This window comes from Flavobacterium sp., from assembly GCF_017744675.1.
Lineage (GTDB): Bacteria > Bacteroidota > Bacteroidia > Flavobacteriales > Flavobacteriaceae > Flavobacterium.
Map to the genome: position 1 here is coordinate 576,715 of NZ_JAGIAV010000002.1, position 115,343 is coordinate 692,057.

The 115,343-nt window shown below is 33.4% G+C and carries 94 protein-coding genes and 2 tRNA genes (2 of these 96 only partly in view); 37 read left to right on the plus strand and 59 right to left on the minus strand.

What is annotated here, in order from left to right:
* Positions 1-1,756: the 5' portion of a TonB-dependent receptor gene (locus J7574_RS07940; RefSeq protein ID WP_290966706.1), read on the minus strand. Its footprint begins 410 nt before the window's first position; the window shows 1,756 of its 2,166 coding nt (coding positions 1-1,756); its start codon is at positions 1,754-1,756; the stop codon falls past the left edge of the window.
* Positions 1,757-1,896: 140 nt separating this feature from the next.
* Here J7574_RS07940 and J7574_RS07945 point away from each other — a divergent pair, with 140 nt between their 5' ends.
* The 9 genes from J7574_RS07945 (at position 1,897) to J7574_RS07985 (ending at position 8,515) form a co-directional block, all read left to right on the plus strand.
* Positions 1,897-2,355 (plus strand): DinB family protein, encoded by a 459-nt coding sequence (locus tag J7574_RS07945; protein ID WP_290966708.1) that lies wholly within the window; start codon positions 1,897-1,899, stop codon positions 2,353-2,355.
* A gap of 189 nt (positions 2,356-2,544) precedes the next feature.
* On the plus strand, positions 2,545-3,003 hold the full coding sequence (locus tag J7574_RS07950) for a YciI family protein (RefSeq protein WP_290966711.1): 459 nt from the start codon (positions 2,545-2,547) through the stop codon (positions 3,001-3,003).
* Positions 3,004-3,006: 3 nt separating this feature from the next.
* A complete protein-coding gene (locus J7574_RS07955; protein WP_290966713.1) occupies positions 3,007-3,582 on the plus strand; it encodes a sugar O-acetyltransferase in 576 nt (191 codons plus the stop codon).
* Positions 3,582-3,971 carry a VOC family protein gene (locus J7574_RS07960; RefSeq protein ID WP_290966716.1) on the plus strand — a complete coding sequence of 130 codons (390 nt, stop codon included), beginning with the start codon at positions 3,582-3,584 and terminating at the stop codon, positions 3,969-3,971. Before J7574_RS07955 ends, J7574_RS07960 begins: the two co-directional genes overlap by 1 nt.
* A 270-nt stretch (positions 3,972-4,241) precedes the next feature.
* Positions 4,242-5,522, plus strand: coding sequence for a chloride channel protein (locus J7574_RS07965; protein ID WP_290966718.1), 1,281 nt, complete (start codon positions 4,242-4,244; stop codon positions 5,520-5,522).
* 84 nt (positions 5,523-5,606) lie between these two features.
* Positions 5,607-6,206, plus strand: a complete 600-nt coding sequence (locus J7574_RS07970) for an HPP family protein (RefSeq protein WP_290966720.1) — start codon at positions 5,607-5,609, stop codon at positions 6,204-6,206.
* A gap of 190 nt (positions 6,207-6,396) precedes the next feature.
* Positions 6,397-6,939: a hypothetical protein gene (locus J7574_RS07975; RefSeq protein ID WP_290966723.1), complete on the plus strand. Its 543-nt coding sequence runs from the start codon at positions 6,397-6,399 to the stop codon at positions 6,937-6,939.
* Between the two features lie 115 nt (positions 6,940-7,054).
* Positions 7,055-7,414: a four helix bundle protein gene (locus tag J7574_RS07980; RefSeq protein WP_290966726.1), complete on the plus strand. Its 360-nt coding sequence runs from the start codon at positions 7,055-7,057 to the stop codon at positions 7,412-7,414.
* Positions 7,415-7,456: 42 nt separating this feature from the next.
* A complete protein-coding gene (locus J7574_RS07985; RefSeq protein ID WP_290966728.1) occupies positions 7,457-8,515 on the plus strand; it encodes a nucleoid-associated protein in 1,059 nt (352 codons plus the stop codon).
* Positions 8,516-8,601: 86 nt separating this feature from the next.
* Here the strand turns inward: J7574_RS07985 and J7574_RS07990 are convergent, their stop codons facing one another.
* Together J7574_RS07990 and J7574_RS07995 are read right to left on the minus strand one after the other, a co-directional pair.
* The gene (locus J7574_RS07990) at positions 8,602-9,183 is read right to left on the minus strand and encodes a TetR/AcrR family transcriptional regulator (RefSeq protein WP_290966731.1); all 582 of its coding nucleotides are present in this window, start codon (positions 9,181-9,183) and stop codon (positions 8,602-8,604) included.
* A 71-nt stretch (positions 9,184-9,254) separates the two neighbouring features.
* Complete coding sequence (locus J7574_RS07995) at positions 9,255-10,007, minus strand: SDR family oxidoreductase (protein ID WP_290966733.1); 753 nt, start codon at positions 10,005-10,007, stop codon at positions 9,255-9,257.
* Positions 10,008-10,232: 225 nt separating this feature from the next.
* On the opposite strand from J7574_RS07995, the gene J7574_RS08000 reads away from it, so the two are divergent.
* Positions 10,233-12,602 (plus strand): GAF domain-containing protein, encoded by a 2,370-nt coding sequence (locus tag J7574_RS08000; protein WP_290966737.1) that lies wholly within the window; start codon positions 10,233-10,235, stop codon positions 12,600-12,602.
* Between the two features lie 250 nt (positions 12,603-12,852).
* Here J7574_RS08000 and J7574_RS08005 read toward each other — a convergent pair whose 3' ends face one another.
* The gene (locus tag J7574_RS08005; RefSeq protein ID WP_290966741.1) at positions 12,853-14,031 is read right to left on the minus strand and encodes a Pycsar system effector family protein; all 1,179 of its coding nucleotides are present in this window, start codon (positions 14,029-14,031) and stop codon (positions 12,853-12,855) included.
* 26 nt (positions 14,032-14,057) lie between these two features.
* Between J7574_RS08005 and J7574_RS08010 the strand changes: the two genes are divergently transcribed.
* A complete protein-coding gene (locus J7574_RS08010) occupies positions 14,058-17,789 on the plus strand; it encodes a metallophosphoesterase (protein ID WP_290966744.1) in 3,732 nt (1,243 codons plus the stop codon).
* 431 nt (positions 17,790-18,220) lie between these two features.
* Here J7574_RS08010 and J7574_RS08015 read toward each other — a convergent pair whose 3' ends face one another.
* The gene (locus J7574_RS08015) at positions 18,221-19,087 is read right to left on the minus strand and encodes an SdiA-regulated domain-containing protein (protein WP_290966747.1); all 867 of its coding nucleotides are present in this window, start codon (positions 19,085-19,087) and stop codon (positions 18,221-18,223) included.
* A 91-nt stretch (positions 19,088-19,178) separates the two neighbouring features.
* Positions 19,179-20,231 (minus strand): hypothetical protein, encoded by a 1,053-nt coding sequence (locus J7574_RS08020; protein ID WP_290966750.1) that lies wholly within the window; start codon positions 20,229-20,231, stop codon positions 19,179-19,181.
* A 106-nt stretch (positions 20,232-20,337) separates the two neighbouring features.
* Here J7574_RS08020 and J7574_RS08025 point away from each other — a divergent pair, with 106 nt between their 5' ends.
* From J7574_RS08025 to J7574_RS08035, 3 genes are read left to right on the plus strand one after another with little or no spacing between them, the layout of a single operon-like run.
* A complete protein-coding gene (locus J7574_RS08025) occupies positions 20,338-21,249 on the plus strand; it encodes an ABC transporter ATP-binding protein (RefSeq protein WP_290966753.1) in 912 nt (303 codons plus the stop codon).
* Between the two features lie 3 nt (positions 21,250-21,252).
* Complete coding sequence (locus J7574_RS08030; RefSeq protein ID WP_290966756.1) at positions 21,253-22,089, plus strand: ABC transporter permease; 837 nt, start codon at positions 21,253-21,255, stop codon at positions 22,087-22,089.
* A 13-nt stretch (positions 22,090-22,102) separates the two neighbouring features.
* Entirely contained in the window at positions 22,103-24,451 is a 2,349-nt protein-coding gene (locus J7574_RS08035) for a T9SS type B sorting domain-containing protein (protein WP_290966758.1), read from the plus strand.
* Between the two features lie 170 nt (positions 24,452-24,621).
* Here J7574_RS08035 and typA read toward each other — a convergent pair whose 3' ends face one another.
* Positions 24,622-26,418: a translational GTPase TypA gene (gene typA, locus J7574_RS08040; protein ID WP_290966761.1), complete on the minus strand. Its 1,797-nt coding sequence runs from the start codon at positions 26,416-26,418 to the stop codon at positions 24,622-24,624.
* Between the two features lie 168 nt (positions 26,419-26,586).
* On the opposite strand from typA, the gene J7574_RS08045 reads away from it, so the two are divergent.
* Positions 26,587-28,296 carry a PAS domain-containing protein gene (locus tag J7574_RS08045; RefSeq protein WP_290966763.1) on the plus strand — a complete coding sequence of 570 codons (1,710 nt, stop codon included), beginning with the start codon at positions 26,587-26,589 and terminating at the stop codon, positions 28,294-28,296.
* Between the two features lie 5 nt (positions 28,297-28,301).
* Positions 28,302-28,709 (plus strand): response regulator, encoded by a 408-nt coding sequence (locus J7574_RS08050; protein ID WP_290966768.1) that lies wholly within the window; start codon positions 28,302-28,304, stop codon positions 28,707-28,709.
* Positions 28,710-28,915: 206 nt separating this feature from the next.
* On the opposite strand, the gene rpsT is transcribed toward J7574_RS08050, so the two are convergent.
* The 4 genes from rpsT to proS all read right to left on the minus strand — a co-directional run bounded on the left by rpsT (position 28,916) and on the right by proS (position 31,067).
* On the minus strand, positions 28,916-29,167 hold the full coding sequence (rpsT, locus tag J7574_RS08055) for a 30S ribosomal protein S20 (protein WP_073417115.1): 252 nt from the start codon (positions 29,165-29,167) through the stop codon (positions 28,916-28,918).
* A gap of 154 nt (positions 29,168-29,321) precedes the next feature.
* Positions 29,322-29,393 (minus strand) — tRNA-Glu (locus J7574_RS08060).
* 45 nt (positions 29,394-29,438) lie between these two features.
* A tRNA-Glu gene (locus J7574_RS08065) sits at positions 29,439-29,510 on the minus strand.
* Between the two features lie 78 nt (positions 29,511-29,588).
* Positions 29,589-31,067, minus strand: coding sequence for a proline--tRNA ligase (proS, locus tag J7574_RS08070; protein ID WP_290966774.1), 1,479 nt, complete (start codon positions 31,065-31,067; stop codon positions 29,589-29,591).
* Positions 31,068-31,169: 102 nt separating this feature from the next.
* On the opposite strand from proS, the gene J7574_RS08075 reads away from it, so the two are divergent.
* The 6 genes from J7574_RS08075 (at position 31,170) to J7574_RS08100 (ending at position 38,862) form a co-directional block, all read left to right on the plus strand.
* The gene (locus J7574_RS08075; protein ID WP_290966777.1) at positions 31,170-32,183 is read left to right on the plus strand and encodes a hypothetical protein; all 1,014 of its coding nucleotides are present in this window, start codon (positions 31,170-31,172) and stop codon (positions 32,181-32,183) included.
* 40 nt (positions 32,184-32,223) lie between these two features.
* Positions 32,224-33,807, plus strand: coding sequence for a transporter (locus J7574_RS08080; protein WP_290966780.1), 1,584 nt, complete (start codon positions 32,224-32,226; stop codon positions 33,805-33,807).
* Positions 33,808-33,941: 134 nt separating this feature from the next.
* A complete protein-coding gene (locus J7574_RS08085; protein ID WP_290966783.1) occupies positions 33,942-35,807 on the plus strand; it encodes a T9SS type A sorting domain-containing protein in 1,866 nt (621 codons plus the stop codon).
* Between the two features lie 202 nt (positions 35,808-36,009).
* A complete protein-coding gene (gene rimO, locus J7574_RS08090) occupies positions 36,010-37,323 on the plus strand; it encodes a 30S ribosomal protein S12 methylthiotransferase RimO (RefSeq protein ID WP_111289008.1) in 1,314 nt (437 codons plus the stop codon).
* A gap of 41 nt (positions 37,324-37,364) precedes the next feature.
* Entirely contained in the window at positions 37,365-37,928 is a 564-nt protein-coding gene (locus J7574_RS08095; protein ID WP_290966791.1) for a hypothetical protein, read from the plus strand.
* 28 nt (positions 37,929-37,956) lie between these two features.
* Entirely contained in the window at positions 37,957-38,862 is a 906-nt protein-coding gene (locus J7574_RS08100) for an N-acetylmuramoyl-L-alanine amidase (RefSeq protein WP_290966794.1), read from the plus strand.
* 381 nt (positions 38,863-39,243) lie between these two features.
* Here the strand turns inward: J7574_RS08100 and J7574_RS08105 are convergent, their stop codons facing one another.
* The 7 genes from J7574_RS08105 to J7574_RS08135 form a co-directional block, all read right to left on the minus strand.
* The gene (locus J7574_RS08105) at positions 39,244-40,332 is read right to left on the minus strand and encodes an outer membrane beta-barrel protein (protein ID WP_290966795.1); all 1,089 of its coding nucleotides are present in this window, start codon (positions 40,330-40,332) and stop codon (positions 39,244-39,246) included.
* Between the two features lie 608 nt (positions 40,333-40,940).
* Positions 40,941-41,909 (minus strand): glycoside hydrolase family 5 protein, encoded by a 969-nt coding sequence (locus tag J7574_RS08110; RefSeq protein ID WP_290966798.1) that lies wholly within the window; start codon positions 41,907-41,909, stop codon positions 40,941-40,943.
* A 9-nt stretch (positions 41,910-41,918) separates the two neighbouring features.
* A complete protein-coding gene (locus J7574_RS08115; protein ID WP_290966801.1) occupies positions 41,919-43,151 on the minus strand; it encodes a glycoside hydrolase family 27 protein in 1,233 nt (410 codons plus the stop codon).
* A gap of 99 nt (positions 43,152-43,250) precedes the next feature.
* On the minus strand, positions 43,251-44,288 hold the full coding sequence (locus J7574_RS08120; RefSeq protein WP_290966804.1) for an IPT/TIG domain-containing protein: 1,038 nt from the start codon (positions 44,286-44,288) through the stop codon (positions 43,251-43,253).
* A 19-nt stretch (positions 44,289-44,307) separates the two neighbouring features.
* Entirely contained in the window at positions 44,308-45,906 is a 1,599-nt protein-coding gene (locus J7574_RS08125) for a RagB/SusD family nutrient uptake outer membrane protein (RefSeq protein ID WP_290966807.1), read from the minus strand.
* 12 nt (positions 45,907-45,918) lie between these two features.
* Positions 45,919-49,110 carry a TonB-dependent receptor gene (locus J7574_RS08130; protein WP_290966810.1) on the minus strand — a complete coding sequence of 1,064 codons (3,192 nt, stop codon included), beginning with the start codon at positions 49,108-49,110 and terminating at the stop codon, positions 45,919-45,921.
* A 316-nt stretch (positions 49,111-49,426) separates the two neighbouring features.
* On the minus strand, positions 49,427-50,305 hold the full coding sequence (locus J7574_RS08135; protein ID WP_290966812.1) for an AraC family transcriptional regulator: 879 nt from the start codon (positions 50,303-50,305) through the stop codon (positions 49,427-49,429).
* A gap of 307 nt (positions 50,306-50,612) precedes the next feature.
* Between J7574_RS08135 and J7574_RS08140 the strand changes: the two genes are divergently transcribed.
* From J7574_RS08140 to J7574_RS08165, 6 genes are all read left to right on the plus strand, one after another.
* Positions 50,613-51,749 (plus strand): glycoside hydrolase family 26 protein, encoded by a 1,137-nt coding sequence (locus J7574_RS08140; RefSeq protein WP_290966815.1) that lies wholly within the window; start codon positions 50,613-50,615, stop codon positions 51,747-51,749.
* Positions 51,750-51,985: 236 nt separating this feature from the next.
* Complete coding sequence (locus tag J7574_RS08145) at positions 51,986-53,371, plus strand: MFS transporter (RefSeq protein WP_290966818.1); 1,386 nt, start codon at positions 51,986-51,988, stop codon at positions 53,369-53,371.
* 27 nt (positions 53,372-53,398) lie between these two features.
* Positions 53,399-54,589 carry a glycosidase gene (locus J7574_RS08150; protein ID WP_290966820.1) on the plus strand — a complete coding sequence of 397 codons (1,191 nt, stop codon included), beginning with the start codon at positions 53,399-53,401 and terminating at the stop codon, positions 54,587-54,589.
* A 6-nt stretch (positions 54,590-54,595) separates the two neighbouring features.
* A complete protein-coding gene (locus J7574_RS08155) occupies positions 54,596-55,786 on the plus strand; it encodes an AGE family epimerase/isomerase (RefSeq protein ID WP_290966821.1) in 1,191 nt (396 codons plus the stop codon).
* Between the two features lies 1 nt (position 55,787).
* Positions 55,788-57,017 (plus strand): glycoside hydrolase family 26 protein, encoded by a 1,230-nt coding sequence (locus tag J7574_RS08160; RefSeq protein WP_290966824.1) that lies wholly within the window; start codon positions 55,788-55,790, stop codon positions 57,015-57,017.
* Positions 57,018-57,077: 60 nt separating this feature from the next.
* The gene (locus tag J7574_RS08165; RefSeq protein ID WP_290966827.1) at positions 57,078-58,367 is read left to right on the plus strand and encodes a cellulase family glycosylhydrolase; all 1,290 of its coding nucleotides are present in this window, start codon (positions 57,078-57,080) and stop codon (positions 58,365-58,367) included.
* 95 nt (positions 58,368-58,462) lie between these two features.
* On the opposite strand, the gene J7574_RS08170 is transcribed toward J7574_RS08165, so the two are convergent.
* The 5 genes from J7574_RS08170 to J7574_RS08190 form a co-directional block, all read right to left on the minus strand.
* Positions 58,463-59,419, minus strand: a complete 957-nt coding sequence (locus tag J7574_RS08170) for an aldo/keto reductase (protein WP_290966830.1) — start codon at positions 59,417-59,419, stop codon at positions 58,463-58,465.
* A gap of 163 nt (positions 59,420-59,582) precedes the next feature.
* Positions 59,583-60,158, minus strand: a complete 576-nt coding sequence (locus J7574_RS08175; protein ID WP_290966833.1) for an HdeD family acid-resistance protein — start codon at positions 60,156-60,158, stop codon at positions 59,583-59,585.
* A 268-nt stretch (positions 60,159-60,426) separates the two neighbouring features.
* Positions 60,427-62,739, minus strand: coding sequence for a beta-glucosidase BglX (gene bglX / locus J7574_RS08180; RefSeq protein WP_290966836.1), 2,313 nt, complete (start codon positions 62,737-62,739; stop codon positions 60,427-60,429).
* 164 nt (positions 62,740-62,903) lie between these two features.
* Positions 62,904-64,286, minus strand: coding sequence for a sialate O-acetylesterase (locus J7574_RS08185; protein ID WP_290966837.1), 1,383 nt, complete (start codon positions 64,284-64,286; stop codon positions 62,904-62,906).
* Positions 64,276-65,370, minus strand: a complete 1,095-nt coding sequence (locus tag J7574_RS08190; RefSeq protein ID WP_290966840.1) for an SGNH/GDSL hydrolase family protein — start codon at positions 65,368-65,370, stop codon at positions 64,276-64,278. Before J7574_RS08190 ends, J7574_RS08185 begins: the two co-directional genes overlap by 11 nt.
* Positions 65,371-65,585: 215 nt before the next feature.
* Here J7574_RS08190 and J7574_RS08195 point away from each other — a divergent pair, with 215 nt between their 5' ends.
* Positions 65,586-66,092 carry a C40 family peptidase gene (locus tag J7574_RS08195; protein WP_290966843.1) on the plus strand — a complete coding sequence of 169 codons (507 nt, stop codon included), beginning with the start codon at positions 65,586-65,588 and terminating at the stop codon, positions 66,090-66,092.
* Between the two features lie 163 nt (positions 66,093-66,255).
* Here J7574_RS08195 and J7574_RS08200 read toward each other — a convergent pair whose 3' ends face one another.
* Together J7574_RS08200 and J7574_RS08205 are read right to left on the minus strand one after the other, a co-directional pair.
* Positions 66,256-67,836 carry a L,D-transpeptidase family protein gene (locus J7574_RS08200; RefSeq protein WP_290966845.1) on the minus strand — a complete coding sequence of 527 codons (1,581 nt, stop codon included), beginning with the start codon at positions 67,834-67,836 and terminating at the stop codon, positions 66,256-66,258.
* A 168-nt stretch (positions 67,837-68,004) separates the two neighbouring features.
* On the minus strand, positions 68,005-68,421 hold the full coding sequence (locus tag J7574_RS08205) for a DUF1573 domain-containing protein (RefSeq protein ID WP_281633603.1): 417 nt from the start codon (positions 68,419-68,421) through the stop codon (positions 68,005-68,007).
* Positions 68,422-68,585: 164 nt separating this feature from the next.
* Between J7574_RS08205 and J7574_RS08210 the strand changes: the two genes are divergently transcribed.
* From J7574_RS08210 to J7574_RS08220, 3 genes are all read left to right on the plus strand, one after another.
* Positions 68,586-69,851 (plus strand): sensor histidine kinase KdpD, encoded by a 1,266-nt coding sequence (locus J7574_RS08210; protein WP_290966852.1) that lies wholly within the window; start codon positions 68,586-68,588, stop codon positions 69,849-69,851.
* A complete protein-coding gene (locus tag J7574_RS08215; RefSeq protein ID WP_290966855.1) occupies positions 69,848-70,534 on the plus strand; it encodes a response regulator transcription factor in 687 nt (228 codons plus the stop codon). Before J7574_RS08210 ends, J7574_RS08215 begins: the two co-directional genes overlap by 4 nt.
* 84 nt (positions 70,535-70,618) lie before the next feature.
* A complete protein-coding gene (locus tag J7574_RS08220) occupies positions 70,619-71,383 on the plus strand; it encodes an MBL fold metallo-hydrolase (protein WP_290966858.1) in 765 nt (254 codons plus the stop codon).
* Between the two features lies 1 nt (position 71,384).
* Here J7574_RS08220 and J7574_RS08225 read toward each other — a convergent pair whose 3' ends face one another.
* Positions 71,385-73,616, minus strand: coding sequence for a radical SAM protein (locus J7574_RS08225; RefSeq protein ID WP_290966861.1), 2,232 nt, complete (start codon positions 73,614-73,616; stop codon positions 71,385-71,387).
* A 180-nt stretch (positions 73,617-73,796) separates the two neighbouring features.
* Here J7574_RS08225 and J7574_RS08230 point away from each other — a divergent pair, with 180 nt between their 5' ends.
* Positions 73,797-77,102 carry a T9SS type B sorting domain-containing protein gene (locus J7574_RS08230; RefSeq protein ID WP_290966863.1) on the plus strand — a complete coding sequence of 1,102 codons (3,306 nt, stop codon included), beginning with the start codon at positions 73,797-73,799 and terminating at the stop codon, positions 77,100-77,102.
* A gap of 63 nt (positions 77,103-77,165) precedes the next feature.
* On the opposite strand, the gene J7574_RS08235 is transcribed toward J7574_RS08230, so the two are convergent.
* Positions 77,166-78,443 carry an MFS transporter gene (locus J7574_RS08235; protein ID WP_290966865.1) on the minus strand — a complete coding sequence of 426 codons (1,278 nt, stop codon included), beginning with the start codon at positions 78,441-78,443 and terminating at the stop codon, positions 77,166-77,168.
* Positions 78,444-78,715: 272 nt separating this feature from the next.
* Between J7574_RS08235 and bshC the strand changes: the two genes are divergently transcribed.
* The 3 genes from bshC (at position 78,716) to J7574_RS08250 (ending at position 82,327) form a co-directional block, all read left to right on the plus strand.
* Positions 78,716-80,305, plus strand: a complete 1,590-nt coding sequence (gene bshC / locus J7574_RS08240; protein ID WP_290966868.1) for a bacillithiol biosynthesis cysteine-adding enzyme BshC — start codon at positions 78,716-78,718, stop codon at positions 80,303-80,305.
* A 122-nt stretch (positions 80,306-80,427) separates the two neighbouring features.
* Entirely contained in the window at positions 80,428-81,699 is a 1,272-nt protein-coding gene (locus tag J7574_RS08245) for a DUF5009 domain-containing protein (protein ID WP_290966870.1), read from the plus strand.
* A gap of 208 nt (positions 81,700-81,907) precedes the next feature.
* Positions 81,908-82,327, plus strand: a complete 420-nt coding sequence (locus J7574_RS08250) for a nucleoside-diphosphate kinase (RefSeq protein WP_290966873.1) — start codon at positions 81,908-81,910, stop codon at positions 82,325-82,327.
* Positions 82,328-82,397: 70 nt separating this feature from the next.
* On the opposite strand, the gene J7574_RS08255 is transcribed toward J7574_RS08250, so the two are convergent.
* The 15 genes from J7574_RS08255 to J7574_RS08325 form a co-directional block, all read right to left on the minus strand.
* Complete coding sequence (locus tag J7574_RS08255) at positions 82,398-83,117, minus strand: hypothetical protein (protein ID WP_290966876.1); 720 nt, start codon at positions 83,115-83,117, stop codon at positions 82,398-82,400.
* Between the two features lie 130 nt (positions 83,118-83,247).
* Positions 83,248-83,544, minus strand: coding sequence for a DUF721 domain-containing protein (locus tag J7574_RS08260; protein ID WP_095931056.1), 297 nt, complete (start codon positions 83,542-83,544; stop codon positions 83,248-83,250).
* Entirely contained in the window at positions 83,525-83,965 is a 441-nt protein-coding gene (locus J7574_RS08265; protein WP_290966883.1) for a lipocalin family protein, read from the minus strand. Before J7574_RS08265 ends, J7574_RS08260 begins: the two co-directional genes overlap by 20 nt.
* 517 nt (positions 83,966-84,482) lie before the next feature.
* On the minus strand, positions 84,483-85,436 hold the full coding sequence (gene ftsY, locus J7574_RS08270) for a signal recognition particle-docking protein FtsY (protein WP_248727900.1): 954 nt from the start codon (positions 85,434-85,436) through the stop codon (positions 84,483-84,485).
* A gap of 188 nt (positions 85,437-85,624) precedes the next feature.
* A complete protein-coding gene (locus tag J7574_RS08275) occupies positions 85,625-85,777 on the minus strand; it encodes a DUF4295 domain-containing protein (protein ID WP_008468081.1) in 153 nt (50 codons plus the stop codon).
* 73 nt (positions 85,778-85,850) lie between these two features.
* Positions 85,851-86,033 (minus strand): 50S ribosomal protein L33, encoded by a 183-nt coding sequence (gene rpmG, locus J7574_RS08280; RefSeq protein ID WP_008253902.1) that lies wholly within the window; start codon positions 86,031-86,033, stop codon positions 85,851-85,853.
* A gap of 27 nt (positions 86,034-86,060) precedes the next feature.
* Complete coding sequence (gene rpmB, locus J7574_RS08285; protein WP_008468080.1) at positions 86,061-86,297, minus strand: 50S ribosomal protein L28; 237 nt, start codon at positions 86,295-86,297, stop codon at positions 86,061-86,063.
* A gap of 71 nt (positions 86,298-86,368) precedes the next feature.
* Complete coding sequence (locus J7574_RS08290) at positions 86,369-87,622, minus strand: competence/damage-inducible protein A (RefSeq protein ID WP_290966894.1); 1,254 nt, start codon at positions 87,620-87,622, stop codon at positions 86,369-86,371.
* A 177-nt stretch (positions 87,623-87,799) separates the two neighbouring features.
* Positions 87,800-88,144: an Hpt domain-containing protein gene (locus J7574_RS08295; RefSeq protein ID WP_008468078.1), complete on the minus strand. Its 345-nt coding sequence runs from the start codon at positions 88,142-88,144 to the stop codon at positions 87,800-87,802.
* Positions 88,144-88,755, minus strand: coding sequence for a fumarylacetoacetate hydrolase family protein (locus J7574_RS08300; RefSeq protein WP_290966897.1), 612 nt, complete (start codon positions 88,753-88,755; stop codon positions 88,144-88,146). Before J7574_RS08300 ends, J7574_RS08295 begins: the two co-directional genes overlap by 1 nt.
* Positions 88,756-88,841: 86 nt before the next feature.
* On the minus strand, positions 88,842-89,612 hold the full coding sequence (locus tag J7574_RS08305; RefSeq protein WP_290966900.1) for a 3'-5' exonuclease: 771 nt from the start codon (positions 89,610-89,612) through the stop codon (positions 88,842-88,844).
* Between the two features lie 217 nt (positions 89,613-89,829).
* Positions 89,830-91,176, minus strand: coding sequence for a dihydrolipoamide acetyltransferase family protein (locus J7574_RS08310; protein WP_290966903.1), 1,347 nt, complete (start codon positions 91,174-91,176; stop codon positions 89,830-89,832).
* An 84-nt stretch (positions 91,177-91,260) separates the two neighbouring features.
* Positions 91,261-92,424 (minus strand): glycosyltransferase family 2 protein, encoded by a 1,164-nt coding sequence (locus tag J7574_RS08315; RefSeq protein ID WP_290966906.1) that lies wholly within the window; start codon positions 92,422-92,424, stop codon positions 91,261-91,263.
* 32 nt (positions 92,425-92,456) lie between these two features.
* Positions 92,457-93,638, minus strand: coding sequence for a BamA/TamA family outer membrane protein (locus tag J7574_RS08320; protein WP_290966909.1), 1,182 nt, complete (start codon positions 93,636-93,638; stop codon positions 92,457-92,459).
* A gap of 137 nt (positions 93,639-93,775) precedes the next feature.
* Positions 93,776-94,969, minus strand: a complete 1,194-nt coding sequence (locus tag J7574_RS08325) for a DUF5009 domain-containing protein (protein ID WP_290966911.1) — start codon at positions 94,967-94,969, stop codon at positions 93,776-93,778.
* A 110-nt stretch (positions 94,970-95,079) separates the two neighbouring features.
* On the opposite strand from J7574_RS08325, the gene J7574_RS08330 reads away from it, so the two are divergent.
* A complete protein-coding gene (locus tag J7574_RS08330; protein WP_290966914.1) occupies positions 95,080-95,817 on the plus strand; it encodes a CpsB/CapC family capsule biosynthesis tyrosine phosphatase in 738 nt (245 codons plus the stop codon).
* A gap of 1 nt (position 95,818) precedes the next feature.
* Here the strand turns inward: J7574_RS08330 and J7574_RS08335 are convergent, their stop codons facing one another.
* The 17 genes from J7574_RS08335 to J7574_RS08415 form a co-directional block, all read right to left on the minus strand.
* The gene (locus tag J7574_RS08335) at positions 95,819-97,255 is read right to left on the minus strand and encodes an undecaprenyl-phosphate glucose phosphotransferase (protein ID WP_290966916.1); all 1,437 of its coding nucleotides are present in this window, start codon (positions 97,253-97,255) and stop codon (positions 95,819-95,821) included.
* Positions 97,256-97,412: 157 nt separating this feature from the next.
* Positions 97,413-99,794 carry a tyrosine-protein kinase gene (locus J7574_RS08340; RefSeq protein WP_290966920.1) on the minus strand — a complete coding sequence of 794 codons (2,382 nt, stop codon included), beginning with the start codon at positions 99,792-99,794 and terminating at the stop codon, positions 97,413-97,415.
* 7 nt (positions 99,795-99,801) lie between these two features.
* Positions 99,802-100,593 (minus strand): polysaccharide biosynthesis/export family protein, encoded by a 792-nt coding sequence (locus tag J7574_RS08345; RefSeq protein ID WP_290967158.1) that lies wholly within the window; start codon positions 100,591-100,593, stop codon positions 99,802-99,804.
* A gap of 102 nt (positions 100,594-100,695) precedes the next feature.
* A complete protein-coding gene (locus tag J7574_RS08350; protein WP_290966923.1) occupies positions 100,696-102,114 on the minus strand; it encodes an undecaprenyl-phosphate glucose phosphotransferase in 1,419 nt (472 codons plus the stop codon).
* 18 nt (positions 102,115-102,132) lie between these two features.
* The gene (locus J7574_RS08355) at positions 102,133-102,870 is read right to left on the minus strand and encodes a WecB/TagA/CpsF family glycosyltransferase (protein ID WP_290967159.1); all 738 of its coding nucleotides are present in this window, start codon (positions 102,868-102,870) and stop codon (positions 102,133-102,135) included.
* A gap of 107 nt (positions 102,871-102,977) precedes the next feature.
* Positions 102,978-103,517 carry a DapH/DapD/GlmU-related protein gene (locus J7574_RS08360; protein WP_290966927.1) on the minus strand — a complete coding sequence of 180 codons (540 nt, stop codon included), beginning with the start codon at positions 103,515-103,517 and terminating at the stop codon, positions 102,978-102,980.
* Complete coding sequence (locus J7574_RS08365) at positions 103,514-104,416, minus strand: sugar transferase (RefSeq protein WP_290966930.1); 903 nt, start codon at positions 104,414-104,416, stop codon at positions 103,514-103,516. Before J7574_RS08365 ends, J7574_RS08360 begins: the two co-directional genes overlap by 4 nt.
* A 54-nt stretch (positions 104,417-104,470) precedes the next feature.
* The gene (locus J7574_RS08370) at positions 104,471-105,361 is read right to left on the minus strand and encodes a hypothetical protein (RefSeq protein ID WP_290966932.1); all 891 of its coding nucleotides are present in this window, start codon (positions 105,359-105,361) and stop codon (positions 104,471-104,473) included.
* Positions 105,362-105,488: 127 nt separating this feature from the next.
* Positions 105,489-106,373 carry a hypothetical protein gene (locus tag J7574_RS08375; RefSeq protein ID WP_290966935.1) on the minus strand — a complete coding sequence of 295 codons (885 nt, stop codon included), beginning with the start codon at positions 106,371-106,373 and terminating at the stop codon, positions 105,489-105,491.
* Positions 106,355-107,203 (minus strand): glycosyltransferase family 2 protein, encoded by an 849-nt coding sequence (locus J7574_RS08380; RefSeq protein ID WP_290966938.1) that lies wholly within the window; start codon positions 107,201-107,203, stop codon positions 106,355-106,357. Before J7574_RS08380 ends, J7574_RS08375 begins: the two co-directional genes overlap by 19 nt.
* Before the next feature lie 62 nt (positions 107,204-107,265).
* Positions 107,266-108,447: a hypothetical protein gene (locus tag J7574_RS08385; protein ID WP_290966941.1), complete on the minus strand. Its 1,182-nt coding sequence runs from the start codon at positions 108,445-108,447 to the stop codon at positions 107,266-107,268.
* Between the two features lie 201 nt (positions 108,448-108,648).
* Positions 108,649-109,776 carry a glycosyltransferase family 4 protein gene (locus tag J7574_RS08390; protein ID WP_290966943.1) on the minus strand — a complete coding sequence of 376 codons (1,128 nt, stop codon included), beginning with the start codon at positions 109,774-109,776 and terminating at the stop codon, positions 108,649-108,651.
* Positions 109,777-110,853 carry an acyltransferase gene (locus tag J7574_RS08395; protein WP_290966945.1) on the minus strand — a complete coding sequence of 359 codons (1,077 nt, stop codon included), beginning with the start codon at positions 110,851-110,853 and terminating at the stop codon, positions 109,777-109,779. It lies immediately after the preceding gene.
* Positions 110,846-112,024: a glycosyltransferase family 4 protein gene (locus J7574_RS08400; RefSeq protein WP_290966947.1), complete on the minus strand. Its 1,179-nt coding sequence runs from the start codon at positions 112,022-112,024 to the stop codon at positions 110,846-110,848. The genes J7574_RS08395 and J7574_RS08400 overlap by 8 nt, the downstream gene beginning before the upstream one ends.
* A 176-nt stretch (positions 112,025-112,200) precedes the next feature.
* On the minus strand, positions 112,201-113,736 hold the full coding sequence (locus J7574_RS08405) for a hypothetical protein (protein WP_290966950.1): 1,536 nt from the start codon (positions 113,734-113,736) through the stop codon (positions 112,201-112,203).
* A 117-nt stretch (positions 113,737-113,853) separates the two neighbouring features.
* Positions 113,854-114,936 (minus strand): GDP-mannose 4,6-dehydratase, encoded by a 1,083-nt coding sequence (gmd, locus tag J7574_RS08410; protein ID WP_290966953.1) that lies wholly within the window; start codon positions 114,934-114,936, stop codon positions 113,854-113,856.
* 62 nt (positions 114,937-114,998) lie between these two features.
* Positions 114,999-115,343: the 3' portion of a GDP-L-fucose synthase gene (locus J7574_RS08415; RefSeq protein WP_290966956.1), read on the minus strand. 606 nt of this gene lie beyond the right edge of the window; 345 of the gene's 951 nt are visible here — the last part of the coding sequence; its start codon lies beyond the right edge, outside the window; the stop codon is at positions 114,999-115,001.

A 115,343-nucleotide genomic window follows, 5' to 3' on the forward strand; every position in this document is an offset into this window, starting at 1 on the left:
AGTTTTTATACTGTCTTTCTGAATCGATATAAGAGTACGAAATCCAATATTCTAAGTTTTTGTACAAATTGCTGTCTCTCCAAAACAAATCGATTCCTTTTGCATAACCCGATCCGTTGTTATTGAAAACCGAGTTGTACTGAATGTCTCTTGTATTGTACTGCACCAAATTGCTGTAATCTTTATAATAAGCCTCTGCTCTTAGCGTTTGTCCAGGTCTTGTAAAAGTGTAATTTAAAATATAATGACTTGCTTTCTCGCTTTCGAACTGATGGTATTTAGAAAATTTAATATAATCTACGACAGGTGTTTGTGTAAAGTCTCCATAAGCAAAAGAAAACTGACTGCTTTTTGAAGCTTTATATCCTAATGAAGCTCTCGGCGCAATATTGTTTTCGTTTAATAAACTATTATTTGAATATCTTAAACCAACTTTTAAAGCTAATTTTTTAGAAAACATAATATCTCCTTCGGTATAAGCTGCAAAAATGTTTGAGTCGTAACCATTTGTAACATCAAGCGCAATATGATCTGCTACATTTTCGTCGTATTTTGTAATGAAATAATCGGTTCCAAAAGACAATTTAAAGTAGTTCGAGAATTTCTTGCTTAATTTTAATTTCAGTTGCGCTGCGTTTTCTTGACTGTCAACTCCTGTAATGTCGTATTTTAATTTGTTTTTGCTGTAACCGTAACTCACTCCAGAAGTTAATGTCCATCCTGTTCCAAAACTTCCTTTGTATGAAGAATTCAAATAGAAGTTATTATTATTCATATCTGTTCTGATCGGATTTTCAAAATTGACGTTTTTCTGATTTAAATCGAATTTTTCAGAATCAAATGAAGCGTACAATTTGAAAATTCCATTTGTAAAATTGTATCTGTAAACCGTTTCGCCTCCAAGTGATTGATACGGATTATTCCAATCTACATTTTGCGGAATAATAGCTTGATATGGAGCCAAATTCACATACATCATGTTTACGCTTAAAGAACTTTTTTTGAATTTCTGCGTGTTTCCTAAACTCAAACCAACCGTCATTAATCCGATATCTGTTTTTTCGTGATCTTCTTCATCCTGCGTATTCAAAAGCAAAACACTCGATAAAGCTTCACCATATTCTGCAGAATAACCTCCAGTAGAAAATGCGATTCCGCTAAATAAGAAAGGAGAAAAACGGCTTCTTGTTGGTAAATTATTTGTTGTTGCGCCATAAGGCTGTGCTACGCGAATTCCGTCTACAAAAGTCTGAGTTTCGCTTGCCTCACCTCCACGCACAAACAAACGTCCGTCCTCGCCTACTGTTTGCGTTCCTGGCAAAGTTTGCAGAGCCGCAACTATATTTCCTGCCGAACCCGCTGTAGTCACAATATCTAAAGGTTTTAAAACAGAAACTCTAGCTTTGTCTCCAGATTCTAAAGTTCCAGCTGTAATCACAACGGCATCTAAAGCATTAACATTTTCTCTTAATTTTACGGTTTGCCCTTTAAAATTTGCCACATCAATTTCTTGTTTGAAAGTTTCGAAAAGCAGAAAACTAACCACTAAAAATTTGTTTCCTGTTTCGGTTGTTTCAAAAGAAAAATCTCCAGTTTCAGAACTTGTTGCTCCATCATAAGTTCCATCAATATAAATGTTTGCGCCTGCAACTGGTTTTCCTTTTTGATCAACTACTTTTCCTGAAATTGTATTTTGAGCAAAAATTAATGCGGTAAAAAATAAAAAGCTAACTGTAAAAAATAATTTGGTTTTCATATCATCTTTGGTTTTGATGAGGCAAATGTATTTTAACATTAAACGTTAAAAAATATATAATAACCCAATTGTAGAATTTCGAGGATGAGTTGTAAATGACTAATTTGTATATTAGCTAGGAAATCCAAAATCACCATTTTATGTCAGAAAGTAAACGAATTTCAAATTTATATCAATCCATTTACAATGGAAATCCTTGGCTAGAAGTCAATCTAGACAGCACTTTAAAGAATGTAACCGCAGAACAGGCATACCGAAAAATAAACCCTAATTTGAATACGATTTGGGAAATTGTCAATCATTTGATTCAATGGAGAAGAAATATTTTAGAGCGCATGCAAGGCGAAGTGATCGTTACTCCCGATCATAATTATTTTGTTCCTGTCTTAGACCCTTCTGAAGTGGCTTGGGAGCAATCGCTTCAGACATTGGCAAAAACTCAAGATTCGTGGAATGCTTTTTTTGAGAATTTCAATGATGAAGATTTAGCTAAAATTTATGTAAATAATGGCCATACGTATTACGAACACATTCACGGTATTATTCAGCACGATGTGTATCATTTAGGACAGATTGTTATTTTGAAGAAACTGCTTTAGTTATAAAAATATTTTTCGCACAGTATTGTCATTTCGACGAAGGAGACCCGAGCGATAGCGAACAGGTGAAGCAAATCACACGCGGGATTCCATACAGATTGGATAACTTTCTTTACGGAGTTTCTTGTGAAGATTTCTCCTTCGTCGAAATGACAAAATTGAGGTTAATCTTTAAATTTAAATTATCAGATGAAAAATTCAATACTTATTCTAGCATTTTTACTTTTTAGTACAATCGCTTTTTCGCAAGAAACCGAAGCAAAATATGATGAAGCTTTAGCCAAATCACTTCATGCTGACGAATATGGAATGAAGAAATATGTTTTTTGCCTACTAAAATCAGGAAGCAATACCACCGTTTCTAAAGAAGAATCCAAAAAACTTTTTGAAGGACATATGGCTAATATTGGAAAATTAGCCAAAGAAGGAAAACTGGTTGTGGCCGGACCTTTCATGAAAAATGATCGAAATTATCGCGGTATTTTTATTTTTAATGTCGAAACTATAGAAGAAGCCAAAACTCTTATTGCTACTGATCCCGCAATAAAAGCCAATTTACTCGAAGCCGAATTAACGCCTTGGTATTGTACCGCAGCATTGCAGGAAATTCCGAAAATGCATGATAAAATTGCTAAGACGAAAATGTAAATAATGAAAACAGAAAAAGAAAAAATGATCTCTGGCGAATATTACAACGCCTTTGACCCTGAATTACTAAAAGGACGCCGCTCTGCAAAAAATCTTTTGCATAGCTTAAACGTAAAAGAATATAGAGTTACCAAAAAAGCAAAAGAGATCTTGAAAGAACTGATTCCGAATGCTGGAGCTGGTTTATATATAGAACCGCCTTTTCACTGTGATTATGGCTATAATATTTTCTGCGGAGAAAACGTTTATTTTAATGTGAATTGTGTTGTTCTGGACTGCGCGCCTGTAACTATTGGTTCGAATGTGTTTATTGCACCAAATGTTCAAATTTATACTGCTTCTCATCCGCTTGACGCTGAATTGAGAAAAACATTAGAAAATGCTTATCCTGTTACGATTGGAGACGATTGTTGGATTGGCGGAAATTCGGTTATATGTCCTGGCGTAACTATTGGAAAAGGTTGTGTTATTGGAGCTGGATCTGTAGTCACCAAAGACATTCCAGACAATTCGCTTGCAGTTGGAAATCCAGCAAAAGTAATTCGAAAATTAAATCAAGAACCTGAATCCAAAAAATAATGCTTACCCTTAATAAAGTCCATCATATTGCCATTTTATGTTCCGATTACGAAAAATCGAAATATTTCTATACTCAGATTTTAGGTTTGACCATAATTAGAGAAATCTATCGCGAAGAACGCCAGTCTTATAAATTAGATTTGGCTTTAAATGGCACATATGTTATTGAGTTGTTTTCTTTTCCAAATCCTCCCCAAAGGCCTTCACGTCCAGAAGCTGTTGGTTTGCGCCATTTGGCTTTTGAAGTGATTAATCTGGAAGAAACCATCGCTTTTTTAACTTCAAAAAAAATAGAATCTGAACCGATTAGAATTGATGAAACTACTGAAAAACGTTTTACTTTTATTGCTGATCCAGATTTGCTTCCAATTGAGTTTTACGAAAGATAAATAAAAGAAACAAAGGGACATAGTTGCAAAGTAACAGAGGTTTCCCTCACTTTATATCATACTATTCTTCAAACTACACGCATATTATTAATTAAAATAAAAAAACTTTGTCCCTTTGTAACTCTGTAACTTTGTCTCTTTTTTAACGAAAGAATTTTCCTATTTATATCAGTTTTAACACACTAAAATGAACTTTTCTTAGAAAAAACCGAATATCATGCTTAATTTTGTAACCCGCAGAAAAAAATGCGGATCTTCAAATTTAACGTGATGAATAAAACGGCGCAAATCAAAAAAAATCATCAATTAATCAAACTTCGAAAATTAGTTATTGTTTCTATTTTAATTGGTTTTCTTTCCGCTTTTCTCGGAATCTCACTCAAAAAAATAACAGAATATTACGAAGAAATCTTCTTTCACGAAGTATCCATTCACCCAATATTCTATATCGTATTTCCAGTTTTCGGATTGTCAGTAATTTATTTCTTAAGACAATATCTTTTCAAGAAAAAAGAAAACAAAGGAATCAAAGAAGTTTTTGAAAGTACAGCATCAAAATCTAAGAACCTTCCTTCTTATAAAATTCCATCTCACTTCATCAACGGATTATTAACGGTCATTTTTGGAGGTTCAACCGGAATCGAAGTTTCTACCGTTGTTGCCACAGCAACGATTGGTTCTGTTGCTCATGAAAAAGAAAATGTGTTCCGCCAATACAAAACAGAGTTAATCTGCGCGGGTGTTGCAGCCGGTGTTACCGCACTTTTCAGCAGTCCGATTGCGGGAGTTTTATTTGCTTACGAAGTAATTTCCAGAAAAGTTACTCGTGCATTTGTTATTTCAAACCTAATCGCAGTTTCTATCGCTTTTGGCTTATTAACCATTTTAAAAGAAGAACCTTTGTTTGCGGTTTCAATCGCAACATGGCATTTGAAAGCAATTCCGTACTTTATTCTTTTAGGAATCTTAGCGGGAATGAATTCAGTTTACTTAACTCGTTGCGTTTTATTCTTTAAATCGCAATTTGCTAAAATCAATACACATTATTACAAAATCATTTTAGGCTCTATTGTTTTAAGCGCATCATTATTCTTTTTCCCTCAACTGTACGGAGAAGGATACCACGCTATAAAAGGAATTTTCGGTAACGCACCTCAAATGCAATTGACGATAACTTTAGCTTTAACATTTATTGGAATTTTAATTCTGAAACCTATTGTTACTTCCATAACATTGGCTTCTGGAGGCGATGGCGGTGTTTTTGCACCTAGTTTATTTATCGGAGCATTTTTAGGATTACTATTAGCTTCGGTTTTAAACAGCTTTTTTCACGTCAATGTAATTCCAGTTAACTTTATGATTATCGGAATGGCTGCAGTTTTAAGTGCTAGTATTCACGCGCCTTTTACAGCGATATTCTTAGTTTGCGGCTTAACAAACGATTATACTTTGTTTTTACCGATTCTTGTAGTTTGTTTGATTTCAAAATATACTGCAAAAACAATTTATCCGTATACTGTTTACAGTTATTCGCCGAGTTTAGTTAAATAATTTCAGACTAGTATATAATCTAAAGATAGAATATACAGCAAAGTATATTTAAAAACATAACGAGTAAATTATAATACCACAATAATGCCAACTGAAAAAATAAAAAGAAGCTATCGCAAAACACGCTACATCCTTTACAAAGAGACTTTAATTGATTACAAAGAACACTTTTGGTCGTTTCTAGGTTCTTTTGTCGGAATTGGAATATTAGCCTATCTAGAATCTTCACAATTTACAGGAAGCGATGTTGTTTATTTAATTGGCTCTTTTGGCGCTTCGAGTGTTTTGATTTATGGAATTATACAAAGTCCGTTTTCACAACCCAGAAATTTAATTGGTGGCCATCTTATTTCAGCCTTTATAGGAGTTAGCATAAACAAACTAGTACCAGATATTGTCTATATTTCTGCTCCTCTTGCTGTTTCTCTTTCCATTATTTTCATGCAGATTACCAAAACATTGCATCCGCCAGGAGGTGCAACAGCTCTAATTGCGGTTACAGGTTCTGCCCAAATAAAAGCTTTAGGCTATATGTATGTAATTTCGCCCGTTCTAATTGGCGTTTTAATCTTATTTTTAACCGCTTTGATTTTTAATAATATGACTTCTAGCAGAAGTTATCCAAGTCATAGTACGTATCACAAACATTATCATAAGATTCGAAAAAGATTGGCGAGAAAATAAGTTTTTCTTTATCGAATGTCACCCAGAGCGAAGTCGAAGGGCGCTCCAATCGGAAAAGGGCTTCGACTCCGCTCAGCCTGACAAACTAATTGACAATCAATTTTTTAAAATCTTTTCAACAAATCACGATTCGTAATTCGTATTTCGTTTTTTATATTTTACCTTTGACCTCTCAATAAAAACAAAGATTATGGTTTATAAATTTAGAGTTATTCTAGACGCCGAAGAAGATATTTTTAGAGACATCGCTATTCTTGAAGATGATACTCTTGAGGATTTACACAATGCAATCTTCAACTCTTTTGGCTTTGACGGATCAGAAGTGGCTTCATTTTATACTTGTGATGATACTTGGAATCAAGAAGATGAAATTCCGCTTTTCGATACAGGAGATGTTCCTGGCGAAATAAGAACCATGAACGATTATCCGTTATCTAGTATTTTAGACAAACAAAATACAAAGATTATCTACGTTTATGACTTCATCAGCATGTGGACTTTCTTAGTTGAATTGGCTGCTGTAGAAGATGAACAAGTTGGAGTTACTTACCCAGAAACTTTATATTCTCACGGTGAAATGCCAGCAGACGCCATCGAAAAAAACTTTGAAGCTGATGACATGCACGACGACATCTATGGAGAATTTGAAGACGACCTAGACGAAGACGATCTAGACATGTTCGAAGGAGACGATAGTTTTGAGGATTATGGGTTTGAGGAGAATTGGAATTAGTTTTTGAGGGACAAAGATTCAAAGTGACAAAGTAACAAAGATTTTCTCTTAAGAGCCAACACTTTATTTTGTGAGTTTTTTCTTAATTTTATATTTGATTTTTTTAATATAAAATATGAAAACTTTTCGCGACCTTTTGATCTGGCAAAAATCTATGAATTTGGTAACTGAGGTTTACCAAATAACAAATTCATTTCCCAAAGAAGAAATTTATGGATTATCTTCTCAAATTAGAAGAAGTTCAATATCAATACCAAGCAATATTGCAGAAGGATATGGCAGAAATGGAAATACTGAATTACTAAGATTCTTAAATATTTCTATATCATCCTTATTTGAAATGCAGACTCAACTTGAAATTTCATTCAATTTAAAATATATAACCGAGTACCAATTCAGTAAAATAAATGGTGAAAGCAGGGAATTAGAGCGAATGTTAAGCGCTTTTATAAAAAAATTAAAAGAGCGCAGATAAACTTTGTTTCTTTGTCACTCTGTCACTCCAAACTTAAAATAAATGATCAACCTATTCAACACCCACATCGATACCCTTGCGATACATCGCGTAGGAAACAAGAGCCGTAACGAAGCTATTTTTTTATCAGAGCAGCCGTTTAATCTAAATGACGAGATTGTGCCTTTGATTAAAGAATTCTTTTTTAAGCCTTTTAGAGAAAAAGAAGAAAACTATTATCAGTTTGCACATGAAGTGGACTTGGACTACAACGACATGTTTAAATTTGCAACTGAGATTTTTGCTAATCCGGCGAGTGTTCATGAGGTTTCTAAAAAAATCACTAAACATTTATACGAGCAGTCAAATCACCCGCACATTAAAAACGGAGAGGTTTATGTAACCTATTTGACAAACCTTAGTATTGACAACAATGTTGTGGATGCAATTGGGATTTTTAAAAGCGAATTGCAAGCCGACTTTTTACAGTTTGAAGAAAACGGAAGCAACCTTGAAATGATTTTACAGCAAGGAATCAACTTGAGTAAATTGGATAAAGGATGTTTGATTTTCAACTATAAAAAAGAAGAGGGATATAAAATCCTAACTGTAGATAGCAACCGTTACGACGCGCGTTACTGGTTAGAGCACTTTTTATCTGTTGATGCTTTTGAGGATGAAAATTTCATCACTAAAAAATATTTAAAATTCTGTCAAAACTTCGCAAAAGACGTTGTTTTGCCAGCAGAAGACAAGAAAGAGGAAGTAATGTTTATGAACCGATCTGTGAATTATTTCGCTAAAAATGATCAGTTTGAAGAACAGAATTTCTTGAATGAAGTACTAGACAATCCTGATTTGATTCCTGAATTTAAAAACTATAAAGTTGATAAAGGAGAAAAATACAGCATCGAAGATGTTACCTCATTCCCTATTGCCAATGCAGCAGTTTCTGACGCTAGAAAATCGATTAAAAACGTAATTAATTTGGATACTCATATTCAGATTAAAATGGATTTCATCAATCCTGAAAGTGCAGAAAAATTTGTTGAAAAAGGCTGGGATGAAGAAAAACAAATGTATTACTACTTAGTTTACTTCAACAAAGAAGAGAAAAGCTAAGGGTTTTCATTTTCTATTACTTACTTATAATACAGAAAACGGCAGCTACAATTGTAACTGCCGTTTTTTTTATTGCAATTGATTTTCTAAAACAAAGCGAAAATCGATTTTAGAATATCATCGTAAACTTGTTTGTCGCGTTCACCTGCTCTTGCCAAAACTCGAATTCCCGAATAATTGTTAAAGATAAATCGAGCCAAAGATCGAGCTTCTTGTTTATCGGAAATCTGTCCGTTCTCCTGCCCTTTTTTTATGGCTTCACAAAAAATATCTTCGACTATTTTCTGATTTTCGTGAACGATCTTTCCAATTTCAGGATCATGCATCGCCAGTTCAACCGAAGAATTTACCATAAAACAGCCTTTTGTAATTCGGTCCTGAAGACTTTCTACAACCGCCTGTTTAAAAATTTCAGTAAAAGCCGTTTTTATATTTTCAGCATTCCCTAATAAATCTTTAAGAATCTCATGGTTTTGCTGCTGATATCGTTTCAATGCCTTTACAAAAAGCTTTTGCTTGTCTCCAAAAGTATCATACAAACTAGAACGGCTTAATCCTAAATGATTAACCAAATCTTGAGCCGAAGTTCCGTTGTAACCTTTGTGCCAAAAAATCTCAATAGCTTTATCTAAAGCCTGATCTTCATTAAATTCTTTCGTTCTAGCCATGACATCTAAATTAAAATTCAACACAAAGATACAAAAATACGGAACAATCGTTCCTGAATTAGTCAAAAAAATTATACAACGGCATTTACAGTAAGTCCACCATCAACTACAATTTCACTTCCTGTAATAAACGATGCATCTTCAGAAGCAAGGAAACTAACCGTTTTTGCAATTTCAGAAGCTTGTCCAAAACGCTTCAATAGAATTTTTTCTCCCAACACGGCACCAAAACCTTCAACTTCAGCTTGTTCTAAACCTAATTTACCATAAATTGGTGTTTCAATAGGTCCAGGAGAAACAGCATTTACTCTAATTTTTCTTGGTGCCAATTCTGTTGCAAATACTTTGCTTAATGATAATACTGCCGCTTTACTTGCTGCGTAAACACTTGAATTTGGCATTCCAACGTGAGCATTTATAGAAGTATTAAGAATTATTGAGCCTCCATCGTTTAAAATTGGCAATACTTTTTGAACGGTAAAATAAACGCCTTTCACATTTACATTCATAATACTGTCATAATGATCTTCTGAAGCTAAATCTACTGGAGCAAAAGCTGCAATTCCGGCATTTAAGAATAAAATATCCACTTTTCCGAATTTTGCTTTTACTTCTTCAACCAAATTATCAATTGATTTTAAATCAGATTGGTCTGCTACGATTCCAGTAACGTTCAATTCTTTTTCTGCTTTCGCTAAAGCCTCTTTGTTTCTTCCTGTTACAATTACTTGTGCTCCTTTTGAGACTAAATCAGCTGCTGTTGCATATCCAATTCCACTGTTTCCACCTGTTACTATCGCAACTTTGTTTTCTAAATTTTTCATTTTATTGTTTTTAAGTTATTGATTATTCAATTATTACGGTACAAAGATATAATAACGGAACGATCGTTCCGTTATTCAATATGTTAATTTTTAGTTAAAATAAAATTCTACCTACTTTAAACCTTTAATTATAAGGGAAACAACTATTTAACAATAGAGGAAAGAAATTATAAAATAGCGTTCTTTCTTAATTTATGCTTAATTTTGCATTAAAAATTACTACAGATGGATATTCAATTTTTCAAAGAAAGTCCTTTTACCACTATAATTTCATTCCAAAAGCTAATTGAATCTTTTGAAGAAATTGCCTTGTCAGACGTTGATTATAGATCCAATTATGCCAAAGCAATTTTAAAACAGATTGATTTAATTCCAGAACTGAGAACTGGAATTCAAGATTATTCTGTTATTAAAGAGAATGAAGCTTTAATCAAAAATATTTTGGCCGATTTATTTCCAACTGCATTGACGCACAACGAAATAAAAGCTGTTACTATTCCATTTCAAAATATCTCCTTCAATTATACGGAACGTTTCAAAAAAATCCTTAAAAATGCAGGAGATGAATTTTATATGGAAATTCGTGATTTTAGCGAACATCAATTCTATATTAACAACTGCTGCCTTATTCTTAGCTATTACTACAATCAGCGTATTGATTTTAATCAGCCTTTTTTCTACGATATTCCAGATGAAAATGGTGTAGAGAAACATTATAGAATTTTATATAACGCTGATTTCATGGAAGTTATTCCGACTGAAAATTCTGTTCCGTTAACGCAAGAAGATATCGACCAATTAATTGATAATTATAACGATATTGATTTATGGAAATCTAAATTCCCAAAAGGAAGCTGGATTTTAAGAGGTTTCGGAATTGTCTCCTTGTTTGACGCCACAACAGAAAGTGCCATATCGATCTTAAAGAGCAGTCTGTTGAAACCAGGACCAAAAACGGTAGCGACAGATGAAGAAGTTTCTAGCATTTTTCAGTCGATTTTTAACCTTCCAAATTTAAAAGTCGGATTTATCATTTATAATGCTGAAGAAGAGAAATTTATAAGACCAGCGAGATACGAAAATCAGATGAAGAGCTTTTTGCTTTCTGCCGATCAGGAAGTAGATTGTAAAAATGCGTTTTTTGGATGTTCATTCGAAAATTTAGTAGACAATAGAGAACCTTTTGTTATTTCAAATGTTAGCAAATTCACAGAAAACTCAAGCAATAAAAGACTGGGCGAACATTTGCTTTCACAGGGAATTCAAAGCTGTATTTTTGCGCCTGTTATCAAAAACGGACATTTATTGGGCGTTGTTGAGTTGGTTTCTCAAAATCCTAGAGATTTAAACAGCGTTAATGCTACCAAACTTGATTTGGTTCTTCCGTATTTAACAGATACTATTGATCGCTACAATACCGATATGCAACATCAGATTGAAGCGATTATTCAGCGAGAATACACCACAATTCACCCGAGCGTTTATTGGAAATTCAAGAGAGAATCGCAGAATTATTTTCAGAATATGAATCATACTAAAGATTACATTTTTAAAGAAATCGTTTTTAAAAATGTCTATCCGCTGTATGGTCAAATCGATATTAAAGGTTCGTCTGAGCACCGAAACGAAACGGTAAAAATTGATTTAAAGAATCAGCTTACGGCTCTTTTGGAAATTTTTGACAATCAAGAATCCAATTCTAACCTTGTGCTTTTGGAACAAAGAAAATTTGAATTGGAATCGCTTAGAAGTGAATTGGATTTTCCTTTAAAAGCAGATACAGAGCAACATGTTCAGCGCTATATTGAAGAAGAAATTCATCCGATTTTAAAAAATACCAAGAGCAGTGCAAAAAGCGAAAAGCTAGAAGCATTGTATTTTGAAAACCTGGATGAAAAAACAGGAATGTTTTATCAGGAAAGAAAAAAATTCGACAACGCCATGTCGATTATCAATAAAAGACTGGCAAGCGTTTTAGATAGAAAACAAATTGAAGCACAGCAGATTTATCCACATTACTACGAACGTTTTAAAACAGATGGCGTAGAGCATAATTTGTATATCGGAGCTTCAATTTCGCCAACAAAACCATTTGATATCATGTATCTGCACAACCTTCGTTTATGGCAATTGCAGACTTTATGCGAAATGGAATTGGAACACCACGATCTTAAGGCCTCTTTGCCTTATGAACTGGATGTTACTTCATTAATTTTAGTTTTCAGTTCGCCTCTTTCAATCCGTTTTAGAATGGATGAAAAACGTTTTGATGTTGACGGAACTTACAATGCCAGATACGAAGTCGTTAAGAAACGAATTGACAAATCGCATATTAAAGGAACAAGCGAAAGAATTACTGAGAAAGAGAAAATCACAATTGTATATTCTCAAAACAGTGAAGAAGCAGAATATTTAAAATACATTAAATACCTGCAGCACAAAAAAATTCTTGAACCTTCAATAGAACAATTTGAAGTAGAAGATCTTCAAGGGGTTTCTGGTCTGAGAGCAATTCGTGTAAAAGTAATAAACAACGAATCTAATTCAGAAATTAAAAAAATAACCTATCAGGATTTACTAGATGAGCTCAACTAATTGGTTGAGCTTTTTTTTGACTTTATTTATTGAATAACTTACTGAACGCGGATGACACGGATTCGCTATCGCGAAGACGCGGATAAAAACGGATTTTTATTTTTTTTGAATAAACTAAAAAAAGCTTTGTCGAAGTTTAGAACTTTGACAAAGCTTTCTGCATTTTGAACTATGTGTTAGAAACAAGTTTCTTTCTTTATTCTTTTTGATTTAGAAAAATCTATCTTTCTATGTGTTTAAAATTTTAAAATTAAATCGATTTAAAAGCAATCACAAAAGCAATAACCGTTATAATAATTCCGAACATAAAGAAGTTATACGCAATTCGGAGCAGATTGTATTTTCGCTGTAAAACCAATCCTAAATAATACAAATCCTTAATCATGGTTGAATAAAGATAATCTCTATCTTTCATCATTTCATTCATTGCCCAATCGTAATCTTCGAGAGGCATTTTATAGAAATTTCCAAAAAACATTAAATTGACTTTTTTATCCTCAACATCATTTCGGGTAAAAAATCCTGAAGTTACTTTTGGACGTGTAGAAAGAATGGCAAAAATAATGGTAATTACGCTCGACATCAGCATAATAAAAGTTGGAACCACGAGATGAGCATTTTTCGGACTATCCAATTTAGGAATAATCGACGAAAGAGCAATCGAAATAATAATTGCATTTACAGACAATAAGATATTGGCTTTACTATCGGCAATGCCACTTAAGCGGGTATGATTTCCAAGCGTAACACGAAATAGAGTGTCAATTCCGCGATCTGGTTTTTCTGCTTTATCTTTCTTTTTGTTTTCTTCTTCGAGTGCCGCTGCAGCTTTCAATTCCTGTTTATTGATTTTTTTCTGAATTAATAAAAGGTTTTTCTCTTTCAGAGGCTGCCATTTTCTTAAAGCATAATCGGTATAAAATCGGTGTTTATTCAGCAAGAAATTCAAATTTTCTCTCGTCCATTCGGCATTAGAAAAATTCACTATTCCCGTATTTTTCAATTCTAGGCGAAGCAACTCGCAAGTTGTCACATATTCAGTTCCCATTAAATGAGCGTAATCTGCATCTCGAATAATTTTCTCCAAATGTGTTTTAGGTTCATATTCTTTAACGGTCGCCAAAATCAAACTTGACACCAAGGCTATAAATTCTTCCGATTTTCCTTTTTCGCGCAAAAATTCAGCCGCAATTTCAGTACTTTTCTTTTCATGATTTTCATATCCTTTAATATATCCCGTATCATGAAACCATGCGGCAACCAAAAGCGCTTCCTTATCCTCACCTTCTACGTCTTCTTTTTTACACAGTTCTTTTACCGCCGTAACCACTGTAAAAGTATGATTAAAATTATGGTAAGAATATAAATTAGAAAGTTTATCTTTGAGTAAATTACCAACAAAATCCTCGGATTGTTCTATTAGATTCATAAAGAATATTTTTATACCACTAAATTATGAAATTGTTTTTGGATAATCATTTTATTGCTAAGATTAAAAACTATTCTTTAGCAATTATGGCCCTATTCATCGTGTACTCTTGTTCGACGCGTAAACCGCAGTACGGAAAAAATGTTAGTGCCAATGAAACAGAAAACGCTACCGATACTATAAAAATTGCACATACTTTTTTTCTTGTTGGCGATGCAGGAAATGCAGACGAAGAACAAGCACAACAAACACTCGAGCTTTTGCACCAAAAGCTGAAAAAAGCAAGCAAAAAGTCGACGCTTCTTTTCTTAGGAGATAATATCTATCCAAAAGGTTTCCCTAGTAACAAACACCCTGAAGATAAAGCTTTAGCAGAAACAAAACTGACTAACCAATTAAAATTAACCGAAGGTTTTAAAGGAAAAACAGTCGTAATTCCTGGAAATCATGATTGGTACAGCGGCATTAAAGGTTTGGAACGTCAAGCTGATTTTGTGACGAAATATTTGAACGATAAAAAAAGTTTTCTTCCTAGAAAATCATGCCCAATTGAAAGTGTAAAAATCGATAGCACCACAACTTTGATAGCTGTTGATAGTGAATGGTTTTTGGAAGATTGGAACGATCATCCAACTATAAATGATGATTGTGAAATTAAAACTAGAGAAGCTTTTTTTGAAGAATTAGAAGGGCTTTTAAACAAAAATCAAGAGAAAACAGTTGTTTTGGCAATTCATCATCCGTTATTGAGCAACGGAACACACGGCGGACAATTTTCGTTAGAAAAACAATTATTTCCTTTAGAACAAAAAATTCCTCTTCCTGTTATTGGTTCATTCATCAATTTAGTGCGAAAAACAGGCGGAGTTAGTCCGCAGGATATTCAAAACAAACAATATACCATTTACGCTAAAAGAATTAAAACACTTTTGCAAAAGCAGAAAAATGTAATTGTGGTTTCTGGACACGATCATAATCTACAATACATCAGTAAAGAAAATATTCAGCAGATTATCAGCGGTGCCGGATCAAAATCGGAAGCGGCAAGAGCTATTAATCCTTACGATTTTTCGTATGGCGGAAATGGTTATGCCACACTAACTATGTATAAAAGTGGTGATGCAAAAGTTTCTTTTTATGGAAATGAAAATAATAAAGAAAAACTGCTTTTTGAACGCGAAATTATCAAAGCCAAAGAAATCAATTGGGCTTCAGATATTCCGAATAAATTTCCTGCAACGGTAACCACTTCGATTTATTCGCCAAAAATGACTCAAAAAAGTGCATTTCATAGATTTTTGTTTGGCCAACACTATAGAAAATATTACAGTCTTCCTATTGAAGCGACCACTGCAACTGTAGATACTTTAAAAGGCGGTTTAAAACCCATTCGCGAAGGCGGCGGACATCAATCGGTTTCATTAAGAATGTCTGATCCTCAGGGGCGTGAGTTTGTTATGCGTGCCATGAAAAAAAGTGCTACTACCTTTTTACAATCAGTTGCTTTTAAGGATCAATATATCGTAAATGATTTTGAAAAAACGTATGTAGAAGATTTCTTGTTTGATTTTTATACTTCATCGCACCCTTATGCTTCTTTTGCTATTGGCGGAATGTCCGATCAAATTGGTTTGAGACATACGAATCCTATTTTATATTATATTCCGAAACAAAATGGTTTGGGCGAATTTAATGCCAGTTTTGGAGATCAATTGTATATGGTCGAAGAAAGACCAGCCGACAATCATTTGGATGGAAAAAATTTCGGAAAACCAGACAATATTATTGGAACCGATGACATGATGCTGAATCTTCATAAAGATGAAAAATATGTTGTTGATGAAAAAGAATATATAAAAGCGCGTTTGTTTGATATTCTTTTAGGAGATTGGGACAGACATAGCGATCAGTGGCGTTGGGCTGAATATAAAGAAAATGGAAAGGTAATTTACAGACCAATTCCAAGAGATCGTGATCAGGCGTTTGTAAAATATGATGGCGCTTTGCTTTCTCTTATCATGAATATGCCACCGCTACGTCATATGCGAACTTTTAAAGGTGATAGAATCAATGTAAAATGGCTTGGAAGAGAACCTTACCCAATGGATTTGGCGTTTTTAAAAACCGCTACAGAGAAAGAATGGGTCGAAGAGGCTAAATACATTCAAGAGAATCTAACCGATGCCGATATAGATGAGGCTTTCAAGAACATGCCAAAAGAGGTTCAGGATGAAACGGTAGATGAAATTAAGTATAAATTAAAACAAAGAAAAAAAGATCTTCAAAAGTATGCTCGCGAATATTCTGATGTTTTAAGCAGAACCGTTATGATTGCTGGAACAGACAAAAAGGACAAGTTTGTTTTGAATCATAATGTAAAAAAAGGAATTGAAATTCAGGTTTTTAGAATTAAAAAAGAAGGCGATGAATTGGTTTACACAAAAAATGTAACCGATGATAAAACCAAAAATCTTTGGATTTACGGATTGGACGATAATGACACTTTTGAAGTAAAAGGAGACCAGAAATCTAGCATAAAAATTCGTTTGATTGGCGGACAGAATAATGATACGTATAATATTGAAAACGGCAGAAAGGTTATTGTTTACGATTTTAAATCAAAAGAGAATACTTATAATTTGGATTCTAAAACACAGACACAGTTAACCGATGATTACGATGTTAATCTATACAATTATGAGAGGCCAAAATACAATGTAATTGCGGGACTTCCTACCATTGGATATAACCCTGATGATGGTGTAAAAATAGGAGCGAACGTAAATTATACTGTCAATAATTTTAAACAAAACCCTTATACGCAAAGACATATTTTTAATGCTTTTTATTATTTTGCTACTGGCGGTTTAGAATTTAATTATGCCGCACATTTCCCAGGTTTATTAGGCAAATGGGTTATTGACGTAGAATCGCTGTATACAACTCCAAATTTTGCCATGAACTATTTCGGTTATGGGAATGAAGCACAATACAATGACGATTTAGGAATGGATTACAATCGTGTGCGTATCAGAAAATTTAATGCTTCGGGCGCGATTAGACACGTTGGAAGATTTGGAAGCGAATTTAGCATACAGCCAATTTTCCAGAGAATGACAGTTGAAGAAACCGAAAACCGATACATTAATATTCCGGGAATTGTAAATCCGGATGTTTTTGACAGCCAAAATTTTGGAAGCTTGAAGGTTAAATATGTATTTAAGAATTCCGATTTTGCTGCGAAACCAACTTTAGGAATGCACTTTATGATTGCGGGAACATGGACAGCAAATTTGGATGAAACCAAAAAGAATTTCCCAACACTTGAAAGTATCTTAGGTTTTACCCATAGAATTGATCACAACGGAAAACTTATTCTGGCAACTTACTTTAAAGGAAAAGTTATTTTCAATAATAACTACGAATTTTACCAAGGTGCTTCATTGGGTGGCGACACCGATTTGCGCGGTTTTAGAAATGAGCGTTTCTTAGGAAATTCTTATTTTTCTCAAAGTTCAGACTTACGTTTAAGTATTGGCAAAATCCGAAAAACCATAGTTCCTTTTACGTATGGAATTTTAGGTGGTTTCGATTACGGAAGGGTTTGGCTTGATGGCGAAGAGTCTAGAAAATGGCATCAAGATTACGGCGGTGGACTTTGGTTGAATGCCATAAATGTTATTACCGCAAGAATCTCTTATTTTAAATCTCCTGACGAAATTGGAAGATTGATTTTTGGAGCAGCGTATAGTTTTTAAAAAAGGTTCTAAGGTCTGAGATGCTAAGGTTCTAAGTTTTTCCCTTAACCTGAATTAAAAAATAGCCACGAATTCACGAATTTAATTATAAAACTTGTGAAATCGTGGCTGTTTTTTTTTTTGCCACGAATTACACAAATCTACACGAATTAAATTTTTATTCTGTAATAAAAAATTGCAGAAATTAGTGAACGTAGCAAACTATAAAAAAATTTAGCCATGAATTCACGAATGATTTTAAATAAAATTCGTGAATTCGTGGCTATTCTTTTTATTAATTAGGCGAATTATTTTTTTATTCTTCAAATAAAAATTAGCGGAAATTTGTGGAATTTGTGGCAATCTATAAAAAATTTTAGCCACAGATTCACGAATGATTTTAAATAAAATTCGTGAATTCGTGGCTAACTTTTTCTTAGAAACTTAGAAGCTTAGTGACTTAGAAGCTTAAATTCATAAACCTTTCCTCCTATTTTATTTGTTTTTTCGTCGGCGATTAATAATGTGTTGTTGTCTTTAAAAACGATAGCTTCTTTTTGTGAGAAGTGATTTAGATTTAATTCTGTTTGTGTTCCTTTATGGAATAAATCTCCCTTAAAATCTTTAAACAAAAGCACTTTATCATGGCTTAATAAAGCAACTTTTTTACCATCAGGACTTATTGTCGCACTTGTCAGTACGCAATGATTGTAATTGCTGCAAGTTTTAAATTCTCCTATTTTTACTGCTTTCTGAGTTCCTGCTGCATTTTTTATTTTGTAGATAAAAGCAGTTCCGTCAAAACCTTTACTTCTATTTTTGGTAAAAAGGTAGAAATAGCCGTCTCTCTCAAAAAAGCCTTCAACATCATAAAACATTTCTTTTTTCTTTGGCGGAAATTCTTTCTGTTCTGGATACGAAAATGAGATTTTATATTCGGCTTTTGCCAAATCATTTTGCAGCTGATTTTTTGCCACTTTATAGATGCACAAATCCCTTCTTTCGTTATTATTGTTTCCAAAATCTCCAATGTAGACATTTCCAGATTTGTCTTTTGTAATATCTTCCCAATCGACATTTGTAGCGTTTGAAATCGTAATTGTTTTGGCCAATTTCCCTTTAGAATCAATTGCATATATAGCATTTTTATTTCCGCTGTCTTCCAAAGTATAAAGTGTATTGGTTTCAGGAAAATACGCAATACCCGAAACTTCCTTTAATTTTTTCGGAAGCGAATAAAGTTCTTTCAAATCAGAACCAGACTGCTTTTGGCACGCTAATAAAACAATTGAACAGATAACTAAAAAAGGCTTTTTCATAAAATCTATTTTTTTTGAAACCATATAAGTCCTATAAGTAATTTAAAAAGCAATGCATAATTGAACTTATAGGACTTATATGGTAAAACTTTTAAACTAAATTAGTGTTTTTAAAATTACGCGTGATAAACTCAAATGCGGCCTGCATAATATGCCCCATCGATTTTGCGTTTTTAAATTTCATATCGTTCGTATAACGGTACAATTCCATTTTTAATTGCATCAGATGTTCATGGGTCGAAATCGTATCATGACACATAATATTGAGCAGTTTTTTAATTCTCGTTTCGGCTGAATGAATACGTTTTGCCAAAATCGCTCTTTCTTCATCTTTATACTGGATAATCGAACGTTCTTCCAATTTCTCTTTGATTAATTGAATCATCGGAAAATTTTCCTTGAAAAACTGCGGACGATATACTTTAAAATTCCCTTCGTAACATTGCTGATCAAAGTCGATCGGACGAATTTTATAGACAACCTGATCAAAATCGTGAATTGGCACAATTACATAATTGTAAGCGCGCATATCTCCTAAAAGGCGAATCATACAGCGCTCGTTAAATTTCACAAACTCTTTTGCAATCTGTGCTTTTTCCATCTCGCTGCATTTGTCAAGCAATGTATCCATGAAAACATCACCAGGAATTCCGATTATATGCTCTTCAATCAAAGTATCTTTATAAACCAAAAAGTTGATTTTATCTGGCGAAAGAATATCTTCCAATTCAAGTCCATAAATGCGCGAAGCATCTGCTTTTTTGATGTAAAAATGCACGTAGTTATCGTTGAGAATATTTCGAACTTTAATTCTAAAAGGTTTCGAATTTCCAAAAGTGCAATAGTCAATAGCGTCGACATTCAGGTACTGAATAATTTCATTATTTCCATCAGAATGCAGCAGCGAATAAATTTTCTTTAAATTTAAATCAATTTCATTGCGTTCAAATTCACTGTAATATACTCGTATCCAAAGCGTATCGGTATCATGTTTGTCATAAACATTTATTGAGCCCGAAAAACGAAGCAAGTCATCATAAAACACAGAAACTTTAGAAATACGTTCGTATCGCTCTAAATAACTTAAAAGTGGCTGTGTTAAAGGATAAGACGGTTTTTTTAAAACCATTAAAGGCTCGCTCATTTTGAATATCTTTATTACAAATTTACATCAATACGATTTAAAGTTAGAATTTAAAGTAACAAAAATCAACTTGGCTCGTCATACTAAAAACTAAAACCAGAAAAATTTGGAAACCATATTAACCATTGAGAATTTAAGCAAAAGATACGGCCGAATTCAGGCTCTGAAAAATGTATCTTTTCAAATACAAAAAGGTCGTGTTTATGGCATTCTAGGGCCAAACGGCAGCGGAAAATCGACTACATTAGGAATTGTTTTGAGTGTTGTAAACAAATCGTCTGGCAACTATCGCTGGTTTGACGGCAATGTAGAAACCCACGAAGCTTTAAAAAAAGTGGGCGCTATCATAGAAAGACCCAATTTTTATCCGTACATGACGGCCGAACAAAACTTGAAATTGGTTTGCAAAATAAAAAACATCAACTATTCTAAAGTAGATGAAAAACTAGAATTGGTTGGTTTAATTGAACGAAAAGACAGCAAATTCAGTACTTTTTCTTTAGGAATGAAACAGCGTCTGGCTATTGCATCGGCACTTTTAAACGATCCTGAGATTTTAATTTTAGATGAACCAACCAACGGATTAGATCCGCAGGGAATTCATCAGATTCGAGATATCATTAAAAAAATTGCATCTCAAGGAACCACTATCTTGCTGGCATCCCATTTATTGGATGAAGTAGAAAAAGTCTGTTCTCAAGTAATTGTTTTAAGAAAAGGCGAAGTTTTATATTCTGGCCCTGTGGATGGAATGTCTTCTAACGAAGGATTTTTCGAGTTACAAGCCGATGATAATTTAGTTCTAAAAACAGTTTTAGAAGAACATCCTGCTGTTGACAGAATTTCTGAAGAAGACGGAAAAGTTATCATTTACCTTAATTCGGATTTATCTGCTTCAGAATTAAACCAGTTTTTATTTTCTAAAAATATTGTTCTAAGCCATTTAGTAAAGCGTAAAAACAGTTTAGAAGCTCAATTTTTAGAATTAACCAAAAATGCCATCGCCCAAAAAAACTAAACCATGAAAAGACTTCTCTCTATAGAATTGCAAAAAATCTGGATGAACAAAGCCAGCCGCATATTAACCCTAACTTATTTTATATTACTTTCTTTTATAGCTCTAATTGCTGCCATAAAATTTGACATTGGAGTTTTTAAATTTCATTTGGCCGAAATGGGAATTTTCAATTTTCCATTTATTTGGCATTTTAATACTTATGTTGCCGCTTGGATGAAATTCTTTTTGGCTATTGTAATCGTTTCTATGATGGCCAATGAATATAGCTACGGAACTTTAAAACAAAATTTAATTGACGGCCTTAGTAAAAAAGAATTTATTCTATCCAAATTCTTAACGGTAGTTTTATTTGCTTTTGTCTCTACCGTTTTTGTTTTTTTAATGAGTTTAATTCTAGGATATTCTTTTTCATCCTATACTGAATTTGGAATCGTTTTTTCTGACTTAGACTACCTTTTAGCCTTTTTTGTAAAACTAACTGGTTTCTTCTCGTTCTGTTTGTTTCTAGGAATCTTAGTAAAACGTTCTGCATTTGCTCTTGGTTTTCTTTTGGTTTGGAGCATCATTGAGGCAATCATAAGAGGCGTTTTAGCTTTTAAAATTTTCCCAAACAGCGATATTGATAAAAAGTTTACCCAGTTTTTGCCTTTAGAATCAATGTCAAATTTAATAGTGAATCCAGGACCGAGATTATCGGTAATTAAAAACATTGGTTCACAAATGGGAATTGAAACAGGAGGTGATTATAGTGTAGATTATACGGCTGTTGTAATCGTTCTAACGTGGACTTTTATTTTTATTTATTTTTCTTACAAATTATTAAAAAATAGAGATTTGTAGTATATTTGCTACTATGAGTCAACTACGAACTTTTCTAATTTTACTTTTGTGCTGTTTTTGTCATAAAATCAGTGCCCAGAATATATCTGTTGACGACACAGCCACGCCAACAGATTTAATTCAAAATGTTTTAATTAATAGTTCGTGCATTGATGTAGAAAGTGTAAGTGCTTCGGGAAATCCAACTCCTAATCAGCAGAGTTACGGTACTTTTACCGCTGGCACAAACTTTCCTTTTTCTAGTGGAATAGTCTTAAGCACTTCTCCCAGCAAAAAGGCAGAAGGGCCATATAACCAACAAGGTTCTAAAGGTACACAAGTTCCAAATTGGAATGGCGATACCGATTTGAATACGGCATTAGGCATTAACAATAGCACCCAAGCAACTGTTTTAGAATTTGATTTTATAGCACTGACTAATTCAATAAGCTTTAATTATATTTTTGCTTCGAATGAATATCAAAACAATTTTCCTTGTATTTATTCAGATGGCTTTGCTTTCTTAATTAAAGAAGTTGGAAGCAGCGATAATTATAAAAATCTCGCTGTCTTGCCCAATACCAATACAGCAGTTTCGGCAACAACGGTTCATCCTAAAATAAACACCGTAAATGGCAGTGACGGAAAACCTTTAATTGGTTGTGAAGCCGTAAATGAGATTTATTTTAATGGCTACAATACAACAGCAAGCCCTGTTGATTATGCAGGTCAAACTGTAGTAATGAATGCATATTCGGATGTAATTCCTGGTAAAAATTACCACTTAAAATTAGTCGTAGCCGATGATGCCACTAGACAATACAATTCGGCAGTTTTTATTCAATCTGGTAGTTTTGAAACTAAAATAAATTTTGGCGAAGACAGAACTATAGCAAATAACAATCCTATTTGTTTTGGAGAAAGTTTTGTATTGGATACCCATTTAGATCCAGCTACTTATAATTTTAAATGGTTTAAAAAAGATACTTCTAATAATTTTGTTCAAATTCCGGGCGCAACATCTTCTACATACTCTGTAACTGCATCTGGAGCCTACAAAGTTGAAGCTTCTTTGAGCACCACAATGTGTTTATCTGTTGGAGAAATCACAATTGAGTTTGCTCCTGAAATTCAGTCAACCAATACCTCTTTATTACAATGTGATGACGATGCAGATGGTATAACCATTTTTGATTTGACTAAAGTGGCCAACATTGTAAAAAATAACAATCCACAAATTGCCAATCAAGGCTATTACGAAACATTGGCAGACGCGCAAGCTAAAACCAATTCAATTGCAAATCCGCAGCGTTATACAAACAAAGCTCCAAGTCAAATTGTTTTTGCTAGGATTGAAAACTCTTTTGGTTGCTATGCAATAGCTCAAATCACACTCAATGTTTCTAATACCGTAATTCCAGATCAAGCTCCAATTGCCAAGTGCGATGAAGATGGAATACAAGATGGTTTATATCAATTTGATTTAGCATCAGAAGTAACTCCTCAAATTTTAATGGGCTTGCCTCCTGGACTTGTAGTTAATTATTTTTTGACAGCTTCAGATGCTGTTACAGAAACAAATTCGTTACCCAATATTTTCAAAAATACAACTCCAAATAGTCAGACCATTTATGCACGCGCTGCAAATGGCTCCGATTGTTACGACATTACTCCTATTCAGTTAATTGTTCATACATTCGATCCTCCAAATTTTGAAGATGAAACTCAGTACTTATGCAAAGGAGACGAAATAACAATATCTGTTGCCACTGGGTTTAGTAGTTACGCATGGTCTAATGGAAGCGCTACAAATTCGACAGTAATTACTACTGCTGGTGATTACTCGGTAACGGTAACTGATGCGAATGGCTGTAAAAAAACGAAGAACTTCAAAATAATTTTATCTGAACCAGCTACGATTACAGGAGCAGATGTTAAAGATTTTTCTGAGAATGACAATACTGTGCAAATTCAATATACTGGTGCTGGAAACTACGAATTTTCTCTGGACGGAATTGTTTTTCAAGACAGTTCAACTTTTACGCAAGTAAGTCCAGGTATTTATAATGCAATTGCCAAAGACAAAAACGGCTGCGGTTTCTCTAATACATTTCAAGTGTATGTTTTAGATTATCCACGTTTTTTTACTCCAAATGGCGATGGATTTAACGATTTATGGGTAATTAAAAACATTGATCAGATGCCCGATTATACCATTTCTATTTTTGATCGCTACGGAAAATTGCTAAAACAAATGAATCAAAATGGTGCGGGCTGGAACGGAATTTTCAACGGACGAGAAATGCCTTCAGATGATTATTGGTTTACTCTTCTTTTTGTAAATGGAAAAAATGTTAAAGGGCATTTTAGTTTGAAAAGATAATTTTTTTTAAAATTCCAAATCTTAAATTCCAAATTCCAATCTCTGAAACTTTTAGTTCTGAAATCCTAATCTCTGAAATTCCAAGTTCCAATCTTTGAGAATAATTTTATCAAAAAAAATCCCAAACTCCATACTGGAATTTGGGATTTTTATATTGAAAATTAATCGAATTAGATTTTATATCTTTTTCTATCAGTTTCACTTAAGTAAATCTTTCTTAAACGAAGAGATTTTGGAGTAACTTCAACATACTCATCTTTTTGGATGTACTCTAAAGCTTCCTCTAAAGAGAATTTGATAGCTGGAATAATTCTAGCTTTATCATCAGCTCCAGAAGAACGTACGTTAGAAAGTTTTTTCGTTTTAGTAACGTTAACTGTCATATCGTCGCTACGAGTGTTTTCTCCAATAACTTGACCTTCATAGATATCTTCGTTAGGATCAACGAAGAATTTACCACGATCTTGTAATTTATCGATAGAGTAAGGAATAGCTTTTCCGTTTTCCATAGAGATTAACGAACCGTTGTTACGCCCAGGAATTTCTCCTTTGTATGGCTCATATCCAATAAAACGGTGTGCCATAATAGCTTCACCAGCAGTAGCAGTAAGCAATTGATTTCTTAAACCAATGATTCCACGAGATGGAATGTTGAATTTAATGATCATACGCTCTCCTTTACCTTCCATAGAAAGCATTTCTCCTTTACGGATAGTAACGAATTCAACTGCTCTACCTGAAAGGTTTTCTGGCAAGTCGATAGTTAATTCCTCAATTGGCTCACATTTAACACCATCAATTTCTTTGATAATAACTTGCGGCTGACCAATTTGAAGCTCATACCCTTCTCTTCTCATTGTTTCAATAAGAACAGATAAGTGAAGTACACCACGACCAAAAACCATAAATTTATCAGCAGAATCAGTTTCACCAACTTTCATCGCTAAGTTTTTCTCAAGCTCTTTTGTCAATCTTTCACGAATATGTCTAGAAGTAACAAATTTACCTTCTTTACCAAAGAAAGGAGAATCGTTAATTGTAAACAACATACTCATTGTTGGCTCATCGATAGCGATAGTTTGTAAAGCTTCTGGATTTTCAAAATCAGCGATAGTATCACCAATTTCAAAACCTTCAATACCTACAACAGCACAAATATCACCAGCAACGACTTGCTCTACTTTTCTACGGCCTAAACCTTCAAAAGTGTGTAATTCTTTAATTCTAGATTTGATGATTTTTCCATCTCTTTTTACCAAAGAAATAGGCATTCCTTCTTTCAAAACACCTCTTTCAAGACGACCAATAGCGATACGACCTGTAAAAGAAGAGAAATCTAAAGAAGTAATCAACATTTGTGGAGTACCTTCAGAAACTTTTGGAGCAGGAACATTCGCAATAACCATGTCTAATAATGGCTCAATGTTTTGCGTTTGAACTTTCCAGTCATCAGACATCCAGTTGTTTTTTGCAGAACCATAAACCGCTGGGAAATCTAATTGTTCCTCAGTAGCTCCTAATTCAAACATTAGATCAAAAACTTTCTCGTGAACTTCTTCTGGAGTACAGTTTTCTTTATCTACTTTATTGATAACCACGCAAGGTTTCAATCCTAAATCGATCGCTTTTTGCAAAACGAAACGAGTTTGTGGCATTGGTCCTTCGAAAGCATCAACTAATAAACATACACCATCGGCCATGTTCAATACACGTTCAACTTCACCTCCAAAATCGGCGTGGCCTGGAGTATCGATAATATTGATTTTTGTTCCTTTATATTGAACAGAAACGTTTTTAGAAGTAATTGTAATACCTCTCTCACGCTCTAAATCGTTATTATCTAAGATTAAATCACCTGTGTTCTCGTTTTCACGAAATAACTGACAGTGATACATAATTTTATCAACCAAAGTGGTTTTACCGTGATCGACGTGGGCAATAATTGCAATGTTTCTAATAGATTCCATCTGTGATTTTTAATGGGCGCAAAGGTACACTTTATTTTCTAAAAAAAAACGTTTCTATCATAGTTTGCGTATATACAACCAATTAGTTAATATAAAACAGCAAAATATAGGTTTCAAAATGGCATTAACATACGTTTAATTATAGTTAAATTAACTATATTTGAGGTGATGAAAAGTAAAACTCTCCAAATTACTCTTATTTATACCATCATCTCGATAATTATGGCGGTTTTATGTCATAAATTACTCACAGCCTACTTTTCTTCATCAGAATATTTATATCTATCTTTTATAAAAGACATTGTTTTTATTCTAATTACAGGACTGGTTTTCAGGTTTATACTTTCAAAAAACGAAAAAAGAAACATAACCATCTTTGAAAAATTAAACCAAACCAACGAAGAAATAAAAGAATCAAATGAGAAATATGACATTGTAGCAAAAGCAACAAGCGACACTATTTGGGATTGGAAAATTCAAGAGGACAGTATTAATTGGAACAAAGGAATTGAAGGTGTTTTTGGTTATAACCCACAAGACGTGGGAAAAACTTCTAAATGGTGGTTTGATAAAATCCATCCGGAAGACAGCATCCGAATGTCAATAAAATTATATTCGTTTATAGAACAAAAAACCGAAAAGTGGCAAGATCAATACCGTTTTAGATGCGCAGACGGTTCGTATAAATATGTTTTGGATAGAGGTTTTTTATTAAAAGATGAAAATGGAAGAGCCATCAGAATGATTGGTGCAATCCAAGACATTACAAAACAGAAAGAAGAAGAACAAAGGTTAAAACTTTTAGAAACTGTAATTACACAATCTAAAGATTCTATTTTAATTACTGAAGCCAACTCTTCTGAAAGAAAAATACCGAAAATAGTGTATGTAAATCCTGCGTTCTCACAAATGTCAGGATATCAGTCTAATGAAATTATTGGAAAATCTCCAAACATTTTCAAAGGTCCTAAATCGGATTCTGAAGAATTGAAAAAGCTTTTAAGAGCCATAAAAAATGAAGAAGAATGCTTAATTGAAACCATTACTTACACCAAAAGCAAAGAAGAATATTGGGTGCGTTTTTCTATGATCCCTATTTTTAATAATGAAGGCGTGATCTCACACTGGATTTCGATACAAAGAGATATAACAGACGAGAAAAAGTTAGAAACAGAAAAAGAGCATTTAATTCGAGAATTAACACAAAACAATAAGGATTTAAAGCAGTTTTCTTACATCACATCGCATAATCTAAGAGCGCCACTTTCTAATTTAATCGGACTTTTAAATTTAATAGAAGACATTCCAATAGAAAATGAAGAGCTCCAAGAAATACTAGCCGGATTTACAAAATCAACTCATTTGCTAAATGAAACCATCAATGATTTGGTAAAAGTGATTATTATTAAAGACAATCCTTCAATGCAGAAGGAAGAAGTATCTTTAAAAGATGTTTTTGAAAACGTTTTTAGCCAGCTCTCTTTTCAGATCGAATTACACAAACCAATAATTAAGCTTAAATTTGATAAAGTTCCTGAACTTATTACAAACAAAGCATACATTGAAAGCATTTTGCTAAACCTGCTTACTAATTCTATAAAATACAAATCGGAGAACAGAAAACTAAAAATATCTATAATAGCAGAGCAAATAGACCACAGAACCATCTTGACCTTTAAAGACAACGGAATAGGAATCGATCTGGAAAGAAATCGTGACAAAGTTTTTGGCCTTTATCAAAGATTCCATAATTACCCAGACAGTAAAGGCTTAGGACTATATCTTGTAAAATCGCAGGTAGAAACAATGGGCGGAACAATCTCAATCGACAGTGAAGTCAATAAAGGCACTACATTTACAATAACATTTAAAAATTAATCATTATGCTTGAGCAAATTTTATGCATCGATGATGACCCTATCACGTTGATGCTATGCAAAAAAGTAATTTCAAAATCTTCATTTTCACATGAAGTGGTTACAGCTCAAAACGGTGAAGAAGCCCTTCATCATTTCAATGTATTGAAATACACTAATGATAAAGCAAAAAAAAGGCCTGAATTAATTTTTTTAGATTTAAACATGCCTATTATGGGAGGATGGGAGTTTTTAGATCATTTTACTTCTGCAGATTATAAAGAATTTAATACCGTTCCTGTAATCGTATTATCTTCAACCATCGACCCTGAAGACCTTGCAAAAGCAAAAAAATACTCTATTATAATTGATTTTCTTTCTAAACCAATTACACAGCCAATGCTGGAATACCTTAAAAAGAAAATAGACTTATAATATTCAAATTTTAAATTCCAATCTTTACCAAGAAGACCCCTATAGATTCAAACTTTGAATCTCTTAAAGATAAATTCCAAATTCCATTTTATAAAAATTGGCATTTGGAATTTGTTTTTTTTTTTGAATTTGGAATTTCCTTCAGATTGCATCATAAAAAAAGCCCTCTAAAAAGAGGGCTTTTGTATATCTAACAAATTGTATGATTACAATTTAGCAACGTGTTTCGTTAATTTAGACTTCAAGTTAGAAGCTTTATTATCGTGAATGATGTTCTTTTTAGCTAATTTATCAATCATAGAAATTACAGTTGATAATTTTGCAGTAGCATCAGCTTTATCAGTAGCTAATCTTAACGCTTTAATAGCATTACGAGTAGTTTTATGCTGATATCTGTTAAGAACTCTTCTTTTTTCGTTGCTTCTGATTCTTTTTAATGCTGACTTATGATTTGCCATTTTCTTTTAATTTTAGATGTAATAATTATTATAAATACTAGTTAAAAAAGAAAAACCTCCCACAACTGCCGAGGCAATCACTTTGGTTTTAACTAATAAAACAAAAACCGAGACACCAATTTTTGTTTTACAAAACTTATTTACAACTAATTTGTAGTCCGTAGGGGAATCGAACCCCTGTTACCAGGATGAAAACCTGGCGTCCTAACCCCTAGACGAACGGACCTCAATTCTCCTAGTTTGGAAACTTTTCAATATGTATTATAACTTGTAGTCCGTGGGGGAATCGAACCCCCCTTACCAGGATGAAAACCTGGCGTCCTAACCGATAGACGAACGGACCGTGCTTCTGTATTGCGGATGCAAAGATACATCTAATTTTTATTTACGCAACACCTAATGCAAAAAAATATATATTTTTTTAATAAGCCTTTGCAAAAAGCACTCTCTTAGTAGAAGGTTTCCCAGTAAACACGCAGGTTCCCGCCTCTTCTACAGCATCCAAAGGAATACAGCGAATCGTCGCTTTTGTCAATTCTTTTATCTTCTCTTCTGTCTCAGCAGTTCCGTCCCAATGAGCCGATAAAAAGCCTCCTTTACCTTCTAAAACTTCTTTAAATTCCTCAAAATTATTTACTTCCGTAATATGCGTATTACGATAATCTAATGCTTTCGTAAATAAGTCTGCTTGAATCTGTTCTAAAAGATCATTTACGTGATCCACGATTTTTTCGCTAGAAACAACCTCTTTTGTCAAATTATCGCGTCTTGCCACCTCAAAAGTTCCGTTTTCTAAATCTTTTGGACCAACAGCAATTCTAACAGGAACTCCTTTTAATTCCCATTCCGCAAATTTAAATCCTGGTTTTTGAGTTGTTCTATCGTCAAACTTAACCGTGATTCTCAATTTTCTCAATTTAGCTGTCAATTCATTAACTGCTTCTGTAATTTGAACCAATTGTTCGTCTGTCTTATATATAGGTACAATTACTACTTGTATTGGAGCCAAATTTGGAGGCAATACCAATCCTTGGTCATCAGAGTGTGTCATAATTAACGCCCCCATCAAACGAGTAGAAACTCCCCAAGAAGTTCCCCAAACATGTTCTTGCTTTCCTTCAGCATTAGCAAACTTAACATCAAATGCTTTTGCAAAATTTTGCCCTAAGAAGTGAGATGTACCAGCTTGCAACGCTTTTCCGTCTTGCATTAAGGCTTCGATACAATAAGTCTCATCTGCTCCGGCAAAACGTTCTGTTTCGGTTTTAAAACCTTTCACTACAGGAATTGCCATGAAGTTTTCAGCAAAATCTGCATATACGTTCATCATTTTCTCAGACTCTTCAATAGCTTCATCTTTTGTAGCATGAGCAGTATGCCCTTCTTGCCATAAAAACTCAGCCGTTCTTAAGAACAAACGCGTACGCATTTCCCAACGAACCACATTAGCCCACTGATTAATTAATAAAGGCAAATCTCTATAAGATTGCACCCAACCTTTATATGTAGACCAAATAATAGCTTCACTTGTTGGACGAACAATAAGCTCCTCCTCTAATCTTGCATTCGGATCAACCATTAATTTACCTGGTCTTTCCTCATCATTTTTTAATCTATAGTGCGTTACAACCGCGCATTCTTTTGCAAATCCTTCTGCATTTTTCTCTTCCGCTTCAAACATGCTTTTTGGTACAAACAAAGGAAAATAAGCATTTTGATGTCCCGTTTCTTTGAACATGCGATCTAACTCAGCTTGCATTTTTTCCCATATAGCATATCCGTATGGTTTTATTACCATACATCCTCTAACTCCTGAATTTTCAGCTAGATCTGCTTTTACAACCAGTTCGTTATACCATTTTGAATAATCTTCTGATCTTGTAGTAAGGTTCTTACTCATATTATATATTTTGGCACAAATTTTGTTTTATACAATTTTAACTAAATAGTTTGACAAAACTAACTAATTTTGTAATGTGCAACAATAAAAAACACCACAGATATGAAAACTTCACTTTCACTCCGCCAAAACTCTAATCATTTTTACTTAATTGGATTACTGAGTTTATTGCTAGCATCATGTGGTTCTTACCAAAATTCCTCTTATTACGATAATGATGGCGTTTATGGTGGTACATCAAATAAATATGTAGCAACTGGTACAAATAACCAGTACAAAGAATATTTCAGATCATTACAAGACGACAATCAGCCTACTGAAATATTTACAGACGTTGACAATTACACCAATTATTCAGACAGCACTCAAACTGCCTCAGTAGGCTATCCTGCATGGGGAAGCAGCGCAAGTTCTGAAGTTTCTGTAAATTATTACTCTACTCCAACATGGTCATTTGGCTTTGGATGGGGTTATCCTTATTATGGTTATGGCTATTACGGATGGGGCTATCCTTATTACGGATGGGGTTATCCAGGATGGGGCTACCCAGGCTGGGGTTATCCGGGTTGGGGATATCCATACTATGGCTACAACTACTCTTACAACTATGGAAGAAGAGGTTCTGCTGCTTATTACGGAGACAGAAACTATGCTTACAACAGAAATTACAGCACTGGTAGAGGATACACAACTAGCAGAGGCTATGCAACCGATAGAAATTACACTACCAATAGAGGAAGCTATACCACAAATAGAAATTATACCACAAATAGATCTAACAGCTATACTGACTTCAGAAGCTCTAATTTAAACAGAACAACAAGTCCGACATTTACAAATAGAAGATCTTACAGCAATGGTTCTGACTACAATAATAGTACGTATAGCAACAGAAGATCCTATAACAACTACAACAACAGCGGAACTACAAACAGAAGTTACACACCAAGCTATAATGGCGGTTCATCAAGAAGCTACACTCCTAGCAATAGCGCTCCATCAAGAAGCTACAGCCCTAGCAATGGTGGCGGAGGAAGCATGAGATCATACAGCGGCGGCGGTGGCGGCGGTGGCGGAATGAGATCTGGCGGCGGTGGCGGTGGAGGAAGAAGATAATTTTTCCTCACCCAAATTTTTCTAACTAAAACTCATCAAAATGAAAAAAATACTTTTCCTATTTATATCAGGACTAGCTGTCAGCGCGTCATATTCTCAAGAAGTTTCAGATGCACTACGTTATTCGCAAGAAAATCTTACTGGAACTGCACGTTATAGAGCAATGAGCGGGGCTTTTGGAGCTGTTGGAGGAGACATTTCGGCATTAAGCGTTAACCCAGCAGGGTCTGCTATTTTCAACAGTAATCAAGTTGGCATTTCGTTCAGCAATCAGAACATCAAAAACAATTCTAATTATTTCGGCACCCAGACTTCAGACAAAGAAAATTCCTTTATCCTAAATCAGGCTGGCGGTGTTTTTGTATTTAAAAACAATAACCCAAATGTTGGCTGGAACAAAATATCAATTGGCGCAACGTACGAAAACACTAATAATTTTAATAATCAAGTTTTTTCAGCTGGAACCAATCCAACCAATTCAGTTGATGCTTATTTCTTAGATTATGCAAACTACAGCAACGGTGGCGCTCCTGTTCCTCATGCATTAGTTAACACGCAAGGTAACGAAACTATAACCGACTTATATCAGGATCTAGGATCCAATTTTCCAAATGGCCAATATCCTAACTTGTCTGGTTTTTCAGCTCAACAAGCATTCTTAGGCTATCAAGGATACATTATAAACATTGATGACGTAAACAATCCTAATAGCACTTATTCGACAAACGTTCCAAAAGGCAATAACACCAACTATTATCAAACTAATGATATTTACTCAAGAGGCTATAATAGCAAGGCAAGTTTTAACATAGCAACGTCTTATAAAGACCGTCTATATTTAGGAGCAAACTTAAATGTACATATTACAGATTATAGAAGATCAACAAGTTTTTACGAAAGTAATAATGGCGATCTACAATCAAACCCAACCATATCGACCATAAGATTTAATAACGATTTATATACTTACGGGAACGGATTCTCTTTCCAACTGGGAGCAATTGGAAAAGTAACGGATAACTTCAGACTTGGTATAGCATACGAATCTAATACTTGGTATGAGTTATACGATGAGCTTTCACAAAGTGTCTACACTACAAGACAAGCTGCAAATGGGCCAATTTTGAATGCAAATGTAGCTCCTAATGTTGTAAACGTATATGAATCTTACACTTTACAAACCCCAGACAGATGGACTTTTAGTGCGGCATATGTTTTTGGAAAATCAGGATTATTAAGTATTGATTACGGCATAAGAAATTACGGAAACGCTAAATTCAAACCAAGTAGTGCGGGTTTTGGCGGTCTTAATAATGAAATTGACAATACTCTTACTAGTACAGGCGAACTTCGTATTGGTGGAGAATACAAAATCAAACAACTAAGCTTGCGAGGTGGATACCGCTATGAGGGAAGTCCATACAAAGACGGAATAACGGTTGGAGATTTAAACAGTTACTCTGGCGGTTTAGGATATAATTTCGGATCTACTAAGCTAGATCTAGCTTATTCTTACTTAGAAAGAAAATCAAATCAAGGTTTCTTTACAAGAGGGTTCACAGATGGAGCTAATATTACTTCGAAATTAAACAATGTTACTATGACTTTATTATTTGAATTGTAATTAAAAATCAAAATAGATGATTGAAAATTCCGTCAGGTTTTACTTGGCGGATTTTTTTAAATTTTTTCTTACAAATAATTATTAATTGTAGGTTTTTATACCTATATTAGGCGGTTAATTTTAAATTATTTGTCATGATTAAATTTAACTATCTAATTTTCTTATTGCTTTTGAATTTCACATTAATTTCAGCCAATAATAAATCAAATTCCGATCCAGATATCACTATCGAATTATTAAATGTAACCACCAATGGACAAATACTTCCGAATAACACTATTAACTTTAATGGAGTGGACGATTTGGTATTAGAATTTGACTTACGCACATCTTATACAGGAACAGTGGCTAAGTATTGTGAAGGCACAAGTTATGCTGCTTTTTACGAACCGAACGAATTCGATAATGAAACCGCTCAACATTATAATAATGGTGTTGAACCAATACAGCTTATTTGGTATCCTATAAAACTAGAGCATATAAATAACAATCATTATAGCTACACTTATAGAAAGAAATTGCTTTTTAAAAAAAGTACAGTATATAGTACAGGCTGCTCTATTGTTTTTACATATGGCCCCACAAAATTAACCTATAAAATTATTGGTGGCACTAAGACAGGAAAAGAGCCATATAGCCCATCTGTTGCAAATATCAAATTAACATCCCTTTCTTATAGTGATGGCTCACCTATAATAAATAATAAAATAATTGTTCCTGACTATGTCGGTAATGAAATTGGCACTCAAAGCATTAATTTGTCATTCGACTTTGATGTAAAATATGGTTCCCAATTTTCACAGGGATATTACCCGTCTTATATAATACAAATTAGACACGATGAAGGATACTCAACAAGTTTAATACCTCTATTTGAAAAAATAATAAGTACCGATAAAGGCACTGTAACAATAAAAAATTTGGTAATCAAATCTTCCGATTTAAGACCCAACGATCATTTAAGAATCTTATTTAATTTTCAAGAAGCAAGAGTTAATCTAGATTGGGCATTAATTAAGGGAAATAATGAAAAGCCAATCTTAAATAACATCATATCAGATAATCAAACGATAGCATATGGTCAAATTTGCAAACCTTTCACAACTCCATCTGCTCCATACATTGATTATTCAATTATATGCGATCGAAATGTAAGGACATGCCAAACATTGTATGATTATAGATATATAACTTCATTTCAATGGCAAACCAGAACACAAGGAACTAATTGGACAAACATTTCTGGAGCTACAGCAAAAGATTACTCTCCAAATAAACCTTTTACCGAAAACACCTACTATCGTAGATTAGCATACTTTGGCAATGAGCAATACAGCATAAGCAATACAACAGCAGTAATAATACAAGATACAAGTATTAGCAACAATATTTGTTGCGACCAGTCTTTACAATTTAAAAATAGTCAACCGCAACCGATAAATGGAAGTGCTATAAACACTGACTCATATACATATCAGTGGCAATATTCTAAAAACTTTAGAAGAAACGAATTTTTACCTTGGAATGACATTCTTGGAGCTACAAATCAAAATTATAATCATAACTTTACGGAAGATGCTATAACAAATGATGAAAAAACTCAATTTAGAAGAATCATAAAACTTAATTCCTTACCTATAAACATAAGTAATTCGGTTGTAGTTTCAAGATACTCAGTACTTGATTACACTCCAACACCATCTAGAAGATCTAGTTTACAATCACAATCATCAAACAATTTAGATCTTACAAACTTAAACGAGTTTGACATAAACAACTTATCAATCTATCCAAATCCAGCTTCAGATATTTTATCTATTGATGGACCTGTCAACATAGAACTTATAAAGCTATACGATTCTTATGGCACAAAATTAGACATCAACAAACATCAAAAATCTGCAAATCTAATTGAGGTAAATACTTCAAAATTACAACCAGGAGTTTATATCCTAAAAATTGACAACACGACTTATTCAAAAACCATATTAAAAAACTAGCTTATATTAATTTAGCAAAAAAATCCGTCAGGTTAGACTTGGTGGATTTTTTTTATCCTTTAAAAAATCTTTATTTTCTAATTCAAATTAAGATTATTAAGACATAAGCGGTGATAGCTTCACAAAAAACAGCCAAAACAAACCGCAAACTAGTGTGGTTTGAATAAAAAAAGTGTAATTTTGCACTCCAATTTATAAAAGTATGAGAACCAAGTCTTTAAAAAAGAACAAAATTAACGTAATCACTCTTGGGTGTTCAAAAAATGTTTATGACAGTGAAGTCCTTATGGGGCAGCTGCGTGCCAATGGAAAAGAAGTTGAACATGAGGCTCCTGCAGAAAAAGAAGGAAACATTATTGTAATTAATACTTGCGGGTTTATTGATAATGCAAAAGCAGAATCAGTAAACATGATTTTGGAATATGCAGATAAAAAAGACAGAGGACTTGTAGACAAGGTTTTTGTAACAGGATGTTTGTCTGAGCGTTACAGACCAGATTTAGAAAAAGAAATTCCGAACGTTGACCAATATTTTGGAACAACAGAATTACCGCAATTATTAAAAGCTCTTGGAGCCGATTATAAACACGAATTGCTTGGAGAGCGTTTAACTACAACTCCAAAAAATTATGCTTATTTAAAAATCGCTGAAGGATGCGACAGACCTTGCAGTTTTTGCGCTATTCCTTTAATGAGAGGTTCTCACGTTTCTCAACCAATTGAAAAATTAGTTAAAGAAGCTCAGGGTCTTGCTAAAAATGGAGTTAAAGAATTAATCTTAATTGCTCAAGACTTAACGTATTACGGTCTTGATCTTTATAAAAAAAGAAATCTAGCTGAATTACTAGAGGCTTTAGCTGCTGTAGAAGGAATTGAGTGGATTCGTTTGCATTATGCTTACCCAACTGGTTTTCCAATGGACGTTTTAGAATTAATGAAACGCGAACCGAAAATCTGCAATTATATTGATATTCCATTACAGCATATTTCAGATTCTATTCTAAAATCTATGCGTCGTGGTACAACTCAGGCTAAAACAACTCAACTATTAAAAGATTTCCGCGCTGCTGTTCCAGGAATGGCAATTAGAACCACTTTAATTGTAGGTTATCCAGGAGAAACTCAGGAAGATTTCGAAATTTTGAAAGATTTTGTTCAAGAAATGAAATTTGACAGAATGGGATGTTTTGCTTATTCTCATGAAGAAAATACTCATGCCTATTTATTGGAAGACGACGTTCCAGACGATGTAAAACAAGCAAGAGCAAATGAAATCATGGAACTGCAATCTCAAATTTCTTGGGACTTGAATCAAGAAAAAGTGGGTAAAGTTTTCAGATGTATTATTGACAGAAAAGAAGGTGCTCATTTTGTGGGACGTACCGAATTTGACAGTCCAGATGTTGACAATGAAGTTCTAATTGATGCCTCTAAGCATTATGTAAAAACAGGTGAATTTGTTAATATAAAAATAATTGAAGCAACAGAATTTGATTTATACGGAGAACCTGCTTAAATTTACACTGCGCTATTGCAAATTTTAGACAAAATACTTTTATGAAACCTACTCTTAACCTAATCGTTTTCGTTTTTACTTTATTCTGTTTCAACACTGTTTCTGCCCAATATGGCGGATATAATAATGGTTACGGTTATGGCAATGGCTATGGTGGTGGCTACGGAAGAGGTGGCGGAATGGGTATGGATAGAAGTATGATGGCTGGTCCGTCTCAAGGCACGCAAAGCAAACCAAAAGAAACACCTCCTGAAGAAATTGCTGCGTTGATCATTGAACAAATGAAACCGCAAGTAAATCTAGATGAGCTACAAGCAATTGCTATTTCAAATGTTTTAGCAGAAAGCATTAGAGAGCAAGGTATTTTATTGAAAAACGAAAGCAGCAGTCAAGATCAGAAAATTGAGCAGATTAAAGCTTTAAAAGAAAGTACAGATAAAAAAATCAGCGCTTTTTTAAATCCTGATCAAATTGAAAAGTATAAAACTTTCATGGATACTTTTAAAGACATGAAAAAATCTAAATCAAAGAAGAAAAAAGATAAAGATTCTAAAGAAGACTCAAAAGAAGTAAAAGACGCCACAGATACGAAAATTTCAGAATAATCGTTATTAACTTATAAAACAACGAATTATGACAAAAAAACTTTTTTGTTATCTGATTTTAGCTATTGCAATCAGTGCTTGTTCGACAAATCCGTACAAGAATACTGAAAAAGCTTATGATCAGCAGCTGAAAACTTTAGAAAACCAAATTACCAGCAAAGAAGCCAAAACAATTCCTGCAGTTTCGCCTGTTGTTATTGATACTTCCTATGCACAGCAGCTGAGAATTGTAAAAGATACTTTATCAAAAACAAACTCTACGTACTTACAGAACGGAATTAACACCGAATGGATTGGTACAGTAAATTTCAATTTAAGAAAACCAAGCTTTGTTATTATTCATCATACTGCTCAGGATTCGCTGCAGCAGACGATTAATACGTTTACAAAGACCAAAACTCAAGTAAGCGCGCATTATATTATTTCTGAAAACGGAAAAGTGGTTCAGATGCTTAATGATTACTTGAGAGCATGGCACGCTGGAAATTCTACTTGGGGAAAAACAACAGATTTAAACTCTTGTTCTATTGGTATTGAATTAGACAATAACGGTTTTAAACCTTTTACAGAAGCACAGATTAGCAGTTTAGTAGCTTTACTTACCAAATTAAAGAAGGATTACAACATTCCGACACAAAACTTTTTAGGGCATGCTGATATTGCACCAGGAAGAAAACAAGATCCGAGCGCTTTGTTTCCATGGAAAACCTTAGCAGAGAAAGGTTTCGGAATCTGGCCAGACGAAGTTCTAGAACCGGCTCCGTTTGATTTTAAAATTGAACCAGCCCTTAGAATAATTGGTTATAACACCAAAAACTTAACCGCAGCAATTCAGGCTTTTAAATTACATTATATTCAAACTGATGCTACTTCAGTTTTAGATAGAAAAACAATCGATACGATTTATTCGATATACAAAAAACAGGTTCAATAAAAACCTCATCAACTTAAAATAAAAAAGCGTTTCCTGATAAAATTCGGAAACGCTTTTTTTATTTCCATAGGGATATTCTTTTATAATGAGAAGACGCACTGCGCTGCGCCTCTATATAGAACTAGGATGGAGAGATATGAATAATGTAAGATTTAAGATCCCTCATAAAGAATAAAGAATATAGAACAAAGAATATAGAACAAAGAATATAGAACAAAGAATATAGAATCACAAACCTGAAACTTGACATTTGAGACCTACAGCTTCAAACTTGAAACTTGAAACTTGAAACTTGAAAACTTGAAACAAATAAAAAAGCTGCCAAAACATTAGAATGTTTCGACAGCTCCAAAAAAAAAAAAAAAATATCAATCTTTATCTCTAGAAAGAGTATGTTGTTGCAACCAAGGCAAAGAAGCTTCCGCCAGTTGGCAATGCGTTTTTATCTAAAAATATATCCTCAGATGCTGCGTCGTATCTTAGCTCAGGAATTATAGTCAATTTTCCAACTTTATAGTTTAAAGAAATGGTGTTGGCAAATACATTTGATCCTGCCAAAGTTCCTAAACTTGGAGCTGCATCTTTTGCATCAAAGTATTCCATTCTGTAAGCTAAAAGCAATGATGGTTTGAAAGTATAAGTAGCATATCCTACCAAAGAAAACCAGTCTCCATCTAAATTACTATCAAAATCGTTTGTTGTTTTAGCATATGTTGCATTTAATCCAAGCGCAAAACTATCACTAATTGTTTTAGACGCTGTTAAATCAAACTGCGTTTTATTTTCGTCTGAAACTGGAATCGTACTTCCCGGAATTGGGTTTGTACTTCCTGTTGTAAAATTCAAATAAGCGCTTCCTGTATCTCCGATATATCCTACTTGTCCGATGAACGTTTTTTGGTAAGATCCTGCATCCATAGCCGATTTAAAATCTGTTGGGTTGGTTACTCCTAACATTGCTGTGAATTTACCTGAAGTATATTGCGCTTTAACTCCAGTATTAAAAAATGGTCCGTAAGAAAAGGCATAAGACATGCTGTAGTTTTTATTATCTACTGCATCTAATACCTCATATCCGATATGGGTTCCGAAACTACCCGCTACCACTTTAAATTCATCAGTCAAATTGTATGTAAAATACAATTGCTTAATCATAAATTTTGAACTTGCATCTTTATCTGGCGTCTCATTATATGAAAACTCTGCTGCTCTTTTTCCGAAACCTAAGTCAACAAAAACAGATGCTTTTCCAAAAGTATGGCCTGCTTCAATCGATGCCATTCCTAATTCGAATGAATTCTGTGAGTTGGTAAAGCTCGTTAATCCATTCATTTGTTTTGAAAAATCATATTTATAGTACGCATCTGCAGAACCTCCCCATGTGGTTGCTGGAGTAGCGGTTTCTTCTTCTTGGGCAAAGGCAAAAGAACTTGTTAACATCGCGGCTAAAATGTGAAATGCTTTTTTCATGTTTTAATTTGGTTTTTAGTTATTAATTGATTCTGGTTAGTTAATCTTTTATATATCTATTTAATAGCATAAGTCATTTCTAAAACCTTCATGTGCCCCTCAAATCATCATCATTTTCATTAGCGAATTTATTAACTTTTGTATGAGTAGAACAATTCAAAAGGGCTTTTTTGACGTTTTAGGCGAAGAATTACGGATTACAAAAATTAAATCGCCTATAATCAAAATATGATATTTATCGATATTTTTTTTTGAAAATTCAATAACGCATTTTCATCAAAAACTCAAAATTTAAACAGGTATTTCAAAAACAAAACAGATAAAAACTACAAAAATCAGCCAAAAAATAACTTAAAATAAATATCACCCCCTAAAATTTTAGGGGGTAACAATAAAACAAAATAAAAACAACACATACAAAGGCTTGTTGATACAATTTCAAAACGCATTTTCAAGCAAGTAAATTATTCCTACAAAAAACAACCTCAAGTAGCAGTAGCCGAGCATTAATTCTAACTCTATATTTACACCTTATAATAAGTATGTAAAAAACAAAGAAGCCTGTTCAAAATGAACAGGCTTCTTTGTTTTGTTAACTATAAAATAGGCTATTCTTCTGTATTATATTTTCTTAAATATTCACGGACTTTAATTCCAGATTCTTTTAAATCTTCATCTTTCCACTTTCCTTCAGATTTTGCTGATTTTTTCAGAATAGAACAAGTCTCATCTTTATCTGATACCGACCAAGTAATCCAGCTTAATTTTCGCGCTTCCATCCAATCTATATATTCCTGCCAGGCTTTATAATTTAGAGGTCCGTCTCCAGAAGCTTCCATTCCAGCCGATTCTGAAATAAAAACTGGCAATCCGCTTTTTATTGCCCTATCGGTTCTATCTCTTAATTCTTTTCCGTGTGTCGCGGCATAAAAATGCATGGTATACATTATATTGGTATAACCTCTTATCGGATCTTCGGCAGGCAGATCAATATCTTGATCCCAATGCGGACAGCCGACTAATATTATATTGTTTGGGTCATTCTCTCGAATAACTTTAATAACTTCTTCAGCATAGTTTTTCACTTCCCACCAAGTTTCATAATCTGGCTCATTGAAGACTTCATATATTATATTAGGATACTTGGCATACTTTTTTGACATCTCTGCAAAAAACGCTGTAGCTTCTTTGAGGTTTACATTATGACTATGCCAATCTATAATTACATAGATATCCGACTTTATAGCTCCATTTACGACAGCCTCTATTTTTTCTTTAGAAAACTGCGGATCCTTTATATAGGAGTAATCTCCCAATTCGATTCCCATGGCGGCGCGAACTACATTACAATTAAAATCCTTTTTTAACCAGCTTACTGCTTTTTCATTATAAAACCTCGGCCACATGCTATGCCATCCAAAACTTAAGCCACGCAGCACAATTGGATTATTTTCTTTATCTACAAGCTGAGTTCCTAGAACACTTAATTGCCCATGTTTTTTCACAAATTGTGCTTTTGAAACATTTACAGATAGCAAAAGAAGAAAAGCAGCATACCAAACTTTTGATTTCATCATGTATACGGTTTAAGGAATTAATTTTAAGGTCACAACATCGTGAGAAGCTATTTCGGTCGTAAAAACTTTTTTAGTATTTCCGATTTCTTTGTTTTTCCAAAGATCCTTTATTTTATAAATGGTTTTACTAAAATCGGCTTCATATCCAAAATCGGCATCTTTGATATTATTTTTCTTCCAATCGAAATTAACCTTTTTTGAAGTTTCGGTCCTATTTACAAAACTCACTGCCCAAGCTCCATCAGAAAGTGGTTTTACCCACACTTCTACTCCATCTAATATAGTGTATTTAAATCCTTGGATTCCCAATTTATCCTGATTTACCGAAAGCAATTCTTTATTAGTTAAAATTGCCAAGGTTTCTTTAGACATTTTACGGTAATCGTTTCCTGTAAATAAAGGCGACGAAAGCATGCACCACATTGCAAAATGCGTTTTATCTTCGGTATCGTTCATTTCGTTTCCAACTTCCATCATATCAAAATCATTCCAATGATCTGGTCCAGAATATTTACGAATATCTTTTCTCATATCGGCAATTTTCATAAATCCCCAAGAAGACCAATTTTCTGGATGTTTAAATTCGCAATCAAAACACGGATAAATATCTCCCGAAATCCTCCAAAGATTTCCAACAGGTTTCCCCCACTCCCACGGCTGATTATCTCCCCATTCGCAAAGACTAAAAACAATTGGCCTTCCAGCAGTTTTTAATGCATTACTCATTGTTGTGTAGGCTTCTTTGGCCGTAATTCCTTCTGTATTGCACCAATCGTATTTTAGGAAATCAATTCCGAGCTTTGCATAAAACCTAGCGTCCTGATATTCGTAACCTCTCGTTCCAGGATAGCCTGCGCAAGTTCTGGTTCCTGCACAATTGTATAGTCCGAATTTTAAACCTTTACTATGCACATAATCTATAAGCGCTTTCATTCCGCTTGGAAATTTCCCTGGATCAGGCACTAGATCGCCGTTTGCATCGCGCTCGTGCGTCATCCATCCATCATCTAAAACAATATAATTATAACCTGCCGCTGCTAATCCAGACGAAACCATAATATCGGCGGTTTCTTTTACCAATTTTTCATTGATATCTGTTGCAAAAGTATTCCATGAATTCCATCCCATAGGTGGCGTCATGGCAAGACCTTCAAATTTTCCTCCTTGTTGTTTGTGAGTATTTCCTTGGCTGAAACTTAAAACTGAAAAGCACAGAGAAAACAATAAAATTATTCTTTTCATAAAATTAAATTTAAATATATTACAAAAAAGCATTCCCTAATTGAGTAGATTAGGGAATACTTGAAACAAAACTAAAACTAAAACCAATCCTAAGATTTTTTATTTTAAAACAAATCCCATGTCATCCATAAGAATTGTATTTCCTCCAAAATTTCCAGATTCCTGAAGTGTCAGCTGATCAAAGGTTGTTGGATTTCCAATGTCAGAAAACGGAATCTCAATTGTAGTCCATTTGTTAGTTAATGGCTTTTTAATTTGATAAGCCCATCCACCAAAAACAAATATGACACTGGCATCTGCATTTGTAGAAACACTTTTTACTTTTACTCTAAAGGCTTTGTATTTAGAAACATCTCGCGAGTTAAATTTCATATCAGCGCCATTCCATCCACCAAAAACAAATTTAATTGCTGCTTGCCCCTGTACGACATCATCTTTAAAGTTAGTATCAAAAGTATCGCTTCCGCTCCACATCCAATGTCCAGCATCACCTTGAATAACATCATCATACAATGCTGATCCAACTGCCTCTTCAGATGTAGTAGTTCCTGAAATATTAGTAACGCTTACATATTTATCCGCAGAATTTGCCGGCATTTTAAATTTAATCTCTGTTAATGATGACGAAACTATCTCTGCCTCTGCAGTTCCAACCTTAACTACAGGATCAAGGAAATAATCTCCATAAATGGTAACAACATCACCGTCTGCTGCATTTATAGGATTATAACTTCCAAATTTAGGTGTTGGAGGCGCTATAACAAAATCGTATAAAACGGTTCCTTGTTTTGTAACCAGTTTCAGTTTATTGCTTGCATCTGCATACGGAGTCTTTTCATCTATTAGAACAAAAATCGCTGTATCGGTAACCAGCGTCGGGTTAAAATAGGTATCAAAATCATTAAAGTAGATTTTTGTTACACCAGAAAGTCCTTTTCCTTGAATAATATAATAGTTTTTAGGATCTCCAACTGTAACCGGAACCAAATCGCCTTCAACAGATTTTGCCACACTTGTAATGACTGGCGCTCCAGAACTTCCAGAAGAATCATCATTATCACAAGAAGAAAACACTCCCAGTACCATAAATGCCATTGCAATGAGAGGCAAAAGGTAATTTATTTTTATATTTTTCATATTAGTCTAATTTTAGGAATTACTTAAAAGTATATGGAACTGGAGCCTGCAATAACTTAGGGTTTTTAGCCACTTCGTTATCTGGATAGTCCATATAGAAATCATTTGTTGCGTGATCTTCACTATAAACTGGCGTATAGTAGCGCTCTCCATATCTGTCTCCTCTATTTTGCGCCGACATAATAGCGATTGCTTTCGCTTTGTCTATACGCCCTAGATCAAACCAATAATCTCCTTCAAAACATAATTCTTTTCTTCTTTCCAAAAATATATCATCAAAAGTAATTGAAGTTAAAGCGGCTAAACCAGCTCTCTTTCTTACTGCATTGATTGAACTTAAAGCAGACGCATCTGAAGTGCTTGCCCCTCCCGCTAAAACTGCTTCAGCATGAATTAAAAGCAATTCTGCATAACGCATTACATACGTATTATTATCCATCATTGCCCATGCATCTGCCTGACCTGTTACATTTCCGTTAACCACGCCAATACAATATTTTTTAATTGCACCGCCAGATGCCTGAGCAAGATCTTTACCTGATGGAACAGTAAATCCTATTCCTTGTGTAGTTTTAATATTTGGATAAGTGTCACCTCCAACCATTACAGTTTCATGCTTTCTTAAATCTCCGGCATCATATAAAGAAAGTATAACTTCTTGGCTTGGCCCAAAAACTCCTGCATAGGATGCATTTGAAGTTGACAATGTGCCGTCTTGGAATCCGAATTGCGTGTTACAGTTATTTGCAGAACCATAAGCTCCGTCTCCTTTCCATTGAAGAGCAAAAATCGATTCTTCATTATTATTGTTTGCATATGTAAACAAATCTCCAAAACTTTTTTCTGGAAGCTGGTCTCCTCCTAAAAGCTTGAACTCCCCGCTATTGATAACATCTTCTGCCATTGCCCTTGCTTTTGCATAATCTTTTTGATACAAATACACTTTTGCCAGCATTGCTTTTGCAGAACCTTTAGAAACATGTCCGTTATTTGCATAATTAGCCCCTCTGTTTTTTGCCGCCAATAAGTCAATTGCCTTTAAATAATCAGATGTAATTAATTTATAAATATCTTCAACTGGATTTGTATTTACATAAGGATTACTCGTATAATCCAATGGGTTTTCAATAATGGGCACTGGCCCCCAAAGCCTAACCAAATCAAAATAAGCAGTAGCTCTCATAAAATACGCTTCTCCAATAGTATTATTAAGGACATCTTTAGAAACGCCTGGCCCTACCCTTGCAGCAAGAAAGTTAATAATCATATTGGACTGCTGTACATTTGCCCACAAAGACGACCAGCCATTTACTAATTCTGGATCACTTCCATTTAAAGAGAAAGTTCTTAATCCGCTCACGTCAGGAGAACCAGAATACATATTTCCAGATCCTACTTCTAGTGCCCACCAGAATTTATTATACATCTGAAACCAAGTTCTGCTATACATACCATTTGTAGCCGATGATACTTGGTCATCTGTGCTGTAATAGGAATCCAAACTTATTCCATCTTCAGAAGGCCTGTCAGTAAAATCGTCCTGACAAGATCCGAAAGTCAAAAATGCCAAAGCCATAAAAAGCAGGCTATATCTATTTAAAAAAGATTTCTTTTTCATTTTTCTTTAATTTTAAAATTCTAGGTTAAGTCCAACTAAAAATGTTCTGGCTACGGGATATCTTCCGTTGTCAATTCCTGATAAAAGCACATTCTGATTAAATGAACCAATCTCTGGATCGTAACCTGAATAATTTGTAAACGTATACAAGTTCTGAGCAGATCCGTACAATCTTAATCTTGAAATTTTATATTTTGAAATTACATCTTGCGGCAAAGAATACCCTAGTGTAATATTCTGAATTCTTAAATATGATCCATCTTCAACATAACGATCTGAAATAAGAAGGTTATTATTTGAAGAGTCTGCAATTGGCCTTGGATTATTACTTGATGTATTTGTTGGAGAATAATAATCCATTGCCTCCACTAATTGGTTATCATATAAAGAAGCATTCGTTGTACCGGCTCTTCTTGTCAAATTCATAACATCATTTCCGTACGAACCTTGAAGAAAAATAGAAAGGTCTACGTTTTTATATTTGAAATTGTTTGTAAATCCGTAAGTGAATTTTGGGTGCGGATTCCCGATAAAGGTTTTATCATTTGCATCAATTTTCCCGTCTCCATTTACATCTACATATTTAACATCTCCCAAAGCTGTTTCCCCAGCACCTGTTCCGACCGCTTGACCAAATTGAAGCGGCGCATTATCTAAAACGGTTTGATCTTTGAAGATTCCATCTGTTTTATATCCGTAGAACAAACCTATTGGATTTCCAATTGTAGTATTGGTCACTACTACCGGCTGATACCCATTAGTATTAACCTCTTGAGTCAATACAATTCCGTTAGCAATTTCGTCTAGATTATTTTTGTAATGAGAAACAACCAAAGATGCATCCCAATTAAAGTTTCCTGAAGATCTTAAATCGTATCCAACTGTAATATCATAACCCTTATTACTCATAGTTCCTAAGTTAGAGTATGGAGCAGAAACTCCTCCGTACTGACCTCCACCACCTGTTAGATATAAAGGCAACGGTACTTGAAATAAGAAACCTTTAGATTTTTTGTCATAAACATCAAAACTTGCAGAAAGCTTATTATTCAGCAATGTAAAATCAATACCTAGGTTAGTCTGATTCAAAGATTCCCAAACTAAATCTGGATTCGGATAATTTGATGGCAAAAATCCGCTTCCTAAACCTGAATTTTGCGTTCCTAACATTGCAGAGTAACTGTTATTTGGAATCTGCTGGTTTCCGGTTTCTCCATACCCAACTCTAAATTTAATATTATCTATATACTTACGAGTTCCTTCCATAAAAGACTCGTTAGACAATTTCCATGAACCAGAAATAGCATTGAAAACCCCCTTTTGGTTATCTGTAGTCGGATCAAATTTAGACGAAACGTCCTGTCTGATAGAAGCTGTAATACTATATTTATCATTAAAGTCATAAATAACACGAGCAAACAAAGATGAAAGTGAAGCACTTCCTTTATATTGCGTAATAGTGTTATTATCAACATCAGCTAAATTAATGGTGTGAATTGAATTTGTTTTAAACCCTTGAGCAGACGCAATCAAACCTTCCCAATGAGAATCGTTTGCCTCCTGACCTGCCAAAAGGGTAATTTTGTGCTTGCCAAAACTTCTATCGTAAGTCAGTAAATTTTTAATATTTGTAGAATACCAGTTTTGTCTCCTTACATCCAAATCTGCCAATAAATTTACCTGGCTTCCCCATGCGTACGATGGTCTGAAATCATCATTCTCAGAAAACTCCGTATTTGCGGCGATTTCAATGCGATATTTCAATCCTTTAACGATATCTGCCTCAGCATAAACATTTCCTAAGAAATTTTTTCTAACCAATTTATTTTCTCTGGTTAAAGCCTCAGCAACAGGGTTATAATAGGTAACACTCTGTTCAGAAGATGGCGGACCTGCAAATGAGCCATCAACATTTCTAACTGGAATATCAGGAGATTGCAATAATGTATTTGAAATTAATCCCGAATAACTTTGGTTCACTGTAATTCTTTCATTTGTAATACCTCCTGTTAGATTTCCGCCAATTCTTAACCAAGATTTAATTTTTGAATCCAAATTCAATCTAACAGTATATCTCTTTAATCCCGAATTGATAATAGTTCCTTCATTATCTAAATAACTTCCAGACAAATAATAGCTTGTTCCATCTTTTGCTCCTGAAAATGAAAGCTGATGACTGTTTGAAATAGCCGTTCTATATACTTCATCCTGCCAGTTTGTTCCAGGCCCTAATAATTCTGGATGAGAAAACTCCTGACGGGTCTGAAATCCCCATAGTTTAGCCAAATTGGTTTTTAAAGTTGCATATTCGGATAAATTTAAAACATCCAATTTGTTACTTATTGTCGCAAAAGAGGTGTAGTTCTCATACGATACTTTTCCTCCACCTTTTTTACCTGATTTAGTGGTTATAATGATAACACCATTTGCACCGCGAGACCCGTAAATTGCAGTTGCCGAAGCATCTTTCAAAATATCCATCGATTCAATATCGTTTGGATTAATCATTGACAATGGACTCATAGCTGTATTACCGCTTCCTCCAGAGGCAGAAAACCCATCCTTACCTGCCAAGGTCTGCCCGCTGGTAGATTTACCTGTTGCATCTCCAGAAATTGGCACCCCATCAATTACATACAAAGGCTCATTTGTTCCTGTAATGGAAGTCGTACCACGCACTCTCACAGAAGCTGCACCACCCGGCTGGCCTGAGTTATTTGTAACCGAAACCCCAGCAGCTTTACCTTGAAGCATCTGATCTATAGAAACCTGTTTTAAGTTTTCAATATCTTTGGAACGAACAGAAGATATCGCACCGTTTACATCTTTCTTTTTCTGAGTTCCGTATCCAATTACAACAACTTCTTTTAAGTCTTCTGAAGACGGTTTTAAAGAAATATTGATTTTAGTTTTGCCGGCAATGGCAATTTTTTGAGAATCAAAACCGATAAATGACACTACCAAAGTCCCATTTGAAGGGGCATCAATACTATATTTACCATCAAAGTCCGAAGATGCAGTATTTTTAGATCCAACAACAGAAATGTTGGCTCCAGGAATTGTCATTCCTTTATCATCAGATACAGTTCCCGAAACCTTTACCTGAGCAGTAATAAAATTACTAGTCAGTAACAAAAATAATATCAAAGGAACAGCTGTGTGGTCAGCCATCCAATGAATGAAGCTAGTCATTAGTTTTTTCATAATAAGTGTTTGGTTAGTTAAATTTGTTTATTGCTTTAATCTAAAAGTAAAATGCCAGGGTAATTTTTACTTTCAAACTATGCAACAAATCTATAACAGGGAAGATTATCAAATCGATAGTATTATATCATTTAATGATAATATTTTTACTAGAAGCGAATAAAAAAACACATATCAAAATAAAACGATATAAATTTTAAATTATTCGCAATAACAACCCTCCAAAAGAACACAACCAATGAATAAAAACCAACGAAAAGCTAAAAATCAAACGTTTTCGTTAAAAATAATATTTGTCAGTGACAAAAAAGTATCACTATAAAATACGCTTCAAGCCCGAAAATTCTTCACGATATTGGCTTGGCGTACAGTTTTTTGTCGCTTTAAAACTGCGATTGAAGTTCGCAATGTTATTAAATCCAGACTTAAATGCCACTTCAGAAACACTCATGTCTTTTTCTACCAGCCAACGGGCAGCATAACCGATACGAATGTCATTTATATAATTGACAAAAGTTTTTCCGGTTCTCTTTTTTATAAATCGGTTAAATGAAATAATAGACATGCTCGCTACATTTGCCGCATCTTCTAAAGTAATTTTATCTGCAAAATGCTTCTGCACATATTCGTAAACCAATTTCATTTTATCATAATCATCAAAAGTATCATAGTCTACCGTATAAGTAGAAAGCAGACGCTGATTTCTAGAATTGGCAAGATCATATAATAAAGAAGTGATCTCGAGAAAATAATCCATACCATCCAATTTAGAAAGCCTCACAAGTCTTGGCGTTAATTCTTCAGCCGTTTTTTTTGAAAAAAGAATTCCGTGAATCGATCGATTGAACATATCTCGAATCGGATTCATAATACGTCTTGACAGTAAGGATTCGTGAAAAAGATCATTATGAAACTGAATGGTTATTTCGTGTATTTTTTTACTGGTACATTTATTTAGTTCCCAGCCATGATACAAATTTGGACCGATTAAAACCAGTTCGACATTATCGATTTCTTCAATATTATCACCCACAACTCGCTTTACTCCTTTTCCGTTTAAGATAAAATTGATCTCAAATTCCGGATGATAATGAACCGGAAAATCAAAACTATCTTTTACGCGATCAAAAACTAAAAAGCTGTCGCTTGCTGCAAGCGGAGCAATTTCTCTATAAAAATTTTTCGTAGTAGCCATCTTAAAATCTATTTCAGGAAAGTGATGTGTTCTTTTTTTTGACTGCAATAATATGATATATAATTGATAAAATAATATTAATTAGACTATAATCATCCGTTTATCTTTGAAAAAATTAATTATCATTTCTTTAAAAAGAACATTAATAATAAACAGTAATCATTTTTTATTGAATAACTTTTTATAGTTTTAATAATTATAGCAACAATAGCATAGCGATTTTTCGATAGAAGAAACACTATGTTTTTAAAAAACGTAAATAATTGTTTATTTTACATTTAACTAAACAACCAACTCTTATTTTTTGATGAAAAAACATTTTTTAACGCTTTTAACTGTAACTCTAATAAGCAGTTCCTGTATATCTCAAAAAAGCATTAGTGATACTAATTTGTCACTCTCAGATAAAAAAGCAACAGCAGAAACTAAAACTTTATATAAAGAACTCTATATTTTAAGTCAAAAAGGTTTTTTATTCGGTCACCAAGACGATTTGGCTTATGGAGTAAAATGGAAATATGAAGACGGAAGAAGCGATGTAAAAGACGTTGTAGGCGATTATCCTGCTATCTACGGTTGGGATATTGCTGGTTTAGAAAACGACAAACCCAATAATATAGATGGAGTTCCTTTTGCTAAAATGAAACAATATATAATTGAGGCCAATGCAAGAGGCGGAATTTCAACTATTAGCTGGCATTTTGATAATCCTGCAACAGGAAAAGACGCTTGGAATAATGTTCCTAATTCTCTAAAAACTATTATGCCAGGTGCCGAAAACCATAAAAAATTCACTTCTTGGCTAGATAAAGCAGTTGCTTTCTTTTTGTCTTTAAAAGATAAAAACGGCAAAAACATCCCGATTCTTTTTAGGCCATTTCACGAATTGACAGGCGGATGGTTTTGGTGGGGCAAAGGAAATTGCACTCCAGAAGAATTTAAAACCGCATGGAAATTCACTTTTGATTACCTTCAGAAAAAAGGCGTTCACAACTTAATTTATGTTTATAATACTGGAAGTTTTGGAAACGAAAATGATTTCCTAACCAATTATCCTGGTGATAATTATGCTGATATTTTAAGCTTTGATAGTTACCAAAATAGCAATGACTCCAATGGTGAAAAATTCATTGCTGAAGTTCAAAATCAATTTAAAATATTGAACGAAATAAACCTAAAAAAACATAAATTAATAGCTTTGGCAGAAGCTGGTTATGAGGCAGTTCCAGACCCAAAATGGTGGACAGGAACTTTACTAAAAGCGATTGGAGATTACAAAATAGCTTATGTGTTGCTTTGGAGAAATCATGGCTGGCAGGAAAAAGAACAAAAAATGCATTACTACGCGCCTTTTAGCGGACAAGTAAGCGAAAAAGATTTTATAGATTTCTATAATCTTGACCAAACGATCTTTGAGAAAGACATTCAGAAAAAATTAAAATAATCAAAAGGGTTAAACAGAACAAAGTTTAATTTAAACACATAGAAACATAGATTTCTATTGCTCCTGTTTGAGGTTATAGAAAAAGCAAGCTTTAACACATAGTGCTAATGTGTATTATTCTAAGTGAAACGCCTTTTAGTAAAATGCTAAAAACTATGTTTCTATGTGTTTAAAAAAATCACCAAACTGGTTAAAATAATTGCCCAAAATAAATTACAATCTTTAAAAGAAATCTAATGCACGACAAAATTAGTTTAAAAGAAAAAATTGGTTACGGACTTGGAGATGCAGCTTCTTCTATGTTTTGGAAAATTTTCAGCATGTATCTGCTATTTTTCTACACCGATGTTTTCGGATTGGCGCCTGCCGTTGTGGGAACTATGTTTTTAATTACCCGAATCTGGGACTCTTGTTTTGACCCAATTGTTGGAATTCTAGCCGACAGAACCAAAAGCAAATGGGGAAAATTTAGACCATATTTGCTTTGGGTAGCCATACCTTTTGCCGTGATTGGAGTTTTAACTTTCTATACTCCAGATTTTGACGAAAAAGGAAAAATTATTTACGCTTATGTAACGTATTCCTTAATGATGATGATTTATTCTTTAATCAATGTTCCGTATGCGTCGCTTTTGGGAGTTATGTCTTCTGATAGAAAAGAAAGAAATACACTTTCATCCTATCGTATGGTTTTTGCTTTTGGCGGAAGTCTTCTAGCACTTTGGCTAATTGAACCTTTGGTAAATTATTTTGGCGGAAATTTAAATTCCAAAACAGGCTGGTTGGCTACAATTGCCGTTTTCGGAGTAATTACGACTACCTTTTTCTGGGCTTGTTTTTTATTCACAAAAGAAAGAATCAAACCAATCGGAAATGAACAAAACAATTTGAAAGCAGATTTAAAAGATCTTTTAAAAAATAAACCGTGGTGGATTTTACTGGGAGCAGGAATCGGAGCTTTAGTTTTCAATTCTATTCGAGATGGTGCTGCAGTCTACTATTTCAAATATTATGTAAGTAGCAGTATAAACTTCGATTTTTCGCTTTTCGGAACCGATTTTCACATGACGCCAACTTCAATTTATTTAGTTTTAGGACAAGCTGCAAACATTATCGGAGTCATTATCGCAACGCCAATTGCCAATAAAATTGGTAAAAAGAAAACCTTCTTTGGAGCAATGGCTTTAGCAGCAATCTTAAGTCTGGTTTTCTATTTATTCGGAAAAGAAGATGTTTTCTTAATCATGAGTTTCCAAGTTTTAATCAGTATTTGCGCAGGATGCATTTTCCCATTAATCTGGTCCATGTATGCCGACAGTGCCGATTATTCGGAATGGAAACAAGGACGAAGAGCAACAGGTTTAGTTTTCTCTGCCTCATCAATGTCACAAAAATTCGGATGGACAATTGGCGGCGCAGGAGCTGGGTGGCTTTTAGGCTATTACGGTTTTCAAGCCAATGTAGAACAGACAGCAACAGCTCAAAACGGCATTCAATTAATGCTGAGTATCCTACCCGCAATTGCAGCCGCAATATCGGTAGCCTTCATATTATTTTACCCTTTATCAGAAGAAAAATTACAGATTATAGAACAGGATTTAAACGAAAAGAGAAATCATTAAAAAACCACAGACAAAGAAATCAATTATATGACAACAATAATCTCTTCAGCCACTTTTCAAGAAAGAAAATCGGCATTAGAAAAACAACATAAAACACTGATTGAGCAAAAAAACGCACCTCAGGAAACCGTTGGCAATGGCATTTATGACCGCTATCAAAATCCTGTTGTTACTGCGGCGCATATTCCGTTAAACTGGCGTTTTGATTTTAATGAAAAGACAAATCCGTTTTTACAGGAAAGAATTGGCATAAATGCAGCTTTCAATGCAGGAGCCATGAAATGGAATGGCAAATATCTATTGGCTGTTCGTGTGGAAGGAATTGACAGAAAATCATTTTTTGCTATCGCCGAAAGTCCGAACGGAATTGATAATTTCAAGTTTTGGGACAAACCTTGCGTGATTCCACAAACCGAAGAGCCCGACACAAATGTGTACGATATGCGTTTGATTAACCACGAAGACGGATTTGTTTATGGAATTTTCTGCACCGAAAGAAAAGATCCGAAAGCTCCAAAAGGCGATACAAGTTCGGCCGTAGCCAATGCAGGAATAGTTCGTTCGAAAGATTTGGTCAACTGGGAAAGACTTCCTGATTTAATCTCGAACACTGGCCAACAGCGAAATGTAGTTTTACATCCAGAATTTGTAAACGGAAAATACGCTTTGTACACGCGTCCGCAAGATGGTTTTATTGATGTTGGAAGCGGTGGCGGAATCGGTTTAGGCTATGTTGACGATATGGCAAATCCTGTGGTTAAAGACGAGAAAATCATTTTTGGCAAACAGTATCATACCATTTACGAATTGAAAAATGGTTTGGGTCCTGCGCCAATAAAAACTTCAAAAGGCTGGTTGCATTTAGCACACGGAGTTCGAAATACTGCTGCAGGATTACGCTACACTTTGTATATGTTCATGACCGATTTGACTGATATTTCTAAAGTGACTCACGTTCCAGCTGGACATTTTATGGGGCCAGAAGGAATTGAAAGAGTTGGAGACGTTTCGAATGTTTTATTCTCAAACGGATGGATTGAAGACGGGGACGGAACAGTTTACGTGTATTACGCTTCTTCAGACACACGCATGCATGTAGCCGTTTCTTCTGTAGATAAACTCGTTGATTATGTAATCAATACTCCAGCAGATACTTTTATTTCTGCAGGTTCTGTACAAACTATCCTTAATCAAATCGAAAAAAATAACGCAATTTAAAATATCGTGTCACTACAAAGAAAGCTTTTAAAATCGGAACTAACTGCAGAACTAGATTCCATTCTAAACTATTGGTCAGAACGCACTGTTGACAGTCAAAATGGAGGTTTTGTTGGTCAAATTGATTTTAACGATCATCTGATTGCGAATGCTGAAAAAGGCTCGGTTCTAAACGCTCGAATTCTTTGGACATTCTCTGCCAGCTACACAACCACGAAAAACGAAAACCACAAAAAACTGGCAGAAAGAGCATTCGAATTTCTTGCAGCTTATTTTTATGACACACAATTTGAAGGTCTTTTTTGGAGTATAAATGAGGATAAAACTCCAAAAGACACCAAAAATCAGATTTATGCTTTGGCTTTTGCCATTTATGGATTATCGGAATATTATGCCATTTCAAAAGAAGAAAAAGCTTTAGGAATCGCTAAAAATCTGTATTCAAAAATTCAAGAACACAGTTACGATCCTGTAAACAAAGGCTATTTGGAAGCTTTTACCCGAGACTGGAAGCCTATTGAAGATCTGCGTTTAAGTGCGAAAGATGCCAACGAAAAGAAAACCATGAATACGCATCTTCATATTATTGAAGGCTATGTGAATTTATATAAAGTCTGGAAAGACGAAAAACTGCTCGAAGACATTATCGAATTATTGGAAACAATCGAAAAGCACTTCATCAATCCCGAAACGGGGCATTTGCATTTATTTTTTGATGAAAATTGGAAAGAAAAACCAGATGTGATTTCGTACGGACATGATATTGAAGCGGCATGGCTATTACAGCAATGTGCCGAAATTTCAGAAAATGAAACTTTGATTGCCAATTTTAAAAAATATGCCATTCAAATCGCAGAAGCTACAAAAGAAGGTCTTGATTCTGACGGTGGATTATGGTACGAATTTGATCCTGAAAAAAATGAATTAATTGCCGAAAAACATTGGTGGCCTCAAGCCGAAGCATTAATTGGCTTTTATAATGCCTATCAATTGACAGGAAAAGAAGAATATCTTGATATTGTTTACAAAATCTGGAAATTCACCAAAAAACATATAATCGATCATCAAAATGGCGAATGGTATTGGGGAGTTTACAAAGATTATACTACCATGAAAAAAGACAAAGCTGGTTTCTGGAAATGTCCCTATCATAACGGACGTGCTTGTCTAGAACTTATTAATCGTATTAAAGACTAAAATGAAAACAACATTTCTTAAAATAGCATTTCTTAGCCTCTCCATTTTTAGTATGATGAGCTGTTCTGCAGACAATGAAAACAGTCGTCAGATAATCGTTGATCCGACAAAACCGGAGGATCCTTTAACGACAAACAATGCATCAACCTATATGGTCGATGCCAACGCAACAAAAGAAACGGTCGCTTTATTCTACAATTTAAAAAGACTTGCTGCGACCAAAACCGCTATTGGCCAGCAAGATGCTTTTAATAGTTTTTATCAAGATGCGGGCGGCGATTCCGATATTAAAAAAAATACTGGTTTTGATCCTGCTATTCTCGGTTCTGATTTTATGTTTATAACCGATAAAAACAATAACGAGCAAGCCAATAACTGGTATTATCAGCAGGAAGAAAAAATTATTGCAGCAACTAAAGCCGCTTACGCGAAAGGAATAATCAATACCTTCAGTTGGCATTTGAGAGAACCTTATAATGACGATTCTTTCTACACCGCTGATATGACTTCCGAACAAAAATCAACTGCTTTTAAAAGTATTCTTCCTGGTGGAACAAATAACGACTGGTACAAGAAAAAGTTGGATAAAGTCGCTAGTGTAGTTTCTAATTTAAAAGGTTCAAATGGCGAATTGATTCCGATAATCTTTAGACCTTTTCACGAATTTGACGGAAGCTGGTTTTGGTGGGGAGCCGATTTCTGCACTCCCGATGAATACAAAAAAGCATATCAGTTTACGGTTGATTATTTAAAAAATACAAAAGGCGTTCACAACATTTTATATGCTTTTTCTCCTGATAACTCCTATACAACCGAAGCTAATTATTTAAGCCGTTATCCAGGAGATAAATATGTTGATATTATCGGAATGGACAATTATGGAGATTTCAATAATCAAGGACAAGCTGGAGCTGATAAAGCAAATGCCAAACTAAAAATTCTTTCTGATTACGCTAAAGCGAAAGTAAAAATAGCAGCCCTGACCGAAACAGGTTATCGTGTTACGAGCACAACTCCAGCGATTACAGATTGGTTTTCATCTCTATTGTACAGCGCTTTAACTAAAAATGATATTCAGATTAGTTATGCAATGTTTTGGACCAATAATACTGATGGTTATTATGTTCCAAACGGTTCGGTTTCAAATGCTGCCGATTTTAAAACATTTAGCTTGAAAACGAAAGCGGCTTTGGTGAATTCCTTGCCGAAGATGTATGAAATGCCGAAATAAGATTCTCAGAAACCTGACAGGTTTTTAAAACCTGTCAGGTTTAATTTTAAAATACAAATTATGAAAAACCAATTTTTTAAAACCCTTTTATTAGTCTTGCTTTTTTCAACATTTGCCTGTCAGGCGCAGGAACGAATTACCGTAAAAGGAAATCAGTTCTATAAAGGCAATAAACCTTATGCCTACATTGGAACCAATTATTGGTACGGAAGCATGTTGGCTTCTAATAAAATAGGTAATCGTAAAAGACTTTTACGTGAATTGGATTTCATGAAAAAAAACGGAATCGATAATTTGCGCGTTCTCGTTGGTGCTGATGGTGGAAAATACGATTTTACAGTTCGTCCTGCTTTGCAATACGAACAGGGAAAATATAATGAAGATTTACTAGATGGTTTAGATTTCTTGATTAACGAAATGGGCAAACGCAATATGTATGCGGTTTTGTATTTGACCAATAACTGGGAATGGTCGGGCGGAATGTCTCAATATTTAGAATGGAATGGCAAAGGTCCCGTTCCAGTTCCGAATATTCCGCCGAATACATGGCCTCAGTTTATGTCGTACACAGAGCAATTTCATAGCTGCGAACCTTGCATGGAAGCGCTGGATAATCATGTAAAATTTATTATTGGAAGAACAAATCCTTATTCTAAAAAGAAATATACTGAAGACAACACGATTATGGCGTGGCAGGTTGGAAACGAACCTCGAACTTTTACGCCAGAAAACGAAATAAAATTTACCAAATGGCTGAATAATATTGTGGATTTGATTGACAGTTTAGACAAAAATCATTTGATTTCTACAGGTTCTGAAGGAAAAAACAGTTCTAACGACAGTATGGAAATTTTTGAAAGAACGCACCAAAATCCGAATATCGATTATCTGACGATGCACATCTGGCCTAAAAACTGGAACTGGTTTAAAGCCGATAACGCCGAAGCTACAATGCCACAAACAATCGAAAATGCTGGAAAATACATTGACGATCACATTAAGGTAGCCAATAATTTGAAAAGACCCATTATTATTGAAGAATTTGGACTTCCGAGAGAACACGAAAATTTAAATGCAGGAGCTTCTTCTGTACATCGTGACCAATTTTACAACTTTATTTTTGGAAGAGTTGTAGAAAGCCATAAAAATGGAGGTCCATTGCAAGCTGCCAATTTCTGGGGTTATGGTGGCGAAGGAAAAGCGGTAAACGAAACCGGCAAATGGAATCCTGGTGATCCATTCACTACAGATCCGCCGCAAGAACCGCAAGGTTTAAATTCTGTTTTTAATGGAGACAAATCGACTCTTGAAATTGTAAAAAAATACAATTTAGAATTGAAGAAAAACTAAATGATTTAAACCATATAAGTCATGTAAGAAAATATAAAAAGTAGTTTAAACGCATTGTAAAATGAACTTATATGACTTATATGGTTTAAAAAATATCACGATAAAATCTTCTCAATAGCATTCAATTCGTCATGAGAAAATTCTGTATTCTGTAAACAATCAATATTATTGCACAATTGTTTTACCGAACTTGCACCAATCAAAACTGATGTAATTCTTTTGTCTTTTTGAAGCCAAGCCAAAGCCATTTGCGCCAAAGACTGATTTCTGTTCTGAGCAATTCCATTCAGCTGAATCAATTTCTGAATTCTTTCTTGCGTTACCTCATCTTCCTTCAAATGTCCGTTTGGGTTATGTGCACGAGAATTTTCAGGAATTCCGTTTAAATATTTATCGGTTAAAAGCCCTTGTGCCAAAGGTGAAAATGCAATGCACCCCACTCCTTTTTCTTCTAAAACATCCAACAAACCATTTTCTACCCAACGTTCCAACATCGAATATTTTGCCTGATGAATCAAACAAGGTGTTCCTAATTGTTTTAAAACATCAACGGCAACTCGCGTTTGTTCTGCCGAATAATTACTGATTCCAACATACAGAGCTTTGCCGCTTCTAACAGCGTGATCTAAAGCCATCATTGTTTCTTCAATTGGAGTTTCAGGATCTGGACGATGCGAATAAAAAATATCGACATAATCAATACTCATACGTTTTAAACTCTGATCCAAACTTGAAAGCAGGTATTTTCTCGACCCCCAATCTCCATATGGACCTTTCCACATCGTATAACCTGCTTTGGTAGAAATTACAATTTCATCACGCAGATTTCCTTGAAAATTATGCCATAATATTTTTCCGAAATTCTCTTCGGCAGAACCTGGAACTGGTCCATAATTATTCGCTAAATCAAAATGGGTAATTCCTTTATCAAAAGCTTCAATGGCAATACTTTCAGCATTTTCAAAATTATCCACCGAACCGAAATTGTGCCATAATCCTAAAGAAATCTCAGGCAATAATAAACCGCTTCTGCCGCATCTGTTATATTTCATGTTTGTATTTTAAAAGTTGGAGTTTTAATAGTTTTTAAAGGTAAAAAAAACTCCCTCAGATTTAGGAGATTTAGGAGATAAAAAATCTGCCAAATCTGCTAAATCTGCGAGGGAAAATTAAAATCTCATTCTTTTTTAATTTATTAAACGTTAAAAGAACAAACTAAATTCTTTCTTCTAAATCGTGTAGTCTTTTCAGTTTGAAAGAAAAATAAATATAAAAAATCCCGCTTGCGATGAAAGCAAAAGCCGTCCAATATACTATCGAAAGTCCTGCAAAAACAGGGTTCCATAATAACAGAAATGAAAACAACACTCCTAAGATCCCTAATCCTAAAAGATTTTTCCAATCTGGAACAGAATAGCTTTTTAGATTAAAAGCCATAAAAATAGCCATTACAGAGCGAAACAAAATAGCCAATCCAACATAAAGTGGCAAAAGTGTTATTGAAACTAACGGATTAGCAATTAATACTATTCCGACACCTAAACCTATAATTCCAGATACCAGTGTCCAGCCCCAATTATCTATTTTTTTTCTGTTTGAAAGTGCAAAAATAATTTCGAAAATTCCGCTGACCAGAAATGACACACTAAATAAAAATGCCAATGTTAAATATGCTTTTACAGGTGTGGCAAAAGACCAAAATCCAATGATTACAAAAAGTATTCCCACTAATAACGGAATGTACCAATAATCAATTGCTGCTTTCACTTTTTTAAATAAAGAATGTTCCATAATACTATTTTAAAATCTTGCCTACTCTATAAAGTTTTCAGCTTACCTTAAATTACCAATTAAAAACATTTAAATGGCTGTTTATCAAAGATAAGACAAAAGCTTAGACCAAAACACTTTTCTACAATAAAATACTGACATATAAACACTTACTATCACAATAAGCAAAATAAAAGTCGCCACGAATTCACGAATTATAAATCAATTAATTCGTGAATTCGTGGCGAAAAAAAAACTTTGTCACTTTGTTACTATGGTACTTTGAAACTTAAAGAATCTCAAAACCACTTTGCAAACCTTTATCAGAGCTTCCTCCAACCATTATTTTAAAAGTTCCCGGTTCTACAAGATATTTCCCTTCATTATCATAAAAACCAAGTTCCTTATCTGTTAAAGTAAATTTCACCGTTTTAGTTTCTTCTTTTTTCAGATTCACCAATTCAAAACCTTTTAATTCTTTAATTGGGCGAACGATACTTGCATATTCATCATGAATATATAACTGAACCACTTCTTTCCCCTCATAATTTCCAGAATTAGTAACCTCAACACTCACCTCAACTTTTTCTCCTTTTGCAAAAGAAGTTTTATTCAATTTTAAGTTTTTATAATCAAAAGTCGTATAACTCAATCCAAAACCAAAAGGGAATTGAGGTGTTTTTTCCACATCCATATAATGCGACCAGAAAACATTTTTATCACTGTCTATTGGTCTTCCTGTACTGTATTTATTGTAATAAATTGGTACTTGCCCAACATTTCTTGGAAAAGACATTGGCAATTTTCCACTCGGATTATAATCTCCGTATAAAACTTGCGCAATGGCATTTCCTGCCTGAGTGCCTAAATGCCAAGCTTCTACAATTGCAGGAACATTTTCTGCTGCCCACGGAATACTCAACGGACGACCATTATTCAGAACCAAAACCACATTCGGATTTACTTTGTAGATTTCCTCTAACAATTCCTGCTGCAAACCTGGTAAGTTTAAATCAGTGCGGCTTCTTCCCTCACCGCTTTGGAAACCGTATTCGCCTAAAACTATTACGACAACGTCGGCATTTTTTGCTGCTTTTTTCGCTGCTTCAAATCCGCTTTTATCTGTTGTATTGAAAAGTGTTTCTGTTAAGAAAGTTGCTTTTTGTTTCAGTAAATCAGCACCTTTTTCAAAAGTCAGCTGATTGTCTTTATATTGCTGCATTCCTTCTAAAACGGAAACTGCAGTATCATCAGAAGCCGCAATTCTCCAGCTTCCTAACGGACTATTTTTATCATTTACCAAAGCACCAATCAAAGCTATTTTCTGTCCTGATTTTTTCAGTGGCAATAAATTCTCCTTCCTCCCCGGCGGACAAGCATTCTTCAATAAAACAATAGATTTCTTTGCCATGTCTAAAACGCCATCATTATTGGCTTTGCTTCCCACAACTTCTTTTTCGCGTTTTTCATCACAATATCGATACGGATCATCAAATAATCCCAATTCAAATTTCACGCGAAGAATTCTGCGAACGGCATCATCAACCAAAGCTTCTTTTACTTTTCCAGATTTTACCAAATCAACCAATTTTGCCACATATAAATAGGATTCCATATCCATATCAGAACCTGCAATCACCGCTTTTCCAGTGGCATCGGCTTCATCTTTAGCATAACCGTGCGCAATCATTTCACGAATCGAAGCATAATCCGAAATTACAAATCCGTCAAACTTCCATTTTCCTTTTAAAATATCTCTCTGTAAAAAAGCATTTCCAGTTGCCGGAACGCCATTCAAGGTATTAAACGAATTCATAAACGTACGAACTCCGGCTTCGACCGTCGCTTCAAAAGGAGGCAAAACCGAATTGTACAATTTAGAATTACTGATATCTACAATATTATATTCCAAACCAGCTTCAACATAACCGTAAGCTGCAAAGTGTTTCGCGCAAGCTGCAATCGTATTTACTTTTGCCAAATCAGCAATCGTTTCTCCTTGAAAACCTTTTACACGGGCATAAGCCACTTTACTGCCTAAATAAGGATCTTCTCCAGCACCTTCCATCACACGCCCCCAACGAGCATCGTTTGCGACATCGACATTTGGTCCAAAAGTCCAGTTAATTCCAGATGCCGAAGCTTCATCTGCTGCAATTGCTGCCGATTTTTTAATCGCTTCTAAATCCCAACTTGCCGCTTCTGCCAACGGAATTGGACTTAACGTTTTATAGCCATGAATGACGTCAAAACCAATAATTAATGGAATTCCCAAACGAGTTTCTTCTACTGCAATTTTCTGCACGGCACGCACTTCTTTAACGCCACGAACTGTTAGCATCGAACCGACCAAGCCTTTTCTCAAATGTTCGTATTTTAATTCGGCTGTCCCGCCTTTTGGCGCAGGCCCTGTAACATCCCAAAAACCATTGTATTGGTTCATCTGTCCTACTTTTTCCTCCAAGGTCATTAAGGGTAAAAGCAAATCAATGCGTTGTTCAACAGTTTTATTTTTATCCAGATACGGCTTTTTTTGTGCACTCATATTTCCAACAGTAAATAGGGACAAAATCCCAACAGTAATTATTTTTTTATTTTTCATGATGGTTTAGTTAGTTCTTTTTCGAAGATTCTAAGGTCCTGAGATGCTAAGATTCTAAGTTTTAAAAACTTTGCGCCTCTGCGCCTCTGCGAGATTCAAATTATGCATTGCGGGTTTCGACTTCGCTCAGTCTTACAAAGTGGCTAAAATCTACCCTCTAAAATCTAAAATTCACTCGTAAAACAAGAAGCAGGCAAATTCGCTTTATTAAACAAATCTGACTGAATTGTATTTCCCCATGCAAACCTTACTTTTGCTGGATTTACAACTTTTTTACTTGTCAAAATCACCTGATTGTTTTGTATCGAAGCTTCGGCAGGAACAAAAACTCCATCGACTCCAGCAACTTCAAATTGATTCGATTTTTTGTCTTTAAAATAAAGTCCGTCAGCATAGTCAAAAGAAACGATTGCTTTGTTTTTTTCGATTTTTATATCTTTAAACAAGGGACCATTTACCAAATTAGAATTGGTTTTATACGTTTCAGCCAAAGCCAAATTCGCCAAACGAATTCCAACTGATTTTTTATTTTTTGGATGAATATCAATCGTATCCGAAATATCGCTAATCACGACCATTCCTGTTTTCGAAACTTCTTTTAGTAATTTTCTCTGCGAATTTCGGACTGTTACGTTGGAGAAATTATTCGAACCTGTTTTGAATGGAGCAATCTGAACATAATAAAACGGAAAATTGTCCTTCCACTCTTTTCGCCAAGACGTAATTAACGCTCCAAGAGTTTTATCGTAAACCAAAGAACCCACATTAGATTCTCCCTGATACCAAAGCGTTCCTGCAATTTTAAATCCCACAATTGGATAAATCATGGCATTGTAAGCGCGTCCAGGTTGTCTTGGTCCGTATTCTTGTTCGTTGAGTTTTTTTGCATTTTCTAAAAGAAGCGGATCATTATTTACCACTTCTTCTGGCATCCATATTTCCGCAGGAGTTCCGCCCCAATTGGAAGAAATCAAGCCGATTGGAACATTTTTCAAATCTTCGCGAAGGCGTTTAGCAAAAAAATAACCCACTGCGCTAAAATATTTCATGGTTTCTGGAGTCGATTCGGTCCAACTTCCAAGCAAATTATTCTGCGGACTTTCCGCCGTTAATTTTGGAACGGTAAAAAAACGAATATTAGGATTTGTCGCGTTCTTCATCTCTTCTTCCCCGTTATCAATTCCCCAGCTTACCGACATTTCCATATTCGATTGTCCTGAACAAAGCCAGACTTCACCAATTAGAATATTTTTTAAAATCACTTCGTTGTAGCCTTTTATAGAAATTGTAAAAGGTCCACCCGCTTCTGGAGTTTTAATCGTTAATTCCCATTTCGCCTGATTATTGGCAACAGTTTTATATTCCTGATTGTTCCAACTGGAAACCAGTTTAATTTCTTCTTTTGGATTTGCCCAACCCCAAATTTTCACTTCAGAGTTACGCTGTAAAACCATATTGTCACTAAAAATATTCGGGAGCGAAACGTTTGCCATCATAGAACTGGAAATCAATAAAAAGAAAACAAACTTATAGATATTATTTTTCATTTAGCAGCTTCTTTAAAAATGGTGCATATTCGTCTGTCAAAACTTTCTGATCGGCCACATCTGGATGTCCTATGCATCCATTTGGAGTCATGGGTTTGAACTTGAAAATCTGAATCGGTTTGTGCGCTTTATCATTCGCGAAAGCGTTTTTAACTTTATTCAGACAGTCTTCAAAAACGACTGCTCTTTCGCCATTTACCATTGGGCTATTTGTTATTACTATTTGAACTTTCGGATTATGTTCGTACAACATCTTTATAAAATTGATGTAATTCGAAACATATTTTTCAGGATCAAATGGAAGTCGTTCTTTCTTTCCGTCTCCGCCAGAAAAGTCATTTGTACCTAAAGCAATGCTGATAATATTGGGCTGAAAAGCAAAATCGTATCTAGGTTTTGAAGCCTCTTTCGTTAAATACAAATTCTGATATACGTCTGGCATTATTGCTTCGTCTTTATGCTCGTCATTCCAGTTTCTGTACATTCCAATTCCAGAAACACAACTCATTAAATAATCGGCTTCGATTGCTCTTGAGAGTGTTGGCCCGTAAGCATAGTAACCATTATGATGATCGTAATATTCTCCTTTATCACAAGGAATATCAGAACCGTCGCTTGCTGCTCCGCTAGTAATTGAATCGCCAATAAATTCGATTTTCTTTTTCGTTTTAAACGAAATTGAAGTTAGTTTTGCTGTTGTTCCCGCAAATAAAACATTCCCACTTTGCGCTTCTGTATTTTTATAGATTTCTAAATGATGTTCTTTTTGATTGGAAGTAATCTTTATAGGAAAAAATTGCACACCGCCTTTTTCAATTCTAATTTTTCCAATATACTTTCCGTCTAAAACCAACTGGACATAATTATGATGTGGATCTACACTTTGAAGAGAAATCGAACATTCTTTTCCTGTAAAGTTGAAAGAAACAGAAGAAGCAGTTCCAATCAAAATGACATTATCATTTGAAAGTCGATCAACCCGGCCTTGATACAGGAAAGTTTTATTTGAATTTAGAGTTTGCGAGTTCGAAAAAGCCGAAATCAGCAAAAATGTAATTAAAAGTGCTATTTTTTTGGGAAACATAATTTATTTGTTAAAATCTAAATACGATTCACAAATATATTGGAAAGAGATTATCTAAAAAGATACTAAAATGTCAAAATGTAATAAAAAAACACCACATAAACACATCATTTTTTGGTTTCTTAACGTTAATTCTTACAAGCGCAACAAATGGTATTGCTTTGAAATGCTTAATTTGCCGTTTTTATCTATCAATGCAACAACTTTTATACAAAATGAAGCCTCAATTTTTTATTTTTCTATCTGCCGTTATCTTACTTTCTTCTTTTAATTTAAAAAAGGATAAAAATACTCTAGTTCAAAGTCCTAAGATTCAAACTGAAATCAATCGTGATTCTCTTATAGCTTTTGCAAAAAAGCATTTAGGCATTCCGTATGTATATGCAAGCAGTAATCCGCAAAAAGGTTTTGACTGTTCGGGTTTTGTGAGTTATGTATTTAAAAATTATGGAATGATGCTTCCGCGAAGTTCAAGCGGTTATAAAAATATTGGCAAGACTTTAAAACCAGAAGAGTTTAAAGTGGGTGATGTTTTGGTTTTCTACGGATATAAAAACAGAAATGTTGTTGGCCACGTTGGAATTATCTGTGAAGCCAACGGAATGCAGTCTAAGTTTATTCATGCTTCGTCAGGAAAAGCACAGCAAGTAACCATAACGGCACTTGATACAGAACATTATACCAAACGCTTTTATAAATGTGTGGATGTTTTATCGGAATAAGTTTTTTTAGCCACGAATTCACGAATTTATTTTTTAGCCACAAATTTCACAAATTAACACAAATTACAAAATTGTAATTCGAGGAAATTTGTGCAATTAGTGGCAACTTAAAATTTAAACCCAATTTTGGAATTTGGAATTTAAAGTTGGTATTTAATTTTTTTTATTCCTCTGTCAATAATTTGATTAGACTTTCATCTCTTCCGTAAATATCTTTGTAAAAATTCAGATTGCCTTGACGATCTACCCAAGCGGTAAAATAGCCAATATAAACAGGAACTTTTTTCTTAAGCGTGTACCAGCTTTCTTTTCCTGCGTGCATGGCTTTATCAATTCTTTCTGGATTCCATGCTGGATCCACTTTTAATAATTCGATTGCCAATTCACGAGGTTTTGCTACGCGAACACAACCATGGCTGAAAGCTCGACTGTCTCTTTCAAACAAACTTTTTGATGGCGTATCATGCAGGTAAATATTGCTTGAATTCGGGAATAAAAACTTCACTAAACCTAAAGAGTTATTTTTTCCAGGAAGCTGACGAACAGCGCCATTATTCCACTCCAGATTTTTCTTTTGCAGATAATTTTTATCTCTCGCCATTCCAGGTTTAATCTCCGAATTAATAATACTCGTTGGCACATTCCAATACGGACTAAAGACAATATTACTCATCATTCCGCTGAAAATAACCGTTTTTGTCATCGCTTTCCCTACCACAACTGGAGATATAAATGCAATTTTACCATCTTCAACTATATACAGTTTAAATTCCGGAATATTTACTTCAATATATTTTTGGCCTTTTTCCAATTCAGGATCAATCCAACGGCAACGTTCCATATTAACAATAATGGTTTTGATGCGTTCCGAAACTGGAATGTTCAAGTCTTTTATATGCTCTAATAAAATGGTATTTTTAGGATAATAGCCGTGGCGAACTTCATAGTTCTTCATCGCTTTTATTAAAGTGGTATCGCAAACCGCACTTTTATTGTCTTCTTTAAGATCTTTGGTTACAAAAAGCCTTTCTCTAATCTGGGAAACAACATCTGATGAATCTCCAACTTTTATTGCTTTATAATCTTCGCCCGTTTCAATAGTTTTCCATCCTCCATTTTTCTCAATTTCTCTATACTCTTTCAGAGCATCGCGAAGCTTGTAATACTGGCTGAACATCTTTTTTTTCTTATCATCCAAAATGGTTGATTTCTTAAAAATCGAATCAGAAAGCACTTGGTAATTGAATTTTTTACGAGGCAAAAGCCATTCCAAAGAAATACTGGTTTTTTCATCAAAACCTGCATATACTTTTTCGGCATAATAGTAATACAAATTCGATAGCAGCAAATCTGTATCTTCTTTTGATAATTTTTTAGTTGGATTATTTTCAAAAACCGAGTTTAATTCTTCTTTATAGGGATAATTTGCTTTTAATCCTTCCTGACCCAAATTTTTGTATTGATTAAATAAGGTGTTTCCAAATTCAACTACACCTCTATTATCTTGCCATAATTGAGTTGATTTGTTTTTTAGATACAAAGAAGTTACATCGCTTTTAAATTTATCCAGTTTTGGATAAGCTTCATAAAACTTTGCAATGCGTGAACTGTCAATTGTAAGTTTTAGTTCTGGAATTTTTTCGACTTTCTTTATCGAACTCTCTTCTTTCTTATCGGCTTTCGAATTACACGAAAAAACACTCAACAAAACAACTGCAATAATAGGCGTATACCAAATTTTCATATCTCAAAATTTTTGAATAAAAGTAGAAAAAATTCTATTAAAACAAAGGACTCGTCAATAAATCTTAATCCTTATTTTTTTGAAGCTTAAACGATTAATAAAAAATAAAAGCTCCAAACAATTTACATGTCTGGAGCTTTCGCCATATAACCAACCTATTAAAATTTCTTAAATAACCGTACCTTTTAAAGTAAGCACTTTCGGAGTTGTTTCTGCACTAGTTGTCACAGTAACTGTTTTTGTAAAAGCGCCTTTGTTTGCAGCGTTATAAGTTGCAGTAACTTTTCCAGATTTTCCTGCCTGAATTGGCTCTTTTGTGTAATCTGTTGCCGTGCATCCGCAAGATCCTTGAACGTTTGTAATTACTACAGCAGTTTTTCCTGTATTTTTAAATTCGTAAACAATTGCTTTTGGAGTTCCTTGCGGAATTTGTCCCACATCAATTGTTTCTGCTTTCCAAGCAATTGTAGAAGCCGCAGTTCCTGAAATTTCAGTTTCTGAAACTAGAGATTGTACTGGCGCAATTGCCGAAAAAGACATTAGGCCTAACGCCAAAGCTAACATTGAAATTTTGATCATTTTCATAACTGATATATTTAAAATGGTTTATAGTTCATTTTGATATTACAAAGGTAATTCAGACAAAATCAAATCGCTGTTAAGCGCTTTCAAACGTTTGTTAATGACTTGTTAATCGCTTATTTTCAGGCTAAAATTGATTAATATTACACTCTCAAAATTCTTTATTCTTGAAAATTAATAAACTCAACAGCATCATTATCTTAGGGTTGGTGGCCATCATTAGTATTTTGGTCGCACAATTGCTTTGGACAAAAGAGGCTTTTACAATTGAACAAAAAAAACTGAGCCAAAAGGCGCATATTGCTTTACTTGAAGTGGCTAAAAAATTATATGAGGGAACAAATCACGAATTGCCAGTTCAGAATCCTGTACAGAAAATTGCAAACGACTATTATATTGTAAATGTCGATAACGAATTTGAGCCTGATATTTTAGAATTTTATCTAAAAACGGAATTCAAAAAAATGAACATCACGACCGATTTCGAATATGCGATGTACAACTGCCAAAGCGACGAAATGATTTATGGCGATTATATTTCGCTTTCGAAGAAAAAATCAGAATGCAAAAAGACGGTTTACTTTCCGAAACATAAAAATCTGGTTTATTATTTTGCGGTTCGTTTTCCAAATGAAACTACTTATCTATTCAGTTCAATGCGATTTTGGTTTATTCTTTCAACAGCATTGATTCTTATTCTGCTTATTTACGTTTATTCGATTTTTACGCTTTTACAGCATAAAAAATATTCAGAGTTGCAGCGTGATTTCATTAATAATATGACGCATGAGTTTAAAACGCCTCTTGCTTCAATTCTTATTGCTTCGAAATACTTAATTGAACAAAAACCGATAAAAGAAGACAAGAAACTCTATACTTACACCGATATTATTATCAATCAAGGAAACAAACTAAACGGTCATATCGAGAAGATTTTAAATATTGCAAAAGCCGATTACGCTCCTTTAGAACTCAAAAAAGAAAGCATTTTGATTGTTCCGATTATTGAAGAAGCAATCGAAAACATCAAATTGAAATATCCTGAAGCTTCTATTAAAATTGAAACGGTTTCAAAAGAATATTTACTAGAAACAGATATTTTTCATTTTGGCAATTTAGTGTATAATTTACTGGATAATGCAGTGAAATACTGTAATGAAAAACCTGAGATTACTATTAAATTCAAAGAAGAAAAAAATTGTTTAAAACTAGAATTTATTGATAACGGAATCGGAATTAATCCTAAAAAAATATCTTTTATCTTTGATAAGTTTTATAGAGTTCAAAATGAAAAAAGTAATGAGGTGAATGGATTTGGACTTGGTTTATACTATGTAAAAGAAATTTGCAGTTTGCAAAACTGGAAAATAAAAGCCGAAAATAATAGCGAAAAAGGTGTCACTATAACTTTATCAATTCCTAACAAAAAATGAAAAACTTCAAAATACTATATGCCGAAGACGACGAAACCCTTGCGTTTTTAACCAAAGACAATTTGGAGCAAAATAACTATGAGGTCATTCATTGTTCTGATGGGAAATCGGCACTGAAAATTTTTGAGGAAGAAGAATTTGACATCTGTATTTTTGATATTATGATGCCCAAAATGGATGGTTTTGAACTTGCTGAAGCCGTTCGAAAAATTGATATCAATGTTCCAATTATTTTCCTTTCGGCTAAAACTTTAAAAGAAGACCGTATTAAAGGTCTGCGTCTTGGTGCCGATGATTATTTGGTAAAACCTTTTAGCATTGAAGAATTACTGCTGAAAATTGAAATCTTCTTAAAGCGTTCGCAAAAAAATATTCCGCCAGTAAAAACAATTTATGAAGTAGGAAAATATCAGTTTGACACCAAAAATTTCATTCTTTTTAATGACGAAGAAAAAGTTGGATTGACTCAGCGTGAGGCCGAATTATTGAAACTTTTTTTAGATCATAAAAATTCTGTTTTGAAAAGAGAACAGATTCTTACGTCTCTATGGGGAACAGATGACTATTTTATGGGAAGAAGTTTGGACGTTTTTATTTCGCGTCTGCGCAAAATCTTAGCCAATGAACAAGGTATTTCGATTGAAAACCTGCATGGTATTGGGTTTCGGTTTTCGATTGGGTAAATCACAATTCTGTTAAAAATAAAGAAAAATCTGTAAGCTGTTTTTCGAAAAACTTTGTATTTTTAATATCTAATTTTCTTGGATATGAAATTACATCATTTGCGAAATGCCTCCTTGGTAATTGAAACAGAAAAGCATGTCATTTTAGTTGACCCGATGTTAGGTAAAAGAAAAACAATTCCGCCTTTTACTATTTTCAGATATAAACCGAAACGAAACCCTTTGGTAGCTTTGCCAAAAAACAGTCGTGACATTTTAAGTCGCGTTACGTATTGTTTGATTACACATTTGCATCCTGATCATATCGATAAAGCGGGCGAGGTTTTTTTAAGACGAAAAAGCATTCCTGTTATTTGCAGTTCTAAAGATGAAAAAGCATTGGTTCAAAGAGGACTTAGCGTAATTCAGACTCTGGAATATTGGGAACCTCAAAAGTTTTTAGATGGAAAAATTACTGGAATTCCTGCTATTCACGGTTACGGTTTCATTGCCAAATTGATGGGAAATGTAATGGGATTTCTTATTGAACTAGCCGATCAAAAATCGGTTTATATTAGTTCTGACACTATTTTTACAGAACATGTCGAAAAAGTTTTAACCCAACTTAAACCCGACATTTCGGTTGTTGCCTGCGGTACGGCAAGATTAGATATCGGACAACCGCTATTAATGCGAATGGATGACATTTTGAAGTTTACAGCTTTAGCTCCAGGAAAAGTTCTCGCTAATCATTTAGAAGCTTTGAATCATTGCCCAACCACAAGATTACAATTAAGAACAGCTCTTGCAGATAATAATCTTTTAAGCAAAACCGCAATTCCGAATGATGGAGAATGTCTGGAATATTAATTTATAAAACCAATAAACCAAATTCTCTCAAGGTATTTACGGGTTTAGAATACCAAAACAATTCGAAATCTTCTAGTGAAGTCTCAAAATCATTTTTAACTTCCTGAAAAGTATAACTTTTAGAACCCGAAACGGCTATTTTCGATAAAATAGACACCAGCCACTCGCCTTCTTCTTTACTGGTTTGAATATCGAAGCTTTCTTTTTTGTCATGAAAAGTAAGCGACATCATTTCCCAGCTTCTTCCTTTTTTAGATTTCGTAAAAATCGATACAGAAGGTTTTCCGCCAAGCCAAACCACTTTTGCATTTGGTTTTGTGTTGAAATCGTTTTGTTCTTGTAAGGCATTAAAAATAAAATCGGGATGAATTTTGGTTTTCGGAATCTTAAAATCAAACCAATCTTGCAACTCGTAATCAAAACAGATTCCGTGCATGAAATTGAAAAGCGATTTCTTTAATCCAAAACTAAATTTATCATGATTGATTCCTGTAGCATCAGTATATTCGATATCATTATTCGCAAAAGTTCCAATCGCTTCTGTTTTTTTCGTCACGCCAAATTGCTCAGGATACAATCCAACCTGACTGTGAGCCGTTAAAGCAAATTGATGCCAAAAACCAGATTGTAAAACTCCAGCTTCAAACAGCTGGCGAACCATTTCCAAGCTGTCAACCGTTTCTTGAATAGTTTGCGTTGGATATCCGTACATTAAATACGCATGAACCATAATTCCGGCTTCAGTAAAATTTCGGGTCACTTTTGCCACCTGTTCTACTGTAACACCTTTGTCGATTAATTTCAACAATCGATCCGAAGCTACTTCTAAACCACCAGAAACTGCAATACAGCCAGAAGCTTTCAGTAAAATGCACAAATCTTTTGAAAAGCTTTTTTCAAAACGAATATTCGTCCACCACGTTACAGCGAGTTTTCTTTTTAAAATTTCAAGTGCTACGGCACGCATTAAAGCTGGAGGAGCGGCTTCATCCACAAAATGGAATCCGTTTTGACCTGTTTTTTCGATCAATTCTTCCATTCGGTCACAAAGCAAACTTGCTGCAACAGGTTCATACACTTTTATATAGTCTAAAGAAATATCACAGAAAGTGCATTTTCCCCAATAACAGCCATGCGCCATGGTGAGTTTGTTCCATCTTCCGTCGCTCCACATTCGATGCATCGGATTTACAATTTCGATTACCGAAATATATTTATCCAAAGGCAAATCTGAATAATCTGGAGTTCCAACCTGCGATTGTTTATAATCGTGTTTTAAAGAATTGTTTTTGTAAACCACCTCTCCATTTTTTAATAAAAAAGTCCTTTTAAAAGAATTTGAATCTGGATTTTCTAAATGAAAAATTAACTCTTCAATTGGAACTTCTCCGTCATCTAAAGTGATAAAATCAAAAAACTCAAAAACACGTTTATCTGAAAGTGAACGTAATTCAGTATTTGGAAAACCTCCACCCATCGAAATTTTAATTTCTGGATGATTTTGTTTTACCCATTGTGCACATCTAAAAGCGCTATATAAATTCCCTGGAAAAGGAACAGAAATTAAAAACAAAGTAGGTTTTACAGCTTCAATTTTAGCTTTTAAAAGCGAAATTAAAATCGAATCGATATAGGTTGGTTCTTGCTGTAAAGCTTCGTACAATTCATCAAACGAATTGGCACTTCTTCCTAAACGTTCGGCATATCGGCTAAAGCCAAAATTTTCATCGACACATTCTACTATAAAATCTGAAATATCTTCCAGATACAAAGTTGCCAAGTGTTTTGCTTTGTCTTGAGTTCCCATTGTTCCAAAAGCCCAATCCAATTCTTCCAATTGTGCAAAACGAGAAGCTTCTGGCAGAAAATCTTCCTGACAAATTTGTAAAGCCAAAGTTGGATTTTTTCCTTGAAGAAACTGAATTACAGAATCAATTGTTTTAATATATTCATCCTGTAAAGCAAAAATACGCTTAGAATTATCTGAGATTTCAGCATCAACTTGAAACATTAAACTTGACCCGAGGCTGGAGGCCGAATTGGCGGAGCAAACCTGAAACAAATCAATAAGTCCTTTTTTCGAAAACAATTCCAAAATCACATCAATACCCAAATCAGCCTGAACCGATTCGATACTTTTAGTGTTCAGAAAACCTTTTATATACGCCGTTGCCGGATACGGTGTATTCAGTTGAGTAAAGGGCGGCGTAATTACAAAAAGTTTCGTTTTCAAAAGGGAATTATTTTTTTGCAAAAATACAGGATATTGGCGACTTTTTCTTGAAAAGATTTTGTTCGTCTGACTTCTGACTTTTTAATTTGGATTTATAGATATTTAATTACATTTGAAATGGCTTAATTTTCTTTTATGAAACAAAAATTACTTTTCTTTTTTCTTTTTTACTCCTTCTTAATGCAAAGTCAATGTTTTGATTGCGCAAAAGTTTATGCTGGCTGGATTGGAGGTGCGGTTTTTGATTTAGAAAAAACAGACAATGCCGTGTTCGTAACTATAGGAACACATCTTTCCGGCGCCAATAGAACTGACAGACCAGGGCTTTACAAATATGATTTAAATTGTAATCTTCTTTGGAAAAAAGAATTTCCTAGTTATACACTTGCCGATTATTTCTGTGTTGATGATCAAGGAAATTCGTACGTTTTAGTAAAAGAACTTTTAGGAGGGAATTACAACTATGGAAGAGAACCTTTTGTTCTTGATGGTTTAGACTTTTATTTTGGCGTTACACTTTATAAACTGTCTCCAAGCGGAAATGTTTTATGGAATCGTAAAATTGGCACTATAAACAACTTAGCAAAAAATGTTTACTACAATGATGGCTACATTTATGTCACTGGCTCATTTAATAATTCTATCAATATCAATAATCAAATCTTATTAAGTGATAATGCTTATTATGGACGAGCTTTTGTTGCAAAATTTGATGTTGGAGGGAACCTAATTGATGCTAAAAAATATGGATCTGGTTCTGAAGCCCTTAAAACTTCTGAAATCGATAAAAATGGAAATATCTATTTCGGTACAATTGGCTTAAACTATGTAACTTCCACTATTTTCAAAGTCAATTCAAATTTAGAGATGGTATGGAGTAAAGAAATTTCTAACAATGGTAATATCCTTAATAAAACCGTTTATAGACCAACTATATTATATTATAACCCAATAAATGACAAACTATATCTATGGGGCTGTTTTGATCGAGATGTAAATGTTTTGGGAAATATATTTAATACAAATTCCCCAAGAAATGATGTAACACAATCCATTTTGACAGAATTTGATCCTTCTAACGGAAATTTGCAAAGATTTAAACAAATTAACAACAATTCAATGCTTGAATATCCAGGAGAAGCCAATCTTCGACCAAGTAGTTTAAATAAAGCATATATGGCTGGAAAAGGCAATGAATTATTTGTTTTTACCAGTTTCTCCAATACAATGATTTTTCCCAATGCAACTATTACATCAAGGTATTGGGGTGAAGATCTCGTACTCTTTAAAATGAATTTAGATAATTTTGAACCAGAGTACATTTTAAAATCAGCTGGTACAAATCATTATGCTAATACTCTATCTCTTGATGCGGCGGGACCAATTAGATTTGACAAAAATGATTTGTTTTTAACCTCAAATTTTCAAAGTGAGCCCTTAATAATTAATAATTCTGTTATTTATGGCAATAGCGGAAATAACGAGTCAAATGGATTACTTTATAAGCTTAAGGCTAGTACATCTCCAGCTAGTAAAGGTGAAATATTAGCAGAAAACACTTGTTTTAATAAAGCGGTAGATTTTAATGTTAAAGGCACATTTGATTCAATACTATGGAATTTTGATGACCCAAATTCAAACGCAAACAATACCGCAACAATAAACAATCCTCAGCATCAATTTACCGCTATAGGAACATTCAATGTTTCTGCGACAATAAAATGCGGGAGTGAAACCCAAACCATAACTAAGGAAATCACGATTACCAATAGCCCTAATGACTTTACACTAAATCCTATTTATTCTTGCGAAGCAAATTCTGGATCTGGTATTTCAAATTCTTTTAATACTTCTGGCATACAAGCAACCGTAATAGGAAATCAATCGGATTTAATTGTAGAATATACTAATCAAAACGGAGTCTCTTTACCAAGTCCGTTGCCAAACCCTTACACCAATACTGCAAAAAATGAAGAGATTATAACTGTAAAAAGTTATTTCAAAACAAATCCTTCTTGTTTTGTAGAGAAAGATTTTAAGCTAATTATCATTAGTAAATCGCAAAATCCAACTGCTAATACTCAACAAACTTTTTGCATCCGACAAAATGCAACATTAGCCAACGTTCAAATTACTGGACAAAATATAAAATGGTACGACGCACAAACAGCTGGAACACTTTTATCTAACACAACTCCACTTCAAAATGGAGTAACTTATTATGCGTCTCAAACTGTAAACGGATGTGAAAGCGAAAGAGCAGCTGTTTTAATTAATATTCAAAATACTTTGGTTCCAACTGCGAACGCAAACCAACCCTTTTGCAACGGACAAAATCCGACAATTGCCAATATTGAAATTACAGGAACTTCTATAAAATGGTACAACGCTCCAACAAACGGGTCTTTATTACCTGAAACTACAGCGCTACAAGACGGCAAAACTTATTACGCTTCTCAAACCATAAATGATTGTGAGAGTCCAAGATTTGGAGTTACAGTTTCAATTGTGAATACTCCTTCTGTTCCAACTGGCACTCCAGAACAATCATTCTGTAAAAAAGAAAATAAAACTCTTAATGACATTCAGATCACAGGACAAAATATAAAGTGGTTCGATACTTATTTTTCTGCCTCTGTTTTACCCAATACCACTTTATTAGAAAATAATAGAACTTATTATGTTTCTCAAACTATTGGATGTGAAAGCGATAGAATACCAATTTTAGTTCATGTTTATAATACTCCATTACCAACTGGAAATAATAATCAACAATTTTGCATTGATGAACTTGCAACAATTGAGGATTTAAGAATAATTGGAAGTGTTCTTAAATGGTATGATGCTACAGTAAATGGGAATATTTTACAAGAAACCGATTTATTACATACTGGAACGTATTATGCTTCGCAAACTTTAAACAATTGCGAAAGCGAAAGATTATCAATTACTGTAAAAATACAAGACACTCCAATTCCAAGTGCAGATTCTCCACAACAATTCTGCATTCAGAAAAATGCAAAAATTAGTGCTATTGAAATTAGTGGCCAGAACATCAAATGGTATGAAAGTTCTTCTGCGACAAACACTTTATCAGAATCTACTTTGCTTGAAAATGGAATCACGTATTATGCTTCTCAGACAGTAAGCACTTGCGAAAGTGACAGGATTCCAATCACCATAAATATTTTAGAAGCAACTTCTAAAGATTGTATTAATTTGGTAAATGAACTTCCGTATCCAAAATTCTTTACTCCAAATGGTGATGGTTTTAATGATACTTGGACAATCGAGCCTGATTATCTAGCTCCAAATTCGTCTATTAGAATATTCAACCGTTACGGAAAATTAATTAAAGAATTGGCACTAAATACCTCTTGGAACGGAACTTATCTTGGCAATCAGGAACCAGCATCAGATTATTGGTTTATGGTTACCAGAATAAATGGAACAGAATATAGAGGCCACTTTTCTCTTAAACGATAAAGAAAGTCCGCAAAGTAAATTTACCTCGCGGACTTTTTAATAATATTTTTGCTTAAAAAATTCTTAGAACTTATGCTCGTCCTTGCTAATTACTAAAAACGAAACTAAAGATATTAAAGCAGCAGCAATTAAATAATAACCTACATAACTCACATCGTAGGTTTTAGCTAGCCAAATTGCAATCATTGGCGCAAAAGCCGCTCCCAGAATTCCTGCCATATTAAAGGTCAAAGAAGCTCCAGAATAACGAACATTGGTTGGAAACAATTCAGACAAGAAAGTTCCTAACGGTCCGTAAGTGAAGCCCATCAAAGACATTCCGATGCAGGCAAAGATGGCAATTTGAGTAATATTTTCAGAACTTAAAAAATACGAAAAGAAAAATCCGAAAACTGCAATAGCTGCAGTTGCTGCAATAAGCATTTTACGACGACCGATTTTATCTGCCACAACAGCTGAAATCGGAATAAAAAGAGCGAAAAACAATACGGAGAATAACTGAATCAATAATCCGTCTCGTTTTACAATTCCTAAATCTGAAGTTGCCCAGCTTAAAGTAAAGACAGTCATTAAATAGAAAACCAAGAATGTCGTGATTGCGGCAAATGTCCCGAAGATTAATTGATTTTTGTATGATTTCACTAACTCTAAAAATGGCACTTTTACTTCCACTTCATGTTTCTTAGCCTCTTCAAATGATGGCGTTTCTGTGATTTTAGTTCGAATATAAAAACCAACTATTACCAAAAGCGCACTAGCAATAAAAGGAATTCTCCAACCATATCTCATAAAATCTTCATTACTCATAGAATCGGTCAACAACAGAAAAGTTCCGCCCGAAAGCAATAACCCAATTGGAGCACCCAACTGCGGAAACATTCCGTACCAAGCACGTTTATTGGGCGGTGCATTTTCTATAGCTAATAGAACAGCCCCTCCCCATTCCCCTCCTAAACCAACACCTTGTCCGAATCGGCAAAGCATTAATAACAAAGGCGCCGCAACACCAATACTGGCATAACTTGGCAAGAATCCAATTGTTACTGTCGAAATTCCCATGGTTAATAAAGCAGCTACAAGCGTAAACTTGCGTCCAATCTTATCTCCATAATGCCCAAAAAATGCAGAACCTAAAGGACGCGATAAAAAGGCAATCGAAAAAGTGGCTAAAGATTCTAATGTCGCCATTGTCGAATCTGAACTTGGAAAAAATAATTGTGGAAAAACCAATACGGCAGCATTGGCATAAATATAGAAATCAAAAAATTCGATCGTGGTGCCAATAAGGCTTCCAAAAAGAACGTGTTTTAGAGAGTTCTTTTTATTGGGGTTAGTTTTCATGTAAAATAGATATAACTTTTTTTTGATTACAAAAATATAGTTTCATTATTAATAATTCATCATTAGAAGAATTACTTTTAAAACACTTATCGTTTTTTAACAAATTCACTGTATTTTTCATTTAAAACCTAATGCTATTTAATCTATTTTAAAAACTTGATTTTAGGCGCTTTAAAACAAAAATCAAAAATCAAATCTTAAGCATTCGTTAAAAGCGTTTTTAACTGTATATTTTCATTAAATTTACAGCTGTCAAAAATAAATTTAAAATTATGCCTACCGACTGTATCAGCTTTCAATCTTCTGGATATTTCTCTAAATTAATGCAAGATTACTTAGATCAAAAACCAGAATTAAAACCGCTGTACAACCATTTTCCAACCTTAGAAAATTTCGAAAAACAAATTGCTGACAAATCAGCGAATTTTGATCATACCAACCGAACTGCCTTGGTTCAAACTCTACAAAAGCAATATCAAAACATTGAAGCTTCAGATTTAACCAAACAAAATATCTCGCTATTAGCACTCGAAAATACGTTCACCATTACAACGGGACATCAGCTAAATCTTTTTAGCGGACCTTTGTATTTTTTATATAAAATCATTTCTACAATTAATTTAACTAAAGAATTAAAATCGAAATATCCTTCATACAATTTTGTTCCCGTTTATTGGATGGCTACAGAGGATCACGATTTTGAAGAAATTAATTATTTTAATTTTAAAGGAAAAAAAATCCGCTGGAATGCGGAAAGCACTGGGCCAGTAGGAAGACTTTCAACTGAAGGCCTAGAAGATTTATTTGAAGTCTATTCTCAAGAATTGGGTTCAAGTACTAATGCAAATGCACTGAAAAAGCTTTTCGAAGATGCTTATCTAAAACACTCAAATCTAGCCGATGCAACTCGCTATTTAGCCAATGCCCTTTTTGCAAGCTACGGTTTGGTCATTATCGATGCTGATGATGCCGATTTAAAACGCGCTTTTATTCCATTCGTAAAAGAAGAATTAGAAAATCAAACTTCGTTTAAAGAAGTTCAAAAATCTATTGAAGCACTTGCAGATTATACCGTTCAGGTAAATCCGCGTGAGATCAATTTATTTTATATTGAAGATAAACTGCGCGAAAGAATCATTTTCGAAAATGACAAATATGTGGTCAACAACACCAAAATCTCATTTTCTAAAGATGAAATTTTCAAATTATTAGAAAGCCATCCAGAAAAATTCAGTCCAAACGTGATTATGCGTCCACTTTATCAGGAAATTATTCTTCCAAATCTTTGCTATATTGGCGGAGGCGGAGAAATTGCTTATTGGTTGGAACTAAAAGCTTTCTTTGAGGCAGTAAACATTACTTTCCCAATACTATTAATTCGAAATTCAGTTCTTTTAGCAACCGAAAAACAAATTAAAAAAGCAGATAATTTAAATTTAACTTGGAAAGATTTATTTAGTAAATCAGAAAATTTAGTTAATGCGATTACACATAAACTTTCTCCATTCCCAATAGATCTGACTCCTCAAAGAGAAGCGCTTGACAAACAATTTGCTTACCTTTTTGAATTGGCCGAAAAAACAGACAAATCTTTCTCTGGGGCAGTAAAAGCACAAGAAGTCAAACAAAAGAAAGGTCTGGAGAATCTGGAAAAACGTTTATTAAAAGCGCAAAAAAGAAAACTTCAAGATCAAATACAACGTGTTACAGATTTGCAGTGTGAGCTCTTTCCAAATTACAGCCTTCAGGAACGTCAAGCCAATTTTTCTGAATTTTATTTAGAAAAAGGAGAACAATTGATTCCGCTTTTAATTCAGAAATTAAAGCCTTTAGAACATAATTTTGACATCATAATCATCTAAAATAATTATCTTTAGAAATTAAAAGTGATAATCTAAGAACAAATAACCAGCTCATTTCTTAGATTATTGCTCTCTCAAACCAAATAGAATTATATTTTATAACCTATTAATGAACTAACCTAATGGTAAGAGAACGCCTAATTTCGCTTGATGTCTTTCGCGGACTGACAATTCTATTAATGACTATTGTAAACAATCCCGGTGATTGGGGAAATGTTTATCCGCCGCTTTTACATGCACATTGGAATGGCTGTACACCAACCGACCTTGTATTTCCGTTTTTTATATTTATAATGGGAGTTGCCGTACCGCTAGCGATGCCTGAGAAAACCTATGATGAAACTACATTCAACAAAATTCTGATTCGTTCGTTAAGAATGCTTTGTTTGGGAATTTTCTTCAATTTCTTTGGCAAAATTCAGCTTTTTGGCTTAGACGGCATTCCGCTTCTTATTGGAAGGTTAATTATCACTTTTGCTGTTGGTTATGCTTTAATGGGCAATTTTAGCACCCGACTAAAAAACATTTTAGCATTTGGTATATTAGCCATTTATCTCATTTTGGCTTATGGCGGGTTCGAAAGCTATCAAGACGTTAGACTTCCAGGAGTTTTACAACGTATTGCGGTAGTTTATTTTGTAGTTTCCCTTTTATACCTAAAGACATCTAGAAAAACTCAAATTATTACAGGTGCTGTTCTACTTTTAGGATATTGGGCCGTTATGACTTTAATTCCAGTTCCAGGAATTGGAGAAGCCAACTTACAAAGAGGTACCAATTTAGCCGCTTGGGTTGACAGTGTTCTATTAAAAGGGCATATGTACCACGAAACCAACACTTGGGATCCTGAAGGAATTCTAAGCACTTTACCATCAATTGTAAACGGAATAATCGGTTTATTCATTGGGCAAATTTTATTGCTTACTGTTACCAAAATTCAAAAAGCGCAGAGAATGGGAATGATAGGTACTTCGCTTATCTTTTTTGGACTAATCTGGGATTTAGTTTTCCCTATCAATAAATCAATTTGGACAAGCAGTTATGTTTTATACACAACAGGATTGGCAATAGTATGCCTAACCGCTTTATATTACATAATTGACATCAAGGAATATAAAAAAGGTTTTAAACTATTTGTTATTTGGGGAGTAAATCCAATGATTGTTTTTTTTGCTTCACAAATTATACCTCAAGCTTTAATCATGATTCGTTTTCAGCATCCATTGCTTTCTGGAGAACAAATCAACCTTTTAAATTATCTGTACCGTTTCGGAATCGCACCATTCTTTAGCAATGCCATGACAGCTTCTCTCGCAGGCGCCTTGACATACGTTGCAATCTGGACATTTATACTATGGATATTCTACAGAAACAAATTAATTTTTAAAGTATAATTTTTTTTCCACCATATAAGTAATATAAGTTCATTTAGCTATACAGCTCAGCTCTGTTCGGCATTTTTTAAATGAACTTATATTACTTATATGGTTTAAAATTGCTTTTCTTGTTCAAAACACCCTTTCAACATGTTTTAATTATGAATTTATTAAAATCAATTGATAAAAAAAGTATACTTTTGCACAAAATTTAATAAAATATAAAATGGCAACAAATAGAACTTTTACAATGATTAAACCAGATGCTGTTGCAAACGGACACATCGGGAATATCTTAGCAATGATTACTAATGGTGGTTTCAAAATCGTTTCATTAAAATTAACTCAATTAACTGTAGCTGATGCAAAAGCATTTTACGCAGTTCACGCAGAAAGACCTTTCTACGGAGAATTAGTTGAATTTATGTCTCGCGGACCAATTGTTGCTGCTATTTTAGAAAAAGATAACGCAGTAGAGGACTTCAGAACTTTAATTGGAGCTACAAACCCAGCTGAAGCTGCTGAAGGAACTATTCGCAAAGCATATGCTACTTCTATCGGAGAAAATGCAGTTCACGGATCTGACAGCGACGAAAACGCTGCTATCGAAAGTGCATTCCACTTTGCTGTGAGAGAACAGTTCTAATAAGAATTATAATCATACAAAAAAACCGCTTCTAAATTGAAGCGGTTTTTTCTTTTTTCAGATAAATCAATTACAGAGTATCAGCTGTCTTTTTTACCATTTTCTCGATTTTTCCATCCAAATCTTTCAGAAGTTCATCTAGTGCACTTTCGCACATTGGCAATACTTTATCAAAAGATAAAACAGGAATTCCTCCTACAATTGTTCCAGTTTTCTTAGAGGTTGCTCCTTCGTTAAAAGCAAATAACTTTTTCCCGTTTTTATCATACAAAGCAATTCTTGCATAAGCTTTCATTTTAATGGTTCCAGTACCACCAACTGCAAATCCTTTTACAACTGCAAAATGAATTTCGGTAAACAGAACACCGTCAGCATTATCTTTAAACATAGTAGCTGTTGCTACTTCATTTGCAGAACCATTAATACCTTCATAAATATATTTGTATCCAGGGTAATTGATAATATATTTTCCAGCTTCTCCTTCTTTGTTAAAGTGCGGAACATAATCAATATATTCTTGTTTTTGAGTTACTTCGTTTTCAGGGATTAGATCAAATGGGAATTTTTTAGAATAATCATTAAAGAAAGCAGTATGATATTTCTCTAATATTGGTAATAAGTTAAAATTCGGATTATTTCCTAAATCAGTTATAGCAGCCAGAGTATTTAAACCAAGCTCAGATAGATCAATTGTTTTATCTGTGTAGAAAGAAACAACAGCTACTTTTTTCTTTTGCGCAGAACTAGTTAAAGCAAATAATGCCGTTAAAATTAGTAAAATTTTTTTCATTGTTTTTTAATTGTTTTTGGGTTATTAAAAAGATGTTACTTACAAAAAATAACGCCCAAATGTATCGCAAAAAAAAACACTTCACAATAGAAGTGTTATTTATTTTTAAAAATAATCTTACTAAATAAAACTACCGCAAAACCACGTCTTTCACGACTTCGCGCCCTAGTTCTTCATTAATCATTTTTACAATTTTATACTTTCCGTGAGTTAGTTCTTCACGTAGAACAGACGATCCTAATTCCACATAAAGCGTACTGCCTTTCAGCACCACATTTCGCGTATAGGTATTCACACCACTACCCATAAGATTTTTCCAAGCATCGCGAACATCAATTTGATCCATACCTGGCTGTAATTTATTCACTTGGATAATCTGCTGTAAAACAGCACTAATAGTACTTTCGTTATTTAGTCTTTTCGCCATCGTTCAAAAGATTTACTGGTCCAGCTTTTTTATAATGATATTCTATTTTTTGCGGATTTTTAACCACCAATTTGTCATCAGAAAGCGAAATAATTTCTTCACTCCATTTTGCATATTTCGTTTTATAATCTAAGAAAGTGTGTCCTTCAGCAAAACGAACCGAAACATTCTCAAAAGTATCCGTTGTTAAAAACGTACCATCAAACTGCGGCATCACTTTCGTTCGAACCCCTTTATTGTTCTTAATCTGAAAGAAATCAAAAGTCTCATTCATTTTATACTCCTTCTCCTCACCTTTCTCAAAAACCACTTTTTCAATTTCCCAATAGCCATTTAATTTAGCAATATCTGCTGGTTTTATTTCCTGTTTGCAGCTCACAAACAAAAGCGAGCAAAACAAAACTATAAAAGTGTTTTTCATAAATAAAGTTATTAAAATTTATTCCTTTTCCCTAAATGGAGTTTGAAGAATTTGGAGCTGATCCTGCTGTCCGCTATATCTTTTACTTTTTAAAGAAAAAAGTAAAAGGATGCCGCTTCCATCAGGGCTAGGGTTCCTGTTTTCAAAAGAAAATTTTCTCGGACTACAAAGATAACCTTATAATCATCAAAAGAAATAATTCGGACAATTAATTCTTTCATGAAATTACAAAGTATCCAGCATTAGATAAAAGAAATTGCAAAATTTAATGCCAACAAAAAAGCTTTTAAATAAAAGCGCTTTAAGCACCTTTATTTAAAAGCTTTTAATTTATTAAGGTATTTTTCTAACGATTAGTTTTTATCCTTTTCAGAACCCCTAAAAAGAACAAAATGATTCCAGCTACTAGCAAAGTATAGTAAACTGAAAGATTATTGTCTTTTAGGACATTTGCCAAAACAAAACATATTACGCTAGCAAAATAAAAAGTTAAAGCCGAAATATTTTTCATTATAAATTATTTAAAGAAGCTGTCAACAAACTCATATTTATTAAAGACTTGCAAATCTTCAATTCCTTCGCCAACACCAATATATTTTACAGGAATTTGAAACTGATCTGAAATTCCAATTACAACTCCACCTTTTGCTGTTCCGTCCAGTTTAGTTACCGCTAATGAAGTCACTTCTGTAGCAGCAGTAAATTGTTTAGCCTGTTCAAAAGCATTCTGACCTGTAGAACCATCTAAAACCAAAAGCACATCGTGAGGAGCATCAGCAACTACTTTCTGCATGACACGTTTTACTTTTGTTAATTCGTTCATTAAGTTAATTTTATTATGAAGACGTCCAGCAGTATCAATAATCACCACATCAGCATCTTGAGCAACCGCAGATTGCAAAGTATCAAAAGCTACAGAAGCAGGATCACTTCCCATTTGCTGTCTCACAATAGGCACGTTTACACGATCTGCCCAAACTTGCAACTGATCAATCGCTGCCGCACGGAATGTATCTGCCGCACCTAAAACCACTTTATGACCTGCTTTTTTAAACTGATAAGCCAATTTACCGATCGTGGTAGTTTTCCCTACTCCATTTACTCCAACAACCATTAAAACGTAAGGCTTCTTATCTTTCGGAATTTCGAATTCTGTTGCTTCACCTGTATTTGTCTCAGACAACAAAGCACCGATTTCATCACGAAGAATCTGATTCAATTCTTCTGTTCCTAAATATTTATCTTCAGCAACACGTTTTTCAATTCTTGTAATAATTTTCAGAGTCGTATCCACTCCAACATCCGAAGCCACAAGAACCTCTTCCAGATTATCTAAAACATCATCATCAACTTTAGATTTCCCAGCAACGGCTTTACTTAACTTCGAGAAAAAAGTAGTTTTCGTTTTTTCAAGACCTTTGTCTAAAGTCTCTTTTTTTTCGGTAGAGAATAATTTTTTAAAAAAACTCATTTTTTGTAGATTATTTAGATTTACTAGATTTCTTGATTTTCAGGCAAGAAATCCAAATCATTAAAGAAAGCGCAATTGTTTCTCAAAAAAAAGCCAATTGTTACGATTCTTTAAATTTTTAGACAAATATAGGTAATAAAAAAGCTACTTCCGAAAGAAAGTAGCTTTTCTATATAATGTAAATGTAATTATTTCTTTTTCAAGAATTCATCAACTTCTTCAGGAGCCATAATAGATTCTACGAATGTATATGCACCAGTTTTAGGAGATTTTACCATTTTGATGGCTTTTGATAATCTCTTAGAAGATGTTTGTAACGATGCTACGGTTTTCTTTGCCATGATTCAAATGTTTTGGAATTCAATAAATCTTCAAATGAAAAACCATTTGAGATTTTATCAAAATCTCTAATTATTACTTAATTTCTTTGTGAACAGTTACTCTTTTTAAGATTGGATTAAATTTTTTAATCTCTAATCTATCTGGAGTATTTTTTTTGTTCTTAGTTGTAATATATCTAGAAGTTCCTGGAACACCCGAAGTTTTGTGCTCAGTACATTCTAAAATTACTTGGATTCTATTACCTTTCTTTGCCATCTTGCTATATATTTATTTAGGAAAAGATTATTTGATAAATCCTTCTGACTGCGCTTTTTTCAAAACTGCAGTGATTCCATTTTTATTAATTGTTTTTATCGTAGATGCTGCTACTCTAAGAGTAATCCATCTATCTTCTTCTGGAAGATAAAAACGCTTTTTAACTAAGTTTACAGAAAACTTTCTCTTAGTTTTGTTCATAGCGTGAGAAACGTTATTTCCTACCATCGCTCTTTTACCTGTAAGGTCACAAACTCTTGACATTATACTTATCTTTTATCGTTATTCAAAATCAGGGTGCAAAGAAAAGAAAAATAAACCATTGTAGCAAAAAATTATTGCACAATTTTTAAAATTTCTTTCTGCAATATTTCTAAACTCTTAACAGATGCCCTATCTATCACTTTTTCACGCGGTTGTCCGAAGTTAAATTCTTCTACAATTACTCGCTCTGGTGTTGCCAAAGCGATGAAAACTGTGCCAATTTCCGCATCCGAATCGCCTTTAGAAGGTCCTGCATTGCCTGTCGTAGCAAGGGCATAGTCTGTTTTCAGCAAATCTTTAACATTCAAAGCCATAACTGACGCAACCTGAGCACTTACAACAGAAAATTCGTCAATTAAATCTTGAGAAATTCCTAAAACATTCACTTTTGCTTCGGTTGCATAGGAAACTACACTTCCTTTAAAGTAGCCTGATGAACCGGGAATCGCCGAAAGCAAAGAAGCAATTCTACCTCCTGTGCAACTTTCTGCTGTCGAGATGGTTTTATTTTGTTTAGAAAGCAATTTTCCAATTACGGCTTCAATCGTTTCATTTTCATCGTAACCCACAATTATATCATGAATTATGGCATCTAGCGACTGTACATTAGATTCAATCGCTTGTTCTAATTCTTCTTTATTAGTTCCGCGTGCGGTTAAACGCAAACGAACTCTTCCTGGATTTGGCAGATACGCCAATTTTATAAACTCTGGAAGATTATTTTCCCATTGTTCGATACGTTCTGCAACTAAACTTTCACCTTGACCATACGTCAAAATCGTTTTATGAATAATATAAGGGCGTTTGTATTCTCTAACAATTTTCGGAATAATCTCTTCTTCCACCAAATATTTCATTTCATAAGGAACTCCCGGAAGCGAAATAAAAACAGTATTTTCTTTTTTCATCCACATTCCTGGCGCTGTGCCGACTTTATTATGCAAAACGGTACAAGTTGATGGAACGAGAGCTTGATCTTTATTCATTTGAGAAATTGGCCTTTTGTAAAAACCTTCTATCAATTCTGTTACATGCGCCAAAACTTTCTGATCAACAACCAGCTCATCATCAAAATAATCGCAGAATGTTTTCTTCGTAACATCGTCTTTCGTAGGACCTAATCCACCAGTTACAATTACAACATCTACCCGATTCTGCAATTGCGAAAAAGTATTTAAAATATGTTCTTTATCATCGCTTATCGACAGCATTTCTGCTACCTCAACCCCAATTCTATCTAGTGATTTAGCAATGAAAGCTGAATTTGTATCAACGATTTGTCCAATTAAGATTTCATCTCCAATTGTAATAATTGCTGCTTTCATATTGTGAAATATATTTTGCTTACAATAAATAAGCTTGTAATTAAATAAGTAGAAAAATTAAATTTTGTCTTGGAGGAAGGTATTAACAGCTTTTACAAACTATAAGCCGTTTACAAAATTTAAAAATTGATTTTGACTTATTCCGTTTACACAAACAGGAATAAGTCAAAAATTATATTAAAGATCAAAATCTTTTTTAATTTCCTTAATCGCTTCTTTTACCTGCACTTTGATACTTTTAAAAGTTTCGATAATATCTTTTTTCTTGCCTTCGGCTTTTGTCCATGCCTCTACTTGCAAGATCTCTTCAAAAGCTACATTTAACCCCATTAAATCCAATGTCGGCTTTATTTTATGTGCGTACGAATAAGCGTATTTATGATCCTTCTTTTTTATTCCTTCTTTAATTTGTTTCAAATCTTCTGGCACTTCTGTAACAAATAATGTTAAAATTTGATTTACAAATTCAGGATCGTTATCTGAAAGCGCATATACTTTCGAAAGGTTGTATTTTAAAGCCATTATTTTACTTGTATTCTGAATAATTTTTTATCTTCTAAAAAGCCTTCTAAAACATCATTTGGTTTTACAGCGGCAACACCTGCTGGCGTTCCTGTAAAAATAATATCTCCGATTTTTAAGGTGAAAAACTGAGATACATGAGAGATTAATTCATCTATCTTCCAAAGCATCATACTCGAGTTTCCTTTTTGAACAGTTTCTGAATTATTTCTTAATTCAAAATTAAGATTTTCCATAGAAACAAAATCAGTTTTTGGCAAAAAATCGCCAATAACTGCCGAACCGTCAAATGCCTTAGCTTTTTCCCACGGAAGTCCTTTTTCTTTTAATTTACTTTGAAGATCTCGTGCCGTAAAATCGATTCCAACACTTATTTCATCATAATATTTGTGAGCAAATTTAGGCTCAATATATTTTCCAACTTTGCTAATCTTTACGATTATTTCGACTTCATGATGAACATCTTCCGAAAATTCTGGAATAACAAACGGATGCTGCTTCAACAAAACCGCAGAGTCTGGCTTCATAAAAACAACAGGCTCACTCGGACGTTCATTTTTTAATTCTTCTATATGATTGGCATAATTCCTGCCGACACAGATAATCTTCATTTTTTTTTAAGTTTCTAAGACACTAAGATGCTAAGTTACTAAGAAACTAAAAACTTAGAATCTCAGAAACTTAGCATCTTAGAAACTTATTTTGTGTTTAATTTTCTCAATTTAATTGCTGTCAAAACTTTTTTGGTATACAGAGGAAAATCAGCATTTTGAATCCAGCTGAAATACCCTGGTTCTGTTTCTAAAACTTTTTCAACTTTAGCTCCTTTGTGCTTGCCAAATGTAAAAATTTCTTCATCGTCTTTATCAAAAGCGATCATTCCTGCAAAATCTGCGATTTTCTTGCGAGTTGTAAATTCAGATAATGATTTAATGTCGTTTTCCAATTCTGGATAACGGTCTAACTGCGCTTTCAAGATTTCGTAAGTCGCCATTGTATCTGCTTCTGCAGAATGGGCATTGTCTAAAGTTTTTCCGCAATAGAACTTTAAAGCGGCGCTCAAAGTACGTTCTTCCATTTTATGGAAAATCGTCTGTACATCTACAGAAACTTTATTTTTCATATCAAAATCTACTCCTGCACGAAGCAATTCTTCAGCCAGAAGCGGAATATCAAAACGATCTGAATTAAATCCACCCAAATCACTGTCTTTAATCATATTGTGAATATGCGGAGCAAGTTCTGCAAAAGTAGGTTCGTTGGCCACTTTTTCGTCTGTGATGCCATGAACTGCAGTGGTCTGCGGAGGAATTGGAATTGTTGGATTTACCAACCAGGTTTTACTTTCTTTGTTTCCGTTAGGAAAAACTTTGAATATTGAAATTTCTACGATTCTATCTTTACCGATATCAATTCCCGTTGTTTCGAGATCAAAAAAGCAAATTGGTTTGTTAAGTTTTAATTCCATTTCTAATTTTTATAAGTTTACAAATGTAATTTTTAAAGCCGAATATCCTCGCCCTATTCTGATTTTTTTTGTCGAAAAAAGCTTTCAAATTGTGATTTTAACTTTTCTAAAATAAGCCTTCCAAAAGAATAAGCATTTCCACTTAACTCTTTTCTTACAAAAGAAAAATCCGATAAGTTTAAAACCTATCGGATTTGAATTTATTCCTTATTGATTTTTAGAAATCTCTATCTACATCAAAAGCTTCTAAATATTCTGCTACTCTTTTAACGAAACTCCCCCCCAACGCTCCATCAACAACTCTATGATCGTAAGAGTGAGACAAGAACATTTTTTGACGAATTCCGATAAAATCTCCTTCTGGAGTTTCGATAACCGCAGGCACTTTACGAATAGCTCCAAGCGCTAGAATTCCAACTTGTGGCTGGTTGATAATTGGCGTTCCGAAAACGCTTCCAAAAGTACCAACGTTTGTTACCGTATAAGTTCCACCTTGTGTATCGTCTGGTTTTAGTTTTCCAGCTTTTGCACGATTCCCTAAGTCGTTAACCGCTTTTGCCATTCCAACCAAATTCAACTGATCTGCATTTTTAATTACAGGAACAATTAAGTTTCCGTTTGGAAGTGCCGCTGCCATTCCTAAATTGATATTTTTCTTTTTAATGATATAATCTCCATCTACAGAAATATTCATTCCTGGGAAATCTTTTAAAGCTTTTGCAACCGCTTCCATCATAATTGGAGTAAAAGTCAACTTCTCGCCTTCTCTTTTTTCGAAAGCTGTTTTTACCTTATCTCTCCATTTTACAATATTGGTTACATCTACTTCAATAAAAGATTGTACGTGAGCAGAAGTTTGAACCGAAGCCACCATATAACCTGAAATCAGCTTACGCATTCTGTCCATTTCAACAATTTCATCAGCACCATTTACAGAAACCGGAACTGCTTGCTGGCTCTTTTGAGCAACTGGTTCTACTGTTTTTGGAGCTTCTACTTTTGGAGTTTCAACAACTTTTGGAGCTGCTTCAACTGTTTGAGGCATTTGAACAGAACCTGATTTGCGATCTTCTACATATTTTAGAATATCTTCTTTCGTTACGCGTCCATCTTTTCCTGAACCTGCAATATTTTCAAGTTCATTTAAAGAAACACCTTCTTCTTTTGCAATATTTTTTACTAATGGAGAAAAGAATTTATCTGAACTCGAGAAATCTTGAGAAGCTGCTGTTTCTTTAACCGCTTCGATTGTTTTTTCAATTTCAGCAGCTTCAACAGGAGCAGTTTCTACTGTATTTATTGCCACAGTTGGCGCATCGCCTCCTTCAGTTTCAATAATAGCAATAGTTTGTCCTACTTGCACTAAATCATCTTTACCAAACAATTGCTCAACTAAAATCCCTGATACTTCGCTAGGCACTTCGCTGTCAACTTTATCTGTTGCAATTTCGAGTACGGCTTCATCAGCCTCAATTTTGTCTCCAACTTCTTTCAACCAGTTTGTAATGGTTGCTTCAGCGACACTTTCTCCCATTTTAGGAAGCTTTAATTCAAATCTTGCCATATTGTTAATCTAAAAGATGTTTTTGATTTTCAGATTGCGAAATTAATGAATATTTTAAACATAAATTTCATTTAATATAATTTTTTACTCAATTTTTACAATTTGCCCCCTGTCATTTCTAGAATTACTTCCAATAACAAAATGGGTATTTTTGGGTAAAATTTTAAAAGTAATACTCTTATCTTGAATAGTTTCTATGATTTCGATACATTTTTTGAACGAAATGTATTGATTATCCAAAATAATTTCGGCTTTTTTCCTCTTAAAAATCAGCCACGAATTTACCATTTTTTCTTTCGGGATTTTTAAAAACTGGACTTTATTTTTTAAAGTTAAGGCTAATTTGTGAGACAAATCTTCATTTAAAGAATAAAAAATATACTCTTCTGGATTTGTTTTTGTTTTCGTTTTGCCTTGAAACATTTTTATAAAAGAGAAAAACCAAGTTCCCATTTGGATAAAAAAACTAAAGAAGAATGATTTCTTAAAATGTTTTTGATAGAAGAAATTCATCGCTTCCTGAAAACGTTTCATATATTTTTCGTCCTTTACGGTGCTTTCTCCTTTATAATGCAAAACAGTAGTCTCATGAAAATAATAATTTGTTTTTTTATTTTGCAAAGCCCTATAAGACAAATCGATATCATCGGCATACATAAAGCAATCTTCATCAAAACCTTTTAAATCTTCATACAGACTTTTTTCCAAAAACATAAAAGCGCCAACGAGAATCTCTACCTTTCCAGTTTGATTTTCGTTTAAATGCTGCGCATAATATTGATTGAAAAGCTTGGATTTAGGAAAGATTTTGTACAATCCGAAAATTTTGGTGAAAGCAACCCAAGGCGTTGGAATGCCACGCTTGCTTTCTGGAAGAAAAGCTCCTGTTCCGTCAATCAATTTACAACCGATAATTCCAAGATTGGTTTGCCTTTCGGCGAAAGCCAGAATCTTAGTAAAAGTATCTTCTGCCACAACAGTATCAGGATTTAAAATACAAACGTACTTCCCTTTCGCTTGACGAACACCAATATTATTGCCTTTTGGGAAACCAAAATTTTCTTTGTTTTCGATGAGTTTTACGTCGGGAAATTTTTCTTTCATCATCAAAACACTCTCGTCTGATGAGTTATTATCTATTACAATAATTTCGGCATCGATTGCTGCAATAGCTTCCTGGACGCTTAAAACGCATTGTTCGAGAAAGTAACGCACATTGTAATTTAAAATAACAACCGATAACTGCATGGATAATTGAGTCTATAGATTTTTGGCCGAAGTTAGAAATTTTCAGATAACCCCAAACGCAATGACCAATCGTTTTTACTAATTCCGTAATCTAACGCTAAATTACTTCCGTTGCGTTTATTCCATTTTATGCGAATTCCGGTTCCCACAGCAGGATTCCATTTTTTAAATTCGTACGTGTCTAATTTAGAAACCGAAGAAATATTGGTAAAAAAGACTGCTCCAAAAAAACCATTTCGACTAATATCAGTCCTATACTCGGTTTCAAAGTACATCAGAGCACTGCTTCGATATCTGTTTTTAGTAAACCCACGGCCTGTTTTTCCTTCACGATCCCAACCAATACTTGGCAAATCTAAATAATGAGGTTTTCCGCCAAAGGTTGACCAAAAAAATGCCCTCGAAGCCCAAACCCGATGTTTTGTTTTACTAAAGGAGTGGTATTTTCGAGCATCAAAATATATCGATTGCCATTTATCGCCTTCGACGCCACTAGTATTTATTCGCAAATCGGCTTCGACATACAAACCTCTTTCTGGATTAATTATATTTTCTCTCGAATCGTAAAGTCCCTGAATTGCAAATCCAAACGAAGTTTCGTTAGAATAATCACCGTTCATATATTGGTAATAATCTGTTTCTCCGTCTATGTAGGATTCCTCAGAAATGTTTTGATAATTATCTAAAAGAAAACCAACTCCCAAACGATAATTTCCAACAATTTGCCTGGTAATAAACTGATAAAAACGCCATTGCTGGTAATCGAGAGTCGACATTTCTTGTTTAGATTCGTGCTCCCCCAAACCATAAGTGAGCTGCGGATAAATCATATAGCGATAATCGCCAATAAGACTCCATTTATTATCCTTGGAATAAATATACGACTGGATTGGAAATACAAATTGTTTGCTAAAACTAAAATATGGCGAAAAAGTAATTTGAGACATTCTGGTCGTTTCGGCATCGCCCAAATAAAAAGTAGTCAGGAAGGAAACCACCAAACCTGAGCTGGAATTAACGCCAACGGGAACAGGCAGTAAAGAAAAAGTCAGTTTTCTTTTTCTTTCTGGGCGAATGGTATCTTGCTTATCAAAAATTTTATGAATAACATCTAAGATATCTCGTGTGCCCACGTCTGTACTATCACTTTGCGCCTGACAAAATGATCCGATTAAAAATAAAACTAAGATGTATTTAATTTTTAAACTATTCACGCACAATATCTTAAAAACCGTCTCTTACAAATTTAAAATTTTATTAAGAATAACAATCTATTTTTTGTACGAAATTTTTTTAGTCTTCAGTCGCAGTCGCAGTTTTCAGTTTGCCAACTAAGACTGAATACTAAAACCTAAAGGTGAAGTTGAATTTTATATCTATTCAAGATTTTCATTACAAAAAGCATAATGACAGAAAATAACAGAGACCAAAGAATCCCAGGAAGTCCCACTCTAAAATATCCTGGAATAATATGAACGTTTATAAGCTTACAGAAATAATAAATAACACCTGGCAAAATATAAATCAATAACGGATTTGCCGCTGCTGGCATGAAAAATTCGCTCCATTTAGTTTGTTTTTTAACTTCCATTAGCCAATACAAGAAATAGAACAAAACGGTACAAATTGCCGCCGAAAACATAGTCCATGAAGGTGTGCCTTTTATTTTTGAAATTCCAAAATACGGACGAAGCAAAATGGCTGTTAAGGTAAATAGCGCAATAAAACCAATTACCAGCCAATTGATTTTAGTGTTAATTATTTTTCGATCGAAAAATAATAGCGAAATCACCACTCCTGCCGAAACTAAAGAAGCATGAGTTAGATGACCTGCTATAAAACTTAGCCAAGGAGTGCTATGTACGAAAGAACCTTCTGTTAAATTAAGAGTATTCATTGCGACAGAAAAAGCTAAAAATGCTATCATTGCCCATAAATTTCCTGAAACTAACCAATAATAAATAACTGTAAAAAGATACGCCCAACCGATTAGTCCGAGAATTCCCCACCATTTTGGTGTCATTCCTCTTTCTCCTGTTTCTTGAATGTATAAAAAGTAAAGGGATATGAGAACCAAAATCCCTCCGTATTGAAGTACATTTTTTAACCAAAGAGGAAAATCTTTCGGATATTTATTCCAAATCGGAATTGGCATCGCGTATGCTAAAAGTGCCCAAAGTACTGGATTAATAATCATTTTAGAAGCGTCGTAACCATATTCGGCATTCACCATAAACACGCCTATAACGATAAGTGCAATTGCTCTTTTAAGCGTATGCGTCCAGATTGTTTTCGGACTATCTCCTTTTATCAACCTCGCATTAAAAGCAAACGGAATAGACATCCCGACAATGAATAAAAAAGCAGGAAAAACCAAATCAACAAAAGTCATCGCGTCTGCATCTGCAGGCATGTGCCTCATCCATTGTGGCACTTCTTTAATGCTTGCCAATTCATTTACAAAAATCATTACAAAAATGGTAATTCCACGCAAAGCATCAATCGAAATGATACGTTGATTAAACAGATTCTCTTTTATTTTCATAAAAAAATACTTTTTCATCAAATATATAAAAGACTAGCGACATTAGTTACATTAATTTTATTTTCGATTGTTTTTATCATAAATAAAAACATTAGGCTTACTTTTGCAGCATGTTATCATTCTTTAAATCGAAACCTTTCTTAAGAGATCTTTTAGCTGGAGATTTTGTGGATATTCATTCCCATTTATTACCAGGAATAGATGATGGTGCCAGAACCATTGACAATACGGCTAAACTTGTTCAATCGTTGCAGGAAATGGGAGTTTCTCAATTTATTACGACACCACATATCAGCCATTACATTTGGGATAATTCTCCAGAAATCATTAATGCTAAGTACAATGAAACGAAATTGTTATTAGAAGAAAAAAGCGTTATAATCCCTATGAAAGCAGCGTCTGAATATTTTATGGACGATTGGTTTGAAAATCATTTTAAGAACGAAAAACTTCTTACTCTTAAAGATAATTACGTATTAGTTGAGATGTCATATATTAATGCTCCAGTCCAACTCTATAAAATAATTTTTGAACTACAGGTTGCAGGATATATACCTGTTTTGGCTCATCCAGAAAGGTATTTGTTTTATCATAAAAACTTTGATGAATATAACAAATTGAAAAAGGCTGGCTGTAAGTTTCAGCTCAATTTACTTTCAGTTGTAGGATATTACGGAGCGGAAATTACTAAAGTAGCGGAATTACTTTTGAACAAAGGATTATATGATTTTGCTGGAACTGATGTTCACCACAGCAACCATATAGCTTCATTTGATAAAAAAATAAATGTTAAAGAAATTTCTGTTTTAAAAGAAGTTATAGCCAATAACGCATTTTTCAGATTCTAAACTAGTATGCATTTTCTTCACCCTTAACAATATTCATAAGGGTTCTTACGATAATTTTGACATCTAATAGTAAACTCCAGTTTTCGATGTACCAAATATCGCATTCAACTCTATTTTCCATATCGACAAGTTTTTTTGTTTCACCACGATAGCCATTCACTTGTGCCCAGCCAGTAATTCCAGGTTTGGCATAATGTCGAACTGAATAATTTGCAATCAATTCGCCATACTCTTTTGCAAGATTAATCATATGCGGTCTAGGCCCTACAACTGACATATTTCCAAAAAGAACATTAAAAAACTGTGGCAATTCATCTATACTCGTTTTACGCATAAAAACACCAAATTTAGTCACTCGGCTGTCCCCTTTCCCTGCCTGCTTATCGTGTGCAAGATCATTCAAGTACATACTTCTGAATTTCAAACAAGTGAAGGTTCTATTATCGCGACCTGAACGTGGTTGCTTAAAAAATATAGGCCCTGGCGATTCTAATTTGATAATAATCATTAGTATTGGAAATAGCCAAGGAAAAATTAAAATGATCACTAATGATGCGAAACAAATATCAAAAACTTTTTTTAAAATTCTATTTAGCGCAAGCTCTAAAGGTTCGGGACGAAGCATCAAGACTGGAGTATTTTCGTAAAAAGCAACCTCAACCTTACTTGATTTTGTGTACAATTGAAAGTCTGGAATAAATTTAATACGCACCAAATTCTGTTCGCATATTTTTATTATTTTATTGATTGTCTCAACATTGTCTATATGCAGAGCGACATATAATTCATCAACTTTTTCTTTAATAACAAATTCTTCTATATCTTCAAATCCACCAGCAATTTCAAACAATTGAGAAGGAGAACTAGTACTTTTTTCATCAAAAAAACCTAAAAACTTATATCCATAGGTTAAATTTTTGGCTAGTATTTTTCGCATTTTTTCTCCAGTATCATTTGCTCCAACAATAATAATTTTTTTAAAATTATATCCTTTGGCTCTAATTTCTTTTAATACTTTCATAGATATGTAGCGAGACACCAATAATATCACGAAAAAAAACAAATAAAAATAGAGTAATCGCAGCCTTGAAATATCCGAAAACTTTAAAAAGACTACAAAAATTGCAATTAAAGATGCATGTATTATAATTTTTCTAATAGTTCTCTTAACGATAGATTCTATACGTTCGATTCTCACCATTCGATAGGAATCTTTATTTAAAAGCAAACCGATCCATATTAAGTTAGCTAATAAAGTAACCGTTTTCTCTTCTTTTACAAAGAGTTCATCAAGACTTCCAAATCTCGCAAGTGCTGAAAGTATTATGGCAGTATTTAATAATATTACATCCCAGATAACAAACAAAAGTTTGAAATAACGGGAAACACGGAAGCGTGATAATTCTTCTAAAATTTTCATCATTAAATTCTTATCCAAAAATAAGCTTTAGCATACATTGACGAAAATAGTACTTTAATTGTACTTAAAGATTATTTTAAATCAATTATTTCTTTTTTTTATTAATAAATTAATGGTGACAAAACAAAAAAGGTTCAATATGTAATTGAACCTTTTTGTTGCTGTTTTCTTTTATCTAAAAAAAACTTTTATACCATTTCTTTTTTGCTACGTTAGTTCCGTAACCATATCCATAACCTAGCCCTTTTGTCGAATCTGTATCATTTAAGATTAGACACATATTTGGCAATTTATTTTCTCTGTAAATTGAATTTACAACTGACAACATTCGTTTTTCTAGTATCCCTGCACGCATTACATATGCAAATGTATCTGCATTTTTTGCTATTACTAAAGTATCTGTAACTAAACATACCGGTGCGGTATCAACAATAATATAATCGTATTGTTTTTTAAGCTCCTCAAAAAGATTTTCAACTTTACTCCCCATTAACAAATCTGCAGGATTTGGAGGAATTATTCCACCAGGAAGAACAAAGAAATTTTCGTAGCTTTTATGCTTAACGATGTAGTCCTGAATATTATTAGTGTCTATAGATGATAAATAATTAGTTACACCTAAAGATGGAAGCTCCATATATTCATCTAACTTCGGGTTTCTAATATCCATTCCTACGAGTAAAACTTTTTTTCCAGATAAAGCAAATGTTGCCGCTAAATTTACAGCAATAAATGTTTTTCCTTCTCCAGAAAAAGAAGACGTAACAAAAATTGTTTTTGCCTGCCCAGAAGGAACTTTATTTAGCATAAATTCTAAATTAGTCCTAACAATTCGTATTGCCTCAGCAGAACTAGATCGACTTTCTGATTTTAACATTCCGTTTTTATCATGAGAAGTAGGTATATCTCCAATGTAAGGAATTTGCGTTTTCCCCTCTAAATCCAATCTACTCTTAATCTTTGTATCCAGTAAATCATCTGCATATATAAATCCAAAAGGAACTAATAAGCCGAACAATATTCCAGCTAAATAAATGATTTTTCCCTTTGGAGCAATCTGATTCTTTTCTGCTTTAGCAGTATCTATAACACGAGCGTTAGGCTCTGTTACCGATAATGCAATGGCAGTTTCTTCTCTTTTTTGCAATAAGTAGAGATACAATTCTTCTTTAACCTTCTGCTGTCTCGCAATCACTCTAAACTGTCGCTCTTGAACAGGAATTTTTCCAATTTTATTATTTAGAATATGTTCTTGATTTTTTATATCCCGATTCTGAATTTGCAAATTAGCCTGCATACGACTCAAACTTGAGGCAACATTTGATTTTAATGCCATTATTTGCTGATCTAATTTTAATACAGCCGGGTTTTCTTCTGTTGCAGATTTCAAAATTCTGTTGCGATCCAAAACCAATTGATTATAAGAAGAAATTAGTCCGCTTGTATCGCCCTTATCTGCTATCATATTTGCAGGCAATAAATCAGAATTGGTACTTTTTTTAATAAAATCAAGCAGTGAATTAACTACATTCAACTGAATTTCTGTTTCCACTCCTTTTTTATCATATTCTGTTGAACCTTGCATAAAAAGCTTAGCCTCAGAATCAATATCTGTAAGTTGATTTGTTTTTTTAAAACTTTCAACATCCTGCTCCACACCATCAAGTTCTTGGGTAATTAATAATAACCTATTTGCAATAAATTTAGAAGTAGTTTCGGAAATAGAATTTTTATCATCTGCAGCATTTTCATTGTATATCTCAATCATTGTATCTAAAAAATCTTCCGCTTTTTTAGATACTGGATCTGATATTGAAATGCTGACAACACTACTTGTTTTATTTATAGGTTCTACAGTCATTTTATTTCTAAAGGCTGCGACAACATTATCTACTGGAGAGATAACGATACGAATTGATTCAAATTGATCTGCATGATTTTTTTCGTAAAATGCTGTTTTTTCAACAATTAAAGTTCCAATCTTAGTAGAAATTTGCTCTCCGTATTTAAACGTTTTTTGTGATGATAAAAGAAACTTTTCCTTCTCGTCCCCATCAACTTCTAATAAAAATGTAAGCGGAGTCAAAAGTTTACAATTTAAATCAATTTTAGACTGTTCAAATAAAACTGACTTATTTATAAATGTGACTTTTATTGGACTACTTCCATAAATATCTCGATTTGTAAAATTTTCTTTAACAAATAATGAGATATTCAAATTTAGTTTTTTAATAGTTCCTTCTGCTAAAGTTCTGGATTTCAATATTTCTATTTCATTATCAACATTACTTTTCATACCTCCTCCTAAACCTAAATCTGCAAAAGCAGATAATTCAGAAAGCATTCCACCCTTTTTTTCATCTTTAACTAAAATAGATGTAGAAGCTCTATAAGTCGGTATAGTATAACGCAAATACAAAAATGCCAAACCTATCCCTATTGTTGTTGCGATTAAAAACCAACGCCAATGAACTATATATTTACCTAACTGCTCTCTAATATTAGTCTCATCTATTTTATCATCAATAACATTATAATAAAAATCTTCTTTGTTCATTTTCATTTTATTTAAAGATTAAAACAGAAAGCGATACTAAAATAGAAACCGCTGATATAATTACTGATGTATTTGGCCCTACAGCCGAAGAATTTACTCTTGTTTTATTAGGTTCAACATAAACCACATCATTTTGGGCTAAATAGTAAAATGGTGAATTAATAAAATCTGATTTAGTAATGTCTACTCTATTAAATGATTTCTCACCATTGACTTCTCTAATAATCAAAATATTATTTCTTTTACCATAAATCGTTAAATCTTTTGCCATACTTAAAGCTTCTACTAATGTGACTCTTTCTGATGTAATAGAATAGGTTCCTGGTGAATTGACTTCGCCTTGTAGTGAAACTTTAAAATTTGTTATGCGGAGATTAATAATAGGATTTTTAACATAGACACTAATTTTAGTTTGCAATAATTGTAAAGCATCAGTACGCGTTAATCCACCAATTTTTATTTTCCCCAATACAGGAAAATCAATGTCACCATTTTTATCAACTAAATAGGTCTGAATTGTTTCCTGACTACGTGTAACATCGAGTTTATTGTTACTCGAAACACTATAAGTTTTGAGATTAAATGGAGAAACTGCTTCTGAATCTTCTGCAGAAACAATTATCATTAATAAATCATCTGGCTGGATTTTAACTTCATAGGAGTTTGTACTTTGACCATTGTTTAAAGTATCTATATTTTGATAATAAACTACATTTTGCCTTGAAGCACAAGAAAAAAGCAAAAATATAATAGCTAAGAAGCATGTTGTTTTTATAAAAAAACTAAAGTGGCATTTCATTGTAATTAAATTTAAAGCATAATGCATCCGCAAAACATTTTTTTGTTTTGCAAGACCATTAAATATTTGTAAAAGGATTTTTAATTGCGGGAAAGGAGATATCTAGTAAGCGTTTTTTTCTCCCTTAAAGATATTGAAAACTGTTTTAAGAATTATTTTGATATCTAATAGTAAACTCCAGTTTTCTATATACCAAATATCAAATTCTACTCTGTTCTCCATATCCATAAGTTTTTTGGTTTCGCCGCGATAACCATTAACTTGAGCCCAACCTGTGATACCAGGTTTAGCATAGTGACGAACTAGATAATTACTGATTAACTCTGTATATTCTTTAGTATGGCACAACATATGAGGTCGTGGTCCTACTACTGACATATTACCCAAAAACACATTAAAAAATTGTGGCAATTCGTCAATGCTAGTTTTTCGCATAAAGGCACCAAATCTTGTAATACGGCTATCTCCCCTATGAGCTTGAATACGATCTGAAGCATTATTTACATACATGCTTCTGAACTTGTAACAAGTGAATGCTTTGTTGTCTCTCCCTGATCTTTCTTGTTTAAAGAAAATAGGTCCAGGAGATTCTATTTTTATAATTGTATAAATGATAGGAAATAACCACGGAAATATTAGCAAGATTACCATAATCGAAAAACAAACATCAAAAAGTTTTTTTAATAATCGATTTGCGGTATTCTCTAAAGGTTCCCTTCTAGACATCAATACAGGCGTATTCTCATAAAAAGAAATCTCAACTTTGCTAGATTTTGTGTATAATTGAAAATCTGGAATAAACTTTATTCTAACCATATGATGTTCACATATACGAATGAGCTTATTAATGATATCAACATCATCTATATGTAATGCAACATACATCTCATCTACATGCTGTTGACTAATAAAACCTTGAATATCATCAAATCCTCCTATAATACTTCCAGAAACAGAATCTGGCATATTTCTTTTTTCATCAAAAAAACCTAAAAACCTATAACCATATGTTAAGTTTTTAGCAAGTGTATTACGCATTTTTTTACCTGTGTCATTGGCTCCGACAATAATTATATTCCTAAAATTATATCCTTTAGATCTAATATATTTTAAAGCAATCATCGAAAAAGAACGTGAAATTATTAGCAACAAAAAGAAAGACAGATAAAAGTAAAACAACTGTAATCTGGAAATATCTGAATACTTTAGAAAAACAACAAAAATCGCTATGATGGCCGAGTGAATGACAAATTTCTCCATTGTTCTTTTTAGAATAGATTCAATAGTTTCCACTCTTATAATTCTATAAGAGTCTTTATACAATAGAAGTCCAAGCCAGACTAAATTGGCCAATAATGATATTGTTTGTGTTTCCTTTAAAAAAAGTCTATTAAAACTTTCGAACTTAAATAATACCGAAATAATAATTGCGATATTTAATAAAATCAAATCCAAGAGAATAAACAAAATCTGGAAGTATCGTGAAAAACTATAATCTGATAGTTTTTGTAAAATTTTCATAACTCAAACAAACCTTTATTAAAAATACATTTTAATTTTTTTTTCAAAGAGGCACTTGATAAAAATAGGGCCATAATACAAATATCTTTTCCACATTCTCCTTGGTTCTTTCAACAGTCTTACAAACCATTCTAAACCTATTTTTACGCAGAATTTACTTGGTCGAGCAATAGTGCCAGCATAAAAATCAAAAACAGCACCAATGGAACAAATTACTCTTGCGTCTAACTCGTTTTTATACATATTTGACCATTTCTCTTGTTTGGGAGCTGTCATTCCGACAAATAACACATCTGGTTTAAAAGCATTAACCTCTTCCAACATCTTCTTAATATCATTCTGTGAAAATTCATCTTTATAAGGTGGTGAAAATGTCGATAATTTGATGTTTGGAAAATCTTTTGAAATTCTTGCAGTAATCTTATTCAAGGTGTTTTGAGAAGACCCCAAATAAAAACAAGTTCCTCCTTTTTTATTCAAATTAGTAAGGAGAAATTGATGAATATCAGCGCCGGCAACTTTTTTAATTGTTTTATGCGTAAATAATCTAACAGCACTAACGATACCAATACCATCGGGCAATAAAATATCTGACTCTAACAGCGCTTTTTTAAAATCTAAGTCCTTCTCGGCAATGCAATAAGAATATTGATTAATTGTATTAATTAAAGTTTTTGAACCTGTGAAACAATCTGAAAGATCTCCACTATAAATAGAATAGTCCATCAATGGGACGACAGAGGTTGATTTAATCATTATCAAAAAAAATTACTTGACTGTTAAATAATACAGAGTATGCTCTCTTTACAAAATGTTTATGAACGTGAATTTTTAATTCTATTAAAAGATACTATTTACAAGATCTATTTTTGCAATAATTTACGATGATCCTCTAAATCTTTCTTAAATTCAAATCGATCACGTATTTTTTTTGCTGGATTACCCGCATAAATGGTATAACTTTCAACATCTTTTGTTACAACAGAACCCGCTGCAATAATTGCTCCCTCATTTATTGAAACACCCTGCAATATTGTTGAACCATAGCCGATCCAGACGTCGTTACCAATTTTTGTGATTAGCCCTAAACCCTTCCACGAATAATTATCTTCCCTTATCGACGATGCCAATCTAATTGGTGTTCCTATTTGTTGAAAATGATGATCGAACTTGCCTACGATCGCTACACGATTGCCAAAAATGACATTATCACCAATAATACAATCTGTCTCTATAAATGAATCTCTCCCTATGTAAAAATTTTTGCCAATGCACAAAGTAGATTTAGCCCAAAGTCTTACGCGAATGCCTGCAGAAAATCCTTTTCCAATAGAATATCGTCGATATTTTATCTTTACGAGATAAACGTTCCTAATTTTCTTTAGACTTTTTATTAAAATCATAAGCGTAAAAACGTTTCTATTTTAGATCTTAATCTAGAAAACAAACTCATTTTATTTTGAAATTTATTTTGAGCAAAAATTGTCAAGCCAACAGAAGGTGGAAAATTAACACTTACCTTTCTTTCATTATCCAAAGTGGGTATATACCTACGTGAAGATCCTTTTGTATGAGTAGCATCAGCTCCAAAGCCTTCGTTTAAGATTTTTGACTTAACTGGATATGCCGTTAATCCATTGAATTTATATTGATTGTAAAACCATCTAATAGCCCATGAATCAAGCTTACCACTCATTTGCTTCTCGAGCATACTATTCAAATCTGAACCGCCCTGAGAAAAAGCTCTTTTTGCTTTTTTATTTTTTACAAATAGCTCATAATCTTTAATTTGCCAATCAACCTGTTCCCATCTGTCCTTCCATGTTGCCCAACCCCATGACCATCCTCTATTAAGAAAATAAACATCATACGGATATTTTTTATCAATATTAAGGTTAAACGAAAATCCTGAAACAGAAAAAACACTCTTATGATCTGTAAATCTTTCAAGAGATTTATTCATGAAGCTCAAAAAATTACTTGTGGTGAACAAATCATCTTCTAATACAATAACATTTTGATGAACTTTTAGCACCTCAGTTACACCTTCAATTATTGAAGTTGCCAATCCTTTATTGAATTCTGATTCACAAATCGTAATTGTTTTAAACCCTTTTATGGTATTAATATAATTTCTTACAGAATTAACTGCATCGATATCTGTTACACCTCTAGCTGCATCCGAGAAAATATATAAATCAGATTCTGTCGCGAGATCATTTTTTTTTAACTGTTCAACAGTTTTTACTAACGTATTTAGGCGCTTATAAGTAAAGAGAATTATAGGTGCTAATTTGCTCATTCTTTTTAATGATTGCTTGTTATTTTAATGAAATTTTAATTACTCTCGAAAACATTACCAATAACAGCCATCTTCTACTTTAGTTGCATCCTTAACTTTGTCTTCATCGCTTGGCAATACAAAATGCTCATTTATAATGGTATTAAATTTTTCAGTCTCTACCCATCTCTTACCTTTTATTCCGAACAAAATTTGTGTTGCCCCTCCTAAATGAAATGCTTTTTTGCCTATACGTTTTACATGTGCTGCGAGAGGAAATCCGTATGCACCACAGCCAATAATAGCTACATCAAAATCTTTTTTATCTATTTCAGCTTTCATGAAATCAAGTGCTTCAAACCAATCTTTGAATTTTGAATCATTACCAGCTATTGTTTGCACAGCCTTAATAGTCTCAAGTGAACTGAACTCAGGCAGAATCCTTTTATCATTAAACAATAACTGCCTATTATTGTGATATTGATCTTCAATGGTATTATTAAATGGATGAATTACAAGAACTTTCTTGCCTTCTAATACTTCTGACCATGGATCCTTTTGTAAATAAGGTTCTAAAGCACTTAATTGGATACGTTCCGAGGACAAAAATTGTTTTTGCAAAAAAAGCTCTTCAATTCGCCAACATCCTAAAATATCCAACAGTTTCATATCTTCGTACATCATATCTGAAAATTGACTAATTGTTTTTTCGTTAGCAGGAAAAAAACCTGAAAGCGTTTCCATATTTGTAAATACCCTACTTTTAATTAATGGCCTAATTATTTTTGGGGCTTTAGGGTACAAAATTGCCTTAATTTCTGTGGAACCAAATCTTGCAATCATGGAAGGTTTATCTTTTTGCAACTCTTCTCTAATAATAGCACTGCAAATTTCCCCCTCTTGAGGTGGCACGTAAAGCATATTTTTAATAAGGTCATGAATCGATTTAGAAAAATTATTACTCATAATTCTATTGAAATTTTATTAGCTATCAGCTGAAATTTAATTCTAAAAAGGATGAAAGAATAAAAATCATCAGTAATTGGTTAATCAATTCAGATCAAAAGGGAATTTAACCTTTATTGTTACTGAATTATTTATATTTTAAAAAATACTCCAATCCTTTCTTTTTAAATCGATCATATAACGCTTTTATAACAAATTTAAAAGTAGAAGTTACTCCAATCAAACTAATAGAGAAAATTATAGGGTGAAAGGTTTTGCTTGTTATAGCATCCAGTTTCTTTTGATCAAAAGCTAAAACATTAGGCAGATTTATTCTTAGAAAAGGAAATCCATGATTGGAAGTTTTGAAACGTATAATTTTCAAATATTGTTTTGCTTTTGGACTGATAGCATTATACTGATCGATATCTATCTGCGAATTACAGGATTGATAATAATAGTAATTGATATCTCCTCTAATAATATTAGACAAATCAAAAAAAACATTTCTGTCGATATCATCAGCCATTTTAAACAAAATTGGGTTTATCAAAGCTGTTGAATTTTTCATTATCGTGTGCAAATTTAGTTGAGAGTTAAAAGCATATACTCTATCAGCTTTTAACAAAGTTCCAAATAAAATGGCCGCATACCCCCCTGCTGAGCTTCCTACAGTATATATCTTGTACCCTTTTGTTTCAAGTTTTAAAAAGTCAAGAAGTTTATGAGGATTATCTAATCTTGAATTTATACCTCCTATGTACCATTGCTTACGAATATCACGAAGAAAAATATGCTTTTTAGCAAGCGGAAATTTATTTCGTTTCCATTCATACCTATCCTTTTTAATAATTGAATTATCAAAGGCAGCTTTGGTATTGGGATAGTAAATATCATTACTACTAAAATAAATTATACATAAATTATCTTCTGCATTATCTAAAGTATTAAATTCAATACTATAGTTATCGGTAGCAAATGCTTCTATAATTGAACGGGATTGAATTTGAAAAATTAATTGTTCTGTAACCATAATTGAGGAAATAATAACCGAATATGAATTGTACAAAAATGTTTACAGGCCCTAATTAAACCATAATTTTTATTTTCGAAAATAAAATAATAGTATGGATGACTGTTCCCTAATGGAGAATACAAATTTTTTATACGTCTTGCTATTGGCACATTAACGGAGCACCAATCTGGCAGTTTATCATTCCTCTCACATGACCCAATAAAATTTGATGTTATAAATGAGGATAAATTATTCTTTTTTATTTGTAAACCATAGTCAAAATCTCCTATAGCATGTGGAAATCTTTTATCTAAAAAGCCTACAATCTTAAAAACATAATCAGGTATCAGTACTACATTACCATTAAAACTATATACTTCTTGTATTTTTCCATTTGGAATTAACAAATTACCTTCTTTCGAATTTCCACCATAGGATATTCTTTTTTCCTTTGCTGAAATTGTACTTCCTATAATAGCAGAAGAATGATTTGTCTCATTTGCTGCTTGTAATAAATCTGCAATTGCACTATTAAACAAAAAAGTATCATCATTCAGCCACAAATAATAATCAAAATCTTTATGAGCTGCAGCTGTTTTCCATGCTAAACACATTCCCCTATTCCAATATAGATTTCCACTTCCTTTAATAATGTTTACTGAAGAAAATTGACTTTTAATTGCTTCTGCAGTACCATCTGTGGATGCATCATCTACTAAAAAAATTTCAATAACAAATTTATCATTCAAATCTTTTTGTTTGTACAATCCTTGTAAACATTGCAAGGTTTTATCTTTTCTATTATGGCAAGTAATTAAAACTGCTATCGTATTATTTTTAATATTCATTATTTTTCAATTTCACTTACAATAATTATGAAGCATTATCAAGAGAGGTATTTTTTAGATATTTAAAAAATACCTCTCTTTCTATTTTCAAGTACAAGTTCTTTCTTAAAAAAAGGAAAACAGTAGGCACTTAAAACAAAAAATCCCCATGGAGCAAAACTTACTAACCCATTATTTGCAGATCCAACAATAATGAAAGAACTAATAATTATAACTTTATCAAATAATGAAAATAATTTTAAGAACCTTCTTACATAATAATAATAAAGAAAAAACAATAGTACTGTTATTGGTAATCCATAATAAATTATTAAAACAATATATGAATTCTCAACGCCTTCAGCACCTAACTTTTTCATAACTGAAATATAATTTGTACTATTACCCATCCAAAAATCAATATCACTTATATAAGAAAAAGCATTAAAAACATCAAATCTTGCCTGTGCGCTTCCATCATTAATTTTTGATTTTATAATTCGACCTCCTAAGCCATAGTCTACTACTGCAGTATAAATTAAGTATGAAAAAGTACAGAATATTGACAACAATAAAAAAGAAGTGGTCGTTGATGTATTTTTATCTTTTAGAATATGTACAACGTAAATTATTAATAAAAAAAACCACATAATTATAGCTGCTCGTGCATTAAAGCATAGTAAGGCAATAAGTCCCAAAATCAAAAAAAATAATTTATTCATCAATTTCAGTGAGCTTATTGTAATAAACCCCATAATAACAGATAAACATAAGGCATTTGCTAAAGGATGTCCTAAAAAAGCAGTACTTCTAAATCCCCAGTCTTCCATGAAAATTCCATCCGAATCTTCTACATATGGAAATACATTGGTTAAAAATAATCTTTCATAAATTGCTAAAAAGCATTCTAAAGTAAAAAATGATAATATTAGGTATCTAATAATTTTTCGATTTAATGAATTTTGCAATCCCAACAAAACCGATAACATTATTGGAATTATAAAAAAAATAATATGATTAATTTGCTCTGCTTGACCGATAAATATCTTAAAAAAAACAATCAACAAACCCGCTAAAATAATTTTAAATTCTTCCTTAAATCTCTTTATTAAATGACCTTTAGTATCTTTTACTATTTCCAAAAAAAATAATACTACCAAAATAAAAGAAGAATATGTACCTACCTGTTTAATTCCAATTTTAGCAGCAACTGAAGTGCTAATAAAAATATAAACAAATATTCCAACAAAAAGAACGTATTTCATTAAACAACTTATAATAATCGTTAATCTAATTATTTTTACTTTGATGGACAAAAAACATTTATTCATTTTTGAATCACCAAATCCAAAAAGTAATATTAACTACATATACTATGAAAAAAAATTATGATAAAAATTATAAAATAAACGCAATCCTAAAGAGCCAAAAATTGAAGTTTTAATTTCGTTTAATTATTGTTTTATTTACCTAAAAACCTGATTTTTATAATAAAGATTATAGATACTCGAAACATTATTTTGCATTTTATATTTATCGTTAATCAATTTATTAGCACTTTCAATAACATTTAATGCTTTATTGCTTTTTTCATGTCTTATTTCAATCACCTTTTTTGAAAGTTCGCGAAAATCTTCAGGAATCAAAAAGCTATTATTCCCTTCCTTATTAAAGTCCCTCAAACCTTGTACATCATATAATATCGTTGGTATTTTGCAAGCCATAGCCTCAATTGTAGTAATAGAAATCCCTTCAAATCTACTTGTCATAATATAAATATCAGAGGCGATAAGAAATTTTCTAACATCTAGTTGATTTCCACAAAATCTCATTAAATGATTTACTCCAAGTTCCTCGGCCAAATTTCTTTCTTCTGTCCCAGAACATCCTTCTCCAAGATGCAAATAGAGTACATCAGGGATTACTTGCTTAATTAAGGATAAAGCTTTAATTATTTCTGAATGTCGTTTAACTTCATTACACCCACCAACAGAAATCAGTACCAGAGTTTTAGAACTAATACCTAAATCTCTGCGTAGTAGTTCTTTCTCATTTTCTTTGGCTGGATAATACCTTAAATTACTATACCAATTATATATTTTAGTTGTTTTATTCCTGTAAAATTTTAGTTCATGGTTATAGACAGAATCACTAATACTCTGAAATTTACATTTAAATAGATTTTTTATTAACCACCTTTGAAAACAATGATATGGAAAAGTAAAAAAATGAGTTGGGAAAACGCTATGAAAAGTATACACTGATGAAATCTTCGATTTCCAAGCACAAAAAGAAAATCCTAATCGAGCTCTCGAACTATGAATATGAATAACATCAAATTGCTCCTCTTTCAAAACTTTAATAATCCGCTTAAAATATTTAATAGAACTTATTATTTTCTTCGATGGTGGAATTGGATAATGAAGTACATCGTAACCTGCTTTTTCAAAATTAATTGCAAACTCGCCTAATTCATCAGCTATCGCCATAACTGATAATTTACAACCTTTTTCCTGAAATTCAGAAGCAGCGTCAACGTACATAATTTCTGCACCAGAAAACTTTAAACTATAGAGAACATGAAGTACTTTCATTTATTTTTTGCTTAAAATATTTGCAAATTTATTTCCTTCCGAAATCATTTTTAATTCAATATAATTATAAGATAAATAGCTCAAAAAAAACGAGATTACCAAAGCGCAGATTCCACATAATAAAAGGGAATTTAGATATGGATATAGTAGTGAGCAACAAATCAATAAAACAGGTAAATGCAATAAATAAAAACTATAAGAGATTTTACCTAAAAACTGTACTGCCTTAAGATTAAATATTTTTTTTAACAAATCAGAATTAATAGTTAAAACTATTAACAATGCAGATCCTAATCCAGAAAAGTGAACTGATAAAGCTTCTGAATACAACGGTATAATTGGACATATATATCGATTTCCAAAAAACAAAATTGAAATTACTAAAAGAATATATATACACATATTATTAACTGCCGACAGATAAGTTGAAATTTCTTTGATCTTAGTATATGTAACCAAACCTAGAAAGAATTCAGGCAGATAATAAAATTTATCTGAACATATGGATAGGGAATATATAAAGAGCGTTATAAAAAAGATAAATAAAACAGATCTTTTTCCTTTAAAAAAATACAAAATTAATGGTATAAACAGAGACATTTTAATTTCAATAGCTAATGACCAAATAACTGGATTTATCAATCGGGTATTAAAAGGCAAAACTAGCGCAAAGTGTTTTAGAACATCTAAGAATCCGATATGGTCAATCCAAAATGATTGAGCCCAAACACTTAAACCTTTTAAATTATTGTGATTATAAAAAAGTAACAATAAAGCACAAAAAACAATCGAAAAATAATACGCTGGGTAAATTCTAAAAATGCGTTTTATTAAATATTCAAAATATGTTCTTTTTGATTTTAAAACTGAAAGTGTTAGTACAAACCCGGACAATACAAAAAAAAGAGTTACAGCAGCTGAACCATCCCAAAAAATCCTTATCCAAGAATTCTGAATATAAGATACTTTCTCCGTTTCATAATAAAAACCAATAAAATGAGAAAAGAAAACCATCAGAGCTGCTATCCCCCTTAATCCATCTAATTCTGAAAACCTTCTATACTCAATATCAGCCATTTACTTTTTCCTTCACTTTATAAATCTCTTCGATATAGGCATCAATTACAACGTCCTCCGAAAATCTTTCTTTTGTCGCTAATCTTGCTTCTTTAGAAAAACTATTATATTCGCTTAATACCTTTTCTATTCCGTTTAATATATCATTTACATTATTTATATCAACAAGAACCCCTCCTCCTCGACTTAAAACCCATGGTATACCACCAGATTTACTTCCTGCAACAACAGGAATTCCCATTGCCATACTTTCAATCAGTACCATCCCAAAGGACTCTTCTTTTGAGGTATGCAAGAGGATGTGGCAATCGGACAAAGCTTGCCGTAATTTTAAAGGTGAAAAAATACCATGAAAATAAACTTGCTCAGAAATACCTTTTTCTTCAGCCCAAGTATTTGCTATACCTCCTTTTTCGTGATCGTTACCAAAAAGATGTAGTTCAGCTATATTAGTTTTTTTAAATTCTGCAAAAGCCTCTATTCCAATTTTTACATTCTTGCTTGAATTAAAACTATTGTTTATCATCGCAATTTTAACACCTCTATTAATCTCACGAATTCTATTAAAATCGAAATATTCCTTCGTAACAAAATTGGGTATAACTTTAATACTAGTTTTGCTATGCCTTGTTATGCCTTTTCCTGTTTCAGGAGATACCGTGGTAAAATAATTGCCTTTTCGATAAACAATTTTGGCCATTAAAAATCTAATAAATCTATATAAATTAGTATTTAATTTTAAAATTCTCAATGGGTCATCATGACAAGTTACTAAGCAAGGAATATTTGATGATAAAGCCCCCCAAGCCCACTCATACTGCCAGTGTGCATGAATTACATCGGGACAAACTCTATTTATTTTATTTTTTAAAAAGTTACGCTCAATTTTAAAAAAATCTAAGCATCTATCTCTTACTCTTTTTCTAAACGGACCTATATATATTGAAAAATTTCCCTCATGATATTCAAACCCTTTATCACTTTCAATTTCAGGACTTAATGAAAAAACTGAAACTTTATATCCCCGATTTAATAAAGCATTAATTTCTAAATTAACTGGAGATCCTCCCATACCAGTTGGCCAATTACTACGATTTTCAGTACATTTAATGTTCAATGATGGTAAATACACAGGTCCAGAAATACCAATATGTAAATTATTTTCAATCATATCCTAAAGTGAAATATTTCATTATGTAACTGTCTAAGAAAAATTAATGTTAATTAGTTGAGCCATTTTAAATTTTTATTAATTCTAATCGACCTTACATTCTCCATTAATAAGAAACAATTAAGTACATTCCAACAAGTCAACAGAGTTGTGCAATTCAAAAATCGCTTAATTATTTATTTTATTAAACTCATTTTCTTAAGCACATTTTTTAGCATTAAACTGATATTAGTTTTTTCACTTGAAGTTAAACCTACAAACCAAACAATAGGAAAAAAAGTTCCAATACTGATTAGAACAACTAAAATTAAACGTACAAGTCCCTCAGGTAAAAACAAAAAAGGAATTATTGATGAAGCAAAAACTCCTAAAAGCACTAAAACCGACGGCAGCACAATTTGCCTATAAAAAAAGGATACAGGCAAATCACAGTAAACTTTTGAGTAATAAACATTAAATACTCCTGTTATAATTGAAAAGAAAATAGTAATAATGTATAAAAAATAAGGAGGTAACCCGAATTGAAAGGCAAAAAATGATAATATAAGTGGTAAGATATAAAGTACTGAAACTATTACTTCATATTTTCTAATATTTCCTACTGCCGCAATTATGCTAATCAAAGTGATAAAGATTTGATCAATTAAGCTTTTTATCAAAAATAAGCGACAAAACACTATGGCAAACTCAGGTATATTTTTTAGCCATAATTTAAAAATAAAAGGCATTTCTATAAAAGCAGGAATTACAAAAAACATTAATAGGAAAAAAGAAATTTTACTTCCTCTCATTGCCGCTTCAAGCATTAATTCTCTGTTTCCCGCCCCTTCACTTTTGCTGATCATTGGATTTAGAGCTTTCAACATTGTTGATGCAAAAGCTCCAAGCTGACCATTTATTTGTATAGAAATGCCTTGAGCTGCATTTACAGCTGTACCGAAAAACATATTAAGTAAAATTCCTTGCCCATACGAACCAATCATACTACTTGAACAACCAAATAATGACCATCCAGCAAAAAAAGTCATTTCTTTAAATAATGATTTATTAAAATATTTTCTAATATTAATGATCACTTCTTTGTATTTATAATGGCAATAAATCTGCCTGATAACTAACAATAAAACAGACAATAGTGCAATCAAAAAGCCATAAATAATTAATTTATCTGAAGAAACATACGAGATATAGATGGCGATACCTAATTTAATAAAAGTTTCTGCAATTCCTAAAATTGCAACAAGCAGCATATTTTCATGAGCGTTAATTACAGCATCATAAGGTACTGATACGATTGTAAAGAAAGTATTAATAACTAAAAAATGAAAAATAAACTTAGCTGCTTCCATACGAGTAATAGGTATTTTCAAAATATAATCAAACAGAAAATAACCCACAATCTCTAAAAGTAAAACTGCCAAAATTGCTGTTAATAAATGTAGAACCAAACTAACATTGAAAATATATTTTTGTTTTTCACTATTTCCCTCACCTTCAGCAAATGACATGAATCGTTGTGTAGCTCCAGTCATTGCATTGTTTAAAAACATAAGCATAGTAATGGCTCCTCCCACTAAATTAAAAATGCCAAAATCATTTACCCCAAGAGCAGTTAATATAAGGCGCGTGGAATAAAGCGAAATAAAAACAGTAATTGCCATACGAGCATATAATATACCTGTATTTTTAATTACCCTTTTTGCTGCCTGCATTAAATATTTTCATTAGTGATTATTACTTACTATGATTTACTACATAAAATGTTAAGATTTTTTTTATTTTCTACTCTTAACATTTTTGCTTTTATGGCTATCTACAATGCTAATTCCTTAAAATAACTTCAAATCACTTACCATCATCTCTTTTACCAAAGCAGGTAAATCATATTGAGGTTTCCATCCCAACTTTGTTTTAGATTTTGTAGGATCGCCAATAAGAAGATCTACTTCTGTTGGGCGGTAATACTCTGGATCTACACGTACTACTACTTTTCCAGTTTCTAATTGATATAATGGGTTATTACAAGATGACACCTTTGCCACTTCACTTTCGTTTTCTCCTTCAAAAGTTAGTTCTATACCAACTTCTGCAAAAGCCATAATCACAAAATCTCGAATATAAGTAGTAACGCCTGTTGCAATTACATAATCTTCTGGAGTTTCTTGCTGTAAAATTCTCCACATCGCTTCAACATAGTCTTTGGCATGCCCCCAGTCTCTTTGTGAATTCAGATTACCTAGATAAAGGCATTCTTGTTTTGCTTTAGCAATTGCTGCCGTTGCCATAGTAATTTTACGTGTTACAAAAGTTTCACCGCGTCTTGGAGATTCGTGATTGAACAAAACACCATTACAGGCAAACATATTATAAGCTTCGCGGTAATTTTTTGTTATCCAAAAACCATAAATTTTAGCGGCACCGTATGGAGACCTTGGATAAAACGGTGAATTTTCATCATATAGCCCTTTTTCATTTTTATTTTCGGTCATTCCACCGTAAAGCTCTGATGTTGAAGCCTGATAAATTCTTGTTTTCTTTTCTAATCCCAAAATTCTAACAGCTTCCAAAATTCTTAATGTGCCTATACCATCTACATTTGCTACGTACTCTGGAGAATCAAAAGATACTTTTACATGAGACATTGCGCCGAGATTATAAATTTCGTCTGGTTGCACTTCCTGAATAATTCTAATAATATTAGTAGAATCAGTTAAATCACCATAATGCAATTTAAAATTGACATGAGATTCATGCTGGTCTTGATAAAGATGATCGATTCTTTGTGTGTTAAAAGAAGATGCTCGTCTTTTGACACCATGAACCTGATATCCTTTTTCTAATAATAATTCAGCCAAATATGACCCATCCTGACCTGTAATTCCTGTTAGAAGTGCTACTTTTTGTGTGCTCATTAATTTGAGTTATTTTTTGAAGAATAAAGCAATGACTTATAATTAGTCGCAAATACGCCTTATTACAACTTAACTTGTTTAAATTTTTCTAAATTGTTCAAAAACCAATCATAAGTTTTTTGAATTCCATCGTAAAGTTCAACTTGATGTTTCCATCCCAAATTGTGCATTTTTGAAACATCCATTAATTTTCTAGGAGTGCCATCTGGTTTGTTGATGTCCCATAAAATTTCTCCTGTGTGTCCTGTGATTTTTTGAATAATAATTGCCAACTCATTTATCGTTAAATCAACACCTGTACCAACATTGTACAAATAATCAGGCAGTTTATTTTCCAAAGCAAAAACAACCGCTTTTGCCAAATCATCAACAAATAAAAACTCACGCATTGGTTTACCACTGCCCCA

What these genes read in the sequence shown, in the direction of transcription:
- J7574_RS07995 (WP_290966733.1), bottom strand. Translation starts at nt 10,007, where the DNA reads ATGAAAAATTTAGAAAACAAAGTTGCGATAGTAACAGGTGGAAACAGT.
- J7574_RS08295 (WP_008468078.1), bottom strand. Translation starts at nt 88,144, where the DNA reads ATGGCTTTAAAATACAACCTTTCGAAAGTATATGCGCTTTCAGATAAC.
- J7574_RS08020 (WP_290966750.1), bottom strand. Translation starts at nt 20,231, where the DNA reads ATGAGCGAGCCTTTAATGGTTTTAAAAAAACCGTCTTATCCTTTAACA.
- J7574_RS08365 (WP_290966930.1), bottom strand. Translation starts at nt 104,416, where the DNA reads ATGAGCAAATTAGCACCTATAATTCTCTTTACTTATAAGCGCCTAAAT.
- J7574_RS08300 (WP_290966897.1), bottom strand. Translation starts at nt 88,755, where the DNA reads ATGAAGATTATCTGTGTCGGCAGGAATTATGCCAATCATATAGAAGAA.
- J7574_RS08245 (WP_290966870.1), top strand. Translation starts at nt 80,428, where the DNA reads ATGGTAAGAGAACGCCTAATTTCGCTTGATGTCTTTCGCGGACTGACA.
- rimO (WP_111289008.1), top strand. Translation starts at nt 36,010, where the DNA reads ATGAGAACCAAGTCTTTAAAAAAGAACAAAATTAACGTAATCACTCTT.
- J7574_RS08255 (WP_290966876.1), bottom strand. Translation starts at nt 83,117, where the DNA reads ATGAAAAAAATTTTACTAATTTTAACGGCATTATTTGCTTTAACTAGT.
- J7574_RS08130 (WP_290966810.1), bottom strand. Translation starts at nt 49,110, where the DNA reads ATGAAAAAACTAATGACTAGCTTCATTCATTGGATGGCTGACCACACA.
- J7574_RS08215 (WP_290966855.1), top strand. Translation starts at nt 69,848, where the DNA reads ATGAAAAACTTCAAAATACTATATGCCGAAGACGACGAAACCCTTGCG.
- J7574_RS08200 (WP_290966845.1), bottom strand. Translation starts at nt 67,836, where the DNA reads ATGAAAATTTGGTATACGCCTATTATTGCAGTTGTTTTGTTGAGTGTT.
- J7574_RS08315 (WP_290966906.1), bottom strand. Translation starts at nt 92,424, where the DNA reads ATGCAGTTATCGGTTGTTATTTTAAATTACAATGTGCGTTACTTTCTC.
- J7574_RS08010 (WP_290966744.1), top strand. Translation starts at nt 14,058, where the DNA reads ATGAAATTGTTTTTGGATAATCATTTTATTGCTAAGATTAAAAACTAT.
- J7574_RS08150 (WP_290966820.1), top strand. Translation starts at nt 53,399, where the DNA reads ATGACAACAATAATCTCTTCAGCCACTTTTCAAGAAAGAAAATCGGCA.
- J7574_RS08230 (WP_290966863.1), top strand. Translation starts at nt 73,797, where the DNA reads ATGCAAAGTCAATGTTTTGATTGCGCAAAAGTTTATGCTGGCTGGATT.
- J7574_RS08195 (WP_290966843.1), top strand. Translation starts at nt 65,586, where the DNA reads ATGAAGCCTCAATTTTTTATTTTTCTATCTGCCGTTATCTTACTTTCT.
- J7574_RS08250 (WP_290966873.1), top strand. Translation starts at nt 81,908, where the DNA reads ATGGCAACAAATAGAACTTTTACAATGATTAAACCAGATGCTGTTGCA.
- J7574_RS08330 (WP_290966914.1), top strand. Translation starts at nt 95,080, where the DNA reads ATGTTATCATTCTTTAAATCGAAACCTTTCTTAAGAGATCTTTTAGCT.
- J7574_RS07960 (WP_290966716.1), top strand. Translation starts at nt 3,582, where the DNA reads ATGCTTACCCTTAATAAAGTCCATCATATTGCCATTTTATGTTCCGAT.
- J7574_RS08370 (WP_290966932.1), bottom strand. Translation starts at nt 105,361, where the DNA reads ATGAGTAATAATTTTTCTAAATCGATTCATGACCTTATTAAAAATATG.
- proS (WP_290966774.1), bottom strand. Translation starts at nt 31,067, where the DNA reads ATGAGTAAGAACCTTACTACAAGATCAGAAGATTATTCAAAATGGTAT.
- J7574_RS08355 (WP_290967159.1), bottom strand. Translation starts at nt 102,870, where the DNA reads ATGATTAAATCAACCTCTGTCGTCCCATTGATGGACTATTCTATTTAT.
- J7574_RS08265 (WP_290966883.1), bottom strand. Translation starts at nt 83,965, where the DNA reads ATGAAAAACACTTTTATAGTTTTGTTTTGCTCGCTTTTGTTTGTGAGC.
- J7574_RS08000 (WP_290966737.1), top strand. Translation starts at nt 10,233, where the DNA reads ATGGATATTCAATTTTTCAAAGAAAGTCCTTTTACCACTATAATTTCA.
- J7574_RS08115 (WP_290966801.1), bottom strand. Translation starts at nt 43,151, where the DNA reads ATGAAAAGAATAATTTTATTGTTTTCTCTGTGCTTTTCAGTTTTAAGT.
- J7574_RS08145 (WP_290966818.1), top strand. Translation starts at nt 51,986, where the DNA reads ATGCACGACAAAATTAGTTTAAAAGAAAAAATTGGTTACGGACTTGGA.
- J7574_RS08135 (WP_290966812.1), bottom strand. Translation starts at nt 50,305, where the DNA reads ATGGCTACTACGAAAAATTTTTATAGAGAAATTGCTCCGCTTGCAGCA.
- J7574_RS08220 (WP_290966858.1), top strand. Translation starts at nt 70,619, where the DNA reads ATGAAATTACATCATTTGCGAAATGCCTCCTTGGTAATTGAAACAGAA.
- J7574_RS08190 (WP_290966840.1), bottom strand. Translation starts at nt 65,370, where the DNA reads ATGTTTCCCAAAAAAATAGCACTTTTAATTACATTTTTGCTGATTTCG.
- J7574_RS08235 (WP_290966865.1), bottom strand. Translation starts at nt 78,443, where the DNA reads ATGAAAACTAACCCCAATAAAAAGAACTCTCTAAAACACGTTCTTTTT.
- J7574_RS08405 (WP_290966950.1), bottom strand. Translation starts at nt 113,736, where the DNA reads ATGCAGGCAGCAAAAAGGGTAATTAAAAATACAGGTATATTATATGCT.
- J7574_RS08085 (WP_290966783.1), top strand. Translation starts at nt 33,942, where the DNA reads ATGATTAAATTTAACTATCTAATTTTCTTATTGCTTTTGAATTTCACA.
- gmd (WP_290966953.1), bottom strand. Translation starts at nt 114,936, where the DNA reads ATGAGCACACAAAAAGTAGCACTTCTAACAGGAATTACAGGTCAGGAT.
- J7574_RS08260 (WP_095931056.1), bottom strand. Translation starts at nt 83,544, where the DNA reads ATGGCGAAAAGACTAAATAACGAAAGTACTATTAGTGCTGTTTTACAG.
- J7574_RS08290 (WP_290966894.1), bottom strand. Translation starts at nt 87,622, where the DNA reads ATGAAAGCAGCAATTATTACAATTGGAGATGAAATCTTAATTGGACAA.
- J7574_RS07980 (WP_290966726.1), top strand. Translation starts at nt 7,055, where the DNA reads ATGAAAACTTTTCGCGACCTTTTGATCTGGCAAAAATCTATGAATTTG.
- J7574_RS08120 (WP_290966804.1), bottom strand. Translation starts at nt 44,288, where the DNA reads ATGAAAAATATAAAAATAAATTACCTTTTGCCTCTCATTGCAATGGCA.
- J7574_RS07945 (WP_290966708.1), top strand. Translation starts at nt 1,897, where the DNA reads ATGTCAGAAAGTAAACGAATTTCAAATTTATATCAATCCATTTACAAT.
- J7574_RS08390 (WP_290966943.1), bottom strand. Translation starts at nt 109,776, where the DNA reads ATGAAAGTACTTCATGTTCTCTATAGTTTAAAGTTTTCTGGTGCAGAA.
- J7574_RS08075 (WP_290966777.1), top strand. Translation starts at nt 31,170, where the DNA reads ATGAAAACTTCACTTTCACTCCGCCAAAACTCTAATCATTTTTACTTA.
- J7574_RS08325 (WP_290966911.1), bottom strand. Translation starts at nt 94,969, where the DNA reads ATGAAAATAAAAGAGAATCTGTTTAATCAACGTATCATTTCGATTGAT.
- J7574_RS07990 (WP_290966731.1), bottom strand. Translation starts at nt 9,183, where the DNA reads ATGGCTAGAACGAAAGAATTTAATGAAGATCAGGCTTTAGATAAAGCT.
- J7574_RS08030 (WP_290966756.1), top strand. Translation starts at nt 21,253, where the DNA reads ATGAAAAGACTTCTCTCTATAGAATTGCAAAAAATCTGGATGAACAAA.
- J7574_RS08380 (WP_290966938.1), bottom strand. Translation starts at nt 107,203, where the DNA reads ATGAATATTAAAAATAATACGATAGCAGTTTTAATTACTTGCCATAAT.
- J7574_RS08175 (WP_290966833.1), bottom strand. Translation starts at nt 60,158, where the DNA reads ATGGAACATTCTTTATTTAAAAAAGTGAAAGCAGCAATTGATTATTGG.
- bshC (WP_290966868.1), top strand. Translation starts at nt 78,716, where the DNA reads ATGCCTACCGACTGTATCAGCTTTCAATCTTCTGGATATTTCTCTAAA.
- bglX (WP_290966836.1), bottom strand. Translation starts at nt 62,739, where the DNA reads ATGAAAAATAAAAAAATAATTACTGTTGGGATTTTGTCCCTATTTACT.
- J7574_RS08340 (WP_290966920.1), bottom strand. Translation starts at nt 99,794, where the DNA reads ATGAACAAAGAAGATTTTTATTATAATGTTATTGATGATAAAATAGAT.
- J7574_RS08205 (WP_281633603.1), bottom strand. Translation starts at nt 68,421, where the DNA reads ATGAAAATGATCAAAATTTCAATGTTAGCTTTGGCGTTAGGCCTAATG.
- J7574_RS08275 (WP_008468081.1), bottom strand. Translation starts at nt 85,777, where the DNA reads ATGGCAAAGAAAACCGTAGCATCGTTACAAACATCTTCTAAGAGATTA.
- J7574_RS08110 (WP_290966798.1), bottom strand. Translation starts at nt 41,909, where the DNA reads ATGATGAAATCAAAAGTTTGGTATGCTGCTTTTCTTCTTTTGCTATCT.
- J7574_RS08375 (WP_290966935.1), bottom strand. Translation starts at nt 106,373, where the DNA reads ATGGTTACAGAACAATTAATTTTTCAAATTCAATCCCGTTCAATTATA.
- ftsY (WP_248727900.1), bottom strand. Translation starts at nt 85,436, where the DNA reads ATGAGTTTTTTTAAAAAATTATTCTCTACCGAAAAAAAAGAGACTTTA.
- typA (WP_290966761.1), bottom strand. Translation starts at nt 26,418, where the DNA reads ATGGAATCTATTAGAAACATTGCAATTATTGCCCACGTCGATCACGGT.
- J7574_RS08350 (WP_290966923.1), bottom strand. Translation starts at nt 102,114, where the DNA reads ATGAAAATTTTACAAAAACTATCAGATTATAGTTTTTCACGATACTTC.
- J7574_RS08015 (WP_290966747.1), bottom strand. Translation starts at nt 19,087, where the DNA reads ATGAAAAAGCCTTTTTTAGTTATCTGTTCAATTGTTTTATTAGCGTGC.
- J7574_RS07975 (WP_290966723.1), top strand. Translation starts at nt 6,397, where the DNA reads ATGGTTTATAAATTTAGAGTTATTCTAGACGCCGAAGAAGATATTTTT.
- J7574_RS08310 (WP_290966903.1), bottom strand. Translation starts at nt 91,176, where the DNA reads ATGGCAAGATTTGAATTAAAGCTTCCTAAAATGGGAGAAAGTGTCGCT.
- J7574_RS08105 (WP_290966795.1), bottom strand. Translation starts at nt 40,332, where the DNA reads ATGAAAAAAGCATTTCACATTTTAGCCGCGATGTTAACAAGTTCTTTT.
- J7574_RS08305 (WP_290966900.1), bottom strand. Translation starts at nt 89,612, where the DNA reads ATGGAATTAAAACTTAACAAACCAATTTGCTTTTTTGATCTCGAAACA.
- J7574_RS08050 (WP_290966768.1), top strand. Translation starts at nt 28,302, where the DNA reads ATGCTTGAGCAAATTTTATGCATCGATGATGACCCTATCACGTTGATG.
- J7574_RS08165 (WP_290966827.1), top strand. Translation starts at nt 57,078, where the DNA reads ATGAAAAACCAATTTTTTAAAACCCTTTTATTAGTCTTGCTTTTTTCA.
- J7574_RS08125 (WP_290966807.1), bottom strand. Translation starts at nt 45,906, where the DNA reads ATGAAAAAGAAATCTTTTTTAAATAGATATAGCCTGCTTTTTATGGCT.
- J7574_RS07955 (WP_290966713.1), top strand. Translation starts at nt 3,007, where the DNA reads ATGAAAACAGAAAAAGAAAAAATGATCTCTGGCGAATATTACAACGCC.
- J7574_RS08140 (WP_290966815.1), top strand. Translation starts at nt 50,613, where the DNA reads ATGAAAAAACATTTTTTAACGCTTTTAACTGTAACTCTAATAAGCAGT.
- J7574_RS08100 (WP_290966794.1), top strand. Translation starts at nt 37,957, where the DNA reads ATGACAAAAAAACTTTTTTGTTATCTGATTTTAGCTATTGCAATCAGT.
- J7574_RS08345 (WP_290967158.1), bottom strand. Translation starts at nt 100,593, where the DNA reads ATGAAATGCCACTTTAGTTTTTTTATAAAAACAACATGCTTCTTAGCT.
- J7574_RS08080 (WP_290966780.1), top strand. Translation starts at nt 32,224, where the DNA reads ATGAAAAAAATACTTTTCCTATTTATATCAGGACTAGCTGTCAGCGCG.
- J7574_RS08170 (WP_290966830.1), bottom strand. Translation starts at nt 59,419, where the DNA reads ATGAAATATAACAGATGCGGCAGAAGCGGTTTATTATTGCCTGAGATT.
- rpmB (WP_008468080.1), bottom strand. Translation starts at nt 86,297, where the DNA reads ATGTCAAGAGTTTGTGACCTTACAGGTAAAAGAGCGATGGTAGGAAAT.
- J7574_RS08160 (WP_290966824.1), top strand. Translation starts at nt 55,788, where the DNA reads ATGAAAACAACATTTCTTAAAATAGCATTTCTTAGCCTCTCCATTTTT.
- J7574_RS07950 (WP_290966711.1), top strand. Translation starts at nt 2,545, where the DNA reads ATGAAAAATTCAATACTTATTCTAGCATTTTTACTTTTTAGTACAATC.
- J7574_RS08045 (WP_290966763.1), top strand. Translation starts at nt 26,587, where the DNA reads ATGAAAAGTAAAACTCTCCAAATTACTCTTATTTATACCATCATCTCG.
- J7574_RS07965 (WP_290966718.1), top strand. Translation starts at nt 4,242, where the DNA reads ATGAATAAAACGGCGCAAATCAAAAAAAATCATCAATTAATCAAACTT.
- J7574_RS08400 (WP_290966947.1), bottom strand. Translation starts at nt 112,024, where the DNA reads ATGATTGAAAATAATTTACATATTGGTATTTCTGGACCTGTGTATTTA.
- rpsT (WP_073417115.1), bottom strand. Translation starts at nt 29,167, where the DNA reads ATGGCAAATCATAAGTCAGCATTAAAAAGAATCAGAAGCAACGAAAAA.
- J7574_RS08035 (WP_290966758.1), top strand. Translation starts at nt 22,103, where the DNA reads ATGAGTCAACTACGAACTTTTCTAATTTTACTTTTGTGCTGTTTTTGT.
- J7574_RS08095 (WP_290966791.1), top strand. Translation starts at nt 37,365, where the DNA reads ATGAAACCTACTCTTAACCTAATCGTTTTCGTTTTTACTTTATTCTGT.
- J7574_RS08185 (WP_290966837.1), bottom strand. Translation starts at nt 64,286, where the DNA reads ATGAAAAATAATATCTATAAGTTTGTTTTCTTTTTATTGATTTCCAGT.
- J7574_RS08360 (WP_290966927.1), bottom strand. Translation starts at nt 103,517, where the DNA reads ATGATTTTAATAAAAAGTCTAAAGAAAATTAGGAACGTTTATCTCGTA.
- J7574_RS07985 (WP_290966728.1), top strand. Translation starts at nt 7,457, where the DNA reads ATGATCAACCTATTCAACACCCACATCGATACCCTTGCGATACATCGC.
- J7574_RS08395 (WP_290966945.1), bottom strand. Translation starts at nt 110,853, where the DNA reads ATGGCTGATATTGAGTATAGAAGGTTTTCAGAATTAGATGGATTAAGG.
- rpmG (WP_008253902.1), bottom strand. Translation starts at nt 86,033, where the DNA reads ATGGCAAAGAAAGGTAATAGAATCCAAGTAATTTTAGAATGTACTGAG.
- J7574_RS08005 (WP_290966741.1), bottom strand. Translation starts at nt 14,031, where the DNA reads ATGAATCTAATAGAACAATCCGAGGATTTTGTTGGTAATTTACTCAAA.
- J7574_RS07970 (WP_290966720.1), top strand. Translation starts at nt 5,607, where the DNA reads ATGCCAACTGAAAAAATAAAAAGAAGCTATCGCAAAACACGCTACATC.
- J7574_RS08385 (WP_290966941.1), bottom strand. Translation starts at nt 108,447, where the DNA reads ATGAAATACGTTCTTTTTGTTGGAATATTTGTTTATATTTTTATTAGC.